This window comes from Muricoccus roseus, from assembly GCF_900141905.1.
Lineage (GTDB): Bacteria > Pseudomonadota > Alphaproteobacteria > Acetobacterales > Acetobacteraceae > Roseomonas > Roseomonas rosea.
Genome location: NZ_FQZF01000003.1, coordinates 56,357 through 169,161, shown reverse-complemented (window position 1 = coordinate 169,161; position 112,805 = coordinate 56,357). Strand labels below are relative to the sequence as shown.

The following is a 112,805-nucleotide window of genomic DNA, read 5'->3' as shown; positions in this document are numbered from 1 at the left end:
CTCCACCACGGCCCGAGCCTCGGCACCGCGCCCCTGGCGACGCAGGGCGCGGGCGAGATCGAGCCGGGTCCAGGGATCGTCGGGCGCGGCGGCGACGGCGTTGCGCAGGATGGCCGCCGCCGCCGCGGGGTCCGCGACCCGCGCGGCTTCCGCCCGGTAGGCATTGCCCTCGGCCGTACCCGTGGCTGGCGCGCCCCCGCCGCCTGGGGCGGCGGGGCGGGGCGCGGGGCGGGCGATGGCGAATTCGGCCGGGCGCCCCTGGGCCCGGAGGGCCGCGTTCAGCCCCTGCTGGGCCGGCTGGAAGCCGGGGCGCCGGCTGAGCGCCGCGCGGAACCGGGCTTCGGCACCCTGCGGATCGTTCCGGCGCAGGGCGAGCTCGCCGAGCACCACCTCGGCATCGGAGCGGTCATCCACCTCGCGCATCGCAGCCCGGCGGGCGGCGGCATCCGCGCCCTCCAGGTCGTTGCGACGCAGGCGGGCCTGGGCCTCGGCGAGATCGGTGGAATAGGAGGCGGCGTCCAGCGCGCGCTGCCACTGCGCCGCACGGGACGGATCGGCCGCGACAGCCCGCTCCAGCAGGCGTCGCGCCTCCGGCTGGTTGCCCTGGCGCAGGCGCACGATGCCCAGCCCACCCAGCGCATCCGCATCATTGGGGTTAGTGGCCAGGACGGCTTCGAACTGGCGCGCGGCGTCGGCCGTGCCGCCCGCCTCCAGCCTGGCGAAGGCGGATTGGCGCGCGGCGGCGTTGGGGTCGGCGGGCGTGGGCGGCGGGGCCGCCCGCAGCGCCTCCAGCCGCCGGCTCAGTTCAGGGTCCCCGGGGAAGCGCTGCAGGTAAGCCTCGACCTGCGGCGCGACGCTCGGGTCGTTGCCGGCGAAGCCAAGGGCAGCGCGCCAGGATTGCCGCGCTTCCTGTCCGACCTCCGGGCGGTCCGCCAGCTCCGCCAGGCGGCGTATGCCTTCCGCGCGGGTGCCGGCGGCATAGGTCAGGCTCTGGGCATAGGCGAGGCGGGTGCGATCCGTGGCGCCCGGCCGGTTCGCCATGTTGGCAAGGCCGCGCTGGCCTTCGGCCCGGCCCTGCTCGGTGCCCGACAGCGTCTGGTAGTATTCCTGGGCATAGGGCTCGGTCGGCCCCTGGGCACCGAAGACCTGCCGGTAGCGCTGGGCGGCGGCATCGGCCCGGCCCTCCCGTGCGAGGCGGCGTGCCTCCTCCAGGCCGCTGCGGTCCACCGTGGCGCTGCGCACGGCGCCTTCCGCTTGGGATTGTTGCTCCGGCGTCGCGCCGGCGGCGCGGAGGCGGGCAAGATAGGCATTCGCCGCGTCCCGGTTTCCGCGCGCCACCTCCAGCCGCGCGGCGACGGAGAGGACGGAGGGATTGTCCGGCGCCGCGGCCAGGGCCCGCTCCACGGCCGGCGCGGCGAGTTCCACTCGCTCTTGGGAAAGCCAGCGCTCGGCCTGGCGGACCAGCACGTCCACGGCCCCCGGCGGAGAGGAGGCGGCCGCGACCTGCTGCGCGGCGGAAGGCCCGGACCAGGCCGCCAGCGCCAGCGCCACACCCAGCGCGCTCCGTCCCTGTCCCCGGCGCATGCCCCGCATGGTCTAGTGCCCCTTCGGTGTGCGGGCGCGGAGCCGCATCGCGGCCCGGCGGCGCAGTAGCCAATAGAAGGGCAGGCCCAGGAGGAGGGCACCTGCCAGCATCACGCTCGCCACCCGCCAGGGGCTGGTGCCGAGCCAGAGATAGGGCATCACCCACCAGGGCGGGTTACCAACTCCGTAAGTCGCGGCGGTGCGATAGCCCGTCACGCGGCTGCCGTTGAGCACGACGAGGTCGCCCTGCACCCGCGGCGAGGTTTCAGGGTCCCGCAGCGCTCCCACCACCCCGGACAGGGCCGCCGGCGTGGCGCCGAGCACGGCGACGACCGACTTGCCCGCGGTGAGAGGGCTTTCCGTGCCGACCAGCACCGCCACGCCCTCGCCCAGCTCGGACAGCGCGGCGGAGGCCCGGGTCAGCTCGTCCGAGCCAGGACGGTCCAGGAACAGGGCGCGGATATCGGCCAGGGCATCGGGCGCGGCGATGGTCAGGCGGTCGTTCTGCACCTGCACGGGGCTGTTCCGGAGCAGGGTGGCGGCCGCGGGCTGGCGCCCCAGCGTGCCCAGCAGAAGCAGGTCCTTCCCGGCCACCGTCTGCAGCCCCGAGGGGTAAACCACCGTCAGCCCGGTCGCGGGATGGCCGACATTGGCTGCGAGCGAGCCGATGAGGTCGAGGAAGGCGCTCGCCTCCAGCATATTCGGCCGCTCGGGCAGCACCGCCGCCGTGTCAGCCAGATCGGCCATACGGGTGAAGGGGAAGCCGGCCGAGGCGAAGTAGTTCAGCGCGGGAAGGCGCGCATAGCGCCAGGCGCGGGAGAGGTCGATCGTGCTGTCGGGGTCGACCGCCGCGCGGATGTCGCCCGGCACGGCCGTGCATTCGCCGCGGTTCAGCGGGCGCATGTCGAAGCGCATCTGCAGCTCCTCCCGCCCGAAGAGGAGATAGGTCGGCACCATGGCCCGGCCCTTGCGCACCGCCTCGTCACCGAGCAGCCAGCCCGTGAGGAGGTTGAGCGGCCAGATCCGCTCCCCAGAGCCGAGTGCGAAGGACTTCAGGAAGTTCTCGGAGACCAGCACGTCGAGCCGCGAGGCCGCGACATCCACCGCCTGCCCATTGGGGCCGCGGAAGCGGATATCGGCGGGGATGCCGCGATCCGCCCAGGTGAGGAGGTCGGGCGCCGTCCGCAACGGCACGCGGATGGTGCCGGGCGTGTAGCCATAGGCCTGCAGCTCCGAGCGGTCGACAAGGCTGCCGATCAGGACGGGCCGGTCCGCCGGGAGCCAGCGCGGCGCATCATAGGGCTGGCGCGGCGTGATGGCGGGCGCGGAGACGCGGGCCAGTTCGCCCCCGACTCCCCCGCGCCCGGCGGCCAGGGCGAGCGCGGCCTGCGCCACCTCCTGCTCCGACCTTCCACCGAGGATTAGCAGCGTGCCGAACGGATCCGTGGGGTTGGCCACCATGGCCAGGGTCGGCCCCTCGAAGCGGGGCAGGGCCAGGCCGGGCACGGCATCCGGCCCCGCCGCGATCACCAGCGCATTGCCCTGGGACGGCACGCTGCGGTCCACGGGAAAGCTCGCGCCGCGATAATCGGCCTGCACCGCGAACCAGGAGGCCGCAATCGCCGCGGCGCGCAGGCCTTGCGGCCCCGCCTCGGCCGGGATGATCACCGGCAGGCTCAGCGCCCGGCGCAGCACCCGGCGGTCGAAGAGGGGCTCCGGCAGACGGGCCAGGTCCCGCTGCGGCGGCAGGCGCTCGATGGTGAGCTGGAGCGTCGAGAGGTCGGAGATGTTCGCGTAGAGAAGGCCGGAGAGCGGGTCGTTGCACTCGGTCGCGTAGCGGCCGGCGAAGCGGAAGTTCAGCCGGTTCACCTCTGCGAAGTTCACGGGGTCGATGTCGAAGGAGAGCGGGCCGAAGGCCTGGCGCGCGGGATCGAGCGCGATGTTGCCGACGAACTGCTCGTTCAGCGTCACCGCGATCTGGCTGAGGGAGGGGATGAGGGCGGCGGAGGAGCCGCCCTGCACGGTCAGCCGCGCGGAGGTCACCACCTCATCCCGTGAGAGGCCGAACAGGACGCCCTGCAGGTCGGCGGTGCCGCGGAACTGCATCGGGCCGGTCAGGCCAAGCTCGCGGAAGGTCAGCCGCGCCTCCCGCGTGCCGCCGGACGGCGCCGGCGCGGCGGCGGGTGGCGCGGGGACCACGGGGACCGGGCTCGGCGCATAGGTGGGCGTGCCGGGCAGGGCAGGGGGGGCGAAGCTCGGCGGCGCCGAACCCGGCCCAGGCGATTGGGCCAGCACCGACCCGGGCAGAAGCAGCGCCAGCAGGCCGATGGCCGCGGCGGTGGTCTCCTTTGCCCGCGCGACCTGGGCTTTCGGCCGCACCACGTCGGACTTGCGGATCTGCTCGACGGGAACGGGCTTGCTCACGCGGCTGGGGGCCTTGGTCATCTTGAAGCGGTATTTCCGGAACACGGCGTCCTTGGTCGCCATCACGACATCCTTCAGCGCCCGCAGAGGACGGTCCTGCGGCCACTGGTCCCAATGCACCCAGGCATCCGGCCGGCCGAAGAAGACGCGGACCATGGCTGCCTCGTCGACCACATTCTCGATATGGAAGCGCAGGAAGGCCTCGCCCTCCTCCCAGTGCAGGAGGGTGGCATGGACTTCCACATGCTCGTCGCCCAGGTCGAAGCAGACGCGGCAATGGTCGCCATTGGCGATGCCGAGCGGCCGGTCCAGCAGCAGGCGCGCGCCGGACATGGAGATGTCGGAGGATTGTGCGGCCACGCGGCGGCCGTCCGAAAGGATCAGCTCGGCGGGCAGGTTCACCTCCACCCGGGCGCGGTCGCGCATCTGCTCCCGCTCCAGCCCCACCGCCACGGCGGCCGAGACGGGCACGAGGCAGAGCGTGCACCACAGGGTGTTCAGCAGATAGGCCTGAAAATCCAGCGACCCCGCTTCGGTCGAGAGTGTGCCGTAAAGGCCGATGCAGACGCCGGTGATGAGAGCCGCCAGCAGGATGAGGTTCGGCAGCACGGCCCGGACATCGAGATACCCTTCCTCCAGCCGCCCGCCCTTGTCCGTGACGTTGAACTTGCCCCTTCGCGGGTCCCAGAGCGTCGCCAGCGTCACCAGAACCAGCGGCGCCGCCATGCAGGCCTCGTAGATCTCGGACCAGAAGGAATGGCGGTTCTTTCCGTTCAGGCGCGATGCCGTGCCGAAGGCGTGGAACATGTGGCTGCCCGCATAGGCGATGATGGCCAGCGGGGAGGCCGCGATGATGTTCTGCCCCAGGAAGAGGAAGGCGAGCGGCGAGGTGAGGAAGACGATGCGCGGCAGGGCGAAGAGGAAGGAGAAGCCCGCGGTGAAGTAGCAGAGCCGCTGCGCCCAGGTGAGGCCGGGGGCGAAGGGCGTGTTCTCCTGCCGCAGGATCTGGATCATCCCGCGCGCCCAGCGCATGCGCTGGCCGATATGGATGGACAGGCGCTCCGTCGCCAGGCCGGCGGCGAGGGGCAGGCGGATATAGGCCGTGTGCCAGCCCTTCTGCTGCATCAGCAGAGAGCAGTGGCAGTCCTCCGTCACCGTCTGGTGCGGCACGCCGCCGACTTCCATCAGGGCGGTGCGGCGGATCAGCGCGCAGGAACCGCAGAAGAAGGCGGCGTTCCAGAGATCGTTGCCCGGCTGGATGGCGCCGTAGAAGAGCAGGCCCTCGTTCGGCACCGGCCGGCGGCGGGCCAGGTTCCGCTCGAACGGGTCGGGCGAGTAGAAGTAGTGCGGCGTCTGCACCATCGAGAGGCGCTGGTCCCGCACCAGCCAGCCCGCCGTCATCTGCAGGAAGGCGCGGGTGGGGGCGTGGTCGCAGTCGAAGATGGCGATGAGGTCGCCATCCGTGTGGCGCAGGGCGTGGTTGATGTTGCCGGCCTTCGCGCCCTTGTTGTCCGGGCGGATGATGTAGCCGCAGCCCACCTCCTCGCAGAACTGGCGGAATTCGGGGCGGCGGCCGTCATCCAGCACGTAGACGTTCAGCTTGTCCCGGGGCCAGTCGATGTTCATGCAGGCCAGCACGGTCGGCCGCACGATCTCCAGGCTCTCATTGTAGGAGGGGACATAGACGTCGACGCTCGGCCAATCCGCGGGGTTGGCCGGCAGGGCTGTCGGCTTGCGGTTCAGCGGATAGGTGAGCTGCACATAGGAGAGAAAGAGGAGCGAGCCGGCATAGAGCTCGGCCGCGAAGAGGCCGAGCGAGAGGAAGCCCTGGAAGACATTGTCGAACTCGATCGTCTCCGTCACCCGCCACCACAGGTAGCGCGAGGTGATGGCGAAGGAGAGCACCACCAACAGGACCGTCGCCCGCCGCGACTTCACCCGGTTGATCAGGAGGAAGGCGGCGATGCCCAGAAGCGTCAGCACCGCCTGCTGCTCGCCATTCAGCGGCACGGTGATCACGAAGAGGAAGGCCAGCGCGCCGAGAAGGATGCTCGCGATCCGGAGTGCCCGGCCGAGGGCCGGAAGGCGGTCGCCCATCGCGGTCATCCGCATGGCCGTCATCGGCGCATTCCCCAATCGGTCAGAACGGAATGGCCCCGAGCCGCGCCGGGCGGCGGCAGGGCAAGGCGGCCGAGCAGCGCCTCGGCCAGAAGCGAAAGGTCCTCGGCGGCGCGGCTGCCCGTGACCTCCACGGGCAGGCGGCGATCGGCCAGGGCCTCCGCCACGGCGGCGTCCCGGGCGACCACGCCCAGCAGGCGGCTGCCCATCGTGGCCTGGGCGCAGTCGAGCACGGCGGCGGAAAGAGGCGCCTCCAGCTCCACCTGGTTCAGCACCAGCACGGATCGCTCGGCTGCCCGGGTCGCAAGGGTGCCGCGGCCGAGGAAGCGCCCATCCGCGATCTGCGGGATGAGCGAGGCGCTTCCGCCATCGGCCAGGAGCACCACCACGGAGAGGTCCACCATCGGCAGCAGGGCGGCCAGGGCCGGGCAGGGTCCGGGCGGGCTGTCGAGGATCACGATGCGATGCGGGTCGGCCAGCATCTCGCGCACGGGTTCCACCAGCAGGTCCGGGCGGTCCATCAGCAGGCGCGTCAGCTCCATCGCGCCCCGCGGCTCCACGCCGCCATGGGGCAGCAGGGATACCCCATAGGGGGTGTGCCGCAGCGCGGCGCGCCAGGAGCTTCCGCTGCCGAGCCCGGTGAGAAAGCCCTCCTCGTCCCGCACGGGCAGGCCGAGATGCAGGCGCAGGGCGTTCTGAGGGTCGAGGTCGAGCCCGAGGACCTCATGCCCGCGCGCGGCGATCAGGGCGGCGATGTTCGCGGCCAGCGTGGTCTTTCCCACACCGCCCTTGGGCGAGACGAAGGCGATCAGCGGCATCAGGCGTCATTCCCTGGATGCGGCCGTCGGCGCACGCGAAGGCGGGCAGGCGGGCGGGGCGCCGGGCCTGGGCCCGGCGGGGCGGCAGGCGCCTGGCCAGGCAGGGGCGGCGCCGCTGAAGCGGGTGGAGAGCCGACCTCGGCCGATACCTCGTCCAGCAAGGCGAAGCGCCGGATCGGCGGCATCGGCGCCGGGGCGGCAAAGGCGCGGGGCGTAGCTGGGGCCGAAGGGGGCGCAGGCGCGGGCGCAGGAGAGGCTGGCGGGGGCTCCGGGGGCGCTGAGGGCTGGGGAGCGCCGACAGGCGGGCGGATCTGCAAACGCCGTGGCTCAGGGCGAGGAACCGGCGGGGGCTTCGCCTTTACGGCTTCGATCACCGGCGGAGGCGGCGGAGCGGGGGGCGGGACCGGCGTGGAGGGCGCGAGGGGGGACGGTCGACGTGGCCGCGCTGGGGCAAATAGCACCGTGCGCCTCTCCGCCTGCGTAGGTGCGGGTGGCGGAGAGGCGGGCGGGGGTGGGGCTGGCGGAGGTTGTACTGCCGGCGCGGCACGCTGGACCGGCGCCTCTGGAACGGGGAGCGGCTCCGGGGGGGCGGGAGGTGGCTCGACCTCCGCCGCAGGCTGAGGACGCGGCGGCTCGATCCGAACCGCGGGGTACCGGACATAGGCAAATTGTTGCAGGCCGCAGGCGCGCAGAAGGCGGTTGATCGGCTCGTCCACGCAAAAACCGCCCCTGCACCGTTCCGCTGCGTGGAGAGTAAGGAGTCTCCCGACAAACGGGAAGAGGATGGAGGTAGCGCTACCTGGGCGAGCAGTACATGCTACGGGTCCGACCTGCGACCCTAGACGCTATGCCTGCTTTTTGTAACGGTACCAAAACGACTTCGTGCCGGGGGCTATGTCGGCCGAGGTTCATTCCGCCCTTTCAGGAGCACCGGCGGGCACAAATGGTTTGGCGTCATACTCTACGCAGGGTGGAACGTTTTCGTCGGCCAGGGCTCATGGTATGCGAATCGAATACGGAGGTGGCGTGGGACAGGAACAAGGCATGGGCGACGAGACGCTGCGGAAGAACATGGCCGCTGCCATCCGCATCGTGCTTGAGGAAGGCCTGCGCAAGACCGACGATCCGATCACCTATCTCCGCTCGGCGGCGGAGGAGATCCGTGAACTCGTCGACCTTTTCGAGCGCAGCGGTTGGTCCGGCCGGATGGATGGCGCGGCCATCCGGGCCATGTTGGTCGACGAGGTGGAGGCGGCCACACGGGAGATGATACGCCGCCTGCACCACTAGCCTCTCCGCCCGGCCCCATCCCTCTCCCGGCGAGCCCAGGCCGGGAGAGGGACCGACCCGGTCCGGCCAGTCGTTCAGCGCGGCGTCACCTTCCAGATATCCTCGGCATAGTCGCGAATGGTCCGGTCGGAGGAGAACCAGCTGACATGGGCGGTGTTCAGCACCGCCGAGCGCCACCAGGATTCCGGCTTCGACCAGCATGTCGCCACGTCGCGCTGCCTGGCGTGATAGGCGTCGAAATCGGCTGTGACGAGGTAGCGGTCGTCATGCAGCAAGCTCTCCACTAGGCCACGATAGCGGTCCGGCTCGCCGGGGGAGAAGACGCCGGAGGCGATGGCATCCAGGGCGCCGCGCAACTCCGGTGAGGCGGCGACCGCCAAGCGCGCATCGAAGCCCGCCCGCTTCCGCTCCGCCACTTCCGCCGCCGTCAGGCCGAAGATGAAGATGTTGTCCCGGCCGACCCGCTCGTCGATCTCGACATTTGCCCCGTCCAGCGTGCCGATCGTCAACGCGCCGTTCAGCGCCAGCTTCATGTTGCCCGTGCCGGAGGCCTCCAGCCCGGCGGTCGAGATCTGCTCCGACAGGTCGGCGGCCGGGATGATCATCTCGGCCAGACTCACATTGTAGTTCGGGAGGAAGGCGACCTTCAGCGTCCCGCGCAGGGTCGGGTCCTCGTTGATCGTGGCCGCCACATCGTTCGTCAGCCGGATGATGAGCTTGGCCTGGTGGTAGCTCGGCGCCGCCTTGCCCGCGAAGATCTTCACGCGCGGAATCCAGTGGCCGGTCGGGCGCGCCCGCATCGCATTGTAGAGCGCTACGGTTTGCACCACGTTCAGCAACTGGCGCTTGTATTCATGGATGCGCTTGATTTGCACGTCGAACAGCGCGTCCGGATCGACCTTCAGGCCGATGCGGGTCGCGATCACTCCGGTCAGCCGCTCCTTCGCGGCGCGCCTCTGCGCGGCGAAACGTTGACGGAAGCCAGCATCCTCCGCCAGGGGAACCAAGTGCTCCAGCCGCTCCGGATCGTCCAGCAACTCCGGCCCGATCGTATCGGTCAGCAGATGCGTCAGGCCGGGATTAGCCCGGTGCAGCCAGCGGCGGAAGGTGATGCCATTGGTCTTGTTGGTGATCCGGTCGCCGCAGACCTGATTGAGATCGGCGAAGACCGTGTCGCGCATCAGCTGGGAGTGAAGCGCCGAGACGCCGTTGATCCGGTGGGAGCCGACAAAGGCGAGATGCCCCATCCGCACGCGCCGGCCATGGCGCTCATCGATCAGCGAGACGGAGGAGAGCAGCGCGTCCCCGGCGCCGCGGGCCCGGGCCGTGTCGAGATGGCGGGCATTGATGAGGTAGATGATCTGCATGTGGCGCGGCAGCAGCCGCTCCATCATCGGCACGGGCCAGGTTTCCAGGGCCTCGGGCAGAAGCGTGTGGTTGGTGTAGGAGAAGGTGGCCTGGGTCACCGCCCAGGCGGCATCCCAATCCATGCCATGCACGTCCATCAGAAGTCGCATCAGCTCAGCCACGCCGATCGCCGGGTGGGTGTCGTTGAGCTGCACGGCGACACGATCGGCCAGGTTCCCCAGCCCGGCATGGCGCGAGAGATGGCGGCGGATGATGTCCTGCAGCGATGCCGAGGCGAAGAAATACTCCTGCCGCAGCCGCAGCTCCTGCCCGGCTTCGGTCTCGTCCCCGGGATAGAGCACGCGGGAAATGGCCTCCGCCCTCATCCGGGCGGCCTGCGCGCCGACATGGTCGCCGCGGTTGAACTCGCTGAGATGCAGAGGGTCCGTCGCGCGGGCGGACCAGAGGCGCAGCGTGTTGATGCGCTTGCCTCGCCAGCCCACCACCGGCGTGTCATAGGCCAGGGCGTTCACGATCTCCCCGGCATGCCAGACCATGCGGGTGGAGCCGTCCACGGATACCTCCGAGCGGACATGGCCCCCGAAGCGGATCTCGTAGACAAGGCTCGACCGCTCGAACTCCCAGGGATTGCCGAGGGCCAGCCAGTCTTCTGGGACCTCGTGCTGGAGCCCGCCCGCGATGATCTGCCGGAACAGGCCGTTCTCGTAGCGGATGCCGTAGCCATAGGCCGGCACGCCGATGCTCGCCATGCTCTCCATGAAGCAGGCCGCCAGGCGGCCGAGGCCGCCATTCCCGAGCGCCGCATCCGCCTCCTGTCCCGCCACCGCGTCCAGGTCCACGCCCAGGCCGGCCAGGGCCTGGCGCGCCGTCTCGGTCAGGCCGAGATTCCCGAGTGCGTCGGTCAGCAGCCGGCCGATCAGGAATTCCATGGAGAGGTAGCAGACCCCCTTGCGGTCCTCCGCGCGGGTCTGGTCATTCGTCCGGCGCCAGTCGTCCACGATGTGGTCCCGGGCGGCGAGGGCGGTCGCGATGAACCAGTCCCGCGGGCTCGCCCGCTCAGGCCGTCCGCCGACCTGATAGACGAGCTTCGCGAGGATGCTCTCCCGGAACTCCTCGATGGCCGCCGCATCGGGTGCGTCGATCCTGAGCGAGGCGGGGGAGGGGCTGTCGTTCATAGGCAGTCCTGCACAATGAAATGCCATCCTGGCAGGGATGGGCTTTGAACGTAAGAAGCGAGTCTTGCTGGGTTCTTTCCCGCCCCGCGGGAATGTCATCCAGGGCCGGCGATTTCCCGGTAGAGCGCCGCATAGCGTGAGGCGGAGCGGGCCCAGCCCACGGGGGCCCGCATCGCATTGGCCTGGACCCGGTTCCAGGCCGCGCGGTCCCGCCAGAGGGCCGCAAGCCGGGCCAGGGCGCCTTCCAGCGCCGGGACCGTTGTCGGGGCGAATTGCAGCCCCGTGGCCACGCCGGTCGCCAGCGCCGCTTCATTAGCATCGATCACCGTATCCGCCAGGCCACCGACGCGGGCGACCACGGGCAGGGCGCCGTAGCGCAGGGCGCAGAGCTGGGTCAGGCCGCAGGGTTCGAAGCGGGATGGCACCAGGAGGGCGTCGCAACCGCCCTGGATCATGTGAGCGAGGGCTTCATCATAGCCGATGCGGACGGCCACCTGGCCTGGATGCGCCGCGGCGGCCTGCTGGAACGCGGCCTCCAGCCCCGGCTCGCCCGCCCCCAGCACCGCGAGCCGCATCCCATGCCCCAGCAGGGCCGGCAGGCAGGCGAGGAGCAGGTCCATCCCCTTCTGGCCCGTGAGCCGGCTGACCACGCCGAGGACGAGAGCATCCGGTGTGTCCGCCAGGCCCATGCGGGCCCGCAGCGCCGCGCGGTCGGCCTCACGCCCTTCCGGCCGCTCCGCATCGAACGCGGCGGCCAGGTGGGGATCCGCCGCCGGATCCCACGCTGCCTCGTCGATGCCGTTCAGGATGCCATGCAGCACGCCGGACCGCGCGCGCAGCAGCCCATCCAGCCCCATGCCCTCTTCGGGGGTGGTGATTTCGCGCGCATAGGTCGGCGAAACCGTCGTGATCCGATCGGAGAGCCGCAGCCCCGCCTTCAGCGTGCCGATGCCGCCATAGAACTCGACCCCGTCGATATGGAGGGCCTGCGGCGGGAGGCGAAGGGTGTTCAGCAGCCCGGCCGGTGTCCACCCCTGGAAGGCAAGGTTATGGACCGTGAAGACCGTGCCGGGCCTCGGCCCCCCGGCATAGTGCAGATAGGCGGGCGCCAAGCCGGCCTGCCAGTCATGCGCATGCACCACATGCGGCCGCCATCCCGGCAGGATGCCCCGGCCGATCTCGGCGGCGGCCCAACTCAGGGCGGCGAAGCGTTGAGGGTTGTCGGACCAGTCATGACCCTGCGGGTCGTTATACGGCCCCCCTGGCCGGGCATAGAGATGCGGCGCGTCCAGCACCAGCAGGTCCAGCCCCGAGACACGGCCGGCCAGGAGCCGTGCCGGCCCGCCGAACAGGTCTTCGAACTGATGCGCCGGATCGGCGGGACCGAGCTTGGCGATCACGCCGGGATAGCCGGGCAGGAGGGTGCGCATGGCGACCGCTTCGGAGGCCAGTGCTGCCGGCAGCGCCCCGACCACATCAGCGAGGCCGCCGGTCTTCACCAGGGGGAAGCACTCCGAGGCAACGGAAAGCACACGCAGCGGGAGCCTCGGAGCCTGGCCGGTCGGTTGAGCAGACATGAGATGGAACCCCCCGGGGGACGCGGCATGCAGTAGGACCCTGCCCGGCTCGCCCGCCATCGCTGGCCAGGGCGTCGCGGAGCGGCGCCGAAGGACCGGAGAGAGATGACAACCGGCCCTCCCCTGGTCAAGCGGTGGACCGGGGACGGGCCGGACAGGATACGGCCGTGGCCAGACTGGGGCAGGGATGGTCTCGATTCGACCATCAAGACCGCTCAAAGGAGATTGGCGCCGTGGTGGGTCCGGAGGCGGGCCCAGCGAGCTCGCATCCCCTGGGGACGCTCCCCTTACGGCGAGGCCACGGTGCCCTCCGGGCAAGAGATCAGCCGGAGCTCGCCTGCATCGTGGCGTGTCCGTGTTGCGATGGAGGAGGGAACCAGGGGGTTGGCGGAGCATCGTGGCTGGGGTGAACCCCCAGGGTCTCGATGGCGTCGGTCAGCTCCCCCATCCGGAACGGCTTGGCGAGCCTGCGCTCCTTCCGCGACCAGAGCGCGGCGTCCGCGGGAACGCGGCGCTCGGAATAGCTGACGATGGGGAGATCAGGCCAAGTGGCGCGGACCTCATCGGCAATCCCGAGTTCGAGGTCCATCAGGAGCAGCCGGGGAGGACGAGGCGCGCGCAGGCAGCGGAGGGCTTCGCTGGCGGAAGCCGTTGCCAGAACGCGGAAGCCGAGATCCTCCAGCCCGTGGTGAAGGACCTCTCGCAGAAGATCGTTCTCTTCCAGGAGAAGCACGTCATGCATAGGCTGTCCTCCCCGTCCTGGGCGCCAGATGGCAGGCGAGAGGGGAAAGCACCCCGTTCGAAGCGGCCGAAGCCGAACCGGCATAGCTCCTGCTGGTGGCATCCGTGATGCCCGGGTTCATGCGACGTCTCCAAAGGCGAGGTCTGGTGCAGCCTTTCAGCTCAAACAGGGCAGCGTATGGCCTGGGAAAAAGATGCAGGGCCGCTGAGAGACGTCAATGCGGGAATGCAAGGATGTTCAGGTACTAAGCTCGCCCCGCCTCCTGTCGCTCGCGAACGTGATCACGGCGGCCTTCCGCCGCGGAGCCCTCGTTCCCCCATTCAAAACACATGAGCGCTCTCGCGAGGCGGCCCTGGAGAGGCCTGGGGAGGCCGCTCCCGCGCTCCGGCCGGGGGTGTCGAAGTCGGGTGGGAGCTACTGGCCCAGTGCGTCGATCATCGGCTGGGTGATCAGGCAGACGCCCCCGGGTGAGCGGCGGAAACGGCGGGCATCCGCCTCCGGGTCCTCGCCCACCACCAACCCGTCGGGGAGGATCACGCCGCTATCCACCACCACCTTGCGGAGCCGGGCATAGCGCCCGACGACGACGCCCGGCAGCAGCACCGCGCCCTCAACCTCGCCATAGGAGCGGACACGGACATTGGAGAAGAGAAGCGAGCGCCGCACGGCCGTGCCGGAGACGATGCAGCCGCCCGAGACGAGCGAATCCACCGCCATGCCGCGGCGGTCCTCGTCATCCATCACGAATTTGGCGGGCGGCGTGACCTCGCCATAGGTCCAGATCGGCCAGTCCCGGTCATAGAGGTCGAGGGCGGGCACGACGTCCGTCAGGTCGATATTGGCCTGCCAATAGGCATCCACCGTGCCGACATCACGCCAATAGGCCTCCGCCTGGTCACCGGAGCGGACGCAGGACTCCTCGAAGCGGTGCGCCACCGCACCCCCACGGGCCACGATGGCGGGGATGATGTCCTTGCCGAAGTCGCGGTCGGAGGCGGGATTGGCCGCGTCGCGCCGCAATTCCTCCGTGAGCAGCCGGGTCTCGAACACATAGATGCCCATGGAGGCCAGGGCGATGTCCGGGCGCCCGGGGACGGAGGGTGGGTCCGCCGGCTTTTCAAGGAAGGAGACGATCCGGTCGGACTCGTCCACATGCATCACGCCGAAGGCGCTGGCCTCGCGCCGCGGCACCTCGATGCAGGCGACGGTGACATCGGCGCCGGATTCGCAGTGACGCTTGAGCATCACCTCGTAATCCATCTTGTACACATGGTCTCCGGCCAGGATCACCATGTAGCGCGGGCCGTAGCTCTCGATGATGTCGAGGTTCTGGTACACGGCGTCGGCCGTGCCGGCATACCACTCCGTCTCCGAGACGCGCTGGCTGGCGGGCAGGATGTCGAAGCTCTCGTTGCGCTCGGGGCGCAGGAAGTTCCAGCCGCGCTGGAGATGGCGGATGAGGCTGTGCGCCTTGTACTGCGTCGCCACACCAATCCGCCGGATGCCGGAATTGATGGCGTTGGAGAGGGCGAAGTCGATGATGCGGGCCTTGGCCCCAAAGAACACCGCCGGCTTCGCGCGGCGATCGGTTAGTTCCATGAGGCGGGAGCCGCGGCCACCTGCCAGCACATAGGCCATGGCGGTTCGCGCCAGCGGCCCGGACGGAACCGGACTCTTTGACATGGTTGCTTACCCCTCCCGCGCCGCCTGCCTTGAATATGGCAGCTTCCGGGCGGCGGGGAATGGGCCTGGATCAAGAAATTGGGCGCGGTCGCAATCCGCCGCCCTTGCCCCAGAGGGTGGGACGGCGTCCGCGCGGCCCGGGCAGGGCCGGGGGCGACGTCGCCCCCGGTCCCGCTCCGTTCAGTTCATGGACATGGTTGCGATGTCGATGAACCAGCTCCGCGGCTGCACCACGCCGGCGACGCGCGGGGAGATGGCGCGCGGGCCCACGTCATGCGCCACCCAGAGGAAGGGCGCCTCCTCCACGATGCGGGCATGCAGCCGCGCGAGGGCCGCATCGCGCCCCGCCGAGTCGAAGGTGGTGCGGGCGGTCGCGATCAGCTGGTCGAACTCGGCATTCGAGAAGAAGCCCCAGTTGTTCGAGACCGGCGGCTGCGCGGCCGTGGCGACGAAACGCACCATCGCGAAGAACGGGTCCATGGTGGCGAAGGTGACGTTGGTGGCGTTCGCGCCGCGGGCATTCGCGTGCTTGGCGCCTTCGCGCCAGTTGGTGAACACCGCGTTCCACTCCCCCACCTCGAGCTGCACGTCGAAGTGGCACGCGCGCAGGGCCTCCTGCAAGAACTCGTTCATCGTCAGCGGCTGCATCTGGCCGGAGCCGGAGGCGGAGGTGAGCACCTTCACGCGCAGAGGCCGCTGCGCGGAGTGCCCGGCCTCGCGCATCAGCCGCTGTGCCTCGGCCAGGTCGTAGCGGATGTTGAAGGATGGGTTGCCCCACCAGGGATGGCCCTGCTCCACCGTGCCATGCGCCTCGACCATCAGGCCCGAGAGAAGGGTCTTCAGCTCGGCTCGGTTCACGCAGAGATTGGCGGCGTGGCGAACGCGGCGGTCCAGCCAGGGCGACCCCTCCGCGAAGGAGAACTGCCAGGGCCAGACATGCGGCTGCTCATTCTGGTAAAGCTTGAAGCCGCGCGAGGTGATCTGCTGCACAGCGTCCGGCGCGGGCGCCTCGATCCAGTCCACCTGATTGCCGAGCAGGGCCGCCGTGCGGGTGTTCGCCTCGGGGATCGGAAGAAGCACCACGCGGTCGATCTTCGGGCGGCGTGCCGGGTCCCAGTATTCGCGGTTGGCGACCATCTCGAAGCGCTCGCGCGGTACGAAGCGCACGCCGCGGAAGGGGCCGGTCCCGGAAGGCTCGGCGGCGAAGGCGGCCCAGGCCTGATTCGCGCGTTGCCGCGGGTCCGTCACGCTGGCCGGCACCGCCGCCAGCTTCGCCTGCCAGTGGGCGGGTGAGACGATAAAGAGGTTGGTCAGGTTGATCGGCAGGAAGCTGTCCGGCTCGCTCGTGGTCAGCTCCACCTCATACTCGGAGATGGCGCGCGCGGAGCGCAGCGTGGGCATGCGGCTGACGGTCACGCCAACCTGGGATGCGTCGTAATGCGGCGCGCCCTGGTCCAGCACCTTCTGGACGTTCCAGACCACTGCCGCGGCGTTGAACGGGCTGCCGTCGTGGAACTTGACGCCCTGGCGCAAGGTGAAGCGCCACTTGGTCCTGTCGGTCTCGTCCACCCGCCATTCGGTAGCCAGGCCGGGGATGATGACTGAGGGCTTGTCGGCGCTGGCAAGATCCCAGTTGACCAGCGCATCGAACATCGGGATGCCGGTGAAGCGGTTGCCCTCGAAGCCCTGGTCTGGCTGACCGAGGGTGCGGGGGATGTCGGCGGCGGTCATGCCGATCCGCAGCACCTTCTCCTGCGCGTTCGCGGGGCCTGTCCCGAAGGCGGTCAGGCCGGCGAACAGTGCACCGGCTATCAGCCATGCCCGTCGCGTGGTCTTCCTCATGCGTATCCTCTCCGTAGCGGACGATCGCGGATGACGATCCGGTCATGATGAGGCAAGTTCAATGCCAGCAATCAACGAAAATGCGACCCGCGAGGGCGGTGGGGGGATGGCACGGGGCTTGCTGTGCCGTCCGGTGCGCGAAACGGCTCTGGGCGGCCCAGGCCGGCGTGCAGGCGGAAAGACCAGGAATGAAGACCAGCCGACGTTCCCTCCTCGGCGCGACTGTTGCCGCCGCGGCGCTCCCCTGGGACATGGCGCTGGCCCAGGCCCCTGCGGGGAATGGTGGCACCCTGCGCATCGGCATGACGGCGGCCGGCGTGCCGATGCCCAACGGCCAGACCGATCAGGGTGGCGAGGGGCAGCGCTTCGTCGGCTACACGGTGTTCGACAGCCTGGTCTTCTGGGACCTCTCCCGGGCCGACGCTCCCTCCCGCCTCGTGCCGAACCTCGCCACCGAGTGGAAGGTGGACCCCGCTGACGGCAAGCGGTGGCTGTTCACCATGCGGGAGGGCGTAAGGTTCCATGACGGCAGCGTCTTCGATGCCCATGCGGCCCAGTGGAACTTCGAGAAGCTGCTCGATCCAGGCGCACCGCATTTCGACCCGCGCCAGGCGGCCCAGGGCCGCTCCCGCATCCCGAGCGTGGTCCGGGCCACGGCGCTGGATGCCCGCACCCTCGAGATCCGCACGAACGAGATGGACGCGCTGCTGCCCTATGGCGTGGCATGGATCGTCATGTCCTCCCCGGCGCAATGGGAGAAGGTCGGGCGATCCTGGGACGCCTTCCTGAACGCCCCCTCCGGCACGGGACCCTTCCGGATGACCGAGTTCAGCCAGCGGGAGAGGGGGGTGATGGTCGCCAACCCCGACTACTGGAACCCGGCGCGCCGCCCGAAGCTAGACCGGCTGGTGCTCATTCCGCTGCCGGAGGCGAATACCCGCGCGGCGGCCCTGCGCGCCGGGCAGGTGGACTGGATCGAGGCGCCCGCGCCCGATGTGACGGCCAGCCTGCGCGCCGCGCGCTTCAACATCGTGACCAACGAGTATCCGCATAACTGGGTCTGGCATCTCGACTTCGCCTCGCCGGGCTCGGTTTGGCGCGACATCCGTGTTCGCAAGGCCGCGAACCTGGCCGTGGACCGGGATGGCATCGCCGGCATGATGGATGGCCAGATGCTGCCCGGGGTCGGCCTGCTCACCCCGACATCGCCATGGTTCGGGCAGCCCGGCTTCAAGATCCGCCACGACCCCGCGGAAGCCCGCAGGCTGCTGGCTGAGGCCGGCTTCGGCCCGCGCAACCCCGTGAAGACGAAAGTGCTGATCCCGGGCCAGGGCTCCGGCATGATGCAGCCCCTGCCGATGAACGAGGCGATCCAGGAGAACCTCCGGGAGGTCGGCATCCAGGTGGAGTATGAGGTGATGGAGTGGAATGCGCTGGTAAACGCCTGGCGCGCCGGCTCCCGGGACCCGCTTTCCCGCGGGGCGCATGCCCTGAACTACTCCTATTTCAGCCAGGACCCCTTCACGGCTCTGATCCGCCATGTCGATTCCGCCCTTGCCGCGCCGCGCGGCACCAATTGGGGCCATACGGCGGATGCGGAGCTGGATGCGGTGTGCAAGGGCCTGCGTGAAACCTTCGATCCGGCCGCGCAGGACGCCCTGATGGCGCGCGGACATCAGCGCATCGTCGATGAGGCGATGTTCCTCTTCGTCGCGCATGACCTGAACGCGCGGGCCATGGCCCCGAGGGTACGGGGCTTCGTCCAGGCGCGGAACTGGTTCCAGGACCTCGGCACGGTAACGGTGTCATGACAGACGCGCTGACCGAACTGAAGCAACTGCCCGATATCGGTGGGCCCGCGCAGCCGCTGCTCACCGTGCGCGGGTTGACCAAGCACTTTCCGCTGAAAACCGGGTTCCTCGGCCGCGGCGCAGGGGTGGTCCAGGCCGTGGATGACCTGAACTTCGACGTCATCAAGGGGGAGACCCTCGGCATCGTCGGGGAATCCGGCTGCGGCAAGTCCACCACCTCCCGCCTCGTCATGGCGCTGATGGCGCCGACGACGGGGGAGGTAGTGTTCGACGGCCAGGTGGTGGGCGGGCGGGAACTGCCGTTGAAGGAGTATCGCCGCCAGGTACAGATGGTGTTCCAGGACAGCTACGCCTCCCTGAACCCAAGGCTGACGATCGAGGAATCCATCGGCTTCGCGCCCGAGGTGCACGGCCTGGCGCGCAAGGATGCCCGTGCCCGGGCGCGGGACCTGCTGGCCGCGGTGGGGCTGAACCCCGACCAGTTCGCGCGCCGCTATCCGCATGAGCTCTCAGGCGGCCAGCGCCAGCGCATCAACATCGCCCGCGCGCTCGCCCTGCGCCCGCGGCTTGTCATTCTCGATGAGCCGGTCTCGGCCCTGGACAAGTCTGTTGAAGCGCAGGTGCTGAACCTGCTGCAGGACTTGAAGGCGCAGTTCGGCCTGACCTACATCTTCATCAGCCACGACCTGAACGTGGTCCAGTACATGTCGGACCGCGTGCTGGTCATGTATCTCGGCCGCGTGGCCGAGGTCGGGTCGGTGGAAGCCATCTATGCCGCCGCCGCCCATCCCTATACCGCTGCGCTGCTGGCCAGTCGTCCCTCGATGGACCCCGATCGGCGCCGCACCGAGCCGCCGCTGGTCGGGGACCCGCCCAACCCCATCAACCCGCCATCTGGCTGCCGCTTCCACACGCGCTGCGCCTTCGCGGAGCCGGTCTGCTCCGCCACCGTGCCGCTGCTTCATCCGGCGCCCGCCGGGCAGCAGGCCGCCTGCCTGATGGTGGTTCCGGGCAGTGGGCACAGCCAGGCCCCGAAGGTGGCCGCATGACCGAACCCCTTGTCCATGTCCGTGACCTGCAGGTGCGCTTCGTATCGCGCGATGCGACCGTGCACGCCGTCAACGGCGTTTCCTTCGATCTCGCCGAGCGTGAATCCCTCTGCATTCTGGGGGAGAGCGGATCGGGCAAGTCGGTCACGCTGCGCGCGCTCATGGCGTTGAACCCTCCACGGCGGACGAAGCTCTCGGGCACGGTTCGGGTGGGCGGCCACGACATCATCACGGCCTCCGAGCGGAAGATGGCCGATATCCGGGGCAGCACCGTCTCCATGATCTTCCAGGAGCCGATGACGGCGCTGGACCCGGTCTTCACCATCGGGCGGCAGATCGCCGAGACGGTGATGCGGCATGAGGGGCTGAGCCGGAGCGCCGCCGATGCGCGCGCGCTGGAGCTGCTGGAGCTGGTCCAGATCCCCTCCGCCAAGCGTCGCCTGGCCGCCTATCCGCATGAGCTCTCGGGCGGGCTGCGGCAGCGGGCCATGATCGCCATCGCGCTCTCCTGCCGCCCGAAGCTGCTGCTGGCGGATGAGCCGACCACGGCCCTGGATGCCACGGTGCAGATCCAGATCCTGCTGCTGCTCCGCCGCCTGCAGGAGGAGATGGGGATGGGCGTGATCTTCGTGACCCACGACCTCGGCGTGGCAGGCGAGATCGCGGACCGGGTGGCCGTGATGTATGCGGGCAAGTTCATCGAGGAAGGCCCGGTGCGGGACCTGATGCGCCGCCCCTTGCACCCCTATGCCCAGGGCCTGCTCGGCGCCACCGTCCATTCCGGCCTCCGCGGCGAACGGCTGACCACCATCCCCGGCGCCCCGCCGAATCTCGAGCGCGTGCCCCAGGGCTGCGCCTTCGCACCGCGCTGCGCCTATGTGGAGGAAGCCTGCCTCCCCAAGGTGCCGGACTTCCGCAGCCCCACCCCTGGCCATGCCGCACGCTGCGTGCGCGTGCCGCAGGCCGCCTGAGCGGGAGGAGGACGCATGCTTCTCTACCTCGTCCGTCGCGTGCTCTACGCGATTCCCATCGCCCTGGCCGTGGGGCTGGTCTGCTTCATGCTCGTGCAGATCGCGCCGGGGGACCCGATCAACGCCATCGTCCCCGCCGATGCCCCGCAGGAGGTGGTGGAGCAGGTTCGCCGCGATTACGGGCTGGACAAGCCGCTGCCGGTGCAGTTCGGCCTGTGGATGATGCGGGTCGTGCAGGGCGACCTCGGCCGGTCCCTCGCGACGGGGCGGCCGGTGACGGCGGATCTTGTCTCGGCGGTGGGTAACACGCTCACCCTGGCTCTGGTCGCGGCGGCGATCGGCTTCGTGATGGGCACCTTCCTCGGTACCGTCGCGGCGGTGTTCCGGGGCAGTCTGCTGGACAAGGCGGCGGTGGGCTTCGCAGCGGCCGGTGTCTCCATCCCGCATTACTGGCTCGGCATGGTGCTGGTGGTGCTGTTCAGCGTCACCCTGAACTGGCTTCCGGCCATGGGCGCGGGGCCAGGAGGCTCAGGCTCCTGGGCCTGGGATTGGGAGCATGCGAAGTTCCTCATCCTCCCGGCGGCAACTCTTTCCGTCATCCCGATGGGCATCGTCACCCGCACCGTGCGCGGGGTGGTGATGGAGCTGCTGAACCAGGACTTCGTCACCACGCTCCGGGGCAAGGGCCTGCGGCGGGGTGGCATCGCGCTGCATGTGGTGAAGAACGCGGCCCCGTCCGTTCTGGCGGTGATGGGCCTTCAGCTAGGCTATCTCATGGGTGGGTCGATCCTGGTGGAAACGGTGTTCTCCTGGCCGGGCACGGGCTTCCTGCTGAACAGCGCCATTTTCCAGCGGGACCTGCCGGTTCTCCAGGGCACCATCCTGGTGCTGGCCATCTTCTTTGTGGTGCTCAACCTGGCGGTGGACCTCATCCAGACCGCGCTCGACCCTCGGATCCGCCGCGCATGAGCACGACCGCCGCCACCTCGCCGGCCGCCATCGCCGTCCCGCAACCCGCGCCGTCCCGCAGCAAGGGCTATTGGCACGGGGTTGCGCGGCGTCTGTCGCGGGACCCGGTGACGCTCTTCTTCGGCTTCATCCTGCTGCTGATGGCGCTGGCTATCCTCTTCGCCCCGCTACTGGCGCCGCATGACCCGTACCAGACCAGCATGATCCGCCGTCTGCGGCCGATCTGGTTCCAGGATGGGCGATATGCCTTGGGCACGGACGAGCTTGGGCGCGACATGCTGACCCGCCTCCTCTATGGCGGGCGGCTCTCCTGGTTCCTTGGCATCACGCCGGTGCTGATCGCCTTTGCTATTGGCGGCACGCTGGGCGTGATCGCGGGCTTTGCCGGCGGCTGGGTCAACATGCTGATCATGCGGACCACCGACGTCTTCTACGCCTTTCCCTCGGTGCTGCTGGCCGTTGCCATCTCCGGCGCGCTGGGGCCGGGCATCTCGAACGCCATGCTCTCGCTGACGCTCGTCTTCATCCCACAGATCATCCGCGTGGCGGAGAGCACCACCACCTCGGTCCGGAACCTCGACTATGTGGAATCCGCCAGGGCCAGCGGGGCAGGCGCGCTCACCATCGTGCGGGTGCATGTGCTGCCCAATGTCCTTGGTCCGATCTTCGTCTATGCGACCAGCCTCATCAGCGTCTCGATGATCCTCGCCTCTGGCCTGTCCTTCCTCGGCCTCGGCACCAAGCCGCCCGAGCCGGAATGGGGGCTGATGCTGAACACGCTGCGCACGGCCATCTACACTCAGCCTTTCGTGGCCATGCTCCCGGGTGTCTGCATCTTCGTCACCAGCATGTGCTTCAACATGGTCAGCGACGGGCTGCGCTCCGCGATGGATGTGCGCGGCTGACCCTGCCAGGAAGCGGAGGAGGCCCCCATGTCCGATCAGTCCGCCGAAGCCGGCCCCGAAACGCGTCCCGGCTTCATGCGGCGCGCGGCGAGGGAGGTCCTCTCCTTCGCTGCGGAGGAGGTGGCGCTCCGCGTGCTCTTCGCCGTCGGTGCCGCAGTCATCGGCTGGTGGCTGCTCGACTGAGCCACCCCCCGCGCTTCCACACTGCGGCACGTGGGTTGCTTCGGGCTCCGTAACCAACCCGGAGCCCTTCATGACCCTGTCGCGCCGTGCCCTGCTGGGCGCCACCGGCCTCGCCACGCTTCCGTCCGGCCTCATCCTCCCGCCCGAGGCCCAGGCCCAGGCCGAGCGCGTCCTCCGCTACGGCATCTCCATGGCGGATATCCCCCTCACGGCCGGCCAGCCGGATCGCGGGGCCGGCGCCTACCAGTTCACCGGCTACACGATCTACGATCCGCTTGTGGCCTGGGAGATGGACGTGGCGGACCGGCCCGGGAAGCTGGTCCCTGGCCTCGCCGTCTCCTGGGAGGCGGACCCTGCGGACCGGAAGCGCTGGGTCCTGAAGCTGCGCGAGGGGGTGAGGTTCCATGACGGCTCGGCACTCGACGCCGATGCGGTGATCTGGAACTTCGAGAAGGTGATGAACGCCCAGGCGCCGCATTTCGACCAGCGCCAGGCGGCCCAGGTCCGGCCGCGCCTTCCCTCCCTGGCCGGGTGGAAGAAGCTGGATTCGATGACGGTGGAGCTGACCACCAAGGCCGTGGACAGCCTCTTCCCCTACCAGCTGCTCTGGTTCCTCGTCTCATCGCCGGCGCAGTACGAGAAGCTTGGCCGCTCCTGGGACCGTTTCGCGGCGGAGCCCTCGGGCACCGGCCCCTTCCGGCTTGCCCGGCTGGTCCCGCGGGAGCGCGCGGAGCTGGTGAGGAACACCGCCTACTGGAACCCGGCGCGGATGGCGAAGGTGGACCGCCTCGTCCTCGTCTGCGCCCCGGATGCCGTCACCCGCAGCAACGCCCTGCTCTCTGGCCAGGTGGATCTGATCGAGACGCCGGCGCTGGACATGGTCCCGCAGCTGAAAACGGCCGGAAACCGGGTGGTGGAGAACGTCACCCCCCATGTCTGGAACTATCATCTCTCCCTGCTCGAGGGTTCTCCCTGGCGCGACCTGCGCCTGCGCCAAGCGGCCAACCTCGCTATCAACCGGGACGAGATCGTCCAGCTCCTCGGCGGCTTGGCGAAGCCCGCGACCGGGGTGGTGGACCCCGCCTCGCCCTGGTTCGGCAATCCGGGCTTCAAGGTGCGGCATGACCCGGACGAGGCCCGCAGGCTCGTTCAGGCCGCCGGCTTCTCCCCCCGCAACCCGGTGAAGGCGAAGTTCCTCATCGCCACCGGCGGCTCGGGGCAGATGCTCTCGATGCCGATGAACGAGTACATCCAGCAGGCCTGGAAGGAAGTCGGCATCGAGATCGAGTTCCAGCCGGTGGAGCTAGAGGTCCTCTACACGGCCTGGCGCAATGGCGCGGCGCATGACTCCATGCGCGGCATCACCGCCAACAACGTGGCCTATGTTACCTCCGATCCGCTCTATGCCCTCGTGCGATTCTTCCACTCCAATCAGGTGGCGCCGGTGGGCGTGAACTGGTCGCACTACAAGGATCCGGAGACGGACAAGCTCATCGACCAGGCCGTCCAGTCCTTCGACCCGGCCGAGCAGGACCGGCTGATGGCCCGGGTGCATGAGCGGGTGGTGGACCAGGCCCTGCTGGTCTTCGTGGTGCATGACACCAACCCCCATGTGCTGGGGCGCGGGGTGCGGAACTACGTCCAGGCGCAGCACTGGTTCCAGGACCTGACCACGCTCGCCTGACGGCCGCGATGCGGGCCGCGCGGCCTGTATCCAACCATCCTGCCTTCCCTGCGTTGCCGCTCCGGTCGGCTCAGGGAGCAGGATGGCCCAGATCTTCACGCCGCGGGCCGATGCCCGGCTTCGCCTCGCCCTGATCGTCGGGGCCGCCCTGATCCTTCTGATCGGGGCGGGGGCCTTCGCCTGGGTGCGGTCCGGCACGGCCTGGGCCGTCGGCAAGCCCGCGGACCAGCCGATCCCCTTCAGCCATGCCGTCCATGCCGGCGGACTGGGGCTCGACTGCCGCTTCTGCCATGCCGGGGTGGAGCGCGCGGCGGATGCTGGCATGCCGAGCGCCGAAACCTGCCTGGGCTGCCATGAGCGGGTCTGGAACGTCACCGCCCAGTTCGCTCCCCTGAGGGCAGCCCTGGAGCTTGGGAGGGCGGTGGAATGGTCCTCCGTCAGCCGGCTGCCGGACCATGTCCGCTTCGACCATGCCGCCCATACCCAGGCCGGCGTCGCCTGCGAAAGCTGCCACGGCAAGGTGCAGGAGATGCCGCGCACCGCGAAGGCGGAGACCCTCTCCATGAGCTTCTGCCTGGATTGCCACAGGGACCCGTCTCCCCGCCAACGCCCCGCTGCCGCCGTGATGGCGCGCGGCGATGCCGGCGCCGGTGGGCCGCGGGATCTGCGCCCTCACGGCCTGCAGGTGCAGCGCTACGAGCATTACGGCGTGGAGGTCTCCCCGCTCACCCGCTGCTCGACCTGCCACCGATGAGTGCGCCGCCCCCACCCCGGCGCGGTCCCGATCCGTCGCCCGAGCCGCCCCAGCCCGCCGCGCTGGCAGCTGCCCCGCATGCTGCCGTGGAGCGGCGCGATGCGCTGAAGCTCATGGGCGCCTCGCTCGCCCTGGCCTCCCTGGCGGGCTGCGACGAAACGCCGGAGCACGGGCATCCGCTCCATGCGCCCGCCCGCGCCGCCGATGCTCAGGCGGCCACCGCCGAATATGCCACGGTGCTGGAGCTGGACGGCCTCTCGCGTGGGGTGATCGTGCGCACCCGCAACGGCCATGCCGTGAAGGTGGAGGGCAACCCCCGCCACCCGGCCAGCCTCGGCGCCACCGACATCTTCGCCGAAGCCGCCGTGCTGGGACTGCACGACCCCCACCGCTCCCGCCGCATCCGCAGGGATGGCCGGCCGGTGCCCGCGGCGATGCTCGACGAAGCCATGGCCACCGCCCGGGCCACGCTCGCGGAGGGCCGCGGTCGCGGCCTCAGGATCCTCACCGGCCCCGTCTCCTCCCCCACCCTCGCGCGGATGCTTCAGGCGGTGCTGACCGCCTTCCCGGAGGCGCGCTGGCACCAGCACGACCCCCTGGCCGATGACGCCGCCCTCGAGGGCGCGCAGCGCGCCTTTGGCCGCCCTGTTGTCCCCGTGCCAGACCTGTCGCGCGCCGGGGCGGTGCTCTGCCTGGGCGCCGATCCGCTGGGCCAGGCGCCCGGCCATCTTCGCTTCGCGCGGGACTGGATCACGGCCCGTGCCGCCGGCCGGCCACCGCGTCTGATCGTCGCCGAGGCGACCCTCAGCCTGACCGGCGCGCGGGCCGACCGCCGCATCCCCCTCCATCCGCGCGAGGCCGAACCCTTCGCGCGGGCCGTTGCGGCTCGGCTCGGCGTGGCGGGGCTTGCGGTCGAGGTCGCGCATCCAGCGGCGGCGGGGGTCGCGGCAGTCCTGGCGGAAGCGCCTGGCGCCGTGGTTATGGCCGGGCGGGGGCAGGCGCCGGCCGTCCATGCGCTGGCCCATGCCATGAGCGCGCGCCTGGGCGCGGCGCAGCGGCTCCTCCCCCATCCCCTGACACGGCCCGAGCCGATGGCGCCCTCATTGGCGGCCCTGTCCGCCGACATGGCGGCCGGGCAGGTCACGCACCTTCTGATCCTCGGCGCGAATCCCGCCTACGACGCCCCGGCTTCCCTGGAGTTCGCGCAGGCGCTCCGCGCCCTGCCGTTCAGCCTTCATCTCGGCTTCAGGCTGGACGAGACGGCCCGGCTCTGCGCCTGGCATGTGCCGCTTCCGCATCCTCTCGAATCCTGGGGCGATTCCCGCGCCTTCGACGGCACGCCCGCCATCCGCCAGCCCGCCACCGTGCCGCTGGCCGAGGAGGCGAGGGGAGAGGTGGAACTGCTCTCCGCGTTGCTCGGCACGCCCGTCACGGCGCGGGAGGCCGTCCGGGCCACCTGGCGGGCCAGCTGGAGGGAGGAGGGCTTCGAGGCCACTTGGGCGACGGCGCTGGAGGAGGGCGTCGCGGGCGAGCCATTCCCCCCGCTCTCCCCGCCGCTGCGGGAGGGCTGGGACCAGCCCTCGCCACCGCTGCCGGCAGGGTTAGCCGCGGTTTTCTCGCCCGATCAGGGCATCCGTGGCGGTGCGGAGGCGCATGATGCCTGGCTGCAGGAGATGCCGCGGCCGCTGACGAAGATCACCTGGGGCAATGCCGCGCTCATGGCCCCCGCCACCCTTGCGGCACTCCGCCTCGAGCCGGGGGATGAGGTGGAGCTGGAGCTCGGCGGCCGTCGCGTTCTCGCCCCCTGCTGGCCGATGCCGGGCCATGCGCCGGATTGCGTCACCCTTCCGCTCGGGGGAGGGCGCCGTGCGGGCGGGCCGGTGGGCGAGGGAAGGGGCTTCGATGCCTACGCGCTGCGCCCGGCGGATTCCGCCTGGGTGGCCACTGGACTCTCCTTGCGGCCCACAGGCCGGAAGACCCCCCCCGTCACCACGGACTCCCACCACCGCCTCGATCCCATCGAGGCCGCCCGCAGCGTCCCGCCCGGCGGCGTCCTCCCGCAGCCGGAACGCGATGCCTCGCTCTACCGGGACTGGCCCTATCCCGGGCATGCCTGGGGCATGGCGATCGACCTCGACGCCTGCATCGGCTGCAACGCCTGCGCCCTGGCCTGCCAGGCCGAGAACAACGTTCCCGTTGTCGGTCCGCTCGCGGTCAGCCAGGGGCGCGAGATGCACTGGCTCAGGGTGGACCGGTATCACCACGGCCCCGAGGACAGCCCCGCCGTCAGCTTCCAGCCCGTGCCCTGCATGCATTGCGAACAGGCGCCCTGCGAGCCCGTATGCCCTGTCAACGCCACGCTGCACGACCATGAGGGGCTGAACGTGATGGTGCATGCGCGCTGCATCGGCACGCGCACCTGTTCCAACAACTGCCCCTACAAGGTGCGGCGGTTCAACTGGTCCGATCACCGGCGCTTCCTCGACACGCCCGCCCGGAACCCGGAGGTATCGCTGCGGCCGCGCGGCGTGATGGAGAAGTGTACCTACTGCACGCACCGCATCGCTAAGGCCCGCAGCCAGGCTTCCACCGAGGGCCGAGCGCTCCACGACGGGGAGGTGGAGACCGCCTGCCAGCGCGCCTGCCCCACCCGCGCCATCACCTTCGGCGACATCAACGACCCAGGCAGTGCCGTCACCCGGGCGAAGCGGGATGGCCGCCACTACGCCCTGCTCGGGCAACTCGGCACGCGGCCCCGCACCACCTATCTCGCCCGTGTCGCGACGGAGGAGGAGGGGTGAGCGACGTCACCGCGCCCGTCGCCGAAGCAGCGCTGCGGCCCGGCCGGTGGAGCTTCCGGCTCTCCGTGCTGCTCTGTGCCGGCGGCATCGTGGTGCTGGCCGTCTCGGTCGCCGTGGTGCTGGTCTCGGGCGTGGGCGTCTGGGGCAACAACATTCCCCATGTCTGGGGCTTCGACCTGATCGCCTATGCCTGGTGGATCGGCATCGCCAATGCCGCCAGCCTCTTCGCCGCGATCCTCGTGCTGCGCCGGCATGGCCTCCGCACGGCGGTGAACCGGTTCGCGGAGGCCGCGGCCCTGGCCGCCATCCTGGCAGCCGCCTTCTATCCCGTGCTGCATCTCGGCCGGGCCTGGCTCTTCTACTGGACGCTGGCCTACCCCAACCGCATGCAGCTCTGGCCCCAGTTCGGCAGCCCGCTGGTGTGGGATTTCTGGGGGATCATGTCGCATGTGATCGTGACCTCCCTCTTCTGGTATATCGGCCTCATCCCGGATCTCGCGACGATGCGGGACCGTGCGGCCGGCCGTGGGCGGATGCGGCTCGCGCGGACCTATGGGCTGCTGGCCCTGGGGTGGCGGGGCTCGGTCGCGCATTGGCACCGTCACCAGGCGGCCTACCGCCTCGTCGCGGCCCTCGTTCTGCCGCTGCTGCTCTGGGCGCAGACTGTCGTCGCGCTCGAATTCGCCACGACCCTCGTGCCGGCCTGGCATCAGGCGAGGCTGCCGCTGCATGTGGTGGTGACCGGCCTGCCTTCCGGGCTGGGCATCGTGCTCGCGCTCGCGGCGGTGCTGCGCGTCGCGCTTTCGCTTGAACGCTTCGTCGACGATGCGGACATGGACCTCCTCGCCCGCCTCGTCGCCTGTGCCGGCCTCGCGGCGGGGCTGGCCTATGCGCACGAGCTGCTGGTCGGCTTCCTGGAGGAAGACGAAACCACCCGCGCCGCTCTGGGGGCACGCGTGCTCGGCCAGGGGGCGCCCGCCTATTGGGGGGCGGTTCTGCTCAGCGCCGCGCTTCCGCAGGTGCTCTGGCTCGATGGGCTCCGCCGTCGTGCCCTCGTCGTGGTGCCTGTCGGCATCCTGGCGGCGGCCGGCGTGTGGCTCGACCGCTGGTCGATCGTGGTGGACGGGCTGCTGCGGGACCATCTGCCCACCATGTCCCGCGGCTATTCGCCTAGCCCTGCCGAATGGGGGCTGCTCGGCGGCACGGTCGCGCTCTTCGCCCTCGTGCTGCTTCTGTTCGGCCGTCTCGTGCCCGCAGTCTCGATGTTCGAGACGCGGCACGAGGAGAGCGAGGCCGAAGCCGAGGAAGAGGAGCGATGAGCCAACCGCCCCCCTTTGGCCTGATGGCGGAATTCACCGAGGCCGATGCGATGACCGCGGCCGTCCGTGCCGCGCGGGATGCTGGATGGACATGCCTGGAGGCCTATTCACCCTATCCCGTGCCGGAGGCGGCGGAAGCCCTGGAGGTCAGTGCCGCGCCCGTCGGCTACATCGCCCTGGCGGCGGCGGCCGTGGGAGCGGCGTTCTCGGCGGGGGCGGCCTGGTATGTCTCGGTCCACCTCTATCCCGTGAATGTGGGAGGGCGGCCGCCGAATGCCTGGCCGGTTTTCATGCCCACCACCTATCTCGTCGCCATCCTCTGGGCCTGCGCGGCGGCGCTGATCGGGATGCTGGCGCTGAACGGCCTGCCGCGGCTGAACCACCCGGCCTTCTTCGCCCACGGCTTCAACCGGGCCAGCGAGGATCGCTTCTTCCTCTTCCTCTCGGCCGAAGACCCTCTCTACGCGCCGGACGCCGCGGGGCGCTTCCTGCGCGGCCTCTCTCCCCTGCGCGTGACGGAGGTGCGGAGCGCGTGAAGCGGCTGCTGCTCCTCCTTCTCCTCGCGGGATGCGACGGCTGGCCGGAGAGCCCGAAGCCGCCCGCGCCCGCGCCGCCACCGGAGGGCGCCGTGGCGCGGGGCTCCGGCGCCCGCCTGCGCGCCCTCGCTCCTCCGGGGCCAACCGTCGATTCGGCGCTGCTGGCCGAGGGCGCGGAGCGCTACGCCATCTTCTGCACGCCGTGCCACGGGGCGCGTGGAACGGGGGACGGGGTCGTGGTGTCGCGCGGCCATCCGCCGATCGCGCCGCTGCCCGCCGATGCGGCCCGCAGCATGGCCGCGATCGCTGAAAACCACCTGGGCGCCCATCCTCTCGCGGACCGGCTCGACCCGCGTCAGCGCTGGGCCGTGGCGCGTTACGTGGAGGCGCTGATGCGCGAAGGGCGATGACGGCGTTCGCCGAAGCCTGCCTGCTCGCCTTTGTCCTCGCCGCCACGCTGGGGGCCGGCGCCCTGGTGGTGCGCGCCGCCGGACTTCTTCTGCGGGAGCACTGGGTGGAGCCCCTGGCGCCGATCTTCACCGCGGCCGGGCGGCTCATGCCGCTCCTGCTCCTGCTCGCGCTTCCCGTGCTGCTCTTCGCCGGCGCCCTTTATCCCTGGGCGGGCGGGCCGCGCGCGGTGCCCGTCCTGTCGGCGAGCGGCGCGATCCTGCTGCTCTGGGCCTTGCTCGGATGGTGGCTCGCGCGACCGTCGTCGACGCGCCGGGCGGCCGGGGCAGCGCTGCTCCTCGTCGTGCTGACCGCGGCCATAGGCTTCGAGGAATGGGCGCTTTCCCGGGATGCGGCATGGGTGGGAAGCCTGAACGGGATCGCGATGCTGGTCGGGGGCGCCGGGGCCTTCCTGGGCCTGGCCGTATTGCTGCATGGCTGCCCAGAGGACCCCGAGGCGCGCACGGGGCTGGAGCGGGGCTTGCTGACCCTCGGGGTTTTCGCGCTGTGGTTTCTCTTCGTCCCCTATGTCACGGTCTGGGCGGCCGACCTTCCTCCCGAAGCCGCGTGGTATCTGCGGCGCCAGGAGGGCGTCTGGCGGTGGATGAAGCTGGGCGTGATCCTGCCCGCGCTGATCGGGGCCATCCTCCTCTCCGCCATGCCGCAGTGGCGGCCCTGGCGGATGCGGCTGGTCTGCAGCCTCCTCCTCCTCCAGCACGTCACCCTGGTTCTCTGGACCGTTCGCCCCGATGCCAGGCTCGCTCCGGGGGCCGCGCATGGGGCGCCGAACCTCCTGGCGGACGCGATTGTGATCGGTCTGGCGGCCCTCGCGCTTCTTCTCCTGGCCCGCCGGGCAGCGCGTTCCGGAACCGAAGCTGTATGATCCTCCATATTTGCGGAACGGGAGGAAGCGGGTGAACCGGAGCGAAGCCGTGCCCTTCTGCGGCCTGCCGCCCCTGCCGGGCGACCTCTACTGGAACCTCGATCCGCTGCTGCTTGGCACCCTGCTGGTCGGGCTGGGCTGGATCTGCTGGCGCGGCACGGAGCGGCGTCTGCTCCTGACCGGCTGGGGCGTACTGGCCCTCGCCCTGCTATCGCCCCTCTGCAGCCTTGCCGTCGCGCTTTTTTCCGCCCGTGTGGGGCAGCATCTCGTCGTGATGCTCGTCGCGGCGCCGCTGCTGGCCTTGGGCCTGCGCGCGCGTGCCGCCTCGCCTGGCGAACTCGCCTCCTCGGCGGCGGTCTTCGGCCTCGTGCTTTGGTTATGGCACATGCCGGCGCCCTATGGCTGGACCTTCCGCTCCGACGGCGCCTGGTGGGCCATGCATGCCTCGCTCCTCGGCTCGGCCGTCTGGCTGTGGCACGGCGTGATGCGGGCCAGTCGGGTGGATGCGGCGCTGCTTTCCGGCCTTGGCACGGCGGCGCAGATGGGGGCTCTGGGCGCCTTCCTCACCTTCGCTCCCCGACCGCTGTTCGCGCCCCACGCGCTGACGACCCTGCCCTGGGGTCTGACGCCGCTGGAGGATCAGCAACTCGGCGGGCTCCTCATGTGGGTGCCGGGTGGTATTGCTTTCGCGGGGCTGGCCCTTCTGGCGCTGTCCCGCGTGCTGCGCACGGCGCAGGACCGCCACCCCGCGTGAAGCGGCTTCTTCCCCTTCTGGTCCTGGCGGGCTGCTCGGGCGCGCAGACGCCGCTCGACCCCTGGGGCGTGCAGGCCGAGCGGATCGCGACGCTCACCCATGTGCTGTTCTGGGGCGGCACGGCCGTGTTCCTGATCACCATGGGCTTCCTCGCCCTCGCCATCCTCGCGCCTGCGCGGCTGCGGGAGGCCATGGGGTCGCGCCGCTTCGTGATCGGTGGGGGGATCGTCTTTCCCGTAACGGTTCTGACGGCGCTTCTGGCCTATTCCCTCGGCATCTCGCGCGCGCTGACCCAGCCGATGTCCGACGCGCCTCTGCGGATCGAGATCATCGGCCGGCAATACTGGTGGGAGATCCGATACCCCGATCTGGGGAAGGGGGCGGTGACGGCCAATGCTCTGCACTTGCCTCTGGGGCGGGAGGTGGAGCTGCATCTCACCTCCGCTGACGTGATCCACAGCGTGTGGGTGCCGAACCTGCACGGCAAGCTGGACATGATCCCGGGCCGTGTGAACCGCCAGCGGCTGCGCGCGGACCGCCTGGGGGAGCTGCGCGGCCAGTGCACGGAATTCTGCGGAGCCCAGCACACGTTGATGGCCTTCGACGTGGTGGTGCAGGAGCCTGGGGAATTCGAGGCATGGATCGCCCGGCAGCGCGCGCCGGTGCCGGAGCCGCGCACGGAGGAGCACCGGCGCGGCAGGCAGGTCTTCGGTGAGGCGGGCTGCGGCGCCTGCCATGCGGTGCGGGGAACGCCCTGGTCCGCGCGGATCGCGCCCGATCTGTCGCGCATCGGCTCCCGCGCCACCCTGGCGGGGGGAGCCCTTCCCAACAACCGCGGGAACCTGGCCGGCTGGATCGCTGCACCGCAGGACATCAAGCCGGGCAACGCCATGCCCGCCTATGCCCGCGCCCTGGAGGGCCCCGACCTGCTCGCCCTCGCCTCCTGGCTGGATTCCCTGCGGTGAGCGACCTGCCGAACCCCTTGCCGCGCCCGCCGGAGGAGCTGGGCCGGCTGGAAAAGGCCTGGGCCTTCCCGCGCGGCATCGCCGTGATCACCGAGATCAACAACAACCTCATCGGTCCGCTCTTCCTCGCGACGGCTCTGATGTTCCTGCTGCTGGCCGGGCTGCTGGGCGTGCTGATCCGCCTGCAACTGGCCGTTCCCGGGCTCACGATCCTGGATGCGGACACCTACAACCAGGTCTTCACCACCCACGGCACGATTATGATGTTCCTCTTCGCCGTGCCGGTGGTGGAGGCCGTCGGGATTGCCTTGCTGCCCGCCATGCTCGGTGCGCGGGAGATGCCGACGCCGCGCCTCGGCGCCTACGCCTACTGGATCTATCTGATCGGCGGCACGGCCTTCTTCCTGTCGCTCTTCTTCGGCGCGGCGCCGGATGGCGGCTGGTTCATGTATCCGCCGCTGACGGGCAAGGCCCATTCGCCCGGCGTCAACACGGACATGTACCTGCTGGGCATCGGCTTCATCGAGATCAGCGCCATCGCGGGCGCGATCGAGCTGATCACCGGCATCCTGCGCTGCCGTGCGCCGGGCATGACACTGGGACGCATGCCGATCTTCGCCTGGGCGATGCTCGTCTTCGCGGGCATGGTGGTCTTCGCCTTCCCGGCGGTGATCGTCGCTTCCACCCTGCTGGAGTTGGAGCGCGCCTTTGACTGGCCTTTCTTCATCCCGGAGCGCGGCGGGGACCCGATGCTCTGGCAGCATCTGTTCTGGTTCTTCGGTCACCCGGAGGTCTACATCATCTTCCTGCCCGCGGCCGGCATGGTCTCGATGATCGTGCCCACCATGGCGCGCGCCCCGCTGCTCGGGCACTCGCTCGTTGTGCTGGCGCTGGTCGGGACGGCCTTTCTCTCCTTCGGCCTGTGGGTGCACCACATGTACACCACGGGAATCCCAGGGCTGAGCCTGGCCTTCTTCGCCTCGGCGGGTTTCGCGGTATCCGTTCCCTCCGGGCTCCAGGTCTTTGCCTGGATCGGGACCTTCGCCTCGGGGAAGAAGGTCCGCATCGCCACGCCCACCCTCTTCATCCTCGGCTTCCTGTTCATCTTCTCCCTCGGCGGGCTGACGGGGGTGATGGTTTCCGTCACGCCCTTCGACTGGCAGGCGCACGACACCTATTTCATCGTCGCCCATCTGCATTACGTGCTGATCGGCGGCATGGTCTTCCCGGTTCTCGCCGCCCTCTACTACTGGGCGCCCTGCATCGGCACGCCTCTCTCCGAGAGGTTGGGGAAATGGGTGTTCTGGCTGCTCTTCCTCGGCGTGAACCTCACCTTCTTCCCGATGCACATGTCCGGCCTCCTCGGGATGCCCCGGCGCATCTACACCTACCCTGCGGGGATGGGCCTCGAGATCTGGAACATGCTGTCCACCATCGGCGCGCTCGTCGCGCTGGTGGGCGGCGTGCTGCTCTTCGTCGATATCATCCGCAACTTCCGGCCGCAGGGCGGCGGCGGCAACCACTGGGATGCCGGGACGCTCGAATGGCTGCCCAACCTGAACTACGGCCCGCGCAGCATCCCCGCCGTGGACAGCCGCTACCCGCTCTGGCGCCACCCCGAGCTTTCGGCGCAGGTCGAGGCCGGCGCGCATTACCTGCCCGGCACCATCACCGGGCTGCGCGAGGGGCTGGTTGTCAGCCCGGCGGAGGGAATCCCGCAATACGTGGCGGTGCTGCCCGGGCCGAGCTGGGCCCATCTCGTCGCCGCGGTCGGCACGGCGGGGTTCTTCCTCGTGCTCACGGTGGAGTGGCTGGTGCCCGCAGCCGCCTTCGCCCTGCTCGCGATCGCTGCCTTCCTGTATTGGCTCTGGACGGGAACCGATCTCGGCCCGATCGGCGAAGGGCGTGGCCCGATCGGGGGCGGCATCGTGCTTCCGACCTATGTGACGGGGCCGATGTCCACCTCCTGGTGGGCCATGAACGCACTGATGCTCGTCATGGGGTCCTGCTACGCCTGCCTGATCGGCAGCTATCTTTTCCTGTGGCTGGTGAACGGCGATGGGATGTGGCCGCCGGCTGGCCTGGGGCTGCCGGTTCTGGAACGCGGCGCCGCCGCCCTCTTCCTCTATGTGCTGGCCGGAGCCACGATCCTTCTCGCGGGCACCCTTCTGCGCCGCCGGGATGCGCTGCCCATCTGGGCGCTGCCGCTCGCCCTGGCGCTGCTCGGTGCGGGCTATGCCGTGGACCTCTCCGCGATCCGCGATGCCGGGCTGCGGCCGTCGCAGCATGCCTATTCCGGCATCTCCTACGCACTGCTCGCCTGGCAGGGCTTCAACACCGCCGTCGCCATCCTCATGGCGCTCTACACGCAGGCCAGGTCCTGGGCGGGCATGCTCAACGGCACCCGCCGGCTGACCTTCGACAACACGATGCTCTTCTGGCTCTACACGGTCGGGCAGGGCGTGACGGGAATCGTGCTGCTGCACGGTTTCCCCCGGCTGCTGTGACGGGCATGAGCGCATCGGCCGCCCGGGCGGTGATCTGGCCGGCGGCGGGCCTCGCCATCTGGGGCGGGCATTTCGGCGCGATCTACGCGATCCACGCCTTGGCCTGCGAGCGTGGCATGGAAGGCGGCACCCTGCTCGGCATGCCCTGGGTGGTGGCGATGGTCGCGGGGGCGACGATCCTCGCCCTGCTCGGTCTCGCCCTGATCTTCGTGCTCGCCCGGCCAGGTGGAGAGATCACCGAAGGCGGGGAGGCGGAGCCCCGATTCACGCTGTGGTTCGGCGCGGCAGCCTGCGTCGTGGCGGGGTTCGCCATCCTCTTCCAGGCCGCACCCGCCATGGTGCTGCCGGCCTGCTGGTGAATCACGCCCGAGGGCGAATCCTGGGCTCCTCGCGCGGCCCGGCCTGATTCGGCCCCAGTGGAAGCCCGGCCGGAACGGGCGGCAGGCGTTCCGCGCCCAGGGTGAAGAGATAGGCGGCCGTGTCCCGCGCCTCCGCTTCGGTCAGGCCCAGATTCGGCATGGCGCTGCCGGGGGAGATGGCCTGCGGGTTCCGGAGCCAGGCGACCAGGTTCTCGGGCGAGTTTGGCAGATGCCCGGCCAGATAGCCGCGCCGCGCCCATTCCGTCAGTGGCGGGCCGGCCCAGGAGACGGCTCCGCGCACGCCGGGAATGACATGGCAAGCCCCGCAGCCCTGAGCGAGCGCCACCTGGCGGCCCCGCTCCGGGTCGCCGCCCGCCACACGCAGCTGGGCCGGTGGCTCGGCATCGCAGGCGGCGAGGGCACCGAGGAGGAGGAGAGGGGAGGCGCGGATGGGGAAGGGCCTCCTCTGCTGGTCCGCCCGGCGAACGTCCGTCCGCCGGGCGGGGTTGCCGTCAGATCGGCTCGCCGGCGCCCGTGCCGTGATGCGGCGTGGGAAAAGTCCACTCCTCGCCGCGCACGGTGGTGACGTATTCCGGCCAACGGAGATCGACGGGCGGGTCGAAATCGGCCGGGAGCAGCGGGCCGATCCATTGGGTGCCGCCCACGCCGCCCCCGGTGCGCTCGCGGAACTCTGCCTGGCACGCTTCCAGCGCGCCGGGCATCACCGCGAGGTCCACCATGGTCAGCGCCATCGTCCGCGCCGCCAGGAACATCCCCGGATCGACCGCCGCGGGCAGGCCGCCGAGCGCGAGATAGGCCCAGTTCGGATAGGCATAGCCGGGGGTGGGCGGCTGCAGCCGCGGGCGCGCGGCGAGAAGCCGCACCGTCGGGCAGTGCCAGGAATACTCGACATAGTCGTCGGCGCTCAGATGCGTCTGCCAGCCCGCCAGCGTCCGGCGAAGCCCCGCATCGTTGTCGGCCGGGGTCGTCAGCCGGGTGACGCTGGGGATGAAGGGGTTCTCCATCGGCTCCAGCCCGAGGTTCTTCTGGATCTCCCGGCCGAAGGCCAGCGCCTCCTCGGTATAGGTCGGCGCGCCCACGGCCTGGAGGTTGGCCCAGGTCAACTCGGTCAATGCCGTGTTGGGCAGGCCCACGCGTGTCTTGGTCACCCAGCGCACATAGGCCTTGCAGCCCGTCGCCATGGCGGCGGACTTCGCGTTGTTGGCCAGCACGCGCCAGATCTGCTCCTGGATGGCGAGCGAGGATGAGCGCCAGGAATACTGGATCTGGCTGAAGCGCGGCGCGAGATTGTCCGAGGTGGCGCCCGCATCGCCGAGGACGAACTCGTTCAGCGTCCAGGACCCGCTATGGGGGAACATCGCCTCCTTCGTGTACTTCGTCGTCGTGTACATCAGGCACATGGCATCCAGCGCGCCGGGCGCGCGGGCCACTGCATGCGCCGCCTGGGTCGGCATCAGCGACGGGTCCACCCAGGTCTCCGGCGTGGGCGCCTCGAAGGTGATCACGGCGCTCCAATAGGCGCCGAAATGGACCTCGCCCGTGACGGTGTTGCTGGGCCAGGGATGCCAGACCACGGCGGCATCCAGCCCATCGAAATAGCCCTTCGCGGCATGGATGGGCTTGGAGCCACAGACCTTCTCAGCCGGCTCGCCGAACAGCTTCAGCGTGGCGCTGACGCCATGCTTCTCGAAGGCTGCCTTGGTGGCGAGCATGGCGGTGAGGGAGGCCGTGCCGAGCACCGAATGCGGGTCGGTATGGCCGGCGGCATAGGGATGCAGCCCCGCGCGTGGCGCCGCATGCGGCACCACCTGCTGCGAATTGCCAGGTACCGCGTCGTATTCGGAGAAGCCGGCCAGCACCGGACCGCCGCTTCCCCAGCGCGCCGCGAAGGCCGTGGGCATATCGCCCGAGCCTTCCTCCACGGTGAAGCCTTCCTCCCGCAGGATTTCCGCATAGGCCTGGGCCGAGCGGTACTCGCGCCAGGCCGGCTCGGCGAAGCCCCAGATTTGCTCGTTGAAGGCTGACAGACGCGACTCATTGGCCGCGATCCAATCCAGCGCGGACTGGCGGATGGCACCTGGATCACTCATCGCGGCGAAGAACCTCCCCTGGGGCGCCGGGTTGGCGCGGGCCGGGAGAGCCTAGGTCGGATCAACCAGCCCGTGAATCCCGGACTTCAACCCGCGCAGCGCGCCTCCGTGACCTGGCAGAGCAGGCCGCGGCCGCGTTGCGCACAGGCGGCCATCGCCTGGCGCTCCGCCTCCTCCCGCGTCTGGCCCGTGCCGCTGACCGCGGCCATCACGGTGTAGGTGCTGGAGTGGGCCGTCACTACGACGGCGCCGTTGGACCGCAGCGCATGCGCTACGGCGCCGCATCGGGCCGAGAACTCGCCGACCAGCCGGCAGGCATTGCCTTTCCCTTCATGGCAGGCGCTTTCCGCCGCGCGATGGGCCACGCCGCGATCGCCCGCCCCGACCGACAGCCCATAGGCCCGGGACGGCGTCCGGGCCGCATAGATGGCGCCGAAGGTCCCGCGGCCGGAGTCGGGCGCTCGTGGCGCAGGGATTGCTGCCTCCGGGACCGCCGCTGGAACCGCTGCCTGGTCCGCGATGAACGAGCCGAACACGGATGGAGCCGCAGGGCTTGCCGGGGTGGAGGCGGGTGCGAGCTGTGCGCTCGCCAGGTTGGCCCCCGGATTCCGCTTGGCGGGGGAGCGCTGCCGAGCATTCGCCTGGCGCTCCGTCCCGCGCGGCGCCGCTGCAAGCCCTTGCGGCGGGCGCCGGGTGCCTGGCGGCGCTGTCCAGGGCGTCAGCGGGGTCGGCATGACCATGGTGCCGGTGACGTTCGCCGCCCCGAGCGCGGCGGATCGCGCGGCGCAACGGACAAGGCAGGTCTGGATGCTGATCGTGTTCTGGGCACGCTCGGCGAAGGGGGCGGCGCATTCGATCCGGCATTGCTGGCTGTCGGACTGCGCCTCTGCCGGGGCGGCGAGGGCCGAGGCGGCCAGCAGCGCGAGGGTCGGCAGCCCTGCTCGGGCAGCCAGTCGCGACAATGTCCCGTGCATCCTGCACCCCCATCGGCACGGCTCCATCCTGCCGCGAGTGCAGGACTCCCCGGATCGTGCTACGCCGCATCTGCCATGCCGAGGGCCCCGATCGCAACCGTGTCGCGGAACGTTCCGCCTTCTCGCAAGGCGGGCGTGAAGCGGGGCGGGCGCGTCGCCGCCGAGCGGCCGGCGGTTCCGTCGGCGGTCCGGGCCAGGCGGCGCCTTGCCCGCAAGCTCGCCGCATGGGCGCTGATGGGCGCCGTCTGGGGTGGCCTGGCCCTTGGGGTGCTGCTGCTCGTCTTCGCCTGGGATCTGCCGCGGCCAGAGGATGCGCTGGACACCACGCGTCGCCCCTCCGTCACGCTAGAGGCTTCCGACGGTCGCCTGCTCTCCACGAGCGGCGATCTCTATGGCGAGACGGTCCGCTTGCGCGACCTTCCCGTCCACCTGCCGACGGCGCTGCTTGCCATCGAGGACCGTCGCTTCCGTGACCATTTCGGCCTGGACCCGGTCGGCCTGCTGCGTGCCGCCTGGGTGAACCTGACCACCGGGCGGGTGGCCCAGGGCGGCTCCACCCTGACCCAGCAGCTCGCCAAGAACCTCTTCCTCACCCCCGAGCGCTCCCTGCGCCGCAAGGTGCAGGAGGCGATGCTGGCCCTGTGGCTGGAGAGCCGGTTCACGAAGGACCAGCTGCTCGAGATCTACCTCAACCGCGTCTATCTCGGGGCCGGGGCGTTCGGCGTGGATGCGGCCGCGCGTCTCTATTTCGGGGTGCCGGCGCGGCGGCTCGCAGTCTGGCAATCCGCGGTGCTGATGGGCTTGCCCCGTGCCCCCTCCCGCCTCAACCCCAGGGCCAATCCCTACGAAGCCGCGCGGCGGGGAGCCGAAGTGCTGCACGCCATGGCCGCGACAGGTGCCCTGACCGAGGCCCAGGCGAATGCGGAGGCGGAGCGGATCGCCTTCCCCCCGCGCCCTTCCCGGGATTCCGGGTGGTTCGCGGACTGGGTGAATGATGACCTCGCCACCCGCTTTCCCGGTTCCGCCGACCTCACGCTCCGCACCACCCTCGACCTTCGCGTGCAGGCGCTGGTGGAGGCGAAGCTGGAGGCACTCCTGGCAGGGCAGGGGGCTGCCGCGGATGTCGGCCAGGGGGCGGTGGTGGTGCTGGATGCTGCCACCGGGGCCGTGCGCGCCATGGCGGGCGGGCGCGACTACCGCCGCAGCAGCTTCAACCGGGCGGTCTCGGCCCGGCGCCAGCCCGGATCGGTCTTCAAGCCCTTCGTCTACCTCGCCGCGCTGGAGCACGGGCTGCACCCCGACTCCACCGTCTCCGACGGCCCCATCACGCTCGGCCGCTGGTCACCGGGGAATGGCAACTGGCGCCCGCGTGGCGACCTGCCGCTGGAGGATGCACTCGCCCACAGCGTGAACACGGCGGCGGTGCGCATCCTGGCCCGTGGGGGAGGGGCGAAGGAGGCGGCCGCGGTCGCGCGGCGACTTGGCCTTGCGGGGCCTTTCCCGAACGATGCCACCATTGCCCTCGGGACCGGCGAGGCCAGCCTGCTGGAGCTCACGGCGGCCTATGCGGCCTTCGCCAATGGCGGCATGCGGGTGACGCCCCATGGCATCACCTCCGCCCGCGCGGAGGGCCGCGCCCTGCCGGCCGGCAACACCGCTCCGGCCCGCGCCGTTCAGCCGGACGATGCCCTGGCGATCCGCCGCATGATGGAGGCCGTGGTCTCACGCGGGTCGGGCCGCGCCGCCGCCGTGCCAGGCCGCCCGGCCGCCGGGAAGACCGGCACCACCCAGGACTTCCGCGACGCCTGGTTCGTCGGATTCTCCGGTGGCACGGTGATCGGGGTCTGGCTGGGCAATGACGACGCCACGCCGATGGATGACGTACGCGGCGGCACGCTGCCGGCCCGCCTTTTCCATGAGATTCTGGAGGGACTGCCCCGATGATGATTCCTCGCCGCCCTCGTGCCGGGCTTGCTCCGTGACGGTGGAGGAGAAGTCCGGCACCGTGGCGGCGGCCCAGGCCATGGCGCTGCTCCTGCGGCCCGTACGCCACGCCGTGAACAATCTCTCCATGGTGCTCACCGCGAATCTGGATGCCGCCATGCCGCGGCTCCCGGCGGGTGAGACGACGACGCGACAGGTGAGCCGCGCACGTGAGGCCGCCGTCGAATACGACCAGCTCGCCCGCGGCTTCCTCGCCCTGGGGCGGGAGGAAGGCGTGCGGCCCGCGCCCGCCGGCCGGCTGATGCAGGAGTTGCTGCCGCTGCTGACCCTGGCGGCTGCCGGACCGCTGGAACTCCGCCTGCTGGGCAATGCCGTCGTCGAGCGCCGCTCTCCGGCGCTGGAGGGGGCGCTGATCCTGGCCGCATCCGGCGCCGCCACCTTGCCGCCTGGCCCGCGCCCGCCGCTCCGCCTCGACGGAGCCCGGCTGAGCTTCGGCTGGCCCGTTCCACCCGCTGCGCGTGCCGCCCTTGAGGAGCTGGGTGCGACGCTGGAGTCCGAGGGCGAGGGCACCTCGGTCACTCTTCCCGCGGGGTGATCGGCCGGGATTACTCCCGTCCGGCCTCGGCCAGGCTGCCCTCATAGGCCTGGATGGCCGCAGCCAGGTCTTCCCCCGCCCAGCCGACCGACTTGAACACGGTCACCTCGCCGGGATCCCGGCGTCCGGGATGCACGCCGCGGCACAGGTCGGCCAGTTCAGCCGCCACATGCTCCGGCCCGAAGGCGCCCTCCGCGATGGCCTGGACCACGTCGCCCGCCTCGGCCAGGGCCCCGGCGCGGGTGTCCACGACCAGCGTGGCCCGCGCCAGCAGCGCTGCGTCGGACTCGCGCATATCGGCGCGGAAGGCGCCGACCAGGTCCACATGCGTGCCGGGCCGCACCGTGGCCCCGGGGATCAGCGGCGCGTGGGAAAGCGTGGCGGAGGAGATGATGTCGGCTTCGGCCGGATCGGGATCGGCCACCGCCTGGGCCGGATGACCCTCGGCCCGGAGCCGGGCGGCGAGGCGCTCGGCATTGGCGGCCTCCCTCGACCAGACCGAGATGCTCTCGATCGGGAAGGCGGTCCGATAGGCCTGGGCCAGCGCATGGGCGACCTTTCCGCTGCCCAGCAACATGAGCCGCCGGCTTTCGGGGCGGGCAAGGTACCGCGCAGCCAGCACGCTGGCTGCCGCCGTCCGCCGGTCCGTCAGCGCGCCGCCGTCCAGCAGGGCCAGCGGGGCGCCGCTCGCGGCGTCCGAGAGAAGATAGGCGGCATGGACGGCGGGGGCATGGCCCGGCGCCACATGGACGATCTTGACCCCAGTATAGCGCCCGGCCTGCCAGGCGGGCATGAGCAGCAGGGTGTTCCGCGCCCGGTCCTCCTGCCAGGCATGGGCGTGGCGAAGCGGGGCCTCGCAGCCCGTGCGGAACATCTCGCCCAGTGCATCGGTTAGCGCTTCCCAAGGCAGGAGGGCATCGACCGCGGCGTGATCCAGATGCAGCAGTGGGCGTCCTCCTCCGGAATGCGGCATGCCGCTTGCACACCAGGACGGTGTGAAGCCTGCTCTCGCCATGGTGCCGCCCGATGCTGGCGGGGGAAACCCCGCATGGCCGGAATTGCCGTGCGCGCTTCAGAACGCTAAGGGGCGTGCCCTGCGGTCCGCGCAATCCCGCGTTGATCCAAGCACAACCCTGGCGCAGCATGACGCCGGGAGCGTACCAATGAGACTCAGGGAGACTTTGATGACCATGCAGCCCTTGCGGCGCACGACTTTCGGCCTCCTCGGTGCCGTCGCCATCACGGCGCTCGGCGCGCTGCCGGCCGCCGCTCAGGCGCCCGCCGCCGGCGGCGCTTCCATCCTGGATGCGATCAAGGCACGCGGAACGCTTGTCTGTGGCGTGAACACCGGCCTCGCCGGCTTCGCCCAGCCGGACAGCCAGGGCGTGTGGCGCGGCTTCGACGTGGAATATTGCCGCGCCATCTCCGCCGCCATCTTCGGCGACCCCAACAAGGTCCGTTACGTGCCGACGACCGCGCAGAGCCGGTTCACGGCGCTGCAGTCCGGCGAAGTGGACGTCCTGGCCCGCAACACGACCTGGACGCTCTCGCGCGACACCTCGCTCGGCCTCGACTTCGGCGGTGTGAATTTCTACGACGGCCAGGGCTTCATGGTGAAGACCTCGACGGGCGTGAAGACCGCCAAGGAGCTGAACGGCGCCACCATCTGCGTCCAGCCCGGCACCACCACCGAGCAGAACCTGACGGACTGGGCCCGCGCCAACAACGTGCAGTTCACCCCCGTGGTGATCGAGCGCCTGGAGGAGCTGGTCAGCGCCTATGCCTCCGGCCGCTGCGACGCCTACACCACGGACGTGTCCGGCCTCGCCGCCACCCGTTCCAGCCAGCCCAACCCCGCCGAGCACACGATCTTGCCGGACGTGATCTCGAAGGAGCCGCTCGGCCCGCTGCTGCGCCATGGCGACCAGCGCTTCGCGGATCTCGTGCGCTGGGTGCACTACGCGCTCGTCGCCGCGGAGGAGTTCGGCATCACCCAGGCGAATGTCGCCCAGATGGCCGCGAACGACACCCGTCCCGAGGTGCAGCGCATGCTCGGCAAGAATGGCGGGCTCGGGCAGATGCTTGGCGTGCCGAACGAGTGGGCGGTGAACGTCATCCGGGCGACCGGCAACTACGGCGAGATCTTCGCCCGGCACCTGCAGCCGATCGGCATCCAGCGTGGCCCGAACGCGCTCTGGACCACCCCGGGCGGCCAGCAATACGCGATGCCCTTCCGCTGATCCGACGTCACGGGGGCCCTTCACAGGGCCCCCGTGATCCCCATCGAAGAACAAGAAGAGACGAAGGCCCACCGGATGTCGCAGACCGCAACCGACCCGCGGCACCTCCGCACCCCGCCAAAACGGCAGATCCGGCTGACATGGGCCGATGAGCGCGTCAGGGCCATTGTGTGGCAGGTGCTGATCGTCGGCGCCGTGATCGGCGTCATTTGGTGGCTGGTCCGCAACACGCAGCATAATCTCGAGGTGCGCCGCATCGCCACCGGCTTCGGCTTCCTGAACCGGGAAGCCGGCCTGCCCATCGGTGAGCACCTCATCGAGTACACCCCCGCGAGCACCTATCTGCGCGCGCTGACCGTCGGCGTGTTGAACACGCTGAAGGTCGCGGTCGTCGGTATCGTGCTCGCCACCACCCTGGGCACGGTCATCGGCATCGCCCGGCTTTCGAAGAACTGGCTGCTGTCGAAGATAGCCGCGGTCTATGTCGAGCTGATCCGCGACGTGCCGCTGCTGCTCCAGCTGCTGTTCTGGTACACCATCCTCCAGGGCCTGCCGGGGCCCCGCCAGGCACTCAATCCGGTCGCGGGCGTCTTCCTTTCGAACCGCGGGCTCAAGCTCCCCTTCCTGGATTGGCAGGTCGCGCATAGCTGGGCGCTGCTCGCCTTCGTTGCGGGGTGCTTCGCCACCTGGCTCTATGCGAAGGCCATGCGCCGGAAGCAGATGCAGGACGGCCGGCCGCGTCCGATCTGGCCGGCGGCCCTGGGCCTCCTGGTCGGGCTGCCCCTGGTCGTCTGGAGCCTGGGCGGCGCGCCCACCGCCATCGACTGGCCAGAGCTGCGGGGCTTCAACTTCCGTGGCGGCATGACGATCAGCCCCGAATACTTCGCGCTGCTGATCGGCCTGACCACCTATACGGCCGGTTTCATCGCCGAGATCGTGCGCGCCGGTATCCTCGCGGTGCCGCATGGCCAGTGGGAGGCCGCACAGGCGCTCGGCCTGCGTTCCAGCACCGTGCTGCGCCAGATCGTACTGCCCCAGGCGCTGCGCGTGATCGTGCCGCCGATGACCAGCCAATACCTGAACCTGACCAAGAACTCCTCCCTGGCCGTTGCCATCGGCTACCAGGACATCGTCAGCATCGCCAACACCACCCTGAACCAGACGGGACAGGCGATCGAGGGCATCGCCATCATCATGGCGGTCTACCTGACCATCTCCCTCTCGATCAGCTTCTTCATGAACTGGTACAACTCACGTATCGCCCTGGTCGAGCGCTGAGGGGAGCACCGAGATGAGCGACATCCCCCTCAACACCTCCGTCGCCGGCGTGCCGGAAGCGGCGCCGCGGCAGCCACCGGCCCTGACCACGGGGCCGATTGCCTGGTTCCGGGCGAATCTGTTTTCCTCCTGGCTGAACACGGCGGTCACGCTCGTGCTGGCCTATTTCATCGTTCGCTACGCCATCAGCTTCGTGGACTGGGCCTTCATCAATGCGATCTGGTCGGTCGACAACAACCAGACCCAGGCCTGCCGCGCCCTGAAGAACTCGGCCACCCCCGGCGCCTGCTGGGCGGTGATCACCGAGAAGCACCGCTTCATCCTCTTTGGCACCTACCCCTATGAGGAGCACTGGCGCCCGGCGCTGGTCTGCCTGCTCTTCACGGCGCTTTATGTCGTCTCCGCCATGCGGCGCTTCTGGCGCTGGGAACTGGCGGTGGTCTGGGCCGTGACGCTGACCGCCATCGGCATCCTGATGTGGGGCGGCGTGTTCGGCCTGTCCTATGTCCCGCAGGAGCGCTGGGGCGGCCTTCCGATCACCCTCATCCTCGCCACCTTCGGTCTGGCCTTCGCCTTCCCGCTCGCGATCCTTGTCGCACTCGGGCGCCGCTCCTCCATGCCGGCCATCCGGGTCCTCTGCATCGCCTATGTGGAGCTGATCCGCGGCGTACCGCTGATCAGCCTTCTCTTCATGGCGAGCGTCATGTTCCCCCTCTTCCTCCCGGAAGGGCTGAACATCGACAAGCTGCTCCGCGCCCAGGTGGCCGTGATCCTCTTCGCCGGCGCCTACCTCGCCGAGGTGGTGCGCGGCGGCCTGCAGGCGCTGCCGAAGGGCCAGTACGAGGCGGCCGAAGCGCTGGGCCTGTCCTACTGGCAGAAGACCGGCTTCATCATCCTGCCGCAGGCGCTGCGCCTCGTCATCCCGCCGCTGGTGAACACCTTCATCGGCTTCTTCAAGGACACGTCGCTGGTCCTGATCATCGGCATTTTCGACCTGCTGACTGCCGGCAAGACCGCGATCGTGGAGCCGGCCTGGCAAGGCTTCGGCGTCGAGGTCTACATCGCGATCTCGGTCATCTACTTCATCTACTGCTTCGCCATGTCCCGCTACAGCCAGAACCTGGAGGCGGAACTGAACCGCCACCGGAACCGCTGAGAACCGAGAAGGAAGCCGCCATGAGCGCCGCCCTCGACACCGAACTCCATATTGCTTCCTCGATCCGCACGGACGCGCCCCCGGCCATCCTGCTGGACAAGGTGAACAAGTGGTACGGCTCCATGCATGTCCTGCGGGACATCTCGCTCGAGGTTGCGACCGGGGAGCGGGTGGTGGTCTGCGGGCCTTCGGGTTCCGGCAAGTCCACCATGATCCGCTGCATCAACCGGCTTGAGCAGCACCAGGAAGGCCGGATCGTCGTGGACGGCACCGAGCTGACCGACGACGTGCGCGCGTTGGATGCGATCCGGCGCGAGGTCGGCATGGTCTTCCAGTCCTTCAACCTCTTCCCGCACCTCACCATCCTGGAGAACTGCACCCTCGCCCCTATCTGGGTCCGCCGCATGCCGAAGAAGGACGCGGAGGAGCTGGCGATGCATTACCTCACCCGCGTGAAGATCCCGGACCAGGCGCGGAAGTATCCGGGCCAGCTCTCCGGCGGCCAGCAGCAGCGCGTCGCCATCGCGCGCGCGCTCTGCATGAAGCCGAAGATCATGCTCTTCGACGAGCCGACCTCCGCCCTGGACCCCGAGATGATCAAGGAGGTGCTCGACACCATGGTCGGGCTGGCCGAGGACGGGATGACGATGATCTGCGTCACCCATGAGATGGGCTTCGCCCGCCAGGTGGCCGACCGGGTGGTCTTCATGGACCGGGGCGAGGTGGTGGAGCAGGGGGCGCCGGAGCAGCTCTTCAGCAATCCTTCCACCGACCGTCTGAAGATGTTCCTCTCGCAGATCCTGCGCGGCCACTGAGCGCGAATCGCGGAGGGGGGCGGCCGTTGCCTCGTTCCGCCTTCAAACGCATGACGGGGCTGCAACCGTGGGACGGCCATGGGGGTTGCAGCCTCCGGGGCGGCGGCCATATGCCGCCGCCCATCAACCGACGCGGACCACGGACGTGACATCAGCGGCCACCCAAGGCGACCGGCAGCCTCTCAACGCCGCCGTCCTCCTGGGCGTCTTGGGAATCGTCTACGGGGACATCGGAACCAGCCCGCTCTACGCGATGCGGGCAGCGCTGCTCCATTTCTCCTCGGATGGGCTGGAGCGCTGGGAGATTCTGGGCATCCTCAGCCTGATCATCTGGTCGCTCATCATCGTGGTGACGGTGAAATATGTCTGGCTTGTCATGCGGGCCGACAACAAGGGGGAGGGAGGCATCCTCGCCCTGATGGCCCTGGCTCAGCGGGCCGCCATCACGGAGCGCGGGCGCTGGACCATCGCACTCGTGGGGATCGCCGGGGCGGCCCTCTTCTTCGGGGACGGCGTCATCACCCCCGCCATCTCGGTCCTCTCGGCCGTGGAGGGGCTGAAGGTGATCTCTCCCGCCTTCGAGGGGGCGGTCGTCCCGGTCTCGCTGGCCGTGCTGCTGGGGCTCTTCCTGGTGCAGTACCGCGGCACGGGCAGCATGGGCGCCATCTTCGGGCCCATCACGGTCCTCTGGTTCGGCGTGATCGGCCTGCTCGGGCTCATCGAGGTGGTGCGGGAGCCGGAAGTGCTCGTCGCCCTCTCGCCGCATTACGCCGTGCGCTTCGCCTTGGCCTATCACCTGGCCGCCTTCATCGCCCTCGGTTCCGTGGTGCTCGCGGTCACGGGGGCGGAGGCGCTTTACGCCGATATGGGGCATTTCGGCCGCCGGCCCATCCAGGTCGCCTGGGTCGCCTTCGTCCTGCCGGCGCTTGCATTGAACTATCTCGGCCAGGGTGCGCTCATGCTGTCCGACCGGTCGGCGCTGGAGAATCCCTTCTACCTGCTCGCGCCCGAATGGCTGCGCCTGCCCCTGGTCATCCTGGCCACCGCGGCCACCATCATCGCCAGCCAGGCCATGATCTCGGGCGCCTATTCCATCGCCCGCCAGTGCGTGCAGCTGGGCTTCCTGCCCCGGCTGGTGGTGCGCCATACCAGCGAGACGGAAGAGGGGCAGATCTACATGCCTCAGGTGAACTTCGCGCTCCTGATGGGCGTGGTGGTACTGGTCGTCGCCTTCCGCAACTCGGACAGCCTCGCGGCCGCCTATGGCCTTGCCGTGACCGGGACCTTCCTGGCCACCTCGACCCTCGCCGGGCTGGTCTTCAGGCGTAAGTTCGGCTGGTCGTTGCCTCTGGTGATCGCGGTTTTCACGCCGCTCTTCCTGCTCGACATGGCCTTCTTCATCTCCAACGTCCTGAAAATCCCGGATGGCGGCTGGGTGCCTCTGCTCCTGGGCGGCGCGATCTTCGCCATGATGCTCACCTGGCACCGCGGGCGGGATCTCCTGTTCAGCCGGTTCCGCCAGGACAGCCTGCCGCTGAAGTCGTTCCTCGCCCGCCTCCCGCAATCCCGCACGGTGCGCGTGCCCGGGATCGCGGTGTTCATGACCAGCCAGGCGGACTACGTGCCGAGCGCGCTCCTGCACAACCTGAAGCATAACAAGGTTCTGCATGAGCGCGTCCTCTTCGTGACCGTGAACAACGAGGACGTGCCGCAGGTGACGGACCGCCGGCGCGTCGAGGAACTGGCGCCCGGGATCCACCGGGTCTCGCTCTGCTACGGCTTCCAGGAGAGCCCGAACATCCCGCGTGAGCTGGAGGGGCTGCGGGAGGTCGGCGTCGACTATGAGCCGATGCAGGCCTCCTACTTCCTCGGCCGTGAAACCGTGGTCGCCTCCGCCATCCCGAAGATGGCGCGTTGGCAGCAATGGCTGTTCGGTATCATGTCGCGCAACTCGGTTCCGGCGACCGAGTTTTTCCGTATCCCCAGTGATCGCGTAGTCGAACTGGGCGTGCGGGTGGCCATCTAGGCACCGCACCGCCACGAAGCTGAGCAGAGGAGGTCCGCATGCCGCTCGTCGTCCTGTCGCCGAGCGGCGGAAGCGGCCTGCCCGAGGGCAGCCCCGAGCACCGCTACGAGGTGCAGCTGACGCTCGACCGCCAGGGATTCCCCGACCCGGCTGCTTGGCAGGCCGATTCCGCCACCTGGCATGCGCGGCGGTTCTGGCCCGGCCAGGGGCTGATGGATGGCGATGTGGTCTATGACCCCGACCAGGGCTGGGCCCTGCGCTTCTTCCGGCGCGACGACAGCCCTGTGGATGCGCCGATCCAGGCCGTGATCCGTGGCTCGGCTCCCTGCCGCCCTGGGGAGAACGTCACCATCTCCGAGCCGGACGGGCGTGAATTCGCTTGGCGGATCGTCGGCGTCGGCTGAGCGGAGGCAAGGGCCGGAAAAGAGAGCGGGGCGCTCGTTGCCGAGCGCCCCGCATCATCCCGTCAATTTGGTGGAGCCAATCGGAATCGAACCGACGACCTCTTGAATGCCATTCAAGCGCTCTCCCAACTGAGCTATGGCCCCCCACCGTGCGGGTGCCGCGATATAGCCGTGCCCCACGGGGCAGGCAATCCCCCTCCGAAGGTTTTTCCGCCCCCTTTATGATGTGGGTCGGGACGGCTAGCCTCCGGCCGCCGTGAGCGCTGGAGGAAGCCATCGAATGAGCAGGAAACTCTACCCGGATGCGAAGGCGGCGCTGGACGGGCTGCTGCGCGACGGGATGCTCATCCATTCCGGTGGTTTCGGCCTCTGTGGGATCCCGAGCCTCCTGATCGAGGCCATCCGCGACAGTGGCGTGAAGGAACTCACCTTCGTCTCGAACAATGCCGGCGTGGACGATGCCGGGCTCGGCCTCCTGCTGAAGACCCGGCAGATCCGAAAGATGATCGCCTCCTATGTCGGCGAGAATGCCGAATTCGCCCGGCAGTACCTGGCAGGCGAACTGGAGATCGAGTTCAACCCGCAGGGCACGCTGGCCGAGCGGATCCGGGCCGGCGGCGCGGGCATCCCGGCCTTCTTCACCCGCACGGGCGTGGGCACTGCCGTGGCCGAGGGCAAGCCGACCCAGGACTTCGACGGGGCGACCTATGTGATGGAGCGGGGGATCATGGCGGACCTGGCCATCATCCATGCCTGGAAGGCCGACCCGGAGGGCAATCTCGTCTTCCGCAAGACCGCGCGGAACTTCAACCCGGTGATGGCCACGGCCGCCCGGGTCACGGTGGTCGAGGTCGAGGAGATGGTGGGGCAGGGCGAGCTGGACCCGGACCACATCCATACCCCCGGCATCTACGTTAAGCGCATGATCGTCGTCCCGCCCGGCACGGAGAAGCGGATCGAGCAGCGCACGACCCGCAAGCGCGCCGAGCCCGCCACTCCGGCCGCCGCCGGCACCGACCCCCTTCCGACCCGCTGAGGAGCGCCCAGCCATGGCCTGGACCCGCGACGAAATGGCCGCCCGCGCCGCCCGCGAGCTGGAGGACGGCTTCTATGTGAACCTGGGCATCGGCATTCCGACCCTGGTCGCCAACCACATCCCGGAGGGCGTCTCCGTCCAGCTGCAGAGCGAGAACGGAATGCTCGGCATCGGCCCCTTCCCGCTTGAGGGGGAGGAGGACCCGGACTTGATCAATGCCGGCAAGCAGACGGTCTCCGAACTGCCGACGACCAGCTATTTCTCCTCGGCCGACAGCTTCGCCATGATCCGGGGCGGGCATATCGACCTGTCCATCCTCGGCGCCCTGCAGGTGGCCCAGAATGGCGACCTCGCCAACTGGATGATCCCGGGGAAGATGGTGAAGGGCATGGGCGGCGCCATGGACCTCGTCGCCGGCGTGAAGCGGGTGGTGGTGCTCATGGAGCATACGGCCGGCGGCAAGCCGAAGCTGCTGAAGTCCTGCACCCTGCCTCTCACCGGGCAGGGGGTGGTGGATCTGGTGGTGACGGATCTAGGCGTGCTGGAGGTCGACAAGGCCGCCGGCCGTATGCGGCTCCTGGAACTCGCCCCGGGCGTGACCGAGGAGGAGATGCGGGCCAAGACCGAGGCCGAGTACGACGTGGTCCTGCAGAACGCGTGACGCCGGTTCTGCGTCTTGGGGGAGGGGCTCTTCCCCCGCCCGGGCGCGGGCTGACCGCCGGGCCGGCGGCGCGGCCGCCTCTTACCGCCCCTGCTGAATCTGCCGCTCGAGCTCGCGGATTCGCCTGTCCTGCGCGGCCAGGGCGCGTTCCAGCCGGGCTTCCCGGCTTTGCGTCCCGCGGGACCGGGAGGCGGCGGCCGGTGCGCGATAGGCGCCCCGGCGCGTGGCCCGACGCGGAACGGCCCTTTCGGCCTGGCGGGCAGGGGAAAGAGCGGGCGGGGCCATGTCCACCGACACACCCGGCAGGTCGGTGGCCCGCATGTTGGGCACGGGCCGTTCTCCGCGTCCGCCCGCCTCGACGGGGGGTGGGGCAAGGCGCTCGAACTGTCGGACCGTCGACCCGAGATAGTCGCCCGTCGGCCCCGAATCGCTCGGCCAGCTCTGGGCCGCAGCGGGAAGGGCCGAGAGCCCGATCAGCCCGAGTCCGAGCAGTCCCATGGGAATCCGCGGCGTCAGCATGCAGCCCTCTCCTTTGTGCGGCGTCCTGCGGTTACGCCAGCCGGCCTCCCCGGGGGAAGCGCGTGATCCTAACGGACAGACAGCCAGGCGAGAATGATCGCGCCCAGGGCGATTCGGTACCACCCGAAGGGCGTAAAGCCGATTCTTGAGATGGAGGCCAGTACGACCCGCACCACGACCAGGGCCACCACGAAGGCGGCAACGAAGCCAATGCCGATCTGCCCCAGGCCGGAGAGGTCCAGGTTGTTCCGGGCCTTCCAGAGGCTGTAGACCGTCGCCGCCAGCATGGTCGGGATGGCGAGGAGGAAGGAGAACTCCGCCGCGGCCCGCCGCTCCACCCCGAGCAGCAGCGCGGTGATGATCGTGGCCCCGGACCGGCTGGTGCCCGGAATCATCGCGAGCACCTGTCCGAAGCCGATCAGCAGGGCCGCCAGCGGCCCGATCTCGGGTACCGAATGGATGGACGGGTTCGGACGCGCGCGCTCGATCAGGATGATGGCCACACCGCCCACCACGAGGGCCACGGCAACGACCCAGGGGTTGAAGAGAAGCCGTGTGATCGGCCCGTGCAGCGCCGCCCCGATCACCAGGGCGGGCAGGAAGGCCAGGAGCAGGTTGACCGCGGTGAAGCGCTCCAGCGTGGCCGGCCGCCACATGCCCAGCGCGATGCGCCAGAGCTGCCTCCAATAGGTGACGACCACCGCCAGGATGGCGCCGAGCTGGATGGCGATCTCGAAGACCTTGCCGGGCGGCCCCTCGAAGCCGATCAGCTCCCCCAGAAGGATCAAATGCCCGGTGGAGGAGATGGGCAGGAACTCGGTCAGCCCCTCCACCACGCCCATCAGCAGGGCGGACAACAGGCCGGCAATGTCCATGAGGCGATCCGTGGGCGTCGCGCGAGGGGAGGCGCGGAAAAGAGAAGGGGGCGGAGCCCCCCGGCCCCGCCCCCTTCCTTTACGCCCGCAGAAGGCTCAACGCACCGTCTGCGAGGCGGTGAAAGCGAAGTTGTCGAATGAATTCTCGCTCACCCGGTGCCAGGTGTAAACCTCGTCGCGATAGCGGCGATGGCTTTCCAGGATCTTTTTGAAACGTTCGTTCTTGCTGGCCAGGTCGTCCATCACCTCGTTCGTGGCGCGCCAGGCGGCCTCGAGGATCGGGCGGGACCAGAACCGGAGCTGGGCGCCGCTGGCCACCAGGCGGCGCAGCGCCTGCGGGTTGGCCACGTCGTACTTCGCCACCATCTCGGCATCCGCCTCAGCGGTCGCGACCGCGATGGCCGCCTTGTACTGGGGCGGCAGGGCGTCATAGGCGCGCTGGTTGGCGATGAAGTGCAGCCGCGCGCCCGGCTCCCAGAAGCCCGGGGCGTAGTAGTTCGGGGCGACGCGGGCGAAGCCGAGCTTCTCGTCGTCATGCGGGCCGACGAACTCGGCCGCGTCGATCGTGCCGCGCTCCAGCGACGAGTAGATGTCGGAGGCCGGCACCACGGAGGGGGTCGCCCCCATGCGCTGGAAAACCTGCCCGGCGAGGCCGGTGATGCGGAACTTCAGCCCCTTCACGTCGTCCACGGTGCGGATCTCGCGCCGGAACCAGCCACCCATCTGCGCGCCCGTATCGCCGCAGGGGAAGGCGATCGCGTTGTACTCGCGCATCATCTCGTTCATCAGCTCCTGGCCGCCGCCATAGCGGAGCCAGGCGGTGTTCTGGCGGGCATTCAGGCCGAAGGGCACGGCCGTGAAGAAGGCCAGGGCCGGGTCCTTGCCGATGTAGTAGTAGGAGGCGGTGTGGGCGCATTCGATGCTGCCCGACTGCACGGCGTCGAGCGCGGACAGCGCCGGCGCGATCTCGCCGCCCGGGAAGGCCTGGATGCGGAAGCGCCCCTCGGTCAGCTCGCCCACCCGCTTGGCCACGGCTTCGGCGGTGCCCCAGAGGATGTCGGTGTTGCGCGGGAAGGAGGAGGTGAGGCGCCAGCGCACCTCCGGGTTGGTCTGGGCAATGGCGGGGGCAGCCAGGACGGCCGGCACGGCGGCGGCGGGCGCGGCCGTCAGAAGCGCGCGGCGGTTCACGCGGGAGGTCATGCGGAAGCGTTCCTTTCCCTGAAAGGCGGTTATCGTTGCCGTCTGCTTACGGCATGGCCGGGCGCTGCGGAAGCGGAGATCGCGGCTCCGCGATCACTCCGCGGCCTCCGCCTGCTCCCGCCGATAGGGATGCGCGGGGTAGCAGCCGAGCACATGAACCTCGCGCGAGAAGAAGCGAAGCTCCTCCAGCGCGCGCCGCACGGGCGGCTGGTCCGGGTGGCCATCCACGTCGCAGAGGAACTGCACGGCGGTGAAGCGCCCGTCCAGCATGTAGGATTCGAGCTTCGTCATGTTCACGCCATTCGTCGCGAAGCCGCCGAGCGCCTTGTACAGCGCCGCCGGCACGGAGCGGACCCGGAAGACGAAGGTGGTGACGCAGTCAGGCGCCGTGACGGGCGGCAGGGCCGCCTCCCGCGACATGACATAGAAGCGCGTGGTGTTGTGCGCCTCATCCTCCACGTTCCGCTTCAGGACCTGCAGCCCGTAGATCTCCCCGGCCAGGGAGGAGGCGATGGCCGCGTCCTCCACCCCGCCGCGCTGCGCGATCAGCTGGGCCGCCCCGGCCGTATCGGCCTCGATCACCGCCTGCCAGCGCATGTCCCGCAGCAGGTTGAGCACCTGCCCGAGGGCCACCGGATGGGAATGGGCCCGGCGGATCGTCTCCAGCGTCGCGCCCGGCGGCGCCAGGACGCAATGCTCCACCCGCTCGAAATGCTCGCCCACCACGTGCAGGCCGGAATCGGGCAGCAGCCGGTGGATGTCCGGCACGCGCCCCGCCAGGGAATTCTCGCAGGGGAGCATGGCGAGGTCCGCCCGGCCCTCTCGCACGGCGGCCATCGCCGCCTCGAAGGACGGGCAGGGCAGGGTGGTCCAGCCAGGATAGGCCGCGCGGCAGGCGAGGTCCGAATAGGCGCCGGGCACGCCCTGGAAGGCGATGGTCTGGGTCACGGGGTCTCTCTTTGGGCGGCGATGCCCGGATGCAGCACCGCGCGGGCGCGGGCGAGGTCGGCCGGCGTATCCACGCCGAAGGGGGCATGGTCTACACGGGCCACCGCGATCCGCATGCCGGCCTCGAGCGCGCGGAGCTGCTCCAGCTTCTCCCGGTTCTCCAGCGGGCTCTCCGGCAGGGCGACAAACCGCGCCAGTGCCGCGCGGCGGTAGGCGTAGAGGCCGATATGGTGCCAGAGCGGCCCTTCCCCGGACGGGATAGGGAGCCGGGAGAAATAAAGGGCGGGTGCGACATCCACCCCCGCCGGGAAGGCGCAGGCGCATTTGACCACGCTCGGCGCCGCCGCCTCCTCGGCGCTGACCACGGGCGCGACGAGGCTCGCGATGTCCACCATGGGGTCCGAGAGCGGGGTCAGCACGGTGCGGAGCAGCGCGGCCGGGATGGCAGGCAGGTCCCCCTGGAGGTTCACCACCACGTCGTGCCGGCCCTCCGGGTCCAGGAGGGTGAGGGCCCGCTCGATCCGGTCGGTGCCGGAGGGCAGGTCGTCCGCCACCATCACCGCGGCGCCGCCGGCGGCCAACACCGCCGCCTCGATCGAGGGATCGTCGCAGGCCACGGCCACCGGCCCGATTCCGGCGGCACGGGCCGCCTCCAGCACATGCACGATCATCGGCCGGCCGTGGATATCGGCCATCGGCTTGCCCGGCAGGCGGGTTGAGGCCATGCGGGCCGGAATCAGGACGATGGGGTTCACGAGAGGGCTTCCCCCTGCGCCTTGGCGGCGGTTCCGATGGGCCGGGCGGCCACGGGTTGTCGCGGAAGCCCGGGAACATTATGGTCCGCGGGCTTCTAGCCGCGACGGCGGGGCCGCGCAAACGCGCGCGCCGCTGGGCGTTTGGATGCGGCACAACACGGGATTCGGGCAGGGCGTATGAGCCTGGAAGCTAACAAGGCGTTCGCGGCGGTCCTCACGGCCGGCATCAGCTTCATGGTGGCCGGGCTCGTCGGCGGGCTGGTGGTGCACCCCCATCGCCTGGATAAGCCAGCCATTGAGACGGGTGAGGTGGTGGCCTCCGCCGCTCCGGCCGCTCCGGCGGCGCTGGAGCCGATCGGGCCGCTGCTGGCCAATGCCAATGTGCAGAATGGCCAGACCATCATGGGCCGGCAGTGCGCCGCCTGCCACACCTGGACGGAGGGTGGCCGTAACGCGGTCGGCCCGAACCTCTACAACGTGGTCGGCGGGCCCCATGCGCACCGGGATGACTTCAACTACTCCCCGGCCATGAAGGCGCTGCACGACAAGAACTGGGACTACGAGGCGCTGAACGCGTTCCTCAACCGTCCCTCCGCCGCCATACCCGGCACCCGCATGGCCTTCGCTGGCATCAGCCAGGCGCAGGCGCGTGCCGATGTGATCGCCTATCTCCGTACCCTGTCCGCCAGCCCCCAGCCGCTTCCCTGATAGGCTTGGGGTGATGGACAAGCTCGTCGCCTCGGCAGAAGCTGCGGCGGATCTGGCGGGGGCGGTCATCCGCCCCCTCTTTCGTTCGGCTCTTCTGGTCGAGGCGAAGGGCGACGCCAGCCCGGTGACCGAGGCCGATCGCGGCGCCGAGCGCGCGTTGCGCGAGCATATCGCCCGCCATCATCCCGACCACGGGGTGATCGGCGAGGAATACGGCCCGGACCGCGCCGATGCCGAATGGGTTTGGGTGCTGGATCCGATCGATGGTACCCGCGCCTTCGTCACCGGCCGCCCCCTCTTTGGCACTCTGATCGCCCTGCTGCACCGCGGCCGCCCTGTTCTCGGCCTGATCGACCAGCCCGCCACCGGCGAGCGCTGGATCGGGGTGGAGGGGCGCCGGACGATTTTTCGGGGCCCCTTCGGGGGCGCCATCGGCTGCCGCCCTTGCCCGGAGCTCTCGACCGCGGAACTGGCCAGCACCTCCCCCGATATTTTTCCGCCCGGCCAGGATGCGGGCTTCATGGCCCTGCGCCGTGCCGTCCGTCGCACGAGCTGGGGTGGGGATTGCTATATCTATGGCCTGATCGCGCTTGGGCTGCTGGACGTGGTGGTGGATGCCACGATGAAGCCGTGGGACTGGGCGGCGCTGGTTCCGGTCGTGGAAGGCGCCGGCGGGCGGGTCACCGACCATGCGGGGCGGCCGCTCACGCTGGAATCCGAGGGGGATGTGCTCGCCGTCGGCGACCCCGCCCTGCTGCCCGCCTGCACCTCGTTGCTTTCCGTTTAGTGGCAGCCAGTTGAGGGATGGGGCATTAGCCCCCAATCTCAGGCCATGCGCCGCCGCACCCTCCTCGCCTCCAGCCTTGCCGCCGGGCTTCCCGCCCTGCCTGCGCTCGCCCAGGGAACCTCCCCGGGCCCGCGCCGGGTCCATGCGCTGTCCCTGCTGGGACAACCGGCGCTACCCGCCGACTTCACCCATTTCCCCTGGGTGAACCCGCATGCCCCGAAGGGCGGGGAGATCACCCTCTACGCCCTGGGCAGCTTCGACAGCTTCAACCCCTTCATCCTGCGGGGCACGGCTGCCGTCGGCAGCGGCATCCTCTACGACACGCTACTGAAGGAAAGCTCGGACGAGCCGAGCGCCGAGTATGGCCATCTTGCCGGGGTGGTGGAGATTCCGACCGACAAGCGCGGGGTGAGCTTCGAGCTGCGCGAGACGGCCCGCTGGCATGATGGGCGCCCCATAACGGCCGATGACGTGGTCTGGACCTTCGACACCCTTCGCCAGCACGGCCGTCCGTTTTACCGGGCCTATTGGGCGGATGTGTCCGAGGTGGTGGCCGAAAGCCCGCGGCGCGTGACCTTCCGCTTCTCCACCGACCAGAACCGCGAGCTGCCCCTGATCATCGGCCAACTTGCCGTGCTCCCGAAGCATTGGTGGGAGAGTCGTGACTTCGCCCGCCCGCTGCTGGAGGCCCCGCTGGGCTCCGGCCCCTACCGGATCGAGCGCTTCGAGGCCGGGCGCTCCATCGCCTATCGCCGTGTGCCGGACTACTGGGCGCGGGACCTGCCCACCATGAAGGGCACCAACAACTTTGACCTGATGCGCTACGAGTATTACCGGGACGCCACCGTTTCGCTCGAAGCCTTTAAGGCCGGGCAGATCGAGTTCCGCACCGAGAACGTCGCGCGGGATTGGGCAACGGCCTATGACTTCCCTGCTGTACGGCGTGGCTGGGTCAAGCGCGATGAGATCCGGCATGAGCTGCCGACCGGGCTGCAGGGCTTCATCATGAACGAGCGCCGCCCGCTGTTTCAGGACAGGCGGGTCCGCGAGGCACTTGGGCTCGTCTTCGACTTCGAGTGGATGAACGCCAACCTGTTCTACGGCTCCTACACGCGCACCAGCTCCTACTTCTCCAATTCCGATTTCGCCTCCCGCGGGCTGCCGGAGGGGCGCGAAAAGGAGATCCTGGAGCGCTACAAGGACCGGCTGCCGCCGGAGGTGTTCACCCGCGAGTTCAAGCTGCCCGTCACCGATGGCAGCGGCAACAACCGCGAGCACGCCCGCCGCGCCCTGGAGCTACTGCGGGAGGCCGGCTGGACGGTGAAGGAACGCCGCTTGGCGAACGCCCAGGGCCAGCGCTTCGAGTTCGAGATTCTGCTGAACGGCCCGACCTTCGAGCGAGTGGCGCTACCCTATATCCAGTCCCTGCAGCGCCTCGGGATCGAGGCCCGGGTCCGCACGGTGGACCCGCCCCAGTACCAGGTGCGGATGGACGGTTTCGACTACGACATGACGGTCGAGGTCTTCGGCCAGTCCTCATCTCCGGGCAACGAGCAGCGGGATTATTGGTCGAGCGCGAAGGCCAGCGAGAATGGCAGCCGCAACACCATCGGCATCAAGGACCCGGTGGTGGATGAGATCGTCGAGGTCATCGTGAACGCGCAGAGCATCGAGGAGCTGACCGCCGCCTGCCGGGCGCTCGACCGGGTGCTGCTCTGGGGCTTCCACGCCATCCCGCAATGGCACGGCCGCACATTCCGCCTGGCCTGGTGGGACAAATTCGGACGCCCCCCACGCAATCCCCGGCGTGGCCTCGGGCTGGACAGCTGGTGGGTGGATGCGGAGAAGGAACGCGCCCTCACCGCCGCCCGGAGCGCGGGTTAGGCCTTGGGCGCCTATGTCCTCCGCCGATTGCTGCTGCTGGTGCCGACCCTGTTCGGCATCATCCTCATCAACTTCGCCGTCACGCAATTCGCACCCGGTGGCCCGGTGGAGCAGATGCTCGCCGAGCTGCGTGGCCAGGGAAACACGACCCTCGGCCGGCTGACCGGTGAGGGTGGCGGCGAAACCCGCGCCCCGCGCCCCCAGGATCAGACGAGCGGGGAGGGGCCGCGTTCCAGCTACCGAGGGGCTCGCGGTCTCGATCCCGCCGTGGTCGCGGAGATCGAGAAGACCTTCGGCTTCGACAAGCCGGCCACCCAGCGCTTCTGGGAGATGATCGGCAGCTATCTACGCTTCGATTTCGGCCGCTCCCTGTTCCAGGACCGGCCCGTGGTGGACCTCATCCTGGAGAAGATGCCCGTCTCCATCTCGCTCGGCCTGTGGTCCACCCTCATCATCTATCTCGTCTCCATCCCGCTCGGGATCCGGAAGGCGGTGAAGGACGGGACGCGCTTCGATGCCTGGACCTCGGGCGTGGTGCTGCTGGGCTATGCGATCCCCGGCTTCCTCTTCGCCATCCTGCTGGTGGTCCTCTTCGCCGGTGGGTCCTTCGTGCAATGGTTCCCCCTGCGTGGCCTGACCACGGGCGGCAGCGAGAACTGGCCGTTCTGGCAGCGTGCGGCCGATTACGCCTGGCACATGGTGCTGCCCACCGTCGCCCTCGTCGTCGGCGGTTTCGCCGGGCTGACCATGCTGACGAAGAACGCCTTCATGGATGAGATCAACAAGCAATACGTCCTCACTGCCCGGGCCAAGGGGGCGGGGGAAGGGCGGGTGCTCTACGGCCACATCTTCCGCAATGCGATGCTGCTGATCATTGCCGGCTTCCCGGCCGCGTTCATCGGAATCCTCTTCACCGGTGCGCTTCTGGTCGAAATCGTGTTCAGCCTGGATGGGCTTGGCCTGCTCGGCTTCGAATCGGCCATCCGGCGGGATTACCCCGTGATGTTCGCCACCCTCTACATCTTCACCCTGCTGGGCCTCGTCATGCAGATCGTCGGAGACATCAGCTACACGCTGGTCGATCCCCGCATTGATTTCAGCGCCCGACGTTGAGCCTCTCGCCCCTTACCCGCCGCCGCCTCGCCAACTTCCGCGCCAACCGGCGAGGATGGTGGTCGCTCTGGATCTTCGCAACGCTTTTCGTCCTCACCCTCTTCGCCGAGCTGATCGCCAATGACCGGCCGATCGTCGCGCGGGTGGAGGGGCACTGGTTCTTCCCGGTCGCGGTCGAATACGCCGAGAGCGACATCCTGAGCGACGGCTTCCCGACCGCCGCGGACTGGCACGACCCGATGCTGGTGGAGGAGGTGGAGAAGCGCGGCTGGGCCATCTGGCCGCCGATCCGATACAGCCACCGCACCGTGGTGCGCGATCTCGGGCGCCCGGCGCCATCGCCGCCTTCCATGCGCAACCTGCTGGGCACGGACGACCAGGCGCGGGACGTGATGGCGCGGGTGATTCATGGCTTCCGCATCTCCGTGCTCTTCGGCTTCACCCTCACCATCCTCTCCTCCCTCATCGGCGTCGCGGCGGGGGCGGTGCAGGGCTATTACGGCGGCTGGGTGGACCTGATCTTCCAACGGGTCATCGAGATCTGGTCGGGCATGCCGCAGCTCCTGCTGCTGATCATCCTGGCCAGCGTGATCGAGCCGAGCTTCCTCTCCCTTCTCGGCTTCCTGCTGCTCTTCTCCTGGATGGCGCTGACCGGCGTGGTGCGGGCAGAGTTCCTGCGCGGCCGCAATCTCGACTACGTCCGCGCCGCACGGGCCCTCGGTGTCTCCGACACGCGGCTCATGATGCGCCACATCCTGCCTAATGCCATGGTGGCCACGCTGACCATGCTGCCCTTCATCCTGGCTGGCTCCGTCACCGTGCTGGCCAGCCTGGACTTCCTGGGCTTCGGCCTTCCGCCCGGCTCACCCTCCCTGGGCGAGCTGGTCTCCCAGGCCAAGAACAACCTCCAGGCGCCCTGGCTCGGCATCACCGCCTTCGTCGTGCTCGGCGGCATGCTGACCTTGCTCGCCTTCATTGGAGAAGCCGTGCGCGACGCTTTCGACCCCCGCAGGCAGCCAGGAGGGCACCGATGAGCGCGCCGCTCCTCGACGTACAGGACCTTTGCGTCGCCTTTCGTGGCCACCAGGTCGTTCGTGGTGTGTCCTTCTCCCTCAGGCCGGGCGAGACCCTCGCCCTGGTGGGTGAGAGCGGCAGCGGCAAGAGCGTTACCGCCCTGTCCTGCCTCGGCCTTCTCGGCCCGGGCGGCGCCAATCCAAGGGGCCGGATCACCCTGGACGGGGTGGATGTACTGAAGGCCGCGCCGGACGAGCTGCAACGCCTCCGTGGCGGCGTGGCCGGCATGGTGTTCCAGGAACCCATGACCTCCCTGAACCCGCTGCACACGATCGGGCGGCAGGTGGCAGAGGCGATTACCTTGCACCGCCCGATGCGCGGCACGGCGCTACGCCAGCGCGTCATGGAGCTGCTCCATAGAGCCGGCCTCGGCGCCGCGGCCGATCGGCTGGACGCCTATCCCCACCAGCTCTCGGGCGGCCAGCGGCAGCGGGTGATGATCGCGATCGCCCTCGCCAACGATCCCCGGCTCCTGATCGCCGACGAGCCAACCACGGCGCTGGATGTCACCATTCAGGCCCAGGTGCTGGAACTGCTGGCCCGGCTGAAGCGGGAGCTCGGCATGGCCCTGCTCCTCATCAGCCATGATCTTGCGATCGTCCGCCGCTACGCGGATCGGGTGGTGGTCATGAAGGATGGCACGGCCGTGGAACAGGGCCTTGTCTCCGAGGTCTTCTCCCGCCCCCGTCATCCCTACACCTGCATGCTGCTGGAAACCCAGCCACACGGCCGCGCCGTGCCCCTGCCGGCCCATGCGCCCGAGATCCTCCGGGCGGAAGGGGTGAAGGTTCACTTCCCGATCCGCCGAGGGCTGCTGCGTCGCGTCGTCGGCCATGTGAAAGCCGTCGACGGGGTGGATCTGACCCTCCGCAGGGGCGAGACCCTCGGAGTGGTGGGGGAGAGCGGCAGCGGGAAGACCACCCTCGGTCTCGCTCTCCTCCAACTGGAGCCCTGCCAGGGCGAGGTGGTGCTGGACGGGCAGCCGATCCACGGCCATTCCCGCAAGGCGCTCCGCCCGCTGCGCCGGCGCATGCAGGTCGTCTTCCAGGATCCCTATGGCAGCCTGTCCCCCCGCATGAGCGTGGGCGAGATCGTCGGGGAGGGCCTCGCCGTGCACGAGCCCGGTCTCTCCCGAGCCGAGCGGGACAAACGGGTCGCCGGTGCATTGCGCGAGGTCGGGCTGGATCCCGCCAGCGCCATCCGCTACCCGCATGAGTTCTCGGGCGGGCAGCGCCAGCGCATCGCCATTGCCCGCGCTCTGGTCCTTCAGCCGGAGCTGGTCGTGCTCGATGAGCCAACCAGCGCGCTCGACGTGTCGGTGCAGGCCCAGGTCGTGGATCTGCTGCGCGACCTGCAGGCCCGGCGCGGCCTCGCCTACATCTTTATCTCGCACGACCTTCGCGTCGTCCGCGCCCTCGCGCACCGTATCGTCGTGATGAAGGATGGGCGCCTGGTCGAGGCTGGCGAGACGGAGCAGGTGGTCGCCGCGCCCAGGGCGCCCTACACCCGCGCCCTGATGGAGGCCGCCTTTGAGCTGCGGGCCGAACCGGGGGTGGAAAGGTGAGCGAACTCGAGAAGCTGAAGGGGCTGCTGGACCGTGGGCAGGTCAAGCTCGGGATCAATATCCGGCAGATGAACGCACCCGGGTCTCCGGTCTACCAGACCTGGGAGAACGTGACCGTTCCGGCGATCCTGCTCGTCGGCAGCCTGCTCGCGACCATGTACATCCACACCTGGCTTGGATTCGCCATCCTGGCGCTCGGTGCGGCCTGGTGGATCCTGAAGGTGCTCCCGAAAATCCGGGATGGAGTTTTCGACCGCAGCGCCGCCTTTGCCCTGTCCAGCGAAGCGGCTTTCGACGCGCTGTGGGCGAAAGGGGTGCTCAGCCTCTATGCCAAGATGCCGGACGGAACCGAGCGTGCCGCAGCGAAGCGGCAGGACTGGCGCGCCTTCGTCCGGGCCTTGCCGGAATCATAGGCACCGTAGCGAAGCGGCGGCTCCGCCACGGTGCCCGTCGCAAGCCGGGTCAGCTCGCGCGCTTCGCAGCCACCTGGTTGTTCGCCGGCTGAACGGCGGCATTCTCGTCCTCGGCCGCGGCGGCGGCTTCGCCCATGATGCTGCGCATTTCGCGCAGCAGGGCGGCGCCCTTGACGGTGCGTTGCACGAGTACGGAGCGGCGGTCCTGGGGGTCGGTCTTGCGGCGGGCGAAGTCCAGTTCGCCGAGACGGTCCAGCGCGCGGGTGATGGCGGGCTTGGAAACGTTCAGCGAAGCCGCGAGGCCGCGCACGGTATGCGGTCCCTCGCCAAGATAGACCGTCAGGAACACGCCGAGCTGCCGCGCCGAGAGGTCAGGACCATCGCGGCGCACCAGCGCCACCACCGTGTCACGCAGAATTCCGACGAACTGGTCCGGAGTGCCTTGCACGGGCATCGGAGAGTATTCCTTCTCATGGGGCGGCCCCGCCATCTGCAGAGGTCGCCGTAACTGAATCAGCCGCTGGGCCGTTCCATTCGGGACGACCCGGGCCGGCATCGCGGATCACCCGCTCAAAGGCCGGCCTATGCGGGCAACAGGGACATCAATCCGGCATGCAGGGCTCTCAGGCCCATGGCTTCGCCGCCTTCCGGACGTCCCGGCCGCGCCGCATCGTTCCATGCGTAAACGTCGAGATGAGCCCAACGTATGCCGCGCGGAACGAAACGGCTCAGAAAGAGCGCAGCGACGATGGATCCTGCCATCGGCCGGCTGCCGACGTTGTTGAGGTCGGCCACCGAACTGTCGAGCCACGAAGCGTAACCTTCATGCAACGGCAGTCGCCAGAGCGGGTCGTGGCACGCATCGCCCGCCGCGGAAAGAGCAACGGCGAAGGCTTCGTCATTCGTGAACAAGGCGGGCAGATCGGGGCCGAGTGCCACGCGCGCCGCGCCGGTCAGCGTGGCAGCGTCCAGCAATAAAGACGGCTTCTGCTCCGCCGCGAAGGCCAGCAGGTCTGCCAGCACGAGACGGCCTTCTGCATCCGTGTTGCCGACCTCCACCGTGAGGCCGGCGCGGGTGCGCAACACGTCGAGCGGCCGCATGGCGGTGGAGGAGACCGCATTCTCCACCGCGCCGATCGCGACAAGCAGGCGGATGGGCGCGCCCAGTCGCATCAGAGCCTCGGCCAGGCCGAGCATGATGGCCGCGCCGCCCATGTCCTTCTTCATGCGCTTCATGCCGTCGGGCGTCTTCAGGTCGAGCCCGCCCGTATCGAAGCACACGCCCTTCCCGCACAGCGCGACCAGCGGCCCGTCCGCGGCGCCTTCCCAGCGGATCACCGCCACGCGCGGGGCGCGATAGCTGCCAGCGCCGACCGCGGCCACTGCGGGGAAGCCATGGGCCAGCGGCTCGCCCGCGAATTCCTCGAAATGCGCGCCGCATCGTTCCGCCAGGGCTCGCGTGGCGTCGGACAGCTCCGCCGGCCCGAGATCGGCCGCTGGCAGGTTGATCAGCTCGCGCGCGCGCAACATCGCCTCGGCCAGCACCTGCGCCCGCTGCACCGCCGGTGCATCGCCGGGTGGGATGAGGCGCGCTGGCCTCCGGCCCGGGGCCTTGTGCCGGGTGAACCGATAGGCGCCCAGCATCCAGCCGAGCAGGGCGGCCTCCGCATCGGCCGCTTCGTCGAGCTGCCAGGTCGTATTCTCCGGCAGGCCAAAGGGGAGGGCGCCATAGGTGAAGGGCGAGGACGCCGCCGAGCCGAGGCCCAGCACTGCTGCCGCGAGGCCGGTCCTCCCTGGGAGCAGGGCCAGCTTCCCCGCCTCGGCCGTGAAGCCGGCTTCGCCCAGAAAGCCCGCGGCGGCGGGGTCAAGCCGTGCCAGCAGGGCCGGCAATTCCTCCGGGGTCACGGCATGGATACGGCGCGCAGGGTCGCCGGAGGCAGCGAGCGCCCAGTGGAGATCGGGATCAGACATCGTTACAACCCAGGATTGTATATATCTTTTTCCGTCATCGCGGAAGGCGGAGGCCGGCTCGGATGGCTGCGGCCAGGGCCTCGGCGAGGCAGGCATAGCCGCGATCATTGTGGTGCAGCCCATCGGGCGCGATGACTGCGCCATCCGCCGTGCCGCTTTCAGCCCAGGCATCCATCATGCGGCGCCGGGAGAAGAGCTGCACCCCCCGCTCCTGGGCCACCTCGGCCAAGGTGGAATCGAACAGGTCGCGCAGCACGGCATGGGCCTTCGCCCAGGGGCCGCGCTGGCTGTCCATCAGCACCACATCCGTGCCTGTTTCCTGCATCCGCGCGACGCCCTGGCGCAGCAGTGCTCGGAAGCGGGTCAGGCTGTGCTCGCGGATGGCACCGTTGACGCCCAGCTGCCAGATGACGAGATCCGGCAGGGCGGCAACCACGTCTTCCTCCAGCCGCGCCCGCATTTCCAGCGCGTCCTCGCCGCCGCGCCCGCGGTTCATAACCCGCACCGCCAGCCCCTCGCGCCGTAGCGCCGCTTCGAGGCGGGCCGGATAGGTCCGTTCGGGTGAGGAGGCGTAGGCGCCCTGGGTGGAGGAGCTTCCAAAGGCCAGCAGCCGGGCCTCTCGGCCCTCCTGCAAAGCTTGCGCGAGGCGTGGCAGCACCAGCGCCTGGACCGGGGCCGGCGGGCAGGTCGGTGGTTCCTCCGCCCCCACTGGCGGCGTGGCGAGGAGGAAGACGAGGGCGGCGAGGATGCGGCGCGGAGCCATCCAACGGCTATGCCGCAGCCCTCCGGCCGCGCCAAGCGCCGCATTCCTGTCATCTCGGCTTTCCCCGGCGCGAAGCGGGTGATACGCGCGGCCCGATGCGGATCCTGCTGTGGTATTGGGGGCGGCGCGGCGGCGGGGCCCAGTTCACCCTCTGCCTCGCGCGCGGGCTGGCCGGGTGCCCGGGGGTGACGCTCGGCCTGTCCATGGCCGACCGGAACAGCCTTCTTCCCGAATTGCGCGCCATAGGCGTGCCTCTCGATGCCGTTCCGACCTTTGGTGGAATCGGCGGGGCGGCCCTTGGTCTCGCCCGTCTTCCCGCCCTGCGCCGCCGGCTGGTGGAGCAGGCGCGCCTCCTGCGGGCGGATGTGGTCATATCGGCCATGAACCATGTCTGGACCCCGCTGGTCGCCGGTGCCCTGCCCCGGGCCGGCATCCCCTTCGTCAGCACCGTCCACGACGCGCTGCCCCATCCGGGCGACCCCGCCTTCGCCTGGGCCTGGCGGCTACGGCGGGAGCTGAACGCTGCTTCGGGCGCCGTCACATTCTCCCATGCCGTGGCCGAGGCGGTCGCCGCCCGCCGGCCCGGCATGCCCATCCTGCGCCTGCCGCTCGGCGCCCATATTCCGGGCCAGCCCCTGACGCCCACGGCAGAGCCCACGACCGACTTCCTCTTCTTCGGCCGGCTGCGGGCCTATAAGGGGCTGGACATCCTCCGCGATGCTTTCGCCGCGCTCCGCGCCCAGCATCCCGGGGTCACTTTGCGGGTCGTGGGGGAGGGGGATGCGGAAGCCTGCGCGCCCGGCCTCTCCGCCCTGCCGGGCGTGACGCTGGAAGCACGCTGGGTCCCGGACCAGGAAATGCCGGCGCTCGTTGCCGCGGCGCGCGCCGTGGTCCTGCCCTATCGCGAAGCAAGCCAGTCCGGAGTGCTGCCGATCGCCCTCGCCCTGGGCGTGCCGGTGATCGCGACACCTATCGGTGGCCTCTCCGCCCAGCTTGAGCATGGGGTGAGCGGGCTGGTCGCGCGCGACGTCTCCGCTCCGGCCCTCGCCGAGAGCATGGAGATGATGCTGGATGCCGGCCGGCGCGCGGCGCTCTCCGCCGGGGCCCGCCGCGCCGGCGCAAGCCTGGCCGATTGGGATGCCCAGGCGGGAACGCTCGTGGATTGGCTGCGGGGCCTGAAGGTGGGCGACCAATGAGTGCCTTGCATCGAATCTGGTCGCTGCTGCCCCGGTCGGCACGCCGGGAAGCACTGTTCTCCTTCACCGCCGCGCTTGCCCCCCGAATCGCCCGGCCCGACCCCGCGCCGGCCCTGCCCGTGACCGTCGCCGGCTATTTCAAGGCCGCGACGGGTCTCGGCGCCGCCACCCGCCGGCTGGCCGCCGGGCTGCGCGAACAAGGGCTCGCGGTGGGGGAAGCGGACCTCACCGGGCCGCTGCGCCAGGGCCCGGCCGGTCCCCGCCCCGTCGTGCCGCCCGGGCCCGGGACGCTGCTCGTTCATGTGAACGGACCGATGCTCCCCTGGGCGCTCCTGTCCCTGGGCCGCGGGGCGGTGGCAGGGAAGCGGGTGATCGGGGTGTGGAACTGGGAGCTGCCCGTTCTGCCGGCGGACTGGAATCGCGGCTTTGCCGCCTGCCACGAAATCTGGGCCGGCACCGAGTTCGTCGCCGATGCCTGCCGCCGGCCGGGCGGGCCGCCTGTCCGGGTGGTGCCCTATCCCATGCCGCGCCCGGCCCCCTCGGCCCTGGGCCGCACCGATTTCGGCCTTCCGGATGGCGCCTTCGTCACCCTCGCCGTTTTCGATGCCACCTCCTCCCTCGCCCGCAAGAATCCGCTGGGGGCGATCGAGGCCCATGCCCGTGCCTTCAGCGACGATCCCGGCCACATCCTTCTCCTCAAGACCCATGGCACGGCCCAGGCGGGGCTGAGCTGGGCGGCCGTGGCCGAGGCCGCCGCGGCCCGGCCGAATGTCCGGGTGATGGACGCCTCCCTTTCCCGGGGCGATCTCTGGGCCTTGATGGCCGCGAGCGACGTGCTGCTCTCGCTGCACCGGTCCGAGGGATATGGCTTTGCCATCGCGGAGATGATGGAACTGGGGCGCCCCGTCGTGGCGACCGGCTGGTCCGGCAACATGGATTTCATGCAGGGGCCCGGCTGCCTTCCCGTCGGGTACCGGCTGGTGCCGGCCCGCGACCCCCAGGACACCTATGAAATGCCCGCCGCATGCTGGGCCGAGCCCGACCCCGAGGAGGCCGCCGCGGCCTTGCGCCGGGTCGCGGCCGAACCCGCCCTGCAGCGCCCGCCCCCCGTGCGGTTCCCGCCACCGGACTACCGTGCGGCCTTGGGGCTGGCCTGATGGGCAAGTGGCTAGCAACCTCTAGGCAAGGCCGCTAAAGGCAGCCAGCCTGAACACCAGCGAAACTGGAAACGATGCCGCGCGCGCTCATCACCGGTGTAACCGGACAGGACGGGGCCTACCTGTCGCAACTTCTGCTCGACAAGGGCTATGAGGTCTTCGGCCTGCTGCGCCGCTCTTCCTCGGGCGACGTGATCGACGAGCGCCTGCGGTGGCTGGGCATCGCCGGCAAGGTCCGCATGATGGACGGCAACCTGATCGACCTGTCCTCGCTCCTGCGCATCCTGCAGGAGGTGAAGCCGGATGAGGTCTACAACCTCGGCGCCCAGTCCTTCGTGAAGACCTCCTGGAACCAGCCCCTGCTGACCGGGCAGGTGACGGCGCTGGGCGCGGGGAACATGCTGGAGGCCGTCCGCCTCGCCGCCCCGGATGCCCGCTTCTACCAGGCCTCCTCCTCCGAGATGTACGGCCTGATCCAGGAGCCCATCCAGAGCGAGAAGACGCCCTTCTATCCCCGCTCGCCCTATGCGGTGGCCAAGCTCTACGCCCATTGGATGACGGTGAACTACCGCGAGTCCTTCGGCATGCATGCCAGCAGCGGCATTCTCTTCAACCATGAGAGCCCGCTGCGCGGCATCGAGTTCGTGACCCGCAAGGTCACGGATGGCGCGGCCCGCATCAAGCTCGGCCTTGCTTCGGCGCTGCCCATGGGCAACCTGGACGCCAAGCGCGACTGGGGGCATGCGCGGGATTACGTGAAGGCCATGTGGCTGATGCTGCAGCAGGAGACGCCCGACGACTACGTCGTGGCCACCGGTCGCACGGTGACGGTGCGCGACATGTGCCGCATCGCCTTCAGCCATGTCGGGCTGGATTACGAGGAGTTCGTGAAGGTCGATCCGGCCTTCATGCGCCCCGCCGAGGTGGATGTGTTGCTCGGCGATGCAACGAAGGCGCGGGAGAAGCTGGGCTGGACGGCCGAAACGAGCCTTGAGGACATGATCAAGGAAATGGTCGAGGCCGACCTCGCCCGTCATCGCGCGCGGCAGCGCTAGGGCAGGGGCCGTGCGGCCGGCACGCATCCTGCTGACCGGCGCTGGCGGCTTCGTCGGCCGCCACCTCCTGCCCGCGCTCCGCGCCGCTTTCCCGGAAGCCGTCCTCATCGGCGCCACACGGCGGGCCGATGAGGGGCGGGCCCCGGGCTCCGATGAGGCACTCGCCCTCGATCTTGATCAGCTCGGCACCCTGCCGGATGCGGTGGCGGCTGCCCGGCCGGACGCCGTGCTGCACCTCGCCGCCCGCGCCGATGTCGGCGCCTCGTTCCGGGACCCGCTGGCGGCTTGGCGCACCAACCTGATGGGAACGGTCGGGCTCGCCGAAGCCGTTCTGCGGGTGGCGCCCAGGGCGCCCTTCCTCATGGCCTCATCCGGAGAGGTCTATGGCCTCGCCTTCCGCGCCGGCACGCCGGTGGCGGAGGACACCACCCCCGCCCCCGCCAATCCCTATGCGGCGAGCAAGGCGGCCGCGGATCTCGCCCTGGGCGAGATGGCGCTCCGCGGGCTCCGGGCGATCCGCATGCGCCCCTTCACCCATACGGGGGCGGGGCAATCCGACGGATTCGTCGTCGCGGCCTTCGCGCATCAGGTCGCGCGGATCGAAGCCGGCCTGCAGCCCCCGCTGCTGCAGACGGGGGCGCTGGACCGTTGGCGGGACTTCCTGGATGTCCGCGATGTCTGCTCCGCCTATGTCACAGCCCTGGCGCGGGCGGATGATCTGGCGCCCGGCATGGCGCTGAACATCTGCTCCGGCACTCCGCGCCGGATCGGGGACATGCTGGATTCGCTGCTTCGCCTATCGGGCGTGGAGGCCCGGGTGGAGCAGGAGGCCGCGCGCCTGCGCCCGACCGATGTGGAGCGGGTGCTGGGCGATTGCAGCCGGGCCCGAGCCGTTCTTGGCTGGGCGCCCGCCATCCCCTGGGAAGAGACCTTGGCGACGGTGCTGGCCGATTGGCGCGAGCGGGTGGCCCAAGGGCGGGTAGCCCCCGGGCCCCTCTCAGCCCGGCAGCATGCCCAGATGCCCCGCCAGCACCTCGGCCGAGCGCCGCCAGGGCACCGGCTGGAACCCGTTCCGGATTGCCGCCTCCCGCTCGGCGATTAGGGAATCATCGGTGCAGGCACGGCGGATGACCTCGGTCGCATCCGTGAAATTCTCGGGGTCGATATACAGGCAGAAGCGCCCCCCGGCCTCGGGCAGCGAGGTGCGGTCGGAGGCGATGCAGAGCTTGCCGAAGGAAAGGCTCTCCGTCACCGGCAGCCCCCAGCCTTCATAGAGGGACGGGAAGAGGGTGAAACGGCAGTGCCGATACAGGGCAACCAGCTCCGCATCGGTCGGGTCCGGCACCACCACCAGCTTGCCGCCGAGATGGCCGGAATTCTCGATCTGCTGCATCAGGTCCTGGACGAGCCAGCCGATCCGCCCGGCGAAAACAAGGGTTGGCACCTCCTCCGGACCCATCTCGTCGAGCATGCGACGCCATGCCCGGAAGGCGAGGAGGTGGTTCTTGCGCGCCTCGATGGTGGACACGACCAGGGCGTAGCGGCCTGACTCCAGCCCGGCCGGCAGGGCCGGAGCCGCCTCGGCCCGGGGGCCGGAGAAGCCGGTGCCGATCGGCAGGGTGTGGATCGGTTGCTTCAACGCGACACCATCCCGCGCGGCCCAGGCCTCGATATCCCGCGCCGTGGCATCGGAAATGGCGAAGAGGTGGTCCGCCCGCGGGGCGAAGTCGCAGAACCAGCGGCTGAAGACCCGCACCAGCCCGGCGTCGCACCATTCCGGGCGGACCAGGGGGATCAGGTCATAGACGAGGAGCGCCGTTTGGATCGGTGTCCCGCCCATGGCCCGGACGATGAAGCCCGAATAGTCCATGTGGAACCAGGGCGACCCCAGCACGCCGAGAACGTCACCCGGCCGGGCAAGGCTGCGGAGATCCTCGCCCGGCGGGATCTTCCCCGAAGCGGCGTGGCAGGCGGGGCCGCGGAGGAGGGAGGGGGTGGCGCGCAGCATCCTGCCGCCGTGGCTGAGCGCGGCCCGCTGGGCGGCGAGGGCCGTCCGCTGGGCAGCGGCTGCTTGAAACAGGGGGTCCCGCATGGCCAGGGGCAGACGTTCGGCGAAGGAGCGCACCAGCCCCCGCCGGGCCCGCCCCTTTGCCGCGCCGGCTGACATGCGGTTGGGCGAGGCCGGTTCCAGCATTCCGGAAAAGAGGTGCTGCACGGCCTCCCACGGCACGGCGCGCAGCGAATCGCCGACCGGATCATGCCGGCAGAAGCGCACATCCTTGCCCAACAGGTCCTGCAGCCCGCCATAGAGCTCGAAGGACAGGCGCTGGATTCCGCTGGGGCGCGGATTTCGCAGGGCATAGTGGAAGAGGTCTTCCACATCGAGCCACAGGGTCATCGGTGCCGGCATTCCATTGGTGGACAGCGGTAGGACAGGCGGAGCGGGGCGACAAGGCGGGTGGTGCATGCGATCCTGGGCATCCGCCATCCTCTCCGAACAGCGCCCGGAGCCGCCTCTTGTCCGATCTGCCGCGTTCCGCCCTTCCGCGCGTCGTGATCGTGGGAGCAGGGGGCCATGCCAAGGTCGTCATCGAGGCCCTGCGCGCAGCTGGTTTTCCGCCGCCCTTGGGGCTCGTCGATCCCCATCCTCCCGGTCCCACTGTTATGGGCGTAACGGTTCTCGGGGGGGATGAGATGCTGCCCCGGCTGAAGGCCGAAGGGGCGGAGGCTGCGGTGGTCGCCCTCGGCGGCAATGCCCTCCGCCTGCGCGTTGGCGATCACCTCGTCTCCATGGGCTATGCGCTGCCTGTTCTGCTGCACCCGGCCGCCCAGATCTCCCCAAGTGCCCGGGTGGCGGAGGGCGCCGTGGTGATGGCCCGCGCCTGCATCGGCCCCGATGCCACCCTCGGCCGCCTCGCCATCGTGAACACCAATGCGGTGGTGGAGCATGACAATGTCATCGGCTCCGGCGCCCATGTCGCGCCCGGCTGCGCGCTGGCGGGCAACGTGACCCTGGGCGACCGGGCGTTGCTGGGAGTGGGTTCCGCCGTCCGGCCCGGCATCACGATCGGGGCGGATGCTGTGGTCGGCGCGGGCTCCGCCGTGGTGCGGGACGTGCCCGCGGGGGCGCGGGTGGGCGGCGCGCCCGCCATGCCGCTGAGGCGATGAGAATTCGGGGATTTCCCCTGGTGCCCAAAGCCGGAACACGCTGTATGGGGCTATCAACTGTTTCGCCGGCGAGAGGGCCGGTCACGGAGGCGCAGTCACCATGAGCGGTGCGATGAACCCGGCTCAGCCAGAGCGGCCGGCGCGCCCGGCGCAACCGGTCATTCCCGTCTACCGCCCGGACCTGTCGGGCAATGAGCGTGCCTATGTGCTCAACTGCATGGACAGCACCTGGATCTCCTCGATCGGCGCCTATATCGGCAAGTTCGAGGCGGCGATCGCGGGCATCACCGGGGCACGCCATGCGGCGGCGGTTTGCAACGGAACCGTTGCCCTGCACCTGCCCCTTCACTGCATGGGAATTGGCCCGGGCGACGAGGTGATCGTTCCCGCCTTCACCTATATCGCCTCGGTCAACACCATCGCCCAGACCGGGGCCACGCCGGTCTTCGCGGAGAGCCGCGCCGGGGATTGGCTGCTGGATCCTTCGGATGTCGAGCGCCGGATCACGGCGCGGACCAAGGCCATCATGCCAGTGCATCTGTATGGCGCCGCCTGCGACATGGCCGCCATCATGGAAATCGCGCGCCGCCGCGGAGTGCGGGTGCTGGAGGACGCGGCCGAGGCGCTCGGCACCACGATCCATGGCAAGCATGTCGGCACCTTCGGCGATGCTGGCAGCTTCTCCTTCTTCGGCAACAAGACTGTCACGACCGGTGAGGGCGGCATGGTCGTGACCGATGATGACGAGTTTGCCGCGCAGCTCCGGCAGGTGAAGGGGCAGGGCCAGTCCCTCACGCGCCGCTACTGGCATGAGGTGCTGGGCTTCAACTACCGCATGACGAATATCTGCGCGGCTATCGGCCTGGCCCAAACCGAGCGTCTGCCGCAGATCCTGGCGGCCAAGCGCCGGCTAGCCACCTTCTACAAGGAGACGCTGGCCAGCCTCCCCGTGACCTTCCAGCGGCCGATCGAAGGGGTGGAGAGCGCGGATTGGCTCGTCAGCCTGCTCCTCCCGCGCGGCACGGACCGCGACCGGCTCATGGCCGAGATGCAGGCGGCCGGGGTGGAGACGCGGCCCGTCTTCTACCCCGCCCACCACATGCCGATGTACCGGAGCGAGGAGCACTTCCCGGTCGCGGAGGACATCGCCGTGCGGGGCATTTCGCTGCCGAGCTTTCCCGCCCTGACCGATGACGAGCTGGGACGGGTCTGCGAGACGCTGAGGAACGCGCTGCGGCAACAGGGCAAGGCCTGAGCCGGAGGTGGGAGGGGGCTGCCCCCTCCTCAGCCGGCCTCGGCGAGCATCTCGTCGACGATCGGGTCCACGGGCCCGTCGGCGAGGATGCGCCCGGCATCCAGGCGGATGGCGCGGGTGCAGAGGCGGCGGACGATGTCCATGTTGTGCGTGGCGATGACCATGATGTCGGCGCCGGAGATGAGGGTGTTCAGCCGTGCCTCGGCCTTGTCCATGAAGGAGGCGTCGCCCGCCATGAACCACTCGTCCATGAGCAGGATATGGGGCTGCATGGCGGTGGCGATGGCAAAGGCCAGCCGGATGGACATGCCGGCGGAGTAGCCCTTGATCGGCACGTCGATGAATTCGCCGAGGCCGGCGAAATCCACCACCTCCTGCTCGAGGGCCGCCTGGCCGGCAGCATCGAGGTTCCGGTAGAGGGCGCGCAGGCGGATGTTCTCCCGCCCCGTGCTGTCCTGGTCCATCCCGGCAGCCGGGTCGATCAGGGAGCCGATGGTGCCCTCGATCCGCAGATGACCGCCCACCGGTTCATAGATGCCGGCCAGCGAGCGGAGCAGGGTCGTCTTGCCCGCGCCGTTGCGGCCGATCAGGGCCACGCGCTCGCCGGATTCGATGCGGAAGTTCAGGTCGCGCAGGGCGCTGACCACCACCCGGTTCGCCTCGTCGGTCCGCACGCGCACGGCCGCCCGGGCCAGCAGGCTCTTCTTCAGGCTGCGCGCGGCCAGGTGGTAGAGCGGGAACTCGACCCGCAGGTCCTTCGCTTCGATGAGCGCCATGTGGTTCAGACCCAGAAGGCCAGACGCCCGCGGAAGCGGACGAAGAAGGCAAGGGAAACGGCCCCGAGGGCGAGCGTGTAGAGAATGGCCGCCAGCCAGACCAGCGGCTGGCCCCCGCCTTCGACCAGCGGTCCGCGCACGGTCTCGAGCACGGCATAGAAGGGATTCAGCGGCAGCCACACGGCCGCCTCCTTCAGCAGTTCGGGCTTCCACAGGATGGGAGTGAGGAAGAAGGCGAGCTGCATGACGTTCGCCACGATCGGGGCGATGTCGCGGAAGCGCGCACAGATCATGCCGAGAAGCACCGAGGCGAAGAAGGAATTGGCCAGCAGGATGGCCAGGCCCGGCACGGCCAGCAGCGCCTCCGGCCCCGGCAGCTGGCCGAAAACGATGAAGGCCAGCGGGATCAGCGGCAGGCTGTGCGCCGCCGTCAGCCCGTTGCGGAAGACGCTGCGCAGCGCATGCACGGTGAAGGGCACGCGAAGCTGGCGGATCACCCCCTCGGCGCTGGTCATGGTGGTGCAGGCATCCGTCACCATGGCCGAGATGATGTTCCACACCACCAGGCTGACCGTCAGATGCGGCAGGTACTCGGCCAGGCTCAAGCCCAGGAGCCGGGAGTAGAGAAGCCCAAGCCCCACCAGCATCAGAAGGGTCGAGAGCGTCATCCAGAAGGGGCCGATGACCGAGCCACGGTAGCGGTTCCGCAGGTCCAGCCGGGCCAGCGCCCAGGCCAGCCGCCAGGAGGCGAAGCCCCCCCGCAGATCCTCGCGCGCCACCTCCACCCGGCGCGGCGCCGCCGCGTCGAACACGTAAACGTCCGGATCGGAAAGGGGACCTGCGAGCATCGCGCGCGCCTATACAACGGCGAAGACCTACAGGGCCAGTGGCCGGGGGAGGTCAGGGCCTGTGGGACATCTTGTGGGAGGACCGGCTGTCGAGTGCCGGGAAGCTAGTCTGCTGCGCGCTCGGCCACCACGTTCTCGCCTTCCGTGCCGCTGGCGATGGCGAGGACGGGCCCGGATCCGGCCAGCCGGGTCAGGGCGGGGCTTCGGCCTGGTGGAGCGATCGTCACCCGGTCCCCGGCCCGCAGCGCCTCCGGATTGGCCTGGACGAACTGGAGGTCCTGGCCGCTGTCGCTGCGCACCGTGATTTCGATTTCCGTGAAGCTGCTGCGCGCGATGCGAGGGGCGCTCGCCGGCCCCATCCCGAGGCCTTCTCCCCGCACCAGGAGGGGGCGGGTCCCGATGACGGTGCCCCGGCTGGCCGCCTCCGCCTTGCCTGCCGTGGTGGCCGGGGCCGGTGAAGCGTCTCCGCTGGTCCCTTGCGGCGCACAGGCCAGGAGCCCCGCGCCCAGGAGGGAGATCGCGAGCGCAGCGAGGAGAAGCGGGACGGCGGGGGAACGGGCCTTCATGAATACTCCTCCGGGCCGCTCTACTGGGCCGGGCAGATGGTGCGCCACCCTTCGCCCGACCAGCCTCCGGCCGCAAGCCGGCCCGCCGCTCCCCTCCTCACATCGTCACATCGTCGCCCGCGCCGCCGCGTGGCCGCAAAGTCTCCTTGCCGTGGCCGCAAGCATCCGTTAGCCCTGGCAGTGCGACAGTTGATCGCGACCGGCGGGAGCCGGCGGTGCCGCGTGGGGACGTGGCGCCGAAGTCTTCCGCGCTTGGCTGGGCAACCGGCCAGGTCACAGGACAGGGGGTTGAGGGGGATGATCCTGATCGCTCGGGGCGCATTTGTGCCTGGCATGCGGCGGGGCGCGCGGGCGCTGGCAGCAGTGTCCGTGATGGCGGCGCTGGCGGCCTGCAGCAGCCAGCCGGAGACGGGCCCCATCACCAGCGCCCGCTCCACGGCCGCCAGCCGGCCCACCAGCTACGATCCGCCCGGCCCGGCTTCCGACCCCTGGGGTCCTTATATCCGCGAGGCCTCGTCGCGCTTCGACGTGCCGGAGCGCTGGATCCGCGAGGTGATGCGCCAGGAGAGCGGCGGGCGACTGACCGCGACCTCCCGCGTCGGCGCCATGGGCCTGTTGCAGCTCATGCCCGGCACCTATGCCGAGCTCAACGCGAAGCATGGCCTGGGGGACGATCCTTACCATCCCTGGGCCAACATCATGGCGGGCACGGCCTACATCCGCGAGATGTACGACCTCTACGGCTCGCCGGGCTTCCTCGCGGCCTATAACGGCGGCCCGCGCCGGCTGGAGAACTATCTCTGGTCCGGCGGGCGCATGCCCGAAGAGACCCGGAACTACGTGGCTCGCATCGGGCCCCGCATCCAGGGCGCCCATCCCACGCGCCGTGCCCCGGATGAGGTCTACGCGGCCGCCGATATCGGCCTGAACCCGCCGTCGCGCCGCACCGGCGATCCCTCCACCATGCTGGCCCTGCGCGAGCAGCGCCGTGCCGTGGACCCGGGTGTGCAGCCGACCCGCCTGGCGGGCACGGTTATCCGCATGGAGCCCATCCCGGATGGCTCGACCTATGCCTCTGCCGCGGCGCCGGCCGCGGCGCCTGTGCAGACGCAGCTCGCCTCGCTCGGTCCGAACGTGATCCGGATGGAGCCGATCCCCGATGGCTCCACCTACACGCAGGAGCCCGCGCCCGTCGTGGTAGCCCGGATGGACCCGATTCCGGATCCGCCAGCTTCCAGCCCGGCACCCTCGCCCTCGCGTCCCATCACCTTCGCTTCCGCGGAGGCCCGCCCGCCCGTGGCTGAGCCCACGGCGCGTCGCGGCGGCTTCGGCTTCCTCGTCGCTCCGGCCCAGGCGGGCACCCTGCCCGCGCCGATGACGCGCCAGAATGGGCTGCCGCCGGGCGTGATGCGTGCCGGCGTGTCCTCCGCGCCGGCTGCCTCCGGTGGCTGGGCGATTCAGGTCGGGGCCTTCGCGAGCGAGAACCTCGCCCGCGATGCCGCCGGCCAGGCCCGCAGCGGTGCCGGCAACGGGCAGGCGGCCGTCACGCCCGTTTCCCAGGGCCGCAGCATGCTCTACCGCGCCCGCGTGGTCGGCCTTTCCCGCGATGCTGCCCAGTCCGCCTGCGATCGCCTGCGCACGCGGGGCAACTGCATGGTCATCTCCCCCGACGCCCAGAGCTGACGACGAGACCAGACAATAAAGGCCGGGCGTCACCGCCCGGCCTCAAGCATAGGGAGGCCGGGGGAAACCCCGGCCTTTCTCGTTTCAGGCGCCCGACACGACCGCGCCGCCGAAGGTCTTCTCGACATAGGCCTTCACCGCCGGGTCGGCATAGCCAGCGGCCAGCTTCGTGGCCCATGGCGCCTGCGCATCGGCCCGGCGGACCACCACGAGGCAGGTATAGGGATTGGTCCTGGCCCCCTCGGCGGATTCCGTCACTAGGCTGTCGCGCCCGGGCTGCAGCCCCGCCGGCACGGCGTAGTTGCCGGTGATGGCCGCGGCATCCACGTCCTCCAGCGCGCGGGCGATGGTCGCGGCCTCCAGCTCGACGATGCGGATGCGCTTCGGATTCTCCGTGATATCCGCGACCGTGGCACGGAAGTCGGCACCCTGACGGAGCTTGAACAACCCGGCCTCGGCCAGCAGCACGAGCGCCCGGCCGCCATTGGTCGGGTCATTGGGAATGGCGACGCGGGCGCCGCTGGGCAGGTCGGCCAGCTGGCGGACCTTGCGGCTGAACACGGCCATGGCCGTCAGCACGGTCTTGCCCACGGGCACGAAGTCATAGCCACGCTGCTGCTTCTGTGCGTCCAGGAAGGGCTGGTGCTGATAGGTGTTCGCGTCGAGCTCGCCACCCTGCAGCGCGACATTGGGCTGGATGAAGTCGGCGAACTCCGTGATGCGGACAACGAAGCCGTCCTTCGCCAGGACGTCCCGCACCTGCTCGAGCACCTGGGCATGAACACCCGAGGTGACGCCGGCGCGGAGCGGGCGGGCGGCGGTGCCGATGGCGGCCGCCTGGGCAAAGGCGCCACGGGCCAGGACGAGGCCGGGCGCGGCGAGGAGGAGGGAGCGGCGGAGCATGAAGGCGGTTCCTCTGTCAGAAGGCGGGGAGGGCGGAGCCCTGGAAGGTGGCCTGCACGAAGGCCTTCACCTCGTCGTTCTGGTAGGCCGCGACGAGGCGCCGGACCCAGGGGGCGTCCTTGTCCTGCTGCCGGACGGCGATGAGGTTGGCATAGGGGCTGTCGGCACCCTCGATGGCAATGGAATCACGCACGGGGTTCAGCCCGGCATTCAGGGCGTAGTTCGTGTTGATCGCCGCCAGTTCCACCTCCTCCAGCGCGCGAGGAAGCTGCGCGGCCTCCAGCTCCACCACGCGGATGCGGCGCGGATTGGCGGTGATGTCCACCACGGTGGCCGTATGGTCGGCCCCCTCCTTCAGGGTGAAGAGGCCCGCCTTGGCGAGCAGCACCAGGGCCCGCCCGCCATTGCTCGGGTCGTTCGGAATGGCCACCCGCGCCCCGGCCGGCACGTCCTGCACGGATTTGTGGCGGCGGGAATACAGGCCCATGGGGAACACCATGGTCTTCCCCACCTCGACGAGCGGAAGGCGGCGGTCCCGCACGGCCGCATCCAGGAAGGGGCGGTGCTGGTAGGAGTTGGCGTCCAGGTCCCCGGCCGCGAGCGCCGCGTTGGGCTGGATGTAGTCGGTGAACTCCACCACGCGGATCACCAGCCCGTCCCGGGCCGCGATTTCACGCACCTTCTCCATCACCTGGGCATGCGGCCCTGCGGTGACGCCCACCCGGAGCGGGCGCTGCGCCGTGCCGATGTCCTGCGCCCAGGCGGCCGCGGGGGCGAAGGCGGCCAGGGCCGCGAGGGTACGACGAGTGACCGGCATTGTTCTTGTCCCGTGTGTCAGCGCCGGCTGAAGCGCCGGACGAGCCAGTCGCCCAGGGATTGCAGGCCCTGAACGAAGAGAATGAGGATGGCGACGACGGTGGCCATCACCTCCGGCATGAAGCGCTGGTAACCGAAGCGGATGCCCAAATCGCCGAGCCCGCCACCGCCGATCGCACCCGCCATGGCGGAGTAGCCGACAAGGCCCACGAGGGTGACCGTGATGGCCGCGATCAGCCCGGGCAGCGCCTCGGGCACCAGAACGCGGGCCATGATCTGGGTGCGGGTGGCGCCCATGGCCCGGGCGGCCTCGATCACGCCCCGGTCCACCTCGCGCAGCGCGTTCTCGAACAGGCGGACGATGAAGGCGGTGGCGGCGAGGGCCAGCGGCACCAGCGCGGCGGTGGTGCCGATGGAGGTTCCGGCCACCAGCCGGGTGAAGGGCACGATCGCCACCATCAGGATGATGAAGGGCGTGGAGCGGACGGCATTCACCAGCAGCCCGATGGGCCGATTGATCCAGCCATTCGGGTGAAGCCCGTCCGGCCCCGTGGCATGCAGCAGCAGGGCAAGGGGCAGGCCGACGACCACGGCGATCACCGCGCCGCCGAAGGTCATCAGCAGGGTCTGCCAAGCGGCCTCGATGAACAGGTCCGTCAGTGCGGGCGGCAGCCAGGGGATCATGCCGGGTCCTCCCCGATCTCGGAGACGTCGAGGCCGAGGCCCCGCATCCAGGTGATGGCCTCAGCGATGGCGGCGGGTGGCCCGTAGGCGGCGAGCGCCATGAGCCCATAGGGCTCGCTCCCGATCGCATCGATGCGGCCGGAGACGATGTTCAGGTCCAGCCCGAAACGGCGCGAGGCCTCGCTGACCACGGCGCGGGTGGAGGAAGGGCCGGCGAAGAGCACCTGCAGCAGCCGCCGCTCCTCGCCCGCCCCGGGTGCCGGAAGGCGGGCCACGGTACCGGGTGGCACCACATGGCCGATCACCTCGGAAACGAAGCGGCGGGTGGTGGCGTGGGCGGGGCGGGTGAAGACGTCGAAGACGCGGCCCTGTTCGATCACCTGGCCCGCCTCCATCACGGCCACGCGGTCGCAGATGGCCTTCACCACGGCCATCTCATGCGTGATCAGCAGAACCGTCAGGTCCAGCCGGTCGCGGATGGAGCGGATGAGGGCGAGGATCTCCTCGGTTGTCTCCGGATCCAGGGCGCTGGTGGCCTCGTCGCAGAGCAGGACGCGCGGGCGCGACGCGAGGGCGCGGGCGATGCCGACGCGCTGCTTCTGCCCGCCCGAGAGCTGGGCGGGGTAGTGGTCCCGCCTCGCCTCCAGCCCGACCAGGGGCAGGAGCTCCGCCACCCGGGCATCCCGCTCTGCCCTGGAGACCCCCGCGATTTCCAGCGGGAAGGCGATGTTGCCGGCCACCGTGCGGGCGGAGAGCAGGTTGAAGTGCTGGAACACCATGCCGATGCCGCGCCGGGCCTCCCGCAGCGCGGCCTCATCCAGCCGGGTCATCTCCTGACCGAGGACGGTGGCGGTGCCGGAATCCGGTCGCTCCAGGAGGTTCACGCAGCGCAGGAGCGTGGATTTGCCCGCCCCAGAGCGGCCGACGATGCCGAAGATCTCGCCCGGCGCGACATCCAGGGATACCCCATCCAGCGCGCGCAGCGGCGTGCCGCGGCCGCGGAACTCGCGAACCAGCGCGTGAAGGGAGATGGCCGGCTCCTGGCCGGTGCGGTCGGACATGGGCGAAACCCGAAAGGGGGAGGGGGCGGTCAGGCCCGCGGGGTCTGCCACGAAAGGGCGGCGTGCGAAATCCAACATGCCGCGACGCTGTCCCGCGCCATGGAGCGGGCGGGCCGGGAGCGTTCCCCGCGATGTCGCCGCACGGAGCGCAACGGCTTTGTCCTCAGTTACGTCGTGGTTTGGATTTTGGCACATAATTCGATTGTGCAATGCTGTCAACGCGGGGGGCGGGTTGCCCGCTGCCGGGTCACGCCGCACCATGCCGCCCATGGATATCCAACGCTTCGAGGCGCTGGTGGTCGGCGCCGGAATCGGCGGCGCGACGGCCGCGGCCCATCTCGCCCCCACTCGCCGCACGGCGCTCCTCGAGGCCGAGGAGAGCGCGGGCTATCACACCACCGGCCGGTCGGCGGCCATCTGGATCCTCAACTACGGCACGGCGGACGCGCAGCTCCTGACCGCGGCCTCCGGCGACTTCTTCCGCCGCCCGCCGCCGGGCTTCTCGGAAACGCCGCTCATGGCGCCCCGGCCCGTGGTCCACCTGGCGCCGCCAGACCAGGTGCCGGCGCTCGAGGCGCTGATGGCGCGTGGCGAGGGGATCGAACCGATCACGCCGGAGGCCGTACGGGAGATGGCCCCGGCCCTGCGCCCGGGCTACGCCGTCGCCGCCGCGATCGAGCGCAACGCCTTCGACATGGATGTCGCCGCGCTGCATGCCGGCTTCCTCCGCCAGGTGAAGGCCTGCGGCGGCGTTCTCGCCCTCCGGCAACGGGCCGGGCGCATCTGGCAGGAAGCCGGGCTGTGGCACGCCGAGACGAGCGATGGCACCGTTTTCGCCGCCCCCGTGCTGGTGAATGCCGCCGGCGCCTGGGGCGACGAAGTGGCGCGGATGGCTGGCGTGGCCCCGCTCGGGCTGCAGCCGAAGCGCCGCACCGCCCTCATCGTCGATCCCGCGCCGCATGATGTGTCGGACTGGCCGCTGCTCGGGGACGTGGCCCATAGCTGGTATGCGCGCCCCGAGGCCCGCAGCAAGCTGATGGTCTCCCCCGCCGACGAGACGGATAGCGACCCGATGGACGCGCAGCCGGACGAGCTGGACGTGGCCATCGCGGTGGACCGGTTCGAGCAGGCACTGGACATCCCGGTGCGGCGGGTCGAGCATCGCTGGGCCGGGCTGCGCACCTTCACCCCCGATCGCAGCCTCGCCATCGGCCCGTCCGGCACGCCCGGCTTCTTCTGGAACTGCGGCCAGGGCGGCTATGGCATCCAGACCGCCCCGGCGGCTGGGCGGCTGCTGGCCCTGCTGGTGAACGAGCAGGATCCGGAAGGCATGAGCGACATCGTGCCGATGGTCGATCCGCGCCGTTTCGCGAAGGATTCCGCATGAGCGCCCTGCCCACCCATGATGACGTCCGCGCGGCCGCCGAAAGGCTCGCGGGGCGTGTGGTCCGTACGCCGATGCTGCGCCACCCCGTGCTGGACGCGCTGACGGGCGGCACCATCCTCGTGAAGCCCGAGCCCCTGCAGCGCACCGGCTCGTTCAAGTTCCGCGGGGCCACCAACGCCGTGCTGCGCCTGGCCGCGGAGAAGCGGGCTGGCGGGGTCGTCACCCATTCCTCCGGCAATCACGGCCAGGCCATCGCTTGCGCCGCCGCCTCCGAAGGGGTGAAGGCGCTGATCGCGATGCCGCAGGATGCCCCCGCCATCAAGGTCGAGAGCACCCGCCGGTGGGGTGCCGAGATCACCTTCTTCGATCGCCTGACCACCGATCGCGACGCCCTGGCGAACCGGCTGACCGAGGAACGGGGAGCGACCCTCATCCCTCCTTTCGACCATCCGGACGTCATCGCGGGACAGGGCACGGTGGCGCTGGAGCTGGTCGAGGATGCGGCCGCCGCCGGCCTCCGAATGGATGCGCTGGCCGTCTGCACGGGCGGTGGCGGGCTGGTCGGCGGCTGCGCCCTCGCTGTGGAGGGCGCGAGCCCCGGCACGCAGGTCTTCGCGGTCGAGCCGGAGGGGTGGGACGACACGGCGCGCTCCCTGGCGGCCGGGCAGCGGGTGCGGGCGGATGGGAAGGGATCGACCTTCTGCGACTCCCTCCTTTCCATCACGCCGGGCGAGATCACCTTCGCGGTGAACCAGCCCCGCCTGGCGGGCGGCGTGTCCGTCACGCCCGAGGAGGTGCTGAACGCCATGCGCTTCGCCTTCGATCACCTGAAGCTGGTGGTCGAGCCCGGGGGCGCGGTGGCGCTGGCCGCCGTCCTGGCGGGGCATGTTCCGGCCAGGGGACGGACCGTGGGCGTGGTGATCAGCGGGGGCAATGTGGACCCGGCCGTCTTCGCCCGTTCCTTGGCCTGATCGGGCGCGGAGGGCGCGGGCGCCCTCCGCCCGGGCTCAGGAATAGCCCTTGTTGCGGTGGTCCCTGGCGGCCTCTTCTTGGCTTTCGGCATCGACCTGCGAGGTGTTGGAGCCCCCGCCAGATGCACCACCCGGCGAACCACGCAACGCATCACCGGAATTGCCCGATCCACCCTGGCCCCCGGCGGGCTCCTGCCCCTCGGCCGGGCGGAAGTCGAACGCGCCGCCCTCGCTTTGCCAGCTCTGCACCGTCAGCACCCTGGCGCCGCCCTTGCTCTCATGCGGGCCATGCACCACGCCCTTGGCATGGGTGAGGAAGGCGCCGACGCCCAGCGTCTCGCCGGCGTCGATCAGGTCGCCCTCCAGCACGTAGTGCATCTCCTCCCCGGCATCGTGGAAGTGGGCCGGGATCTTGCCGCCCGCGGGCAGATGCACGATGGAGGTGACAACTCCCTTCGCCCCGTCCTCATTGAGGATCTGGATCCGGAAATCACCGGTCGCCCCGGGGATCTCGAAGGGCACGGCCTCGCCCGCCTGACCCATGCGCAAGCCGCTTCCAGCCATTCCAGCCTCCATCCGTTCGAGCGGATCGAACGTGGCGCCGGAAGCAGAAGTTGCCAGGGGTGCGCCTCAGGCCGCGCGCAGATGCTCCAGCAGCCGCGGCATCAGCTCCACCAGGTTGCAGGGGCGGAAGCGGGAATCCAGCTGGTGGACCAGGATGTCGTCCCAGGCGTCCTTCACCGCCCCCGTGCTGCCCGGCAGGGCGAACAGATAGGTGCCGCCCGAGACCCCGCCGATGGCGCGGGACTGGATCGTGGAGGTGCCGATCTTCTGGTAGCTAAGCATCCGGAACAGCTCGCCGAAGCCGGTGATCTCCTTCTCCAGCACCCGCGCGAAGGCTTCCGGCGTCACATCCCGCCCGGTGATCCCCGTGCCCCCGGTGGTGATCACACAATCCACCTTCAGATCCGCGATCCAGCGGCGTAGATACGCCTCGATATCGGCCGCGTCGTCCCGAACGATCGCACGGTCCGCCAGCCGATGCCCCGCCGCCTCGATCCTCGCAGCCAGCGTGTCGCCGGACCGGTCGGAGGCAAGGTCGCGCGTGTCGCTGACCGTCAGCACGGCGATGTTCACGGGCAGGAAGCTGCGGCTTTCGTCGATCGGCATGGGGGGCTCCTCGTTGGGCTGCATATAGGCATGAAGGCCGGATGACGAGCGGTGACGCCTCGTCATTCCCAGGCGGCCCGGCAGGGCGGTTCCGGATCAGAAAATGGGATAGGATCCAGGGATGATACGCCCCTTCGCGACGGGCCGCGGCCATGGCAGGGTCCCCACCGGCGCGCATGCAAGGAGACTCGAATGCCCAGGTTGTTGGACATCCTTGGCTTTGTGGCCTTCGTCCTTGGCGCGGTGGCCCTGGCGATTGCCGTCTATATCCTGCTGGCCGGTGTCATCGGCTGGAATCCGTTCAGCCGGGGAAGGCCGCCCATCGCCGGGGCGAACACTATGCTGGTGATGAGCGCGGCCGGGCTGCTGCTGCTGCTGGCCGGCGCGCTCCTCGCGCGCGCCGCGGCCAAGGCCCAGTGGCGGCGCGAGATCCAGGCGACCGTCGCGCCCTGACGGAGGAAGGCGGGAGGCCCCGCCTTCCCCGCATCACCACTCGCCCAGGAAGACCCCGGCGCGCTTGTGGCTGTCCGTCCGAAGCTCCGCCTCCGCCCAGGTGATGGTGGTGCGGCGCTTCAAGCCCTGGAACCAGGCCAGCAGCCTTTCGCGCATGGCGCGGCACACCTCCCCCATCGCCGGGTCGGCGCCGAGGTCGTTCAGCTCGCCCGGATCGGCGGCAAGATCGAAGAGCATCGGCCGCAATCCGTCGGTCCAGTGGACGTATTTCCAGCGCTCGGTCCGCACCATCCAGGCATGGTGATGCCCGGTGGGCAGGCCCAGGCGGCGGCGGGCCCCACGGAAGGTCCAATCCAGCTCCGAGAAAGCAGCATCGCGCCAGGCCACCTCCTGCCCGCGCGTGAGCGGCAGGAGGGACCGTCCGTCAATCAGGTGCTCGGCGCGGTCCAGGCCAAGCGCGTCCAGGATGGTGGGCACCACGTCGATGGCCTCGGCGAAGCGCTGTTCCACCCTGCCGCGCGTGGCATCCGCCTCCGGTGACGGATCGTAGAGAAGGAAGGGCACGCGCTGGATGCAGTCGTGGAACAGCTCCTTCTCGCCGAGCCAGTGGTCGCCGAGATAGTCCCCGTGGTCTGAGCAGAAGACGACCATCGTGTCCTTCCACCGCCCCAGCCGTTCCATCGCCTCCCACACCCGGCCGAGATGGTGGTCGAGCTGCGCGATCAGGCCCTGATAGGCCGGGCGCACGGTCGCGATCGTCTCGTCGCGGGCGAAGTTCTGCGCCACTTCCTCGTTCTGGAACTCACGCAGCACGGGATGCGCCTCGGGGCCCCGCTCCGCCGCGCCGCGCACCACGGGCAGGCAGTCCTCGGGTCCGAACATCGCGTGGTAGGGGGCGGGCGCGATGTAGGGCCAGTGCGGCTTCACATAGGAGAGGTGCAGCACCCAGGGATTCTCCCCCTGCTCCTCCATGAAGCGGATGCCGACATCGGTCGTGTAGGCCGTCTCGCTATGCTCCTCCTTCACGCGGGAGGGGAGGCGGGCATTGCGCATCTTCCAGCCGGATTCCGGCCCCTGCGGACCGTCCACGGCGATCACGTAATCCGTCCAGGGGTCGGGGCTGTCATAGCCCTGGGCACGGAGCCAGTCGGCATAGGCGGAATCGGGCTCGCCGTGATGCCCGTCATGCCGGTCCACCAGGGTGAACCATCCCTCGTCCAGCAAGGCCTTCAGGTCATGCTGGCCGTCGAGCTGCAGGCGCTTCATCCCGCGCGCGTCCGGCAGCACATGCGTCTTGCCGGCCAGGGCCAGGTTGCGCCCGGATTCGCGCAGGTGCCAGCCGAGCGTCACCTCCCCCACGGAAAGCGGCACGCGGTTATGCGTCGCGCCGTGGGAGGAGACATAGCGGCCGGTGTAGTACGACATGCGCGAGGGGCCGCAGATGCCCGATTGCACATAAGCCTGGGCGAAGCGCACGCCCCGCGCGGCCAGCGCGTCGAGATTCGGGGTGGGCAGATGCGGATGCCCCGCGCAGGACATGTGATCCCACCGGAACTGGTCCGCCATCACGAACAGCACGTTGCGAATGGCCATGCCGGCCTTGTCCTCCCCCAATCTCCGCGGCGAGGGTAGGGCGGCGGAAGAGCCGGCGGTAGGCCGGCCGGCAGGAAAGGGAGGGGGACGTCGCATGACGGTCAGCAGGCGGCTCGTGGGGCTGATGACGCTCGGGGCGGCCTTGCCGCGCCTCGCAGGGGCCCAGGGAGAGGTGACGCGGATCATCGCCGCCTTCCCGCCCGGCGCGGCGCTGGACGGGGTGGCGCGGTTGCTGGCCGATGGCGCGGCGCGCGGTGCGGACGGGCGCCCCAGGGGCACCGTGGTGGTGGAGAACCGCGCCGGGGCCAATGGCAACATCGCCGCCGCGGCCATGGCGCGCGCTCCGGCCGATGGCCGCACGCTCCTGCTGGCGATCGACACCACCTTCACCCTTAACCCGCATCTCTATGCCAATCCCGGTTTTGAGCCGCGCGACCTGGAGCCGTTGGCGATCGCCGGCACCTATCCGGTGGCGCTGCTGGTGCATCCCTCCACCGACATCACGGACCTTGCGGGCTTCATCCGCGCCGCACGCGAGCGGCCCCTGCTCTACGCCTCCGCCGGCAATGGCTCGCCCGGGCATCTCGCCATGGAGTTCCTGCGCAGCCGCCTCGGCCTGCCGCCCGGGGCGCTGGAGCATGTGCCGTTTCGCGGCAATGCCGAGGCGATGACGGATCTCCTGGCCGGGCGGGTGGCCGCGGGCTTCATCGCCGTGTCCGGCGGCGCCGACTTCGTGCGGGACGGGCGCCTGCGCGCGGTCGCCGTCTCCGGCCCCAGCCGCCTGGCGATGCTGCCGGACACGCCGAGCGTCGCCGAAGCCGGGCATCCCGGCTTCGACGTGCGCTTCGCCTATCTCCTCATGGCCCCGCGTGGCGTGCCGATGGAGATCCGCCGGGATTGGGCGGCGCTGGTCTCCGCGGTGCTCGCCGAGCCCCTCACGCGTCAGCGCCTGGCAGGATGGGCCGTGGAGCCGGAGGCAGGCGGCCCCGACGAGGCGGCCGCCTGGATCGCGGCCGCGCATGCCCGCTGGGGCCAGGTGGCCCGAGAGGCCGGCATGCGGATCGGCTGAAGCGGGGGCAGCAGGGGCATTCCTCAGCCCGCCGCCCAGGCTGAGATCCGGTCTGCCGCATCTTCCCAACCGGCATCCAGCATCAGCAGGTGCCCCGCCCGTGGAAGGAATTCGGCCGCGGCGCCGTGCCAGCGGGCGCATCGCTCGACCGCATCGCGCGGAATCAGCCGGTCATGCGCCGCGCCGAGCACGAGGATGCGGCGGCCATGTACCCAGCCCGGCGTCACGGGTTGCGGCATCTGGGCCTCCAGCAGGGCCGCCGGGGATTCATGCCCCAGCCGCGCGGCGAGGCGCTGGGCCGCCGCGGCCTCCATGTCCGGCCCGAACAGCCCGCTCAGCACGGCGGGGGAGGGCTCGCCCGGACCGGCCATCTTCGCCACCTCGCCCCAGAGCGCGGGGTCGGAGGCGGCCAGGTGGGCGTTGGACCACCAGAGCCCTTCCGGCGGCACGGGCGCGAGCAGGGCGGCGCCCCGCACCGCGGGGTGGTCGAGAAGGCGCTGCGCGATCAGCGCGCCGAGGGAATGACCGACCAGCAGGGCCGGGCCGGCATCCAGCACCGCCCGCACGGCGCCCGGGCGGTCGGACAAGGTGCGGCCATGCAGGGGCACGGCCAGGCCCGCATGCCCTGCTTCGGCGAGGCGCTGGCCGAAGCCCTCCGCCCAGACCCAGGGGCCGGAGGCGGCGCCGTGCAGGAGGATGACAGGCAAGCCTTGCCGGGTTCCCGCCGGCGGATCGAAGCGCAGGGTCAAGCGCCGAGCCCTGCCACCGCCGCATCCGCCACGCGTCGCTTGCGCAGCACATCCACGGTGGCCTGTGCCGTGGTGGAGGCGACCCCCATCCGCTGCAGCGCGAAATCGGCGATTCCGAGCGCCACCTCGCGCTCGCCCATCACCGCCAGCCCGGTCGAATCCTGGTCATGCAGCCAGTCCACCTCGGAATCCTGATGGGCCCGCACCGTGACGACGATGCCGGGATTCGCGGCGCGCGCCAGCTCCACGATTCGCCGTGCCTCCCAGGCCAGGGGCAGGGTCACGATCAGCAGGCGGGCGCGTTCCGCATGGGCCGCCTCCAGCATCTCCGGCTGGGTTCCATCCCCCCACAGGACCGGAACGCCCTGGCCGCGGAGCATCTCCGCGCGCTTGCGGTCATCCTCGATCACCAGGAAGGGCAGGTTGTGGCGGCGGAGCGCGGCCGCGACCAGCACGCCCACCCGGCCATAGCCCACCAGGATCGCGTGGTTCTCCAGCCGGGGCAGGCTGGGCACGAAACGGCCCTTGCTGTCGCGCGCAGGGAGGACCCGGCCTCGCATCCGCGAGGCCACAGCCATGAGGGCGCGGTAGGTGAGGGGCATGAGCAGGATGGCGCCGAAACTGCCCAGCAGGATGGGGCCGCGCAGCGCCGCCGGCAGGATGCCCTGGCCAATCGCGAGCTCCATCAGCACGAAGGAGAATTCGCCGATCTGCGCGAGTGCTGCGGCCACCGTCGCGGCGGTCTTCGGCGGGATGCGGAGCAGGACCAGCAGCAGGAAGGTCGCGCCCCCCGTGCCGAGCAGCACCACGGCCAACGCAAGCAGCGAGGTCAGGGGGGCATCCAGAACCGTCAGCGGGTTGAGCAGCATGCCCACCGACACGAAGAAGATCGCCGCGAAGATCCGCTGCAGGGGCAGGGTTTCGGCCGCCGCCTGGTGGCCCAGGTCGCTTTCGCCCAGCACCACCCCGGCGAAGAAGGCGCCGAGCGCGAAGGAGACGCCGAACAGGGTGGAGGCCCCGAAGGCGACACCCAGCGCGACCACCACGACCGACAGGGTGAACAGCTCGCGCGAGCCCGAGCGCGCCACCAGCCCCAGCCCCCAGGGCAGGATGCGCCGCCCCACGAGCAGCATCAGCGCCATGAAGGTGCAGAGCTTGGCGATCGCGATCAGGATGGCCCCGCCGATCCCATCCTCCTGCCCACCCGCGGCGGCGGGGACGAGAACCAGCCCCAGCACCACCAGCAGGTCCTGCAGGACGAGCCAGCCCAGGGCGATGCGCGCGGCCTCTCCGGAAAGCTGGCCACGCTCCTCCAGCGCCCTTGTGGCGACGGCGGTGGAGGCGATGGCGAGGGCGAGGCCGAAGACGAGCGCGGGGCCGAAGCCGAGGCCGGGCAGGGCCATGCCCAGCGCCGCCCCCAGCAGCATGCCGATGGCCACCTGCGCCGTCGCGCCCGGCACGGCCACGCGCCAGACCGTGAGGAGATCCTGCGGGCGGAAATGCAGCCCGACGCCGAAGAGCAGCAGGCCCACGCCCACTTCCGCCAGGGTGCGGGTGAAGGCGCCGTCGATGATCAGGCCCGGCGTGTTCGGCCCGATCGCCACCCCCGCGACGAGGTAGCCAACGAGTGGCGGCATGCGCAGCGCACGCGCCCCAAGCCCGAAGGCGAAGGCGAAGGCCAGGCCGAGGACGAGGCTGGCGAGGAAGGGCGGCGCGTGTTCCATCGAGGGTTGTTTGTCGCAGCCGAACCGTTCCAGGGCCAGACCCGATCGGCGCGGTTCAGCTCAGGACGACCAGCACCACGCTGGAGACGATCAGCAAGGCGCCGACGGCGTCCCGGGCCTTGAGCGGTTCCTTCAGGTACCAGCGGCCGAAGGCGAGGGTGAAGACGATCTCCACCTGCCCGACCGAGCGCACCAGGGCCACGGGGGCCAGGGCGAAGCCGGTGAACCAGCAGGCCGAGCCCATGGCGGAGAGCAACCCCACGGGTGCCGCGTTGCGCCAGTTCCGGAACACCGCACCCACCGAGGCCGGCTCCCGTGCCATCAGCCAGCCTCCCTGCATGACGGTTTGCATCATGTTCGTCACCACCAGGGTGCAGAGCGCGCCCAGCACCGGATCCGGCGCGGCGAGATGCTGATTTGCCGCCCGGATGGCGATTCCGGTCAGGCCGAAACAGGCGCCGGCGGCGATGCCGCACAGCGCGGCGGGCTGCGCCGTGGCCCGCAAGGCCTGCGCGATGCTGCCGACCTGCCCCGCCATGGAGAGCCACAGCACCGCGCAGACGCCCAGCGCAACGCCGGCCCAGGCGAGGGGCGACAGATGCTCGCCCAGCAGCACCATGGCGAAGACCGCGCCCTGCAGCGCCTCCGTCTTGGAATAGGCGGTGCCGACGGCGAAGCCGCGCGGCGCGAAGGAGGCGATGAGGAAGACGGTACCGAAGATCTGCAGCAGTCCGCCGAGGGCGCAGAGGAAGAGGGCCCAGGCCCCGAAGGCCGGCAGCGTGCCGCCTGTCGCCCACCACCAGGTGCCGAGCAGCGCAAGCCCGGGCGGCACGCCGTAGAGATAGCGCACCACGGCGGCGGCATTGAGGGAAAGCGCGCCGCGCAGCTTCTGCTGGAGCGCCGTGCGCCAGCATTGGAACAGCGCGGCCGACAGGGTGGCGGCCAGCCAGAGCGGCATGGAGTCGGTAGCCGCGTGCTAGCCGCGGACCCGTTCCGAAAGAATCCGGTGCGCCTCGGCCGCTGCGCCGCCGCCACGGCGGAAGCTGAAGGACCAGGGTGCGTCGGAGGCGCGGTCCCAGATCTTCAGCTCGTCGTCCAGCTCCAATGTCCCCCCGGTCTCCAGCGAGAAGCGCAGCACCGAGCGGTAGGGAATGCTGACCACCTCCGTCTTCGAGCCGGTGACGCCCTGGCGGTTCACCAGCATCAGGCGCCAATCCGTCAGGGCGAAACCGTCCCGCACCGTGCGGAACGCCGCCAGGACCGTCTCGCCGGGGAAGAGGGACTCCACGAAGCGTTCGCCGAGCGCCTCGGGCTCGATTCGGCCTGCATCGCCCGTGACGGCGCCCAACAGCTTGCCCAGCATCGCTTTCTCATTGCTCCGTGAGGCGGGAAAGGCCGCCCGTCGCGGCGAGCCTAGACCAGCACCATCGGTCCCGCAGCCCCGGGGGGACCGTTTCGTGGGGGAGATCGGCCCCGAGGGGGGAAGGCGATCACAAGCGCGCGCCGCCGCTGTCCGGGCACCGTGCCGCCCCATCTCCGCCGCACCAACACGGAAAGGATCACCGGCATGAGACGCACCCTCCTGATGTCCCTCCTCGCTCTCCCGCTCCTGGCCGGCGCGGCCACGGCGCAGCCGGCGGCCGTGTTCCCGGGCCCCGGAACCCTCCTCCGCCTGGGTGAATCCGCCGAGGTGACGCGCGCCCCGGATGAGGTCGTGGCCAATCTCCGGTTCGAGGCGCGCGAGTCCTCGGCCGCCGGCGCTCAGGCCACGGTGAACCGGACCATGGCGGCTGCCCTGGAGACGGCCCGCGGCGTCCAGGGCGTCACCGCCTCCACCGGCGCCTATCGCACCTGGCGGCAGGAGGATCCGGCGCGCTGGGTGGCCTCCCAGACCATCAATCTCCGTGCGAAGGACCAGGCGGCGCTGCTGGAGCTGGCCGGGACCCTGCAGTCCCGCGGGCTGGTAATGGGTGGCATCCAGCATGGGCTGACGCGCGACACGGCCCGCGGCGCGCGGCAGGAGGCTGCCTCCATGGCGCTGGACGCCCTGCGCCGGCGGGCCGAGGCCGTGGCCGCCCAGATGGGCCAGCGCGTGGAGCGGATTGCCGAGCTTCAGCTGGAAGCCCCGGATGTCGCGCCGCCTCGGCCAATGATGGCCCAGGCCATGGCGGCGCGCGCCGCGCCCGCGCCGGTGGCGCAGGTGGAGGACATCGTGGTGACCGCCATGGTCCAGGCCTCGGTGGTGCTGGCCCCGAACTGAGCCCCGGTTGACGCCGGCGGGGCAGGGCGGGAGCGTCCGGGCAAAGACGCCCGAAGGATTCGCCCATGCCCCGCCCCGCCACCCTGTTCGGCGCCTTCGCGCTTGGCCTCGCGGCCGTGCTGCCATCGGCATCGCCCGCCCTGGCCCAGGCTCAATCCCAGCCGCCGATCCGCCTGATCGTCGGCTTCCCGCCCGGGGGCGGCATCGACCTCCTCTCCCGCGTGATGGGGGAGGGGCTGGCCGCCCGGCTGGGGCGCACCGTGGTGGTGGAGAACCGCACGGGCGCCGGCGGGAACATCGCCGCCGATGCGGTGGCCAAGGCCGCGCCGGACGGCAACACGCTGGGGGCGGTGCCCGCCGGGCCGCTGGTCATCAACCGCCACATCTATCGCAGCATGCCGTTCGATCCGCTGCGGGACTTCACCCCGATCAGCCGCTTCGCCGCCATTCCCGTGGTGTTCATGGCGGCGCCGAATTCCGGGATCACGGATATCGCCTCCCTGCGCAGCGCGCTGGAGAAAGGGCCGCTGCCCTGTGGCACGCCTGGCGCCGGGACCACCCAGCACTTGGCCGTCTCGCTGCTGATGCGGGAGCTCGGCCGTGAATGCACCATCGTGCATTACCGCGGGACCGGGCCGGCCCTGCCGGACCTGCTGACCGGCACCATCGCCCTGTATACCGACACGGTGGTGACGGGCCTGCCCCCCACCCGGGACGGGCGGGCGCGGGCGGTCGCGATCGCCTCTCCCACCCGCTCCGCCCTGGCGCCGGATGTGCCGGTGGTGGCGGAAAGCGTGCCGGGCTTTGTCGCGGAAACCTGGCTCGCCCTGGTCGGCCCGCGCGGCCTGCCCGAGCCCGTGGCCGCGAGGCTGGAGGAGGCCATGATGGCCCTGGCGCGCGACCCCGCTGTGGCCGCGCGGCTGCGGGAGCTGGCCTCGGAGCCGGTGGGCTCGACCCGGGCCGAACTGGCCGAGACGATCCGTGCGCAGGATGCCATCTGGGGCCCCGTGGCGAAGGCGGCGAACGTGACCGCCGACTAAGGCTGGGCGGGAGGACGGGGCGGGCCGCGCATGCCATAAGCCCGCCCGATGTCCCCCATCCTCGCCGGCCTGCTGCTCCAGTTCTCGGCCATCGCCCTTTTCGTCGCGCTGGACACGGTGACGAAGATGCTGACCGCCGATTACCCCGTGCCGCAGATCGTCTTCATGCGCTTCGTCTTCCACACGCTCGTCGTGGCGCTGGCGCTGCGGCTGGCCATGGGGCGCCTTCCCTGGCGCAGCCGCGCGCCGGGGCTGGAGGTGGTGCGGAGCCTCGCGCTGCTGCTGGCCAATGTCCTCTTCGTCGTGGCGCTCTCCTACATCCCGCTCGCGGACGCCTCCGCCGTCACCTTCGCCTCCCCCATCTTCACCGCGGGCCTGGCCGCCCTGGTGCTGCGCGAGGTGGTGGGGCCCCGCCGCTGGGTCGGCATCGGGATCGGGCTGGTCGGGGTGATGATCGCGCTGCGCCCGCCCTTCCTGACGGGCGAGATGCCGCATTGGGCGCTCTTCCTCCCGCTCGGCACCGCGGCCTCCTTCGGCGTGTACCAGATCCTCACCCGCAAGCTCTCCGCGGTGGATGGGCCGAGCACCATCATCCTCCATACCGGCCTGGCCGCGGGCGCGGTCGCGGGGCTGGCCCAACCCTTCGTCTGGCAGGCACCCTCCAGCCTGGCCTGGCTCCTCATGATCCTGGCTGGCGTATTCGGCTCGGCAGGGCATTACCTGCTCATCCAGGCCTATTCCCGCGCCCCCGCCAGCATCCTGGCGCCGATGACCTACACCCAGCTGATCTGGGCCACGCTCTCCTCCGCCCTCATCTTCGGAGACCCGCCGGATGGCTGGACCCTGCTCGGCGCGGCGGTGATCGCCTCGGGCGGAATTGTGACCGGCTGGCCGGAGCGGCGGCGCGCCTGACGGGCCCGGCCCCCGGTTGACCGGACCCGGTTGACCCGACCGGCGACCCGACACAGCCTGCGCCCGTTCAACGGGAGGGTGCGATGGCCGAATACGGGATGATCAAGGCGGAAGCCCGGGGCAAGGTGGGGTTGATCACCCTCGACCGCCCCTCGGCGCTCAATGCCCTCTGCGACCAGCTGATGACCGAGCTGGGCCAGGCGCTGGGGGCCTTCGAGGCAGATCCGGCCATCGGCGCCATCGTGCTGACGGGCAGCGAGAAGGCCTTCGCCGCTGGCGCCGATATCAAGGAGATGAAGGACCGCACCTATCCCGCCATTCATTTCGAGGACTTCATCGGCAACAAGTGGGAGACGGTGCTCACCATCAAGAAGCCGGTGATCGCGGCCGTGGCGGGCTTCGCCCTCGGCGGCGGCTGCGAGCTGGCCATGATGTGCGACATCATCATCGCGGCCGAGAATGCCCGGTTTGGCCAGCCCGAGATCAAGCTAGGGATCATCCCCGGCGCCGGCGGCTCCCAGCGCCTGATCCGGGCCGTGGGCAAGTCCAAGGCGATGGACCTCGTCCTGACCGGCCGCATGATGGATGCCGCCGAGGCGGAGCGGTCCAACCTCGTCACCCGCGTGGTGCCGGTGGAGAGCCTGGTCGAGGAGGCGCTGAAGATGGGCGAGGCGATCGCCTCCTACTCCCTGCCCTCGGTGGTGCTGGCCAAGGAGGCTGTGAACGCCGCCTATGAGATGACCCTGCGGGAGGGGGTACGCTTCGAGCGCCGGCTCTTCCACAGCCTCTTCGCGACCGAGGACCAGAAGGAGGGCATGGCGGCCTTCGCCGAGAAGCGGAAGCCCGCCTTCCGGAATGCCTGAGGCGCGGGGGATTCCTCGTCCTTGACTCCTCGGGGGGCTGTGGATAGAACGCCCCCCTCCTCGCGGCCGCCTTGAGCGGTGCGCGTCCCGCGAACATTTCGACTGGTATCCTTCAGGCCCATGGCGAACACCGCTTCCGCGCGCAAGCGCATCCGGCAGAACGAGAAGCGCCTCGAGCGCAACCGCGCCCGCCGCTCGCGCGTCCGCACCTTCCTCCGTGCGGTCGAAGAGGCGATTTCCGGCGGCGACAAGGCGAAGGCCCAGGAGGCGTTCCGCCTGGCCCAGCCGGAGCTGCAGCGCGCCGCCGACAAGGGCGTGGCGCATGACAACACCGTCGCGCGCAAGCTGTCGCGGCTTTCGGCCCGCATCAAGGCGATCGGCGCCGCGGCCTGACCAAGCAAAGGGCGCCGCTCCGGCGCCCTTGCGAAGTCTTCTCCAAGTAGAGTCGTGATGCGGATGCGTCACGGTGCTTGCGCGCCGTGGCGCTTTTCTTTGCGCGCGCCTCTCCGCGACTGCCAGGAACGTGTTTGGCGTTTACGCTGGCCAAGGTCGCAAGTTACGCTTCGTGTTGCAGGGACCGCTTGCGCGTGGCGCAGGGCGGAAAGGGGGCTCGGGGGTGGATCGCATGCCGGATCAGCACGCCAATGCCGCATCCAGCCTCCCGGCTTCGGGCCTGCCCGATGATGCCCGGCTGGACGCGGCCTGGGCGCGCATCCGCGGCCGCCTCCGCGAGGAGGTGGGGGAGGCGGAGTACCGCACCTGGCTGCGGCAGCTGACCCTGGCCGGCATCGAGGGCGAGGAGGCCGTGATCCACGTCCCCAGCCGCTTCCTGCGCGATTGGCTGCGTGGACAGTATGGCGACCGCCTGCGGGCACTCTGGCAGGCCGAGTCGGTCGGGGTGCGCCGGGTGGATATCCGTGTGGCCGCGGCACCGGGCGCCCTGCGTGGGGCCGATGCGCCGGCCGCCGCGGACGGAGCCGATCTCGCCGAGCCGCTGAGCGCCACGCGCCCCGCCAGCGAGGCGCGCGTCGAGGCGCCGAAGCCGGAGCCGCGGGGCGACTGGGCCGCGCCGCTGGACCCCCGCTTCACCTTCGACAGCTTCATCGTCGGCAAGCCGAACGAATTCGCCCATGCCTGCGCCCGCCGCGTGGCCGAGAAGCCGAATTCCCCCGGCTTCAACCCGCTCTTCCTCTATGGCGGGGTCGGGCTGGGCAAGACGCATCTGATGCATGCGATCGCCTGGGCGATCCGCGAGCCGCAGATGGGCGGGCCCGGGCGTTCCGTGGCCTATATGTCCGCCGAGAAGTTCATGTACCGCTTCATCGCAGCGCTGCGCTCGCAGTCCACGATGGAGTTCAAGGAGAGCCTTCGCTCCGTCGACGTGCTGATGATCGACGACCTGCAGTTCCTGATCGGCAAGGACAACACGCAGGAGGAGTTCTTCCACACCTTCAATGCGCTGGTGGACCAGGGCAAGCAGATCGTCGTTTCCTCCGACAAGCCGCCCAGCGACCTGGCGGGGTTGGAGGACCGGCTGCGGACCCGCCTGGGCTGCGGGATGGTGGCCGACATCCACGCCACCACCTACGAGCTGCGCATCTCCATCCTGGAGAGCAAGGCGGCGTCCGCCGGGGTGGACGTGCCTGCGCGCGTGCTGGAGTTCCTGGCGCACAAGATCACCTCCAACGTGCGCGAGCTGGAAGGCGCCCTGAACCGCCTGATCGCCCACGCCAACCTCTTCGGCCGCCCTGTGACCCTGGAATCCTGCCAGGAGGTGCTGCACGACATCCTGCGCGCCCATGACCGCCGGGTGACCATCGAGGAGATCCAGAAGCGGGTCGCCGAGCACTACAACATCCGCATCTCCGACATGTCCTCCGCCCGCCGTGCCCGCAACGTGGCGCGCCCCCGGCAGGTGGCCATGTATCTGTCGAAGCAGCTTACCTCCCGCTCCCTGCCCGAGATCGGGCGGCGCTTCGGCAACCGCGACCACACCACGGTCATGCATGCCGTCTCCCGGGTGGCGGAGCTGATGCAGGGCGATGCCGGCTTCGCCGAAGATGTGGAGCTGCTGCGCCGGATGCTGGAGACCTGAGGCCCCGTTTGGGGGTGAGGCTTCACGTCGCGTTTTCAGGATGATACGAGGCTGATCCGGGGGCTTTCTGCCCTCCAGAGCGTTGCGGGGGTGGCGGCGATGAAGTTCACGGTGGACCGGGCGGTGCTTCTGAAGGCCCTCGCCCACGTCCAGAGCGTGGTGGAGCGGCGCAACACCATCCCCATCCTGGCGAATGTCCTGTTGGATGCCGGCGAAGGCCGCCTGCGCCTGACCGCGACGGATATGGAAATCGCGATCGTCGAGGAGGTCAACGGGGTCGAGGTGGGGCGCGAGGGCCGTTGCACGGCGCCGGCCGCCACCCTGTTCGAGATCGTCCGCAAGCTGCCCGACGGCGCCAAGGTCGAGCTGGACCACAAGGGCGGCGATGCTCCCCTGGCCCTGCGGGCCGGCCGCTACAACACCAGCCTGATGGTGCTGCCCGTGGAGGATTTCCCCTCCATGACCGAGGGCAAGCTGCCCCATCGGTTCAGCGTCACCGCCGGCATGCTCCGGGACCTGGTGGACCGCACCCGGTTCGCGATCTCCACCGAGGAGACCCGCTATTACCTCAACGGCATCTATCTGCACGCGACCGAGGTCGATGGCGCGAAGGTGCTTCGGGCCGTGGCGACCGACGGCCACCGCCTGGCGCGGGTGGAGGAGCCCCTGCCGGACGGTGCGGAGGGCATGCCGGGCGTGATCGTGCCCCGCAAGACCATCGCCGAGTTGCGCAAGCTGGCGGATGAGGCGACCGACGAGATCGAGATGCGGCTCTCCGACACGAAGCTGCAGGTGAAGCTCGGCACGGTGACGCTGACCAGCAAGCTGATCGACGGCACCTTCCCGGATTACGAGCGGGTGATCCCCAAGGGGAACGACCGCGTCCTCTCTGTGGACAAGACCGCCTTCGCTGCCGCCGTGGACCGCGTCGCGGCCATCTCCTCCGAGCGTTCCCGCCCGGTGAAGCTCTCGCTGGAGAAGAACCACCTCCTTCTCACCGCCGCCTCGCCGGACCAGGGCCAGGCGCAGGAGGAGCTGGATGGCGACACCGTCACCTATGACGCCGCCCCGCTCGAGATCGGCTTCCAGGCCCGCTACCTGAAGGACATCACGGACCAGGTGGACGGGCAGGTGGAGTTCCGCTTCGCCGACGGCTCCGCCCCCACCATCGTGCAGGATGCGGCCAAGCCCGAGGCACTCTACGTCCTCATGCCGATGCGGGTCTGACCTCGCCTCGCTTGGTGCGGCGCCGCTTGGCGCCATCCGAGAGACCATGGCCCGCCGGGTCGCCCAGCGGGCGGTCCGGCGGTTCTGTCATCGGCGGTTCTCATCCGGCCGCCTTCACGGGCCGCGCCGCCGGGGCGGCCCTCCTCCCTGGCGCTCTGCTTCCGTGACCCCCTCGCTCCGCCTCACCCGCCTGCAGCTGCAGGACTTCCGTAGCCACGCGCGCACCGCCATGCGGTTCTCGGCGGGCATCGTGGTGATCGCGGGGGAGAACGGCTCGGGCAAGACGAACCTCCTGGAGGCGATCAGCCTGCTCGGACCGGGCCGCGGGCTGCGCGGGGCGAAGATCGCCGATCTCGGCCGGCATGTGGGGGAGGAGAGCCTGCCCTGGGCCGTCTCGGGGCGTTTCGAGGGCCCCGAGGGCGCTTTCGATCTCGGCACCGGCACCGCCCATGATGGCTCTCCAGAGAAACGTGTCTTCCGGTTGGATGGGGAGCCGGTGAAGACCCAGGCGGAGCTGGGTCGCCTTGTCGCGGCCGTCTGGCTGACCCCGCAGATGGACCGGCTGTTCCAGGAGGCCGCCTCGGGCCGCCGCCGCTTCCTTGACCGGCTGGTCTGGGCCCTGGACCCGAACCATGCCCGCGAGGTCTCGGCCTACGAAAACGCCATGACCCAGCGGAACCGCCTTCTGGCGGATGGGCGCGACGGCGGCCGGCTGGAGCCGCGCTGGCTGGATGGGCTGGAGGATGCCATGGCCCGCCATGGCGTGGCGCTGACGGCTGCCAGGCGCTCCCTGATCGCGCGCCTGAACGGGACCCTGGCGGAGGGGGTGGCGGGTGCCTTCCCGGCGGCGCTCTGCGCCCTGGAATGCGAGACGGCGGCCGCGCTGGAGAGCCGTTCGGCCCTGGAGGTGGAAGATGGGCTTCGCGAGACCCTGGCGGCCCGCCGCGGCCGGGATGCCGCCGCGGGCATGACCCTGGCCGGGCCGCACCGGTGCGACCTGCGCCTCTCCCACCTGCCCAAGGGGGTTCCGGCCGAGCTTTGCTCCACAGGGGAACAGAAGGCGCTCCTGATCTCCACCGTGCTGGCCCATTCCGCCCTGATCGCCGCCGCCCGTGGCTTCGCGCCCCTGCTGCTGCTGGACGAGATCGCCGCCCACCTGGATGCCACGCGGCGGGAGGCCCTTTTCGCGGCCCTTGCGGCCCTGCCCGCCCAGAGCTTCCTCACGGGAACTGAGCCCGGAGTCTTCGCCTCGCTGGAGGGGGTGGCGGAGCGTTTCGCCATCGGCGCGGAGGGGGTGGTGCCGGACTGAAGGGCAGGGGCGCCCGGCCTGCCTGGAATTTCTGCCGAAGAGGCCGGAAATCGGCTTTCCCGGCCCTAAAAGCCTTGATTTTGGCGCCGTAAGCATGGCTTCGCGCGCGCGGAATCCTTATATTGTCGGGACACGATTCCGTATGCCGCCGCGCGCCCTTTGGCGCGGCCCGAGAGGTTCCCACCCCGCATGACCGAGTCCACCCGCGCCGCCCATAAGGCCGAGGTCGCCGCCGCCGGCGCCGACGGCGCCTATGACAGCGCCTCCATCACCGTGCTGCGCGGCCTCGAAGCCGTCCGCAAGCGCCCCGGCATGTATATCGGCGACACCGACGACGGCTCGGGCCTGCACCACATGGCCTTCGAAATCATCGACAACGCGGTGGACGAGGCGCAGGCCGGCTATGCCACCACCTGCACCGCCGTGCTGAACGGCGATGGCAGCGTGACGGTGACGGATGACGGTCGCGGGATCCCCACCGACATTCATGCCGAGGAAGGCGTCTCCGCCGCCGAGGTGGTGCTGACGCGCCTGCATGCGGGCGGCAAGTTCAACCAGAACTCCTACAAGGTCTCCGGCGGCCTCCACGGCGTGGGCGCCGCGGTGGTGAACGCGCTCTCCGAATGGATGGAGGTGCGCATCTGGCGGGGCGGGCAGGAGCACTTCATCCGCTTCGAGTATGGCGAGACGGTGCAGCCCCTGAAGGTGGTGGGCCCGAGCGATCATCCGAACGGCACGGAGGTGACCTTCAAGCCCTCCGCCGAGACCTTCACGAAGACCGAGTTCGAGTTCGCCATCCTGGAGAAGCGCCTGCGCGAGCTGGCCTTCCTCAACTCCGGCCTGAAGATCCATCTGCGCGACGAGCGCCACACCCCCGTGCAGCAGGTAGACTTCCACTTCGAGGGCGGGCTGACCGCCTTCGTGGAGTGGATGGACGCCGCCGAGGACCCGCTCTTCAAGCCGCCGGTGGCCTTCTCCTCGAAGGAGGTGAACGGGATCAAGGTGGAGATGGCGATGTGGTGGAACCGCTCGCCGCGCGAGCGCACCCTCTGCTTCACCAACAACATCCCGCAGCGTGACGGCGGCACCCACCAGGCCGGCTTCCGCCAGGCCCTCACCCGCGTGGTGACGAAGTACGCCGCCGAGCTGGCGAAGAAGGAGAAGGTCGAGCTGTCCGGCGAGGACATGCGCGAGGGCCTCTCCTGCATCCTCTCCGTGAAGGTGCCGGATCCGAAGTTCTCCTCCCAGACGAAGGACAAGCTCGTCTCCTCCGAGGTGCAGCCGGTCGTGCACATGGCCGTGGCCGATGCGCTGAGCCATTGGTTCGAGACGCATCCGAAGGAGGCGAAGCTCGTCCTCGACCAGGTCGTGCTCTCGGCCGTGGCGCGGAAGGCGGCTCAGGCCGCGCGCGAGAAGGTCGGGCGCAAGAACGCGCTGGATATCTCCACGCTGCCCGGGAAGCTCGCCGACTGCCAGGAGAAGGATCCGGCGAAGTCCGAGCTCTTCCTCGTCGAGGGTGACTCCGCAGGCGGCTCCGCCAAGCAGGGCCGCAACCGCGCCAATCAGGCCATCCTGCCTCTCAAGGGCAAGATCCTGAACGTCGAGCGCGCGCGGATGGACAAGATGCTCTCCTCTGCCGAGGTGGGCACGCTCATCACCGCGCTGGGCGCCGGCATTGGCACGCGCGATCCGGACCGGCCGAACATGCCGTTCTTCGATCCGGACAAGCTGCGCTACCATCGCATCGTCATCATGACGGACGCGGATGTGGACGGCTCGCATATCCGCACGCTGCTGCTGACCTTCTTCTTCCGGCAGATGCCGGAGCTGATCGAGCGCGGCTACCTCTACATCGCCCAGCCGCCCCTCTACCGCGCCAAGCGCGGCAACGAGGAGCGCTATCTGAAGGACGACCGCGCGCTCGAGGAGTTCCTCCTGGAGAAGGCGCTGCACGGTGCCCGCATGGGCTTCTCCGACGGCCGCGAGATCAGCGGCGAGGAGCTGCGCACGGCGGTGGACGAGCTACGCAACACCTCCCGCCGCATCCGGCGCCTGGCGACGAATGTGCCGGCGGAGATCGTGGAACAGGCCGCGGTTGCCGGCGCGCTCGGCGTTGAGCCGCATCCGGAGGCGACGCAGCGGCTCGTCGCCCGGCTGAACGACATGGCGGCGCCGACGGAGCGCAGCTGGAAGGCCACGCTGGACGAGGAGGGCCTGCGCGTCTTCCGCCAGGTGCGCGGCGTGGCGGAGAGCCACCACCTCGACCCCGTGGCGCTGCGCTCGGCCGAGGCGCGCTGGCTGGAGGAGCGGCGCGATCGACTTTCCACCGACTTCGCAGGCCCCGCCGTGCTGCATTTCGACGCGCAGCGGCAGGAGGTCCGCGGCCCGATGGCGGCGCTGGACCGGATCCTGGCGCAGGGCCGCAAGGGCCTGACCGTGCAGCGATTCAAGGGCCTCGGCGAGATGAACCCGGAGCAGCTCTGGAAGACCACGCTGGACCCGGAGGCGCGCACCCTGCTGCGCGTGGCCGTGGAGGATGCGGATGACGCCGGGCGCGTCTTCTCGACCTTGATGGGCGATGTGGTGGAACCGCGCCGCGACTTCATCGTTGGCAACGCGCTGAAGGTCGCGAATCTCGACGTGTGACGGGTGAGGGGCAGGGCTATGAAGCTGATCCGCAAGCAGGATTTTCCTGTGGACCAGATCCGGCGCTTCATCGAACCCGGCCCCATCGTCCTCGTCTCCTCCGCATGGAAGGGGGAGCGCAACATCATGACCATGGGCTGGCACATGGTCATGGAGTTCAGCCCCTCCCTCATCGGCTGCTATATCTGGAGCGAGAACCACAGCCGCGAGATGATCCGCCGCAGCCGGGAATGCGTCATCAACATCCCCACCTCAGATCTCGCGGAAACCGTGGTGGACATCGGCAACTGCAGCGGCGCCGAGGTCGACAAGTTCGCGCAGTTCGGCCTGACGGCGCAGGAGGCTGAGCGGGTGAAGGCGCCGCTGATCGGCGAGTGCTTCGCGAATCTCGAATGCCGCCTGGCGGACAGCTCGATGATCCGGAAGTACAACCTCTTCATCCTGGAGGTGGTGAAGGCCCACGCGCCACGAACGCCGAAATATCCCAAGACCATCCATTACCGGGGCGACGGGCAGTTCATGGTCGCCGGGGAACCCCTCAACCTGCGCCGACGCTTCCGGCCGGAGATGCTGTGAGAATCCGGCGCCGCGCCTCTTCAACCGCCCCGCGAATCCGGCCACCCTCCGCCGCACCGTCCTGAACGGCTGAGGAACCTGCCATGAAGCTCTATTACTCCCCCGGTGCCTGCTCCCTCGGCATCCACATCCTCCTCGAGGAGATCGGGAAGCCCTATGAGTTGTCCCCTGTCGCCCTGAAGGAAGGCGCGCAGCACAAGCCCGACTATGTCGCCGTGAATCCGAAGTCGAAGGTGCCGGCGCTGGATGTCGGGGATGGCGGCAAGGTCCTCACCGAGTTCACGGCTATCGCCGCTTACCTCGCCGCCGCGAATCCCGAGGCGGGGCTGGCCCCCAAGGACCCGCTCGGCATGGCGCGTGCGATCGAGGCGGTGGATTACGTCACCGGCACCATCCATCCCCACGCCTTCACCCGCCAGTTCCGCCCGAACCTCTTCTCCCTGCGTGAGGAGGACCATCCCAAGACGGTCGAGCAGGCGCGCGCCAATGCCGAGAAGTTCTTCGGCGTGGTCGAGAAGGTCTGGGCCGGCGACACCTGGTTCCTGCCCCAGGGTTATTCCATCGCCGATGCGGCGCTGTTCTTCGTGGAGTACTGGCAGGCCCGGCGCGTCGGCCAGCCGCTGCCGCCGAAGGTCGATCGCCACTTCAAGGCGATGCTCGAGCGTCCCGCGGTCAAGCGCGCGCTGGAGCAGGAAGGCCTTCCCGCCTGATCCCAGGGCATATCCGAAACCCATCAAAGAGAGGGGGCCGGGGCGCTTCGACCCCGGCCTTTCGCTGCCCATGACCGAGCCCAACCCCGTTCCCTTCTGGTTCCTCCGCCATGGCGAGACCGACTGGAACGCCCGCATGCTCTCCCAGGGGCAGGTCGACATCCCGCTGAACAGCGTCGGCCTGGCTCAGGCCGGGCGCGCCGCCGAGGCCCTGGTGGGCCAGGGCATCCGCTCCATCCATGCCAGCACCCTGACCCGCGCCCGCGTGACGGCCGAGATCGTCGCCGCGCGGCTCAACCTGCCGGTGAATCTCGACGGTGAACTGATGGAATGCGCCTTCGGGGTACAGGAAGGGCAGGAGATGTCGGGCTGGTTCGACGACTGGATCGCCGGCACCACAACGCCCGAGGGCGCCGAGCCCTTCGCGCATCTGCGGGAACGCGCCGTGCGCGCCATCAACCGCGCCACGGCCCATCCGGGCCCGGTGCTGGTCGTGGCCCATGGTGCCCTCTGGCGCGCCTTCCGCCAGGCGGCCGGGCTGGAGGCAAACATCCGCACTCCCAACGCCCTGCCTCTCTGGGTGGAGCCGCCCATGGCGGGACGCGGCTGGCAGTTCACCCCGGCGGAACTGGGCGGCTGATCAGCGCTGCGTGCGCGGGCAGAAAAAGGTGCTTCGCCCGGCCTGGGTGATGCGCGCCACCCCCGGGCAGGCAGGCGGGCCTGGGCAGCGCGGGCAGGGCTGGCCGAAGCGGTCATAGACCTCGAACCGGTCCTGGAAGCGCCCCAGCTCCCCGTCGCTGCGCACATAGTCGCGCAACGATGAGCCGCCGGCCGCGATCGCCTCCGTCAGCACCGCCTTGATGGCCGGCACCAGCCGTGCCGCCCGCGCCCCTGGCACCGTGCCGGCCAGGCGGCGCGGCGAGAGGCCGGCGCGGAACAGCGCCTCGGCCACGTAGATATTGCCCAGGCCCGCCACCACGCCCTGGTCCAGCAGCGCCGCCTTGATCGGCGTGTTCTTCCCCGCCAGGGCCTTGGACAGAACCAGGGGGGTGAAGGCCTCCTCCAGCGGCTCCGGCCCGAGCCCGGCCAGCAGGCGATGGGCATTCTCGGCCCCGGTGGGCATCAGGTCCACGCAGCCGAAGCGGCGGGGATCCTGGAAGCCCACCCGCCAGCCATCGCCTGTTTCCAGCATCAGATGCTCATGCGCCAGCCCGTCCCCTGCGCCGCGCGCATCCGAGAAGGCGCCCTGGGGCGCGATGCGGGGCTGGGGTGCCTCGCCCGGCGGCCGCGCCACCATGCGGCCGGACATGCCGAGATGGATGAGCGCCGATTCCCCGCCCGAGAGCCGCATCAGCATGTATTTGCCCCGGCGGCGGAACCCCTCCACGCGGCGCCCGGCCAGGCGCTCCGCCAGCAGTTCCGGGAACGGCCAGCGCAGTCCGGCGCGCCGGGTTTCGGCACGGGCGATGGTGCGGCCGGTGAGCACGGCGTCGAGGCCGCGCATCACAGTTTCGACTTCGGGAAGTTCGGGCATGGAAGGCCTATCGCAAGTGGTGCAACTTGGAGGCGACACAAGTTCCGCGTTCTGAAAAACAGACCGGCCTGGCCGGGGCGGAGAGGAGGGTACTGTGAGCGGTTCCGCGGGTGATGGTTATCTCGACCTGACTCTGGATGGCGACCGGGAGGAGTATTACACCCCCGGCGAGTATTATGACCTGCTCGACTATGTTCTGGAGGTGCGGAACGGCACCCTCATCAGGACCGATTATGATCAGGAGCAATACCCGTTCTGGTCGCTCATCGTGTCGGTTTGGACCCTCACCGGTGACCCGTCCAATCCTCTCGGTCCGCAAATCAGCGTAACGACCCGTTTCGACAGCGGCCGGACGGATGTGTCGGAAACCATCTTCTCCAACGGCCCCGGCAGCGAGATCCTGGGGCACCGCGTCAGCCACTACGATCCGTCGGGCCGGCTGGTCGAACACGACGTGCTCGACCTGAGCGGCACCGGCACCACCTATGTGCTCAACGAGGCCAGGCAGGTGGAGTACCAGTACACAAAGGCGCTCTCGACCTACGGCCATGGGAACTGGGTGCAGGTGGCCACGGATTTCGACCTGGACAACACCCAGCCCTGGTCCCGTTTCACGATCCAGTATGTGGAGCGGCGGGACTCCGATCCTCTCCCGTCGCGCAGCGAGATGCTGATGGATGACGGGACGAGCATCGTCTACGACGCCACCTTCAAAACGGGGTATCGGGCCCGCTCTACCCGGCGGCGGGACGCTGGACGACCTTCGATGCTCAGGGCCGCGTCGACTACGTTTACGAAGCCCTTGCCTACCCCGTTGTGGGCGCCGTCCTAAGCCAGAATCTCGACTACGACGTCGCCACCGGCCATCTGGACTATGTGATCCGCGCCTATTCCGACCGGCAGGAGGCGGTGGACTACAACGCCGGGACAGGCTTCGCCGATTTCTCCGTGACATCCTTCAAGGACGGGCGGACGACCGTCCTGGATTATGAAGGCACGACCGGCCGGCTTGCCTACAGGCTGGAAACCAACTCATCGGGCCAGTATGTCGCGACCTCCTATGACCTCGCCTCCGGCGCGGCGGACTATGTCATTCAGTCCAACCTCGATGGCCGGCAGGTGAGCACGGATTACGACGTGGCGAACACCCAGGACTGGGCGTCCTTCAGCCTCTCCTACAAGCTCACGGGCCTCCCGAACCGCCCGACCGAGTCCATCCCGAACGTCACCATCCTCTATGACGACGGCCGGAAATACGTCTTCGAGCAGGACTACAGGCCGGCCCCGCTCTCTGTGCCGGGCGAGTCCCGCTCCATGCTCTTCAATCCGCAGGGCGTGCTGGAATACGTGACGATCCGTGACGGGGCGGGCAACCGCCAGGAGGTCGATTACGACGGATCGAGCGGGCAGATCGACTATCTTGTCTCGCACTGGGCCGATGGGCGGATGACGGCAACGGATTACGACCTCGCCGATCAGTTCGCCTGGAACTCCTACACCGTCAATTACGACGCCTTCGGCAACGTTCAGTCCGTCACCACGACCTGAGGCGGGCCGCGGGGGGAGGGGCTTCTCCCCTGCGGCATCGACGCCGCGCAGGTGGGGTGCTTCGCTGCGGCGCCATGGCTTCGCTTCCGCGCCTCCTCCTCGCCCTCCTCCTGGCCCTCGCCATGGCCGGTGCGGCAGGTGATGGCGCGCTCGCGGCGGATGCTCCCACCCGTGCCACGCGGCAGATGGTCGCCACGGCCCATCCGCTCGCGAGCCAGGCGGGCCTGGATGTGCTCCGTGCGGGCGGCAGCGCCGCCGATGCCGCCGTGGCCGTTCAGGCCATGCTCTCGGTGGTGGAGCCCAACGCCTCCGGCCTCCTCGGCGGGGCCCTGCTCCTTCACTGGGACGGCGCCACCCGGCAGCTCCAGGGCTATGAGGGGCTGGCCGCCGCTCCGGCGGCCGCGACCTCCCGGCTGACAGAGAACCCGGGCGGCACCCGCGTCGGCCCGGCCATCATCACCCGCTCCGGCCGCGCCGTCGGCGTGCCCGGTACGCTGCGCCTGCTGGCTCTCGTGCATGCCGATCACGGGCGGCTGCCCTGGCGCGACCTCTTCGCCCCTGCCATCCAAGCGGCGGAGCAGGGCTTTCCTCTGCCGCCGACCCTGCACCGCATCCTGGCCGCGCGCCCTCTTCAACTCGCCCGGGACCCCGATATCCGCGCCCTCTTCTTCGCTAGGAGTGGCGAGCCTCTCCCGGTCGGCAGCCTCGTCCGCAACCCTGCCCAGGCGCAGGCCCTGCGCCTTCTGGCGCAGGGCGGCGCGGAGGCCCTCCATCGCGGTCCCCTCGCCCGCGCCGTGCTGGACGCGGTGGCGCGCGAGCCGGTTCCGGGATGGATGACCGCCGAGGATCTGGCGACCTACGAGGCCAAACGGCGCGACCCCGTCTGCAGCACCGCCTTTCAGCGCCGCATCTGCTCGGCAGCGCCGCCATCCTCGGGCGGGGTGGCCGTGCAGCAGCAGCTTGGCCTGATGGAGCGCCTCGGGATCGCCCGCCTCGCCCCGGATTCGGCCGAGGCCGCGCATCTGATCCTGGAGGCAAGCCGGCTGGCGACGGCGGATCGCCGCCGCTGGCTCGGCGACCCGGATTACGTTCCCGTTCCCACGAGGGAGCTGGTGGCCCCGACCTATCTCGACCGGCGCGCTGCCGCGCTGCGCCCTGGCCGGGCCATGAAGGAGGTGGCGCCCGGCAATCCCCTCCAGCGCAGCGGCGCCCTGCCCACCGCCTCCGATCCTCTGGCGTTGGCCGGAACCTCCCAGGTCGTCATCGTGGATCCGTCCGGCAGCGGCCTCTCCCTCACCACCACCAACAACCTGAATTTCGGTGCGGAGCGCATGGCCGCGGGCATCGCGCTGAACAACGGCCTGACCAACTTCTCCGCCGATCCCGGCCCGCCCGGCGCTCCGGCCTTCAACCGCATGGAGGGCGGCAAGCGCCCGGCCACCAGCATGGCCCCGACCATCGTCCTGGGCCCGGATGGAAGCCCCGAGCTGCTCATCGGCGCGGGGGGCGGGCTGCGCATCATCGACTCGGTCGCGGTCGCGGTGGTGGAGGTCCTGGCCTGGGGTTCCGATGCTCTTCGCGCCACGGCCCGGCCCCGCATCGGCACCCAGTCCGGCGCGGAGGAGCTGGAGGAGGGAAGTGCCGCTGCCGCCCTAGCCGAGCCGCTCCGCGCCATGGGCCACAACCCGGTGCTGCGTGAGATGAACACCGGCCTCCAGCTCATCCGCCGCATCCCCGGCGGCTGGGAGGGCGCGGCCGACCCGCGCCGGGACGGGGTGGCGCTCGGCGATTGAGGTGCCCGTGACGGCACGCGCCCCCGGGCCTATCCTGGCCCCCATGTCCCAGAACGACACGATCGACTTCGGCTTCACCCCCGTCCCCCGCGCCGAGAAGGCCGGGATGGTGCGACAGGTCTTCGATAGCGTGGCGCCGAAATACGACGTGATGAACGACCTGATGTCGCTCGGCCTGCATCGGGTCTGGAAGCGCATCTTCGTCAACGCCATCGGCGCCGGCTCGCGCGACACGCTGCTGGACCTCGCCGCCGGAACCGGGGACATCGCCTTCCTCTCGAAGGAACGCGGCGCCGGCCGGGTGATCCTGGCCGATATCAACCATTCCATGCTGAATGTGGGGCAGGGCAGGGCACTTTCCCGCGGCCTCGCCAGCGGCCTCGACTTCGTCTGCTGCGATGCGGAAAAGCTGCCCTTCCCGGACCGCTCGGTGGAGCGTGTCTCCATGGCCTTCGGCCTGCGCAACTGCACCGACAAGGACGCCGTGCTGCGCGAGGCCCGCCGCGTGCTGCGGCCGGGCGGGCGCTTCCTGGTCCTCGAATTCTCCCGCCTGCAGGTCGCGGCGCTGAACCCGCTTTACGACGCCTGGAGCTTCAAGGCGCTGCCCGCCATCGGCGCCCGCGTCGCCCAGGATTCCGAATCCTACCGCTACCTCGCCGAAAGCATCCGGATGATGCCGGACCAGGAGGAACTCGCCGGCATGTTCCGCGCCGCCGGGCTCGAGAACGTCACCTGGCGCAACCTCTCCGGCGGCATCGTGGCCATTCATTCGGGCTGGCGGCTGTGAGCCTGCCCGTGACCATGCCCGTGACCCTCTCCGGCAAGCGCATCCTCCTCATCGTCTCCGGCTCGGTGGCGGCCTACAAGGCGCTTGAGCTGGCCCGTCTCCTCGGCAAGGCCGGCGCGGCCGTCACGGGCCTGCTGACCGCGGGCGGGGCCCGCTTCGTCACCCCCCATGCGCTGCAGTCCATCACCGGCCGCCCCCTCGCGCAGGATCTCTGGTCGCTGGAGGAGGAGGCCGCCCGCGGCCATATCCGCCTGGCGCGGGAGACCGACCTCGTGGTGGTCGCGCCGGCCTCGGCAGACAGGATCGCCCGGATGGCGGCCGGCTTCGCGGATGACCTCGCCGGCGCCGCCCTCCTGGCCTGGGGTGGTCCCGTCCTCGTCGCCCCGGCGATGAATCCGAGCATGTGGGCCCATCCGGCCACGGGCGCGAATATCGCCACCCTCATGGCCCGGGGCGTGACCTTCATCGGCCCGGAGGACGGCCCGATGGCCGAGGCGGAGAGCGGCACGGGCCGCCTCTCCGAACCCGCCACGCTTTTCGCGGCCATTCAGGCCCTCCTCTCCGATACCGACCACGGTGCCCCCGACGCGGCGCTGGAGGATGCGCTGGACGCCGCGATCGCCGCGCAGGAGGGCCGGCCGCCGCCGGCCGGCCGCCGCGACAGCCCCTCCAGCTTCACCGACGGCAATCCCCACCCGGTGGATCACCTCGCCGACCCGACCGAGACGGCACCCTCGACCTTCTCGGCATCCCATGCCGCGACGCAGGGGCCCGCGCCGCATGCGATCCGCAACACGGAGCCCGGCACGCTACCGCTGACCGGCCGCCATATGCTCGTCACCTCCGGCCCGACCCATGAGCCGCTGGACCCCGTGCGCTACCTGGCAAACCGTTCCTCCGGGAAGCAGGGCCATGCGATCGCCGCCGCCCTGGCCGCGCTTGGGGCTCGTGTCACCCTCGTCTCCGGCCCCGTCACCCAGCCGGACCCGGCGGGCGTGACGGTGGTCCGCGTCGAGACCGCGCGTGAGATGCTCGCCGCCTGCGAGGCCGCCCTGCCGGCCGACGCCGCCGTCTTCGCCGCCGCGGTCGCGGACTGGCGCCCGGCCGCACCCGCCACCCAGAAGATGAAGAAGCCGGCCGATGACGCCGCGCCGCCGATGGCGCTGGTGCCGAACCCCGACATCCTCGCCACCCTTTCCCGCCACCCGCAGCGCCCGCGCCTCGTGATCGGCTTCGCCGCCGAGACCGAGCGCGTCATCGAGCACGCCCGGGCCAAGCTCGCCCGCAAGGGCTGCGACTGGATCGTGGCCAACGATGTTTCGGGCGATGCCATGGGCGGCGCCGAGAACACCGTCCATCTCGTCACGGCCGCCGGGGTGGAGGACTGGCCCCGGCTGCCCAAGGCGGAAGTCGCCGCCCGGCTGGCCGACCGCGTGGCGGAGGCCCTGGCGTGAGCGCCACCATCCAGGTGCTGCGCCTGCCGCATGCGGCGGACCTGCCGCTTCCGGCCTATGCCACCGAAGGCGCCGCCGCCATGGACCTGCTGGCGGCTGTGACGGCCCCGCTCACCATTCCGCCGAATGGCCGTGCGCTGGTGCCCACCGGCCTCCGTGTCGCCCTGCCGCCCGGCCATGAATGGCAGATCCGCCCGCGCTCGGGCCTCGCGCTCAAGCACGGGATCGTCCTGCCCAATTCCCCCGGCACCATCGACGAGGACTATCGCGGCGAGGTGCAGGTCATCGTCCTGAATGCCGGCACGGAGCCCTTCACGGTGGAGCGCGGCATGCGCATCGCCCAGGCGGTGCTGGCGCCCGTCACCCGGGCCGCCTTCGAGGAGGTAGCCGAGCTGCCGGAGACGACGCGCGGGGCCGGCGGCTTCGGCAGCACAGGCACGCGCTGAACGGCGCTTGCCCCGCAGGCCCGGAGCGCCGACATCCCGCCCATGGACGGTCCCGCACCCCTCGACCTCGATTTCTCCGAGGACGAGCTCCATCGCTACTCCCGCCACATCCTCCTCGGGGAGGTCGGCGCCATCGGCCAGGCGCGCCTGCGCCAGGCGCGCGTGCTCGTGGTGGGGGCAGGGGGGCTTGGCTCGCCGCTCGCCATGTATCTCGCGGCCGCCGGAATCGGCACCATCGGTCTGATCGACCACGACACGCTGGAGCTCTCCAACCTCCAGCGCCAGGTGGCCCACCGGACCGACCGCATCGGCCAGCCCAAGGTGGAGAGCATGTCCGCGACGCTGCGCGCCCTGAACCCGCTCACCACCATCGAGCCCCATGCGTGCCGCCTGGACGAGGCCACCGCCCGCGACCTGATTCCGCGCTACGACATCATCTGCGACGGCACGGACAACTTCCCCACCCGCTTCCTCCTCGGGGATTGCTGCCACCGGCTAGGCCGGCCGCTCGTCTCGGCGGCCGTGCTGCGCTTCGAGGGGCAGCTCTCCACCTTCAAGTCGCATCTCGGCGCCCCGCATCCCTGCCACCGCTGTCTCCACCCCGAGCCGCCGCCGCCGGGTCTCGTCCCGTCCTGCGGTGAGGCCGGCGTGCTCGGCGCCGTCACCGGGGTGATGGGGACGCTGCAGGCCACCGAGGTGCTGAAGGAGGTTCTCGGGATCGGCGAATCCCTGTCCGGCCGCCTCCTGCTCTGGGATGCGTTAGACACCCGCTTCCGCACGATCCGGCTGAAGCGCGACCCCGCCTGTCGACTCTGCGGGGGCGGGGAGGGACCATGACCCCCCTCGGCATCCTCCTGCGCGGCGCGGGGCATGAGCCCGCGCATTACTCCCTGGTCCTGGCGACGGGCGCCGCCGCCATTGGCCGGCCCGTGACCCTCTTCGCCACCAATGCCGGTCTCGCCCTGTTCCGGCGCGACACGCCCCTTCTGGCCGACCCGCGCGAGGCGCTTCTCGCGGAGCGGGGTGTCGCCGGCATCGCGGCGCTCTGGGAGGCGGCCACCGAACTCGGCCTTCGTCTCATCGCCTGCGAGGCCGGGATGCGCGCCGAGGGCCTCGCCGCCCCCGACCTCTCCGAAGCGGTGGAGGTGGCGGGAGTCATCACCTTCCTCGGCGCCGTGCGGGATGGCCAGCTGCTCTCCCTCTGAACCGCTTCTCCCCCGCTTGACCGGCGGTGCGGTGTTTGCGCCTGATCGGACCTGATGAGACGCTTTTTTCCCGTCCTGCCGTTGCTGCTCGCCCTCCCCGTCCAGGTTTGGGGTCAGACAGGCACGCTGCCGCCTCCCGTACCGCGGCAGGCTGCACCCGCCGCTCCCTCCTCGGCCGCCCCTTCTGCCGCATCGCCGCCTGCCCCGGCGCAGCCCGCTCGGCCGGCCGCCTCTCCGCGTCCGGCTGTCCGGGCGGAGGGCAACCGCTCCGCCGCTCCGGCTCCGGCCCGGGCCCCCGCCCGGCCGGCGGCCGGCTCCCCGCCGCGGCGCCCCGCTCAGGCCCAGCCGGGCGCGGCCTCGCCGCGCACCGTCTCTCCCCAGCAATCCCAGCCCAACCGCCGGAGGGCCGCTGCGGCAGCCGCGGCCGGGGCAGCCGCGGGCGCGGCCGCCGGTGCCGCGGCCCCGGCCGCGCCGCAGCCCGCGCCTGCCCCGCCGCCGGAGCCGCAGCCCAGCATCGGCCCTGTCACTAACCTCCCTCTGCCGCGCTTCGCCGCCCTTCGCGCCGACGAGGTGAACATGCGGGCTGGTCCCGGCACGCGTTACCCGATCGAGTGGACCTACCAGCGCCGTGAGCTTCCTGTGGAGATCATCCGCGAGTTCGAGCTGTGGCGCCGGATCCGGGACATGGAGGGCACCGAGGGCTGGGTGCACCAGTCTAACCTCACCGGCCGCCGCACCTTCGTCGTCACCGGTGAGGAGCGCGTCCTGCGCCGCCGTCCGGAGG

Annotated in this window: 104 protein-coding genes and 1 tRNA gene (2 of these 105 running past the window's edge); 67 read left to right on the top strand and 38 right to left on the bottom strand. The window is 70.2% G+C overall.

From position 1 onward, the window contains the following. The 3 genes in view from BUB97_RS27175 to BUB97_RS03175 are tightly spaced (at most 3 nt apart) and all read right to left on the bottom strand, a layout consistent with a single transcriptional unit that may run on beyond the window. On the bottom strand, positions 1-1,593 hold the 5' portion of the coding sequence (locus BUB97_RS27175) for a cellulose biosynthesis protein BcsC (protein ID WP_086061858.1). Its footprint begins 2,184 nt before the window's first position; only the first 1,593 of its 3,777 coding nucleotides appear in the window; it begins with the start codon at positions 1,591-1,593; its stop codon lies off the left edge, out of view. 3 nt (positions 1,594-1,596) lie between these two features. Beyond that, on the bottom strand, positions 1,597-6,129 hold the full coding sequence (gene bcsA / locus BUB97_RS03180; protein WP_073131371.1) for a UDP-forming cellulose synthase catalytic subunit: 4,533 nt from the start codon (positions 6,127-6,129) through the stop codon (positions 1,597-1,599). After that, a complete protein-coding gene (locus tag BUB97_RS03175; RefSeq protein WP_073131369.1) occupies positions 6,126-6,944 on the bottom strand; it encodes a cellulose synthase operon protein YhjQ/BcsQ in 819 nt (272 codons plus the stop codon). The genes bcsA and BUB97_RS03175 overlap by 4 nt, the downstream gene beginning before the upstream one ends. 1,044 nt (positions 6,945-7,988) lie before the next feature. Here BUB97_RS03175 and BUB97_RS03170 point away from each other — a divergent pair. Then, a complete protein-coding gene (locus BUB97_RS03170) occupies positions 7,989-8,234 on the top strand; it encodes a hypothetical protein (RefSeq protein WP_073131367.1) in 246 nt (81 codons plus the stop codon). Between the two features lie 74 nt (positions 8,235-8,308). Here BUB97_RS03170 and BUB97_RS03165 read toward each other — a convergent pair whose 3' ends face one another. The 5 genes from BUB97_RS03165 to BUB97_RS03145 all read right to left on the bottom strand — a co-directional run bounded on the left by BUB97_RS03165 (position 8,309) and on the right by BUB97_RS03145 (position 16,621). Beyond that, entirely contained in the window at positions 8,309-10,777 is a 2,469-nt protein-coding gene (locus BUB97_RS03165; RefSeq protein WP_073131365.1) for a glycogen/starch/alpha-glucan phosphorylase, read from the bottom strand. 95 nt (positions 10,778-10,872) lie between these two features. Further along, a complete protein-coding gene (gene glgA / locus BUB97_RS03160; RefSeq protein WP_217659561.1) occupies positions 10,873-12,315 on the bottom strand; it encodes a glycogen synthase GlgA in 1,443 nt (480 codons plus the stop codon). 361 nt (positions 12,316-12,676) lie between these two features. Then, positions 12,677-13,096, bottom strand: coding sequence for a response regulator (locus tag BUB97_RS03155; protein ID WP_073131360.1), 420 nt, complete (start codon positions 13,094-13,096; stop codon positions 12,677-12,679). A gap of 414 nt (positions 13,097-13,510) precedes the next feature. Further along, positions 13,511-14,779, bottom strand: a complete 1,269-nt coding sequence (gene glgC / locus BUB97_RS03150) for a glucose-1-phosphate adenylyltransferase (RefSeq protein WP_073131358.1) — start codon at positions 14,777-14,779, stop codon at positions 13,511-13,513. A gap of 180 nt (positions 14,780-14,959) precedes the next feature. Further along, a complete protein-coding gene (locus BUB97_RS03145) occupies positions 14,960-16,621 on the bottom strand; it encodes an ABC transporter substrate-binding protein (protein WP_073131356.1) in 1,662 nt (553 codons plus the stop codon). Between the two features lie 188 nt (positions 16,622-16,809). On the opposite strand from BUB97_RS03145, the gene BUB97_RS03140 reads away from it, so the two are divergent. From BUB97_RS03140 to BUB97_RS03065, 17 genes are all read left to right on the top strand, one after another. Further along, a complete protein-coding gene (locus BUB97_RS03140; protein WP_073131353.1) occupies positions 16,810-18,432 on the top strand; it encodes an ABC transporter substrate-binding protein in 1,623 nt (540 codons plus the stop codon). Next, positions 18,429-19,481, top strand: coding sequence for an ABC transporter ATP-binding protein (locus tag BUB97_RS03135; protein ID WP_073131352.1), 1,053 nt, complete (start codon positions 18,429-18,431; stop codon positions 19,479-19,481). The genes BUB97_RS03140 and BUB97_RS03135 overlap by 4 nt, the downstream gene beginning before the upstream one ends. Then, the gene (locus BUB97_RS03130) at positions 19,478-20,452 is read left to right on the top strand and encodes an ABC transporter ATP-binding protein (protein WP_073131350.1); all 975 of its coding nucleotides are present in this window, start codon (positions 19,478-19,480) and stop codon (positions 20,450-20,452) included. Before BUB97_RS03135 ends, BUB97_RS03130 begins: the two co-directional genes overlap by 4 nt. A 15-nt stretch (positions 20,453-20,467) precedes the next feature. Next, positions 20,468-21,421, top strand: coding sequence for an ABC transporter permease (locus BUB97_RS03125; protein ID WP_073131348.1), 954 nt, complete (start codon positions 20,468-20,470; stop codon positions 21,419-21,421). After that, a complete protein-coding gene (locus BUB97_RS03120; RefSeq protein WP_073131347.1) occupies positions 21,418-22,326 on the top strand; it encodes an ABC transporter permease in 909 nt (302 codons plus the stop codon). Before BUB97_RS03125 ends, BUB97_RS03120 begins: the two co-directional genes overlap by 4 nt. 27 nt (positions 22,327-22,353) lie before the next feature. Further along, positions 22,354-22,509 (top strand): hypothetical protein, encoded by a 156-nt coding sequence (locus tag BUB97_RS26100; protein ID WP_175562545.1) that lies wholly within the window; start codon positions 22,354-22,356, stop codon positions 22,507-22,509. 70 nt (positions 22,510-22,579) lie between these two features. Further along, positions 22,580-24,193 (top strand): ABC transporter substrate-binding protein, encoded by a 1,614-nt coding sequence (locus BUB97_RS03115; RefSeq protein ID WP_073131345.1) that lies wholly within the window; start codon positions 22,580-22,582, stop codon positions 24,191-24,193. An 82-nt stretch (positions 24,194-24,275) separates the two neighbouring features. Continuing rightward, a complete protein-coding gene (locus BUB97_RS03110) occupies positions 24,276-24,947 on the top strand; it encodes a cytochrome c3 family protein (RefSeq protein WP_073131343.1) in 672 nt (223 codons plus the stop codon). Beyond that, on the top strand, positions 24,944-27,748 hold the full coding sequence (locus tag BUB97_RS03105; protein WP_086061856.1) for a 4Fe-4S dicluster domain-containing protein: 2,805 nt from the start codon (positions 24,944-24,946) through the stop codon (positions 27,746-27,748). Before BUB97_RS03110 ends, BUB97_RS03105 begins: the two co-directional genes overlap by 4 nt. Beyond that, positions 27,745-29,067, top strand: a complete 1,323-nt coding sequence (gene nrfD / locus BUB97_RS03100; RefSeq protein WP_073131342.1) for an NrfD/PsrC family molybdoenzyme membrane anchor subunit — start codon at positions 27,745-27,747, stop codon at positions 29,065-29,067. Before BUB97_RS03105 ends, nrfD begins: the two co-directional genes overlap by 4 nt. Then, positions 29,064-29,603: a DUF3341 domain-containing protein gene (locus tag BUB97_RS03095; RefSeq protein WP_073131340.1), complete on the top strand. Its 540-nt coding sequence runs from the start codon at positions 29,064-29,066 to the stop codon at positions 29,601-29,603. The genes nrfD and BUB97_RS03095 overlap by 4 nt, the downstream gene beginning before the upstream one ends. Then, on the top strand, positions 29,600-30,013 hold the full coding sequence (locus BUB97_RS03090; RefSeq protein ID WP_073131338.1) for a c-type cytochrome: 414 nt from the start codon (positions 29,600-29,602) through the stop codon (positions 30,011-30,013). Before BUB97_RS03095 ends, BUB97_RS03090 begins: the two co-directional genes overlap by 4 nt. Beyond that, positions 30,010-30,933 (top strand): hypothetical protein, encoded by a 924-nt coding sequence (locus BUB97_RS03085; RefSeq protein ID WP_073131337.1) that lies wholly within the window; start codon positions 30,010-30,012, stop codon positions 30,931-30,933. The genes BUB97_RS03090 and BUB97_RS03085 overlap by 4 nt, the downstream gene beginning before the upstream one ends. A gap of 31 nt (positions 30,934-30,964) precedes the next feature. After that, complete coding sequence (locus BUB97_RS03080) at positions 30,965-31,687, top strand: cytochrome c oxidase assembly protein (RefSeq protein WP_073131335.1); 723 nt, start codon at positions 30,965-30,967, stop codon at positions 31,685-31,687. Continuing rightward, a complete protein-coding gene (coxB, locus tag BUB97_RS03075; protein WP_073131333.1) occupies positions 31,684-32,652 on the top strand; it encodes a cytochrome c oxidase subunit II in 969 nt (322 codons plus the stop codon). Before BUB97_RS03080 ends, coxB begins: the two co-directional genes overlap by 4 nt. Next, positions 32,649-35,159: a cbb3-type cytochrome c oxidase subunit I gene (locus BUB97_RS03070; protein WP_073131332.1), complete on the top strand. Its 2,511-nt coding sequence runs from the start codon at positions 32,649-32,651 to the stop codon at positions 35,157-35,159. Before coxB ends, BUB97_RS03070 begins: the two co-directional genes overlap by 4 nt. Positions 35,160-35,164: 5 nt before the next feature. Next, the gene (locus BUB97_RS03065; RefSeq protein ID WP_073131607.1) at positions 35,165-35,518 is read left to right on the top strand and encodes a hypothetical protein; all 354 of its coding nucleotides are present in this window, start codon (positions 35,165-35,167) and stop codon (positions 35,516-35,518) included. 1 nt (position 35,519) lies between these two features. Here BUB97_RS03065 and BUB97_RS03060 read toward each other — a convergent pair whose 3' ends face one another. From BUB97_RS03060 to BUB97_RS03050, 3 genes are all read right to left on the bottom strand, one after another. Continuing rightward, positions 35,520-35,897 (bottom strand): c-type cytochrome, encoded by a 378-nt coding sequence (locus BUB97_RS03060; RefSeq protein ID WP_073131331.1) that lies wholly within the window; start codon positions 35,895-35,897, stop codon positions 35,520-35,522. Between the two features lie 133 nt (positions 35,898-36,030). Further along, entirely contained in the window at positions 36,031-37,629 is a 1,599-nt protein-coding gene (locus tag BUB97_RS03055; RefSeq protein WP_073131330.1) for a zinc-binding metallopeptidase family protein, read from the bottom strand. Between the two features lie 86 nt (positions 37,630-37,715). Next, complete coding sequence (locus BUB97_RS03050; RefSeq protein ID WP_073131329.1) at positions 37,716-38,591, bottom strand: DUF4189 domain-containing protein; 876 nt, start codon at positions 38,589-38,591, stop codon at positions 37,716-37,718. Positions 38,592-38,702: 111 nt separating this feature from the next. On the opposite strand from BUB97_RS03050, the gene BUB97_RS03045 reads away from it, so the two are divergent. Together BUB97_RS03045 and BUB97_RS03040 are read left to right on the top strand one after the other, a co-directional pair. Next, positions 38,703-40,547 (top strand): transglycosylase domain-containing protein, encoded by a 1,845-nt coding sequence (locus BUB97_RS03045; RefSeq protein WP_245818169.1) that lies wholly within the window; start codon positions 38,703-38,705, stop codon positions 40,545-40,547. Positions 40,548-40,581: 34 nt separating this feature from the next. Continuing rightward, positions 40,582-41,142, top strand: coding sequence for a hypothetical protein (locus BUB97_RS03040; protein ID WP_073131327.1), 561 nt, complete (start codon positions 40,582-40,584; stop codon positions 41,140-41,142). A gap of 10 nt (positions 41,143-41,152) precedes the next feature. Here the strand turns inward: BUB97_RS03040 and lhpI are convergent, their stop codons facing one another. Beyond that, complete coding sequence (gene lhpI / locus BUB97_RS03035) at positions 41,153-42,115, bottom strand: bifunctional Delta(1)-pyrroline-2-carboxylate/Delta(1)-piperideine-2-carboxylate reductase (protein ID WP_086061851.1); 963 nt, start codon at positions 42,113-42,115, stop codon at positions 41,153-41,155. A gap of 211 nt (positions 42,116-42,326) precedes the next feature. Between lhpI and BUB97_RS03030 the strand changes: the two genes are divergently transcribed. The 6 genes from BUB97_RS03030 (at position 42,327) to BUB97_RS03005 (ending at position 49,061) form a co-directional block, all read left to right on the top strand. Next, a complete protein-coding gene (locus tag BUB97_RS03030; RefSeq protein ID WP_408906124.1) occupies positions 42,327-43,382 on the top strand; it encodes an amino acid ABC transporter substrate-binding protein in 1,056 nt (351 codons plus the stop codon). Positions 43,383-43,457: 75 nt separating this feature from the next. Continuing rightward, the gene (locus BUB97_RS03025; RefSeq protein WP_073131326.1) at positions 43,458-44,660 is read left to right on the top strand and encodes an amino acid ABC transporter permease; all 1,203 of its coding nucleotides are present in this window, start codon (positions 43,458-43,460) and stop codon (positions 44,658-44,660) included. 13 nt (positions 44,661-44,673) lie between these two features. Further along, positions 44,674-45,816, top strand: a complete 1,143-nt coding sequence (locus BUB97_RS03020; protein ID WP_073131325.1) for an amino acid ABC transporter permease — start codon at positions 44,674-44,676, stop codon at positions 45,814-45,816. A 20-nt stretch (positions 45,817-45,836) separates the two neighbouring features. Continuing rightward, positions 45,837-46,631 (top strand): amino acid ABC transporter ATP-binding protein, encoded by a 795-nt coding sequence (locus BUB97_RS03015; RefSeq protein WP_073131324.1) that lies wholly within the window; start codon positions 45,837-45,839, stop codon positions 46,629-46,631. Positions 46,632-46,698: 67 nt separating this feature from the next. After that, positions 46,699-48,657: a potassium transporter Kup gene (locus BUB97_RS03010; RefSeq protein ID WP_073131322.1), complete on the top strand. Its 1,959-nt coding sequence runs from the start codon at positions 46,699-46,701 to the stop codon at positions 48,655-48,657. A 38-nt stretch (positions 48,658-48,695) separates the two neighbouring features. Beyond that, the gene (locus tag BUB97_RS03005; RefSeq protein WP_073131320.1) at positions 48,696-49,061 is read left to right on the top strand and encodes a hypothetical protein; all 366 of its coding nucleotides are present in this window, start codon (positions 48,696-48,698) and stop codon (positions 49,059-49,061) included. A 68-nt stretch (positions 49,062-49,129) separates the two neighbouring features. Here the strand turns inward: BUB97_RS03005 and BUB97_RS03000 are convergent. After that, a tRNA-Ala gene (locus tag BUB97_RS03000) sits at positions 49,130-49,205 on the bottom strand. Positions 49,206-49,341: 136 nt separating this feature from the next. Between BUB97_RS03000 and BUB97_RS02995 the strand changes: the two genes are divergently transcribed. After that, entirely contained in the window at positions 49,342-50,097 is a 756-nt protein-coding gene (locus tag BUB97_RS02995) for a CoA transferase subunit A (protein ID WP_073131318.1), read from the top strand. 13 nt (positions 50,098-50,110) lie between these two features. After that, positions 50,111-50,758 (top strand): CoA transferase subunit B, encoded by a 648-nt coding sequence (locus tag BUB97_RS02990; protein ID WP_073131316.1) that lies wholly within the window; start codon positions 50,111-50,113, stop codon positions 50,756-50,758. Between the two features lie 81 nt (positions 50,759-50,839). Here BUB97_RS02990 and BUB97_RS02985 read toward each other — a convergent pair whose 3' ends face one another. From BUB97_RS02985 to BUB97_RS02965, 5 genes are all read right to left on the bottom strand, one after another. After that, on the bottom strand, positions 50,840-51,277 hold the full coding sequence (locus tag BUB97_RS02985; RefSeq protein WP_073131315.1) for a hypothetical protein: 438 nt from the start codon (positions 51,275-51,277) through the stop codon (positions 50,840-50,842). A gap of 68 nt (positions 51,278-51,345) precedes the next feature. Then, positions 51,346-52,152: an undecaprenyl-diphosphate phosphatase gene (locus BUB97_RS02980; RefSeq protein WP_073131313.1), complete on the bottom strand. Its 807-nt coding sequence runs from the start codon at positions 52,150-52,152 to the stop codon at positions 51,346-51,348. A 96-nt stretch (positions 52,153-52,248) separates the two neighbouring features. Then, a complete protein-coding gene (locus BUB97_RS02975; protein WP_245818167.1) occupies positions 52,249-53,352 on the bottom strand; it encodes a TRAP transporter substrate-binding protein in 1,104 nt (367 codons plus the stop codon). 93 nt (positions 53,353-53,445) lie between these two features. After that, complete coding sequence (locus BUB97_RS02970; RefSeq protein WP_073131311.1) at positions 53,446-54,300, bottom strand: prephenate dehydratase; 855 nt, start codon at positions 54,298-54,300, stop codon at positions 53,446-53,448. Next, positions 54,297-55,055: a 3-deoxy-manno-octulosonate cytidylyltransferase gene (locus BUB97_RS02965; RefSeq protein ID WP_073131309.1), complete on the bottom strand. Its 759-nt coding sequence runs from the start codon at positions 55,053-55,055 to the stop codon at positions 54,297-54,299. The genes BUB97_RS02970 and BUB97_RS02965 overlap by 4 nt, the downstream gene beginning before the upstream one ends. 177 nt (positions 55,056-55,232) lie before the next feature. Between BUB97_RS02965 and BUB97_RS02960 the strand changes: the two genes are divergently transcribed. Genes BUB97_RS02960 through BUB97_RS02930 form a run of 7 tightly spaced genes read left to right on the top strand, consistent with a single transcriptional unit; the run spans position 55,233 to position 62,598 of the window. Then, a complete protein-coding gene (locus tag BUB97_RS02960) occupies positions 55,233-55,763 on the top strand; it encodes a c-type cytochrome (protein ID WP_073131307.1) in 531 nt (176 codons plus the stop codon). 13 nt (positions 55,764-55,776) lie between these two features. Continuing rightward, positions 55,777-56,550: an inositol monophosphatase family protein gene (locus BUB97_RS02955; RefSeq protein WP_073131305.1), complete on the top strand. Its 774-nt coding sequence runs from the start codon at positions 55,777-55,779 to the stop codon at positions 56,548-56,550. 45 nt (positions 56,551-56,595) lie between these two features. Next, the gene (locus BUB97_RS02950) at positions 56,596-58,434 is read left to right on the top strand and encodes an extracellular solute-binding protein (RefSeq protein WP_073131303.1); all 1,839 of its coding nucleotides are present in this window, start codon (positions 56,596-56,598) and stop codon (positions 58,432-58,434) included. 3 nt (positions 58,435-58,437) lie between these two features. Further along, complete coding sequence (locus BUB97_RS02945) at positions 58,438-59,547, top strand: microcin C ABC transporter permease YejB (RefSeq protein ID WP_073131301.1); 1,110 nt, start codon at positions 58,438-58,440, stop codon at positions 59,545-59,547. Further along, a complete protein-coding gene (locus BUB97_RS02940) occupies positions 59,544-60,581 on the top strand; it encodes an ABC transporter permease (RefSeq protein WP_073131299.1) in 1,038 nt (345 codons plus the stop codon). Before BUB97_RS02945 ends, BUB97_RS02940 begins: the two co-directional genes overlap by 4 nt. Continuing rightward, entirely contained in the window at positions 60,578-62,185 is a 1,608-nt protein-coding gene (locus tag BUB97_RS02935) for an ABC transporter ATP-binding protein (RefSeq protein WP_073131298.1), read from the top strand. Before BUB97_RS02940 ends, BUB97_RS02935 begins: the two co-directional genes overlap by 4 nt. Then, positions 62,182-62,598, top strand: coding sequence for a hypothetical protein (locus tag BUB97_RS02930; protein WP_073131296.1), 417 nt, complete (start codon positions 62,182-62,184; stop codon positions 62,596-62,598). Before BUB97_RS02935 ends, BUB97_RS02930 begins: the two co-directional genes overlap by 4 nt. A 49-nt stretch (positions 62,599-62,647) precedes the next feature. On the opposite strand, the gene BUB97_RS02925 is transcribed toward BUB97_RS02930, so the two are convergent. The 3 genes from BUB97_RS02925 to BUB97_RS02915 all read right to left on the bottom strand — a co-directional run bounded on the left by BUB97_RS02925 (position 62,648) and on the right by BUB97_RS02915 (position 65,332). After that, a complete protein-coding gene (locus BUB97_RS02925) occupies positions 62,648-63,052 on the bottom strand; it encodes a MarR family transcriptional regulator (protein ID WP_086061850.1) in 405 nt (134 codons plus the stop codon). 128 nt (positions 63,053-63,180) lie between these two features. Beyond that, positions 63,181-64,569 carry a leucyl aminopeptidase family protein gene (locus tag BUB97_RS02920; protein WP_073131292.1) on the bottom strand — a complete coding sequence of 463 codons (1,389 nt, stop codon included), beginning with the start codon at positions 64,567-64,569 and terminating at the stop codon, positions 63,181-63,183. Between the two features lie 34 nt (positions 64,570-64,603). After that, the gene (locus BUB97_RS02915; RefSeq protein ID WP_086061849.1) at positions 64,604-65,332 is read right to left on the bottom strand and encodes an SGNH/GDSL hydrolase family protein; all 729 of its coding nucleotides are present in this window, start codon (positions 65,330-65,332) and stop codon (positions 64,604-64,606) included. A 95-nt stretch (positions 65,333-65,427) separates the two neighbouring features. Between BUB97_RS02915 and BUB97_RS02910 the strand changes: the two genes are divergently transcribed. From BUB97_RS02910 to BUB97_RS02895, 4 genes are all read left to right on the top strand, one after another. Then, a complete protein-coding gene (locus tag BUB97_RS02910; protein WP_073131290.1) occupies positions 65,428-66,528 on the top strand; it encodes a glycosyltransferase family 4 protein in 1,101 nt (366 codons plus the stop codon). After that, positions 66,525-67,685 (top strand): glycosyltransferase, encoded by a 1,161-nt coding sequence (locus BUB97_RS02905; protein WP_073131288.1) that lies wholly within the window; start codon positions 66,525-66,527, stop codon positions 67,683-67,685. The genes BUB97_RS02910 and BUB97_RS02905 overlap by 4 nt, the downstream gene beginning before the upstream one ends. A 74-nt stretch (positions 67,686-67,759) precedes the next feature. Then, entirely contained in the window at positions 67,760-68,740 is a 981-nt protein-coding gene (gene gmd, locus BUB97_RS02900) for a GDP-mannose 4,6-dehydratase (RefSeq protein ID WP_073131286.1), read from the top strand. 10 nt (positions 68,741-68,750) lie between these two features. After that, positions 68,751-69,842 carry a GDP-mannose 4,6-dehydratase gene (locus BUB97_RS02895; RefSeq protein ID WP_073131284.1) on the top strand — a complete coding sequence of 364 codons (1,092 nt, stop codon included), beginning with the start codon at positions 68,751-68,753 and terminating at the stop codon, positions 69,840-69,842. Here the strand turns inward: BUB97_RS02895 and BUB97_RS02890 are convergent. Then, positions 69,738-71,138: a glycosyltransferase family 4 protein gene (locus tag BUB97_RS02890; protein ID WP_245818164.1), complete on the bottom strand. Its 1,401-nt coding sequence runs from the start codon at positions 71,136-71,138 to the stop codon at positions 69,738-69,740. The genes BUB97_RS02895 and BUB97_RS02890 overlap by 105 nt on opposite strands. Before the next feature lie 2 nt (positions 71,139-71,140). Here BUB97_RS02890 and BUB97_RS02885 point away from each other — a divergent pair, with 2 nt between their 5' ends. Further along, positions 71,141-71,908, top strand: a complete 768-nt coding sequence (locus tag BUB97_RS02885) for an acetyltransferase (RefSeq protein ID WP_338141768.1) — start codon at positions 71,141-71,143, stop codon at positions 71,906-71,908. A 100-nt stretch (positions 71,909-72,008) separates the two neighbouring features. Further along, complete coding sequence (locus BUB97_RS02880; protein ID WP_245818162.1) at positions 72,009-73,163, top strand: DegT/DnrJ/EryC1/StrS family aminotransferase; 1,155 nt, start codon at positions 72,009-72,011, stop codon at positions 73,161-73,163. Positions 73,164-73,192: 29 nt separating this feature from the next. Here the strand turns inward: BUB97_RS02880 and BUB97_RS02875 are convergent, their stop codons facing one another. The 3 genes from BUB97_RS02875 to BUB97_RS02865 form a co-directional block, all read right to left on the bottom strand. Further along, the gene (locus tag BUB97_RS02875) at positions 73,193-73,939 is read right to left on the bottom strand and encodes an ABC transporter ATP-binding protein (protein ID WP_073131280.1); all 747 of its coding nucleotides are present in this window, start codon (positions 73,937-73,939) and stop codon (positions 73,193-73,195) included. Positions 73,940-73,944: 5 nt separating this feature from the next. Further along, positions 73,945-74,787: an ABC transporter permease gene (locus BUB97_RS02870; protein WP_073131279.1), complete on the bottom strand. Its 843-nt coding sequence runs from the start codon at positions 74,785-74,787 to the stop codon at positions 73,945-73,947. Positions 74,788-74,891: 104 nt separating this feature from the next. After that, a complete protein-coding gene (locus tag BUB97_RS02865; RefSeq protein WP_073131277.1) occupies positions 74,892-75,353 on the bottom strand; it encodes a hypothetical protein in 462 nt (153 codons plus the stop codon). A gap of 297 nt (positions 75,354-75,650) precedes the next feature. Between BUB97_RS02865 and BUB97_RS02860 the strand changes: the two genes are divergently transcribed. Further along, the gene (locus BUB97_RS02860) at positions 75,651-77,036 is read left to right on the top strand and encodes a lytic transglycosylase domain-containing protein (RefSeq protein WP_175562543.1); all 1,386 of its coding nucleotides are present in this window, start codon (positions 75,651-75,653) and stop codon (positions 77,034-77,036) included. An 84-nt stretch (positions 77,037-77,120) separates the two neighbouring features. On the opposite strand, the gene BUB97_RS02855 is transcribed toward BUB97_RS02860, so the two are convergent. From BUB97_RS02855 to BUB97_RS02840, 4 genes are read right to left on the bottom strand one after another with little or no spacing between them, the layout of a single operon-like run. Beyond that, the gene (locus BUB97_RS02855) at positions 77,121-77,939 is read right to left on the bottom strand and encodes a MetQ/NlpA family ABC transporter substrate-binding protein (protein WP_073131274.1); all 819 of its coding nucleotides are present in this window, start codon (positions 77,937-77,939) and stop codon (positions 77,121-77,123) included. A gap of 16 nt (positions 77,940-77,955) precedes the next feature. Further along, on the bottom strand, positions 77,956-78,756 hold the full coding sequence (locus tag BUB97_RS02850) for a MetQ/NlpA family ABC transporter substrate-binding protein (protein ID WP_073131273.1): 801 nt from the start codon (positions 78,754-78,756) through the stop codon (positions 77,956-77,958). 17 nt (positions 78,757-78,773) lie between these two features. Further along, on the bottom strand, positions 78,774-79,439 hold the full coding sequence (locus BUB97_RS02845; protein ID WP_073131271.1) for a methionine ABC transporter permease: 666 nt from the start codon (positions 79,437-79,439) through the stop codon (positions 78,774-78,776). Beyond that, positions 79,436-80,500, bottom strand: a complete 1,065-nt coding sequence (locus BUB97_RS02840; protein ID WP_073131593.1) for a methionine ABC transporter ATP-binding protein — start codon at positions 80,498-80,500, stop codon at positions 79,436-79,438. Before BUB97_RS02840 ends, BUB97_RS02845 begins: the two co-directional genes overlap by 4 nt. A 268-nt stretch (positions 80,501-80,768) precedes the next feature. Between BUB97_RS02840 and BUB97_RS02835 the strand changes: the two genes are divergently transcribed. After that, entirely contained in the window at positions 80,769-81,887 is a 1,119-nt protein-coding gene (locus BUB97_RS02835) for an NAD(P)/FAD-dependent oxidoreductase (RefSeq protein ID WP_086061869.1), read from the top strand. Then, positions 81,884-82,858, top strand: coding sequence for a threonine ammonia-lyase (locus BUB97_RS02830; protein ID WP_073131267.1), 975 nt, complete (start codon positions 81,884-81,886; stop codon positions 82,856-82,858). The genes BUB97_RS02835 and BUB97_RS02830 overlap by 4 nt, the downstream gene beginning before the upstream one ends. Before the next feature lie 36 nt (positions 82,859-82,894). Here BUB97_RS02830 and BUB97_RS02825 read toward each other — a convergent pair whose 3' ends face one another. Together BUB97_RS02825 and moaB are read right to left on the bottom strand one after the other, a co-directional pair. After that, on the bottom strand, positions 82,895-83,422 hold the full coding sequence (locus tag BUB97_RS02825; protein WP_175562542.1) for a cupin domain-containing protein: 528 nt from the start codon (positions 83,420-83,422) through the stop codon (positions 82,895-82,897). A 66-nt stretch (positions 83,423-83,488) separates the two neighbouring features. Continuing rightward, positions 83,489-84,028 carry a molybdenum cofactor biosynthesis protein B gene (gene moaB, locus BUB97_RS02820; RefSeq protein WP_073131263.1) on the bottom strand — a complete coding sequence of 180 codons (540 nt, stop codon included), beginning with the start codon at positions 84,026-84,028 and terminating at the stop codon, positions 83,489-83,491. Between the two features lie 192 nt (positions 84,029-84,220). On the opposite strand from moaB, the gene BUB97_RS02815 reads away from it, so the two are divergent. Then, positions 84,221-84,481: a hypothetical protein gene (locus tag BUB97_RS02815; protein WP_139281289.1), complete on the top strand. Its 261-nt coding sequence runs from the start codon at positions 84,221-84,223 to the stop codon at positions 84,479-84,481. Positions 84,482-84,514: 33 nt separating this feature from the next. On the opposite strand, the gene BUB97_RS02810 is transcribed toward BUB97_RS02815, so the two are convergent. Further along, positions 84,515-86,074, bottom strand: coding sequence for a sulfatase-like hydrolase/transferase (locus BUB97_RS02810; RefSeq protein WP_073131591.1), 1,560 nt, complete (start codon positions 86,072-86,074; stop codon positions 84,515-84,517). 94 nt (positions 86,075-86,168) lie between these two features. Here BUB97_RS02810 and BUB97_RS02805 point away from each other — a divergent pair, with 94 nt between their 5' ends. Then, positions 86,169-87,143: a Bug family tripartite tricarboxylate transporter substrate binding protein gene (locus BUB97_RS02805; RefSeq protein ID WP_073131259.1), complete on the top strand. Its 975-nt coding sequence runs from the start codon at positions 86,169-86,171 to the stop codon at positions 87,141-87,143. Between the two features lie 23 nt (positions 87,144-87,166). On the opposite strand, the gene BUB97_RS02800 is transcribed toward BUB97_RS02805, so the two are convergent. Genes BUB97_RS02800 through BUB97_RS02785 form a run of 4 tightly spaced genes read right to left on the bottom strand, consistent with a single transcriptional unit; the run spans position 87,167 to position 90,979 of the window. Further along, positions 87,167-87,850 carry an alpha/beta hydrolase gene (locus BUB97_RS02800; RefSeq protein ID WP_175562541.1) on the bottom strand — a complete coding sequence of 228 codons (684 nt, stop codon included), beginning with the start codon at positions 87,848-87,850 and terminating at the stop codon, positions 87,167-87,169. 38 nt (positions 87,851-87,888) lie between these two features. Continuing rightward, the gene (locus BUB97_RS02795) at positions 87,889-89,616 is read right to left on the bottom strand and encodes a cation:proton antiporter domain-containing protein (protein WP_073131255.1); all 1,728 of its coding nucleotides are present in this window, start codon (positions 89,614-89,616) and stop codon (positions 87,889-87,891) included. Positions 89,617-89,671: 55 nt separating this feature from the next. After that, positions 89,672-90,574, bottom strand: coding sequence for a DMT family transporter (locus tag BUB97_RS02790; RefSeq protein ID WP_073131253.1), 903 nt, complete (start codon positions 90,572-90,574; stop codon positions 89,672-89,674). A gap of 18 nt (positions 90,575-90,592) precedes the next feature. Beyond that, a complete protein-coding gene (locus BUB97_RS02785; RefSeq protein WP_086061845.1) occupies positions 90,593-90,979 on the bottom strand; it encodes a PH domain-containing protein in 387 nt (128 codons plus the stop codon). A gap of 204 nt (positions 90,980-91,183) precedes the next feature. Between BUB97_RS02785 and BUB97_RS02780 the strand changes: the two genes are divergently transcribed. The 12 genes from BUB97_RS02780 to BUB97_RS02725 all read left to right on the top strand — a co-directional run bounded on the left by BUB97_RS02780 (position 91,184) and on the right by BUB97_RS02725 (position 103,894). Further along, positions 91,184-91,876 carry an SIMPL domain-containing protein gene (locus BUB97_RS02780; RefSeq protein ID WP_086061844.1) on the top strand — a complete coding sequence of 231 codons (693 nt, stop codon included), beginning with the start codon at positions 91,184-91,186 and terminating at the stop codon, positions 91,874-91,876. 65 nt (positions 91,877-91,941) lie between these two features. Beyond that, the gene (locus BUB97_RS02775; RefSeq protein ID WP_073131249.1) at positions 91,942-92,916 is read left to right on the top strand and encodes a Bug family tripartite tricarboxylate transporter substrate binding protein; all 975 of its coding nucleotides are present in this window, start codon (positions 91,942-91,944) and stop codon (positions 92,914-92,916) included. A 48-nt stretch (positions 92,917-92,964) separates the two neighbouring features. Beyond that, positions 92,965-93,828: a DMT family transporter gene (locus BUB97_RS02770; RefSeq protein WP_073131247.1), complete on the top strand. Its 864-nt coding sequence runs from the start codon at positions 92,965-92,967 to the stop codon at positions 93,826-93,828. A gap of 83 nt (positions 93,829-93,911) precedes the next feature. After that, on the top strand, positions 93,912-94,691 hold the full coding sequence (locus tag BUB97_RS02765; protein WP_073131245.1) for an enoyl-CoA hydratase: 780 nt from the start codon (positions 93,912-93,914) through the stop codon (positions 94,689-94,691). Between the two features lie 120 nt (positions 94,692-94,811). Next, the gene (rpsT, locus tag BUB97_RS02760) at positions 94,812-95,084 is read left to right on the top strand and encodes a 30S ribosomal protein S20 (protein WP_073131243.1); all 273 of its coding nucleotides are present in this window, start codon (positions 94,812-94,814) and stop codon (positions 95,082-95,084) included. A gap of 232 nt (positions 95,085-95,316) precedes the next feature. Then, the gene (dnaA, locus tag BUB97_RS02755; protein WP_073131241.1) at positions 95,317-96,786 is read left to right on the top strand and encodes a chromosomal replication initiator protein DnaA; all 1,470 of its coding nucleotides are present in this window, start codon (positions 95,317-95,319) and stop codon (positions 96,784-96,786) included. A 99-nt stretch (positions 96,787-96,885) separates the two neighbouring features. Continuing rightward, positions 96,886-98,013, top strand: a complete 1,128-nt coding sequence (dnaN, locus tag BUB97_RS02750) for a DNA polymerase III subunit beta (protein ID WP_073131586.1) — start codon at positions 96,886-96,888, stop codon at positions 98,011-98,013. 163 nt (positions 98,014-98,176) lie between these two features. Further along, a complete protein-coding gene (gene recF / locus BUB97_RS02745) occupies positions 98,177-99,322 on the top strand; it encodes a DNA replication/repair protein RecF (RefSeq protein WP_073131239.1) in 1,146 nt (381 codons plus the stop codon). A 189-nt stretch (positions 99,323-99,511) separates the two neighbouring features. Then, positions 99,512-101,968 (top strand): DNA topoisomerase (ATP-hydrolyzing) subunit B, encoded by a 2,457-nt coding sequence (gene gyrB, locus BUB97_RS02740; RefSeq protein ID WP_073131237.1) that lies wholly within the window; start codon positions 99,512-99,514, stop codon positions 101,966-101,968. 18 nt (positions 101,969-101,986) lie between these two features. Further along, complete coding sequence (locus tag BUB97_RS02735) at positions 101,987-102,544, top strand: flavin reductase family protein (RefSeq protein WP_073131235.1); 558 nt, start codon at positions 101,987-101,989, stop codon at positions 102,542-102,544. Between the two features lie 83 nt (positions 102,545-102,627). Next, complete coding sequence (locus tag BUB97_RS02730; protein WP_073131233.1) at positions 102,628-103,254, top strand: glutathione S-transferase family protein; 627 nt, start codon at positions 102,628-102,630, stop codon at positions 103,252-103,254. 70 nt (positions 103,255-103,324) lie between these two features. Continuing rightward, positions 103,325-103,894 carry a histidine phosphatase family protein gene (locus tag BUB97_RS02725; protein ID WP_073131231.1) on the top strand — a complete coding sequence of 190 codons (570 nt, stop codon included), beginning with the start codon at positions 103,325-103,327 and terminating at the stop codon, positions 103,892-103,894. On the opposite strand, the gene mutM is transcribed toward BUB97_RS02725, so the two are convergent. Beyond that, positions 103,895-104,788 carry a bifunctional DNA-formamidopyrimidine glycosylase/DNA-(apurinic or apyrimidinic site) lyase gene (gene mutM / locus BUB97_RS02720; protein ID WP_073131229.1) on the bottom strand — a complete coding sequence of 298 codons (894 nt, stop codon included), beginning with the start codon at positions 104,786-104,788 and terminating at the stop codon, positions 103,895-103,897. It abuts the gene before it with no gap. 94 nt (positions 104,789-104,882) lie between these two features. On the opposite strand from mutM, the gene BUB97_RS02715 reads away from it, so the two are divergent. The 8 genes from BUB97_RS02715 to BUB97_RS02680 all read left to right on the top strand — a co-directional run bounded on the left by BUB97_RS02715 (position 104,883) and on the right by BUB97_RS02680 (position 112,021). Further along, positions 104,883-105,620: a hypothetical protein gene (locus BUB97_RS02715; protein WP_073131227.1), complete on the top strand. Its 738-nt coding sequence runs from the start codon at positions 104,883-104,885 to the stop codon at positions 105,618-105,620. Continuing rightward, entirely contained in the window at positions 105,605-106,336 is a 732-nt protein-coding gene (locus BUB97_RS02710) for a hypothetical protein (RefSeq protein ID WP_073131225.1), read from the top strand. Before BUB97_RS02715 ends, BUB97_RS02710 begins: the two co-directional genes overlap by 16 nt. Positions 106,337-106,410: 74 nt before the next feature. After that, the gene (locus BUB97_RS02705) at positions 106,411-108,129 is read left to right on the top strand and encodes a gamma-glutamyltransferase family protein (RefSeq protein WP_073131223.1); all 1,719 of its coding nucleotides are present in this window, start codon (positions 106,411-106,413) and stop codon (positions 108,127-108,129) included. Positions 108,130-108,172: 43 nt separating this feature from the next. Continuing rightward, positions 108,173-108,916, top strand: coding sequence for a class I SAM-dependent methyltransferase (locus BUB97_RS02700; protein ID WP_073131584.1), 744 nt, complete (start codon positions 108,173-108,175; stop codon positions 108,914-108,916). 14 nt (positions 108,917-108,930) lie between these two features. Further along, positions 108,931-110,370 (top strand): bifunctional phosphopantothenoylcysteine decarboxylase/phosphopantothenate synthase, encoded by a 1,440-nt coding sequence (locus BUB97_RS02695; protein WP_073131582.1) that lies wholly within the window; start codon positions 108,931-108,933, stop codon positions 110,368-110,370. After that, on the top strand, positions 110,367-110,816 hold the full coding sequence (gene dut, locus BUB97_RS02690) for a dUTP diphosphatase (protein WP_073131221.1): 450 nt from the start codon (positions 110,367-110,369) through the stop codon (positions 110,814-110,816). The genes BUB97_RS02695 and dut overlap by 4 nt, the downstream gene beginning before the upstream one ends. A 42-nt stretch (positions 110,817-110,858) precedes the next feature. Continuing rightward, the gene (locus BUB97_RS02685; RefSeq protein WP_073131219.1) at positions 110,859-111,653 is read left to right on the top strand and encodes a HesA/MoeB/ThiF family protein; all 795 of its coding nucleotides are present in this window, start codon (positions 110,859-110,861) and stop codon (positions 111,651-111,653) included. Beyond that, positions 111,650-112,021 (top strand): DsrE family protein, encoded by a 372-nt coding sequence (locus tag BUB97_RS02680; protein WP_073131217.1) that lies wholly within the window; start codon positions 111,650-111,652, stop codon positions 112,019-112,021. The genes BUB97_RS02685 and BUB97_RS02680 overlap by 4 nt, the downstream gene beginning before the upstream one ends. A gap of 335 nt (positions 112,022-112,356) precedes the next feature. Here BUB97_RS02680 and BUB97_RS26095 read toward each other — a convergent pair whose 3' ends face one another. After that, entirely contained in the window at positions 112,357-112,548 is a 192-nt protein-coding gene (locus BUB97_RS26095) for a hypothetical protein (protein ID WP_175562540.1), read from the bottom strand. A gap of 43 nt (positions 112,549-112,591) precedes the next feature. Between BUB97_RS26095 and BUB97_RS25415 the strand changes: the two genes are divergently transcribed. Next, positions 112,592-112,805 carry the 5' portion of an SH3 domain-containing protein gene (locus BUB97_RS25415; protein ID WP_277614019.1) on the top strand. The gene runs 161 nt beyond the window's last position, so 214 of the gene's 375 nt are visible here — the first part of the coding sequence; the start codon lies at positions 112,592-112,594; the stop codon falls past the right edge of the window.

Bases quoted from the DNA above. Each gene is read 5' to 3' on its own strand.
- BUB97_RS02935 (WP_073131298.1), top strand. From the start codon at position 60,578: ATGAGCGCGCCGCTCCTCGACGTACAGGACCTTTGCGTCGCCTTTCGT.
- dnaA (WP_073131241.1), top strand. From the start codon at position 95,317: ATGCCGGATCAGCACGCCAATGCCGCATCCAGCCTCCCGGCTTCGGGC.
- BUB97_RS02685 (WP_073131219.1), top strand. From the start codon at position 110,859: ATGGACGGTCCCGCACCCCTCGACCTCGATTTCTCCGAGGACGAGCTC.
- BUB97_RS02810 (WP_073131591.1), bottom strand. From the start codon at position 86,074: ATGGCCATTCGCAACGTGCTGTTCGTGATGGCGGACCAGTTCCGGTGG.
- gyrB (WP_073131237.1), top strand. From the start codon at position 99,512: ATGACCGAGTCCACCCGCGCCGCCCATAAGGCCGAGGTCGCCGCCGCC.
- moaB (WP_073131263.1), bottom strand. From the start codon at position 84,028: ATGCCGATCGACGAAAGCCGCAGCTTCCTGCCCGTGAACATCGCCGTG.
- BUB97_RS03085 (WP_073131337.1), top strand. From the start codon at position 30,010: ATGACGGCGTTCGCCGAAGCCTGCCTGCTCGCCTTTGTCCTCGCCGCC.
- BUB97_RS02865 (WP_073131277.1), bottom strand. From the start codon at position 75,353: ATGAAGGCCCGTTCCCCCGCCGTCCCGCTTCTCCTCGCTGCGCTCGCG.
- BUB97_RS02905 (WP_073131288.1), top strand. From the start codon at position 66,525: ATGAGTGCCTTGCATCGAATCTGGTCGCTGCTGCCCCGGTCGGCACGC.
- BUB97_RS03105 (WP_086061856.1), top strand. From the start codon at position 24,944: ATGAGTGCGCCGCCCCCACCCCGGCGCGGTCCCGATCCGTCGCCCGAG.
- BUB97_RS02950 (WP_073131303.1), top strand. From the start codon at position 56,596: ATGCGCCGCCGCACCCTCCTCGCCTCCAGCCTTGCCGCCGGGCTTCCC.
- BUB97_RS03120 (WP_073131347.1), top strand. From the start codon at position 21,418: ATGAGCACGACCGCCGCCACCTCGCCGGCCGCCATCGCCGTCCCGCAA.
- BUB97_RS02855 (WP_073131274.1), bottom strand. From the start codon at position 77,939: ATGCTCCGCCGCTCCCTCCTCCTCGCCGCGCCCGGCCTCGTCCTGGCC.
- BUB97_RS02725 (WP_073131231.1), top strand. From the start codon at position 103,325: ATGACCGAGCCCAACCCCGTTCCCTTCTGGTTCCTCCGCCATGGCGAG.
- dnaN (WP_073131586.1), top strand. From the start codon at position 96,886: ATGAAGTTCACGGTGGACCGGGCGGTGCTTCTGAAGGCCCTCGCCCAC.
- BUB97_RS02825 (WP_175562542.1), bottom strand. From the start codon at position 83,422: ATGGCTGGAAGCGGCTTGCGCATGGGTCAGGCGGGCGAGGCCGTGCCC.
- lhpI (WP_086061851.1), bottom strand. From the start codon at position 42,115: ATGCCGCATTCCGGAGGAGGACGCCCACTGCTGCATCTGGATCACGCC.
- BUB97_RS02975 (WP_245818167.1), bottom strand. From the start codon at position 53,352: ATGACCTCCCGCGTGAACCGCCGCGCGCTTCTGACGGCCGCGCCCGCC.
- BUB97_RS02860 (WP_175562543.1), top strand. From the start codon at position 75,651: ATGATCCTGATCGCTCGGGGCGCATTTGTGCCTGGCATGCGGCGGGGC.
- BUB97_RS03135 (WP_073131352.1), top strand. From the start codon at position 18,429: ATGACAGACGCGCTGACCGAACTGAAGCAACTGCCCGATATCGGTGGG.
- BUB97_RS02815 (WP_139281289.1), top strand. From the start codon at position 84,221: ATGCCCAGGTTGTTGGACATCCTTGGCTTTGTGGCCTTCGTCCTTGGC.
- BUB97_RS03030 (WP_408906124.1), top strand. From the start codon at position 42,327: ATGACCATGCAGCCCTTGCGGCGCACGACTTTCGGCCTCCTCGGTGCC.
- BUB97_RS02920 (WP_073131292.1), bottom strand. From the start codon at position 64,569: ATGTCTGATCCCGATCTCCACTGGGCGCTCGCTGCCTCCGGCGACCCT.
- bcsA (WP_073131371.1), bottom strand. From the start codon at position 6,129: ATGACGGCCATGCGGATGACCGCGATGGGCGACCGCCTTCCGGCCCTC.
- BUB97_RS02775 (WP_073131249.1), top strand. From the start codon at position 91,942: ATGCCCCGCCCCGCCACCCTGTTCGGCGCCTTCGCGCTTGGCCTCGCG.
- BUB97_RS03175 (WP_073131369.1), bottom strand. From the start codon at position 6,944: ATGCCGCTGATCGCCTTCGTCTCGCCCAAGGGCGGTGTGGGAAAGACC.
- BUB97_RS03115 (WP_073131345.1), top strand. From the start codon at position 22,580: ATGACCCTGTCGCGCCGTGCCCTGCTGGGCGCCACCGGCCTCGCCACG.
- BUB97_RS02980 (WP_073131313.1), bottom strand. From the start codon at position 52,152: ATGGACATTGCCGGCCTGTTGTCCGCCCTGCTGATGGGCGTGGTGGAG.
- BUB97_RS02780 (WP_086061844.1), top strand. From the start codon at position 91,184: ATGAGACGCACCCTCCTGATGTCCCTCCTCGCTCTCCCGCTCCTGGCC.
- BUB97_RS03025 (WP_073131326.1), top strand. From the start codon at position 43,458: ATGTCGCAGACCGCAACCGACCCGCGGCACCTCCGCACCCCGCCAAAA.
- BUB97_RS02915 (WP_086061849.1), bottom strand. From the start codon at position 65,332: ATGGCTCCGCGCCGCATCCTCGCCGCCCTCGTCTTCCTCCTCGCCACG.
- BUB97_RS03015 (WP_073131324.1), top strand. From the start codon at position 45,837: ATGAGCGCCGCCCTCGACACCGAACTCCATATTGCTTCCTCGATCCGC.
- BUB97_RS02795 (WP_073131255.1), bottom strand. From the start codon at position 89,616: ATGGAACACGCGCCGCCCTTCCTCGCCAGCCTCGTCCTCGGCCTGGCC.
- BUB97_RS02730 (WP_073131233.1), top strand. From the start codon at position 102,628: ATGAAGCTCTATTACTCCCCCGGTGCCTGCTCCCTCGGCATCCACATC.
- mutM (WP_073131229.1), bottom strand. From the start codon at position 104,788: ATGCCCGAACTTCCCGAAGTCGAAACTGTGATGCGCGGCCTCGACGCC.
- BUB97_RS03130 (WP_073131350.1), top strand. From the start codon at position 19,478: ATGACCGAACCCCTTGTCCATGTCCGTGACCTGCAGGTGCGCTTCGTA.
- BUB97_RS02870 (WP_073131279.1), bottom strand. From the start codon at position 74,787: ATGCTCGCAGGTCCCCTTTCCGATCCGGACGTTTACGTGTTCGACGCG.
- gmd (WP_073131286.1), top strand. From the start codon at position 67,760: ATGCCGCGCGCGCTCATCACCGGTGTAACCGGACAGGACGGGGCCTAC.
- BUB97_RS02845 (WP_073131271.1), bottom strand. From the start codon at position 79,439: ATGATCCCCTGGCTGCCGCCCGCACTGACGGACCTGTTCATCGAGGCC.
- BUB97_RS02990 (WP_073131316.1), top strand. From the start codon at position 50,111: ATGGCCTGGACCCGCGACGAAATGGCCGCCCGCGCCGCCCGCGAGCTG.
- BUB97_RS02910 (WP_073131290.1), top strand. From the start codon at position 65,428: ATGCGGATCCTGCTGTGGTATTGGGGGCGGCGCGGCGGCGGGGCCCAG.
- BUB97_RS03110 (WP_073131343.1), top strand. From the start codon at position 24,276: ATGGCCCAGATCTTCACGCCGCGGGCCGATGCCCGGCTTCGCCTCGCC.
- BUB97_RS02705 (WP_073131223.1), top strand. From the start codon at position 106,411: ATGGCTTCGCTTCCGCGCCTCCTCCTCGCCCTCCTCCTGGCCCTCGCC.
- BUB97_RS03005 (WP_073131320.1), top strand. From the start codon at position 48,696: ATGCCGCTCGTCGTCCTGTCGCCGAGCGGCGGAAGCGGCCTGCCCGAG.
- BUB97_RS03155 (WP_073131360.1), bottom strand. From the start codon at position 13,096: ATGCATGACGTGCTTCTCCTGGAAGAGAACGATCTTCTGCGAGAGGTC.
- BUB97_RS03165 (WP_073131365.1), bottom strand. From the start codon at position 10,777: ATGAACGACAGCCCCTCCCCCGCCTCGCTCAGGATCGACGCACCCGAT.
- BUB97_RS03095 (WP_073131340.1), top strand. From the start codon at position 29,064: ATGAGCCAACCGCCCCCCTTTGGCCTGATGGCGGAATTCACCGAGGCC.
- BUB97_RS02785 (WP_086061845.1), bottom strand. From the start codon at position 90,979: ATGCTGGGCAAGCTGTTGGGCGCCGTCACGGGCGATGCAGGCCGAATC.
- BUB97_RS03145 (WP_073131356.1), bottom strand. From the start codon at position 16,621: ATGAGGAAGACCACGCGACGGGCATGGCTGATAGCCGGTGCACTGTTC.
- BUB97_RS03140 (WP_073131353.1), top strand. From the start codon at position 16,810: ATGAAGACCAGCCGACGTTCCCTCCTCGGCGCGACTGTTGCCGCCGCG.
- BUB97_RS02765 (WP_073131245.1), top strand. From the start codon at position 93,912: ATGGCCGAATACGGGATGATCAAGGCGGAAGCCCGGGGCAAGGTGGGG.
- BUB97_RS02835 (WP_086061869.1), top strand. From the start codon at position 80,769: ATGGATATCCAACGCTTCGAGGCGCTGGTGGTCGGCGCCGGAATCGGC.
- BUB97_RS02985 (WP_073131315.1), bottom strand. From the start codon at position 51,277: ATGCTGACGCCGCGGATTCCCATGGGACTGCTCGGACTCGGGCTGATC.
- BUB97_RS02890 (WP_245818164.1), bottom strand. From the start codon at position 71,138: ATGACCCTGTGGCTCGATGTGGAAGACCTCTTCCACTATGCCCTGCGA.
- BUB97_RS02770 (WP_073131247.1), top strand. From the start codon at position 92,965: ATGTCCCCCATCCTCGCCGGCCTGCTGCTCCAGTTCTCGGCCATCGCC.
- BUB97_RS26100 (WP_175562545.1), top strand. From the start codon at position 22,354: ATGTCCGATCAGTCCGCCGAAGCCGGCCCCGAAACGCGTCCCGGCTTC.
- BUB97_RS03125 (WP_073131348.1), top strand. From the start codon at position 20,468: ATGCTTCTCTACCTCGTCCGTCGCGTGCTCTACGCGATTCCCATCGCC.
- BUB97_RS03020 (WP_073131325.1), top strand. From the start codon at position 44,674: ATGAGCGACATCCCCCTCAACACCTCCGTCGCCGGCGTGCCGGAAGCG.
- BUB97_RS03065 (WP_073131607.1), top strand. From the start codon at position 35,165: ATGAGCGCATCGGCCGCCCGGGCGGTGATCTGGCCGGCGGCGGGCCTC.
- BUB97_RS02955 (WP_073131305.1), top strand. From the start codon at position 55,777: ATGGACAAGCTCGTCGCCTCGGCAGAAGCTGCGGCGGATCTGGCGGGG.
- BUB97_RS03055 (WP_073131330.1), bottom strand. From the start codon at position 37,629: ATGAGTGATCCAGGTGCCATCCGCCAGTCCGCGCTGGATTGGATCGCG.
- BUB97_RS02805 (WP_073131259.1), top strand. From the start codon at position 86,169: ATGACGGTCAGCAGGCGGCTCGTGGGGCTGATGACGCTCGGGGCGGCC.
- BUB97_RS02995 (WP_073131318.1), top strand. From the start codon at position 49,342: ATGAGCAGGAAACTCTACCCGGATGCGAAGGCGGCGCTGGACGGGCTG.
- BUB97_RS02695 (WP_073131582.1), top strand. From the start codon at position 108,931: ATGCCCGTGACCCTCTCCGGCAAGCGCATCCTCCTCATCGTCTCCGGC.
- rpsT (WP_073131243.1), top strand. From the start codon at position 94,812: ATGGCGAACACCGCTTCCGCGCGCAAGCGCATCCGGCAGAACGAGAAG.
- BUB97_RS02735 (WP_073131235.1), top strand. From the start codon at position 101,987: ATGAAGCTGATCCGCAAGCAGGATTTTCCTGTGGACCAGATCCGGCGC.
- BUB97_RS02925 (WP_086061850.1), bottom strand. From the start codon at position 63,052: ATGCCCGTGCAAGGCACTCCGGACCAGTTCGTCGGAATTCTGCGTGAC.
- BUB97_RS02700 (WP_073131584.1), top strand. From the start codon at position 108,173: ATGTCCCAGAACGACACGATCGACTTCGGCTTCACCCCCGTCCCCCGC.
- BUB97_RS02850 (WP_073131273.1), bottom strand. From the start codon at position 78,756: ATGCCGGTCACTCGTCGTACCCTCGCGGCCCTGGCCGCCTTCGCCCCC.
- BUB97_RS02875 (WP_073131280.1), bottom strand. From the start codon at position 73,939: ATGGCGCTCATCGAAGCGAAGGACCTGCGGGTCGAGTTCCCGCTCTAC.
- BUB97_RS02830 (WP_073131267.1), top strand. From the start codon at position 81,884: ATGAGCGCCCTGCCCACCCATGATGACGTCCGCGCGGCCGCCGAAAGG.
- BUB97_RS02680 (WP_073131217.1), top strand. From the start codon at position 111,650: ATGACCCCCCTCGGCATCCTCCTGCGCGGCGCGGGGCATGAGCCCGCG.
- BUB97_RS02790 (WP_073131253.1), bottom strand. From the start codon at position 90,574: ATGCCGCTCTGGCTGGCCGCCACCCTGTCGGCCGCGCTGTTCCAATGC.
- BUB97_RS02840 (WP_073131593.1), bottom strand. From the start codon at position 80,500: ATGTCCGACCGCACCGGCCAGGAGCCGGCCATCTCCCTTCACGCGCTG.
- BUB97_RS02960 (WP_073131307.1), top strand. From the start codon at position 55,233: ATGAGCCTGGAAGCTAACAAGGCGTTCGCGGCGGTCCTCACGGCCGGC.
- BUB97_RS02880 (WP_245818162.1), top strand. From the start codon at position 72,009: ATGAGCGGTGCGATGAACCCGGCTCAGCCAGAGCGGCCGGCGCGCCCG.
- glgC (WP_073131358.1), bottom strand. From the start codon at position 14,779: ATGTCAAAGAGTCCGGTTCCGTCCGGGCCGCTGGCGCGAACCGCCATG.
- BUB97_RS03170 (WP_073131367.1), top strand. From the start codon at position 7,989: ATGGGCGACGAGACGCTGCGGAAGAACATGGCCGCTGCCATCCGCATC.